The organism is Pseudomonas sp. B10(2017) (assembly GCF_002113295.1).
Lineage (GTDB): Bacteria > Pseudomonadota > Gammaproteobacteria > Pseudomonadales > Pseudomonadaceae > Aquipseudomonas > Aquipseudomonas pudica.
Genome location: NZ_NEJU01000022.1, coordinates 1 through 93,440 on the forward strand (window position 1 = coordinate 1; position 93,440 = coordinate 93,440).

A 93,440-nucleotide genomic window follows, 5' to 3' on the forward strand; every position below is an offset into this window, starting at 1 on the left:
TCATCCAACTGTTCGGGCTCTCGCCAAAGTGGAACGGTGAATGGCAGCTTGTGCTCCCACACGTGCTCAAGGCACCTCTGGCATTCAGCTTGCCATTCACCGCTCTCACTTCAGATTCTAATCCCCTCTCAAGACACAAGCTGGCTTGCCGGCGATGGGCTGCAAAGCAGCCCCTGCTTTCTCACAGTTCGGTATTGCGGGTTTCTTTCAGGCACAGCACGGCAATCAAGCTGATCACCGCCGCCACCGACACATAACCCCCCACCCAGCTCAACCCACCCATGCTCACCAGCTTCTGGGCAAAGAACGGTGCCGCCGAGGCCCCGACGATGCCGCCCAGGTTGTATGCCGCCGAAGCGCCGGTATAACGCACGTGGGTCGGGAACAGTTCAGGCAGCAATGCTCCCATCGGCGCAAAGGTCACCCCCATCAGGAACAGCTCGATGGCCAGGAACAGCGCCACGCCTGCGGTCGACCCCGAAGTCAGCAGCGGCTCCATGGTAAAGCCCGAGGCCACTGCCAGCAGGCCGCCGACGATCAACACCGGTTTGCGCCCGTAACGGTCGCTGAGCCAGGCCGACAGCGGTGTGGCCAGGGCCATGAACACCACCGCGAAGCACAGCAGGCCAAGGAACATCTCGCGGCTGTAGCCCAGCGTGGTCACGCCATAGCTCAGCGAGAACACCGTGGAGATGTAGAACAGCGCGTAACAGACCACCATTGCCGCTGCGCCCAGCAAGGTCGGCAGCCAGTATCTGGAAAAAAGGTCGACCACTGGCATTTTCACCCGCTCGTGGCGGGCGACGGCCTTGGCGAACACCGGGCTTTCTTCCAACTTCAGGCGCACATACAGTCCCACCAGTACCAGCGCGGCGCTGAGCAGGAACGGAATGCGCCAGCCCCACTCGCGGAACTGCTCGTCGCTGAGCACCAGGGCCAGGGTCAGGAACAGGCCGTTGGCGGCCAAAAAGCCGATCGATGGGCCCAACTGCGGGAACATGCCGAACCAGGCGCGCTTGCCTTCCGGCGCGTTCTCGGTGGCCAGCAAGGCCGCGCCACCCCATTCGCCACCCAGGCCCAGGCCTTGTCCAAAGCGCAGCAGGCAGAGGATGATCGGTGCCCATACACCAATGCTGTCATAGCCCGGCAGCACGCCGATGGCCGTGGTGGATACGCCCATCAGCAGCAGCGAGGCGACCAGGGTCGACTTGCGGCCGATACGGTCGCCAAAGTGGCCGAACAGTGCCGAGCCCAGCGGGCGCGCCAGGAAGGCGATACCGAAGGTGAGGAAGGCCGCCAACATCTGCGCGGCACCCGACCCGGACGGGAAGAACACCGGGCCGATCACCAGGGCGGCGGCAGTGGCGTAGACGTAGAAATCGTAGAACTCGATGGCGGTACCGATGAAGCTGGCGGTGGCTACCCGCGCGGGCGAGTTGACCGGTGCGGCAGGCGCTTCGGCATAGGTGCTGCTGGTTGTCATTGAATAGGTCCCTGACAGTCTGGTCCGGCTCCATGGGGATAAGCCCCGCGGCGTGCGATGCCAAAAGGCAGGCACGGTGGCGCGGGCGCCGGAGCGTTTTGTTGTTGTGTGCGCCCGACTGACGATAGCCCAAGGGGGATAGGGGCGGGGGCGGATACTGTTCGGGGTGTGAAGCAGGACCGCAGGGCGTGTCAGTGGAGCGGACTGGCCGTGGAGCGCCGGTTGCGGGTAGCAGGCGGGACGGCGGGGCTGGGTAAGCGTGACCCGAGTATAGCTATCGGGTCACGGTCCACACCAGTACCTTGCTGGCACAATTGTCCTCTGTTTCGAGGATTTCCAGGCGATAGCGGCCGATCTTCAGGCAAACGGCGCTTTCCGGGATGCTTTCCAGCGCTTCGGTGACCAGCCCGTTGAGGGTTTTCGGCCCTCCGTCGCAGGGCAGGTGCCAGCCCAGGCTGCGGTTGATCTCGCGCAGCGAAGCAGTGCCGTCGATGACGAAGGTGCCATCGGGCTGCGGGTGCACGTGGGGGTTGTCCAGGCTGTGTTCATCCTCGAACTCGCCAACGATCTCTTCGAGGATGTCTTCCAGGGTGACGATGCCCAGCACTTCGCCGTACTCGTCCACCACCACGCCCAGGCGGCGCTGCTGCTTGTGGAAGTTCAGCAGTTGCATCTGCAGGGGCGTGCTCTCGGGCACGAAATAGGGCTCGTAGCAGGCGCCGAGCAACATCTCCAGGGTCAGCTCGGCCTTGGGCAGCAGGTGGCTGATCAACTTGGTATTGAGGATTGCTTCAACCTGGTTGATGTCGCTGTGGTACACCGGCAGGCGGGTGTGGCGGCTGACGATCAGTTGCTCGATGATGCGCTCGATCGGCTCGTCGAGGCTGATGCCGTCCACTTCGTTGCGCGGTACCAGGATGTCGTTGACGGTCATCTTGTTCAGTGACTGCAGGCCGTCCAGCAGGCCATGGCGCGGCGCTTCGTGTTCCTCATCCTCGTCGAATTCGTCGGCTTCCTGCGGATGCAGGGCCACGGCCGTGGGTTGCACCCGGAACGGACGCAGGATCAGCTTGGCAATCCCATCCAGCAGCCAGGCCAGCGGTTGCAGCAAGGTGAGGGGTACTTTAAGCAGGCTGGCGCCGAGGCTGACGTACGCCTGCGGGTTGCGCCGGGCCAGGCGCCGCGGCAGGTATTCGGCAAACACCAGCAGGACGAGGGTGGCGACCAACCCGGCCAGCCAGAAGCCGTGCTCGCCGCTATGGCGCTGGCCAACCAGGCAGGCCAGGCCCAGCACCAGCAGCTTGCCCAGGCTGGCGCACAGCACCAGGGCCTGGGCCGGCAGCACGGGCTGTCCATCCTCGCCGGTGCGCAGCGCGCCATTGAGTTGCAGGCGGGCGGCATCCACTGCGGTGAACAGCGCCGACCACAACAGCGCCAGTGCCAAGGTGCCGAATAGCGGTGCGTACGGCAGGGTATCCATGGGCGGCCGTCAGATATGCAGGATGAATTCGCGAACCAGCTTGCTGCCGAAATAGGCCAGCATCAGCAGGCAGAAACCGGCCAGCGTCCAGCGGATGGCCTTGTGGCCACGCCAGCCCAGGCGGGTGCGGCCCCACAGCAGCACGCTGAACACCACCCACGCGACACAGGCCAGCAGGGTCTTGTGTGCCAGGTGTTGGGCGAACAGGTTGTCGAGGAACAGCCAGCCGGAGATCAGCGAAAGCGACAGCAGGCACCAGCCGGCCCAGAGGAAGCCGAACAGCAGGCTTTCCATGGTTTGCAGCGGCGGGAAGTTGCGGATCAGCCCGGACGGGTGCTTGTTCTTCAGCTGGCGGTCCTGCAGCAGCAACAGCAGTGCCTGAAACACTGCGATGGTGAACAGCCCGTAGGCCAGGATCGACAGCAGGATATGCGCGAGGATGCCCGGCTCTTCGTTGACCAGCGGCACCGTGCCGGGGGGCGCGAACTGCGCAAGCAGCGCGGTCACCGCGCCCAGCGGGAACAGCAGCACCAGCAGGTTTTCCACGGGTATGCGCAAGCAGGCCAGCAGGGTCAGGGCGATGACCGCCACGGCGATCAGGCTGGCGGCACTGAAGAAGTCCAGGCTCAGGCCCAGCGGGGTGATCAGCTGGAAGAACAGCGCACCGGCCTGGGCGAGTACCGCGAAGGCACCCAGCAGCGCAAGCAGGCGCTTGTCGGCCTTGCGGTTCTGGGCAAGGTAAGAGCCCTGGTAGATTGCCGCGGCTATATATAGGCCGGCGGCTATCAGGTTGGGGATGAGGCTGGGTGAGGAGAACATAAGTCCTGGTTGGCGAGCCTTAAAGAGACGGAGTTTGGCATAGATCGCGCTGGTCTAGGAAGACTGGCAGACCGCGGTGCGGCCGGTTTTGAATGTGGTGCAGACCCTGTGGGAGCGGGTTCACCCATGAAGTGGCCGACACAGCCACCGAATATCTATCAGGCCGCCAGCAAGGTGTGCGCCGCCGCCGCACTTCGCTATAATCGCCGCCTTGCTGTGCCCGGCGGGTATGCATTCCCCCCTGGGCGCCTGACAAACCTCGGCTTTTACTGGGCCTGAAAGGATCACCATGTTCGAAAACCTGACCGACCGCCTGTCACAGACGCTGCGCCATGTCACCGGCAAGGCCAAGCTGACCGAAGACAACATCAAGGACACGCTGCGCGAAGTGCGCATGGCCCTGCTCGAGGCCGACGTTGCCCTGCCGGTGGTCAAGGATTTCGTCAACAGCGTCAAGGACCGTGCAGTCGGCACCGAAGTATCGCGCAGCCTGACCCCGGGCCAGGCGTTCGTGAAGATCGTCCAGGCCGAGCTGGAAAGCCTGATGGGCGCGGCCAACGAAGACCTCGCGCTGAACGCCGCCCCGCCCGCCGTGGTGCTGATGGCCGGCCTGCAGGGTGCCGGTAAGACCACCACCGCCGGCAAGCTGGCGCGCTTCCTCAAGGAGCGCAAGAAAAAGAGCGTGATGGTGGTGTCCGCCGACGTCTACCGCCCGGCGGCGATCAAGCAGTTGGAAACCCTGGCCAACGACATCGGCGTCACCTTCTTCCCGTCCGACATCAGCCAGAAGCCGGTGGCCATCGCCGAAGCGGCCATCCGCGAAGCCAAGCTGAAGTTCATCGACGTGGTAATCGTCGACACCGCCGGCCGTCTGCACATCGACGCCGACATGATGGACGAGATCAAGGCGCTGCATGCCGCGGTCAAGCCGATCGAGACCCTGTTCGTGGTCGACGCCATGACCGGCCAGGACGCCGCCAACACCGCCAAGGCCTTTGGCGAGGCGCTTCCGCTGACCGGCGTGGTGCTGACCAAGGTCGACGGCGACGCTCGTGGCGGTGCCGCGTTGTCGGTGCGTGCCATCACCGGCAAGCCGATCAAGTTCATCGGTATGGGCGAGAAGACCGAAGCCCTCGAACCGTTCCACCCCGACCGCGTCGCCTCGCGCATCCTCGGCATGGGTGACGTGCTCAGCCTGATCGAGCAGGCCGAGCAGAACATCGACAAGGCCAAGGCCGACAAGCTGGCCAAGAAGCTGAAGAAGGGCAAGGGCTTCGACCTCGAAGACTTCCGCGACCAGCTGCAACAGATGAAGAACATGGGCGGCCTCGGCGGCCTGATGGACAAGCTGCCGAGCATCGGCGGGGTCAACCTGTCGCAGATGGGCAATGCCCAGGGCGCCGCCGAGAAGCAGTTCAAGCAGATGGAAGCGATCATCAACTCCATGACCCCGGCCGAGCGCCGTGATCCGGAGCTGATCAGCGGCTCGCGCAAGCGCCGTATCGCCATCGGTTCCGGCACTCAGGTGCAGGACGTCGGCCGCCTGATCAAGCAGCACAAGCAAATGCAGAAGATGATGAAGAAATTCTCCGCCAAGGGCGGCATGTCCAAGATGATGCGCGGCCTGGGCGGGATGCTGCCGGGCGGCGGCATGCCGAAGCTGTAACCCCTATTCCGGGGGCCTGCCGTTTGTCCGGCAGGTACCCAGAACCCCCGCTGTGGCGGGGCAATGGCCGCGGATTTCGCGGCTCAACCGGCAGATCTGGACGGCAGGGCAGGGCCTTGCCGAAAAAGTCATTTGCAAATGTCCGTGTATTCCCCGAGAATATGCGGCCTTTTGGGCACCCGTGTGCCTATTTGGCATTCAGATTTGCAGTACCAGCTGCTGTATCAACTGCAGCACCGACTATAGGAACGATGTTCACATGGTAACCATTCGTCTGGCCCGTGGCGGCTCGAAAAAGCGCCCATTCTACCACCTGACCGTGACCAACTCGCGTAACGCCCGTGACGGCCGTTTCGTTGAGCGCGTAGGTTTCTTCAACCCGATCGCTGCTGGCGCCGAAGTCAAGCTGTCGGTCAACCAAGAGCGCGTCAACTACTGGCTGAGCCAGGGTGCACAGCCGTCTGAGCGCGTTGCTCAGCTGCTGAAGGACGCTGCCAAGGCTGCTGCCTGAGTAGTATGAACGCGACGCCAGAAAAGGCTGACGACCTCATCGTCGTTGGCAAGATTTTTTCGGTTCACGGCGTTCGCGGCGAGGTGAAGGTGTATTCCTTTACCGATCCGATTGAAAACCTGTTGGATTATCCGCGCTGGACGCTTCGGCACGAAGGCAAGGTAAAGCAGGTCGAGCTGGTCAACGGTCGTGGCTCCCAGAAGGGCCTGGTCGTGAAACTGAAAGGCCTCGATGATCGTGATGAAGCCCGTCTTCTGAGCGGTTACGAAATCTGCATTCCGCGGAGCCTTTTGCCCAACCTGGCTGCTGACGAGTACTACTGGTACCAGTTGGTGGGCCTGAAGGTCATCAACCAGGACGAACAACTGTTCGGCAAGGTCGATCACCTGTTGGAGACCGGTGCGAACGATGTAATGGTGGTCAAGCCCTGCGCAGGCAGCCTGGATGATCGCGAGCGTCTGTTGCCCTATACGGCGCAATGCGTGCTCGACGTCGACCTGGAAGCAGGCGTGATGCGGGTTGAATGGGACGCGGACTTCTAAACGATGGGTAACCTTCGCGTAGATGTCATCACGTTGTTCCCCGAGATGTTCTCGGCCATCACGGAGTACGGCATTACCAGCCGCGCGGTGAAACAGGGGTTGCTTCAGGTGACTTGCTGGAACCCGCGGGACTACACCACAGATCGTCACCACACGGTGGATGATCGGCCGTTTGGCGGTGGTCCGGGCATGGTGATGAAAATCAAGCCTCTGGAAGACGCCCTGGTTAGCGCCAGGCAAGCGACCGGAGCAGCGGCGAAGGTGATCTACCTTTCGCCACAAGGCCGCAAGCTGACTCAGCAGGCGGTCAAAGGCCTGGCCGAACAGGAATCGTTGATCCTGATCGCCGGTCGTTATGAAGGCATCGACGAGCGCTTTATCGAGGCTCATGTCGATGAGGAGTGGTCGATTGGCGACTATGTGCTTTCCGGTGGCGAGCTGCCGGCCATGGTACTGATCGATGCGGTTACACGGCTGCTGCCCGGAGCTTTAGGGCATGTGGATTCGGCGGAAGAAGATTCCTTCACCGACGGTCTGCTCGATTGCCCGCACTACACCCGGCCTGAGGTGTATGCGGATCAGCGTGTTCCCGACGTGTTGCTAAGTGGCAACCATGCACACATCCGGCGTTGGAGAATGAAGCAGTCCCTTGGTAGGACCTTCGAACGACGCGCCGATCTTCTGGAAAGTCGCTCGCTTTCTGGAGAAGAGAAGAAGCTGCTCGAGGAATATCTCCGCGAGCGGGACGATAGTTAAACGTATCGATGGTGGATCACGTATCCATCTTAGGAGCACAGCATGACCAACAAGATCATCCAGCAGCTCGAAGCCGAGCAGATGAGCAAGGAAATCCCGACCTTCGCACCAGGCGACACCGTTGTCGTTCAGGTTAAAGTGAAGGAAGGTGAGCGTTCCCGTCTGCAGGCGTTCGAAGGCGTCGTTATCGCCAAGCGTAACCGCGGTCTGAACAGCGCCTTCACCGTGCGCAAGATCTCCAGCGGCGTTGGCGTAGAGCGTACCTTCCAGACCTACAGCCCGCAAATCGACAGCCTGGCCGTGAAACGTCGTGGTGACGTGCGTAAAGCCAAGCTGTACTACCTGCGCGACCTGTCCGGCAAAGCCGCTCGCATCAAGGAAAAACTGTCCTGAGTGCAGTTTGCCCGGTGGCCAAGGCCGCCTAGCGAGAAAAAAGCAGCCTTCGGGCTGCTTTTTTGCGTTTTGCCCCCCCCGAAGATGTGATTGCCATGACTACCCGAGACCAGGAAATCCTGCGCCGCACCGAGCTGTCGGTGACCCGCGTGACCAAGGCGGTGTTCCCCAACACCACCAACCACCACAACACCCTGTTCGGCGGAACCGCCCTGGCCTGGATGGACGAAGTGTCGTTCATCGCCGCCACGCGCTTCTGCCGCCTGCCGCTGGTGACTGTGTCCACTGACCGCATCGACTTCAAGCACCCGATCCCGGCGGGCTCGATCGTCGAGTTGGTGGGGTCGGTCATCAAGGTGGGTAATACCAGCTTGCAGGTGCAGGTGGATGTGTTCGTCGAGAACATGTACCTGGATGGGCGCGAGCGGGCCATTCATGGGGTGTTCAGCTTCGTCGCCATCGACGAGGACAAGCGCCCGGTGCCGGTTTTGCCCCAGGCCTGAGTTCTCCTGCACTGGCCCTTTCGCGGCTGAAGCCGCTCCCACAGGGATCGCGCATACCTCGAGGGCGGTGATATCCCTGTGGAGCAACTGTCTTGTATTGCCTGTAAGGGCCCTATCGCCGGCAAGCCAGCTCCCACAGGTACTGCACTGGCCTTGAGAGCAGTGCGGTCGAGGTGGGTGGGCTTTAGCCGCGAAGAGGCCAGTACAGACAACAATTATGCTGCTGTGAAACACTAAGCCATCTCCAACACCCAGCAGCCTCCGAATGCCCGCCCTGGACCACCCCCTGATCGACCAGTTCCTCGACGCCCTGTGGCTTGAAAAAGGCCTCTCCGACAACACCCGCATGTCCTACCGCAGCGACCTTGCCCTGTTCAACGGCTGGCTGCAGGAACACGGCGTCAGTTTGCCCGACGCCGGTCGCGACCTGATTCTCGACCACCTGGCCTGGCGCCTCGACCAAGGCTACAAGCCACGCTCCACGGCACGCTTCCTGTCCGGCCTGCGCGGCTTCTTCCGCTACCTGCTGCGGGAAAAACTGGTGGCCATCGACCCGACCCTGCAAGTCGACATGCCGCAACTGGGCAAGCCGCTGCCCAAGTCATTGTCCGAGGCCGACGTCGAAGCCTTGCTGCAGGCTCCGGACCTGGGCGAAGCCATCGGCCAGCGTGACCGCGCCATGCTGGAAGTGCTGTACGCCTGCGGCCTGCGGGTCACAGAGCTGGTCAGCCTGGCGCTCGACCAGGTCAACCTGCGCCAGGGCGTGCTGCGGGTGATGGGCAAGGGCAGCAAGGAGCGCCTGGTGCCCATGGGCGAAGAAGCGGTGGTGTGGTTGCAACGCTACCTGCGCGATGGCCGAGCCGAATTGCTCAATGGCCGCCCCAGCGATGTCCTGTTCCCCAGCCAGCGTGGCGAGCAGATGACCCGCCAGACCTTCTGGCATCGCATCAAGCACCATGCCCGGGTTGCCGGTATCGACAAACCGCTGTCGCCGCACACCCTGCGTCATGCCTTCGCCACCCATCTGCTCAACCATGGTGCCGATCTGCGCGTGGTACAGATGCTGCTGGGCCACAGTGACTTGTCGACCACGCAGATCTACACCCATGTCGCCAAGGCCCGTCTGCAGCAACTGCATGCCCAGCACCACCCGCGTGGATGAATGTTTTTCATGTTCCGCCGACCGGTCCTTGCAAGGCCCTTCACCGGCGGTGTGATGTGGTAGGCTTGGGCGGTTTGCACCAAGGGCCGCATGGTCACCGCGTATTTTTCCGCAGGTGGCGCCCTCCGGCCCCTGTCCGCCTTCAGGAGTTCCCATGCGCGTGACCCAGTTTTTCGCCGCCGCCGCGTTGGCGCTGGCCAGTACCTTTGCCGTTGCTGCGGCAACCGACAGCAATGCCGCTGCCGAGCAAGCCATCCGTAAGTCGTTGCAGAACCTCGAGCTGGAAGTGCCCGTCGAAAGCGTGGCCAGCAGCCCGGTCAGTGGCCTTTATGAAGTCAAGCTGCAGGGTGGCCGCGTGCTGTATGCCAGCGGCGACGGCCAGTTCGTGATGCAGGGCTACCTGTTCCAGATCCAGGACGGCAAGCCGGTCAACCTCACCGAGAAGACCGAGCGCCTGGGCATTGCCAAGCTCATCAACGGCATTCCAGCCGCCGAGATGGTGGTTTATCCTGCCAAGGGCGAGACCAAGTCGCACATCACCGTGTTTACCGATACCACCTGCCCGTACTGCCACAAGCTGCACGCCGAGGTGCCCGAACTCAACCGCCGCGGTATCGAAGTGCGCTATGTCGCCTTCCCGCGCCAGGGGCTCGGTTCGCCGGGTGACCAGCAGTTGCAGGCCGTCTGGTGTTCCAGCGACCGCCGTGCGGCGATGGACAAGATGGTCGAGGGCGAAGAAATCAAGGCCGCCAAGTGCGCCAACCCGGTCAGCAAGCAGTTCCAGCTGGGCCAGTCGATCGGCGTCAACGGTACGCCGGCGATCGTCCTTCAAAGCGGGCAGGTCATTCCGGGCTACCAGCCGGCACCGCAGGTCGCCAAGCTGGCACTGGCCAAGTAATCCAATTCAGTACGCCGTCGTCATGGGGTGACGGCATGTTTCACGGTCGGCATAGGTGTCGGCCGTTCAATGGGGAGTTCACAGTGAAACCGGTCAAAGTAGGCATCTGTGGGTTGGGGACCGTCGGTGGCGGAACCTTCAATGTACTTCAGCGCAACGCCGAGGAGATCGCCCGCCGTGCCGGGCGCGGTATTGAAGTGGCACAGATTGCCATGCGCTCGCAGAACCCGAACTGCCAGATTACCGGTACCCCCATTACCGCTGATGTGTTCGAAGTTGCGAGCAACCCGGAGATCGACATTGTCATCGAGCTGATCGGTGGCTACACCGTGGCCCGCGAACTGGTGCTCAAGGCCATCGAAAACGGCAAGCACGTGGTCACCGCCAACAAGGCGCTGATTGCCGTGCATGGCAATGAAATCTTCGCCAAGGCCCGCGAGAAGGGCGTGATCGTCGCCTTCGAAGCGGCCGTGGCTGGTGGCATCCCGGTGATCAAGGCCATCCGCGAAGGCCTGTCGGCCAACCACATCAACTGGCTGGCCGGCATCATCAACGGCACGGGCAACTTCATCCTCACCGAAATGCGTGAGAAGGGCCGTGCCTTCCCGGATGTGCTGGCCGAAGCCCAGGCGCTGGGTTACGCCGAAGCCGACCCGACCTTCGACGTTGAAGGTATCGATGCCGCGCACAAGCTGACCATCCTGGCTTCGATCGCTTTCGGCATCCCGCTGCAATTCGACAAGGCCTACACCGAAGGCATTACCCAGCTGACCACTGCTGATGTGAATTATGCCGAGGCTCTGGGCTACCGCATCAAGCACCTGGGTGTGGCCCGCCGCACCGCCGAAGGTATCGAGCTGCGCGTACACCCGACGCTGATCCCGGCCGACCGCCTGATCGCCAACGTCAACGGCGTGATGAACGCTGTCATGGTCAACGGTGATGCCGCCGGTTCCACCCTGTACTACGGCGCCGGTGCCGGCATGGAGCCTACCGCTTCGTCGGTGGTCGGCGATCTGGTCGATGTGGTCCGTGCCATGACCTCCGACCCGGAAAATCGCGTGCCGCACCTGGCCTTCCAGCCGGATTCGCTGTCGGCCCACCCGATCCTGCCGATCGAAGCCTGCGAAAGCGCCTACTACCTGCGCATCCAGGCCAAGGATCACCCGGGCGTACTGGCCCAGGTGGCCAGCATCCTCTCGGAGCGTGGCATCAACATCGAGTCGATCATGCAGAAGGAAGCCGAGGAACAGGACGGCCTGGTGCCGATGATCCTGCTGACCCATCGCGTGGTCGAGCAGCGTATCAACGACGCCATTGTCGCCCTGGAAGCCCTGCAGGACGTGGTCGGCAAGGTCGTGCGCATTCGCGTCGAACAGCTCAACTAACAATAGTGCCGGCGGGCCGCCAGTGCGGCCCCGGCCCCAGCATCGAAGGTTTGCACCCATGCGCTATATCAGTACCCGCGGCCAGGCTCCGGCCCTCAATTTCGAAGACGTCCTGCTGGCTGGCCTGGCCAGTGACGGCGGCCTGTACGTCCCGGAAAACCTGCCACGCTTCACCCAGGAAGAAATCGCCTCGTGGGCCGGCCTGCCGTACCACGAACTTGCCTTCCGGGTGATGCGCCCGTTCGTCGAAGGCAGCATTGCCGATGCCGACTTCAAGAAGATTCTCGAAGAAACCTATGGCGAGTTCGCCCACGCCGCGGTTGCGCCGCTGCGCCAGCTGAACAGCAATGAGTGGGTGCTGGAGCTGTTCCACGGCCCGACCCTGGCGTTCAAGGACTTCGCCCTGCAACTGCTCGGCCGCCTGCTGGACCACGTGCTGGCCAAGCGCAACGAGCGCGTGGTGATCATCGGCGCCACCAGCGGTGACACCGGTTCCGCCGCCATCGAAGGTTGCCGCCGTTGCGACAATGTCGACATCTTCATCCTGCACCCGCACCAGCGCGTGTCCGAAGTGCAGCGCCGGCAGATGACCACCATCTTCGGCGACAACATCCACAACATTGCCATCGAAGGCAACTTCGACGACTGCCAGGAAATGGTCAAGGCCAGCTTCGCCGACCAGTCGTTCCTCAAGGGCACTCGCCTGGTTGCGGTCAACTCGATCAACTGGGCGCGGATCATGGCCCAGATCGTCTACTACTTCCACGCTGCCCTGCAGCTGGGTGGCCCGGCGCGTTCCGTGGCGTTCTCGGTGCCGACCGGCAACTTCGGCGACATCTTCGCTGGCTACCTGGCACGTAACATGGGCCTGCCGGTCAGCCAGCTGATCGTCGCCACCAACCGCAACGACATCCTGCACCGCTTCATGAGCGGCAACCAGTACGTCAAGGAAACCCTGCACGCGACCCTGTCGCCGTCGATGGACATCATGGTCTCGTCCAACTTCGAGCGCCTGCTGTTCGACCTGCACGGCCGCAACGGTGGCGCCATTGCCGAGCTGATGGCCAACTTCAAGCAGGGTGGCGGCTTCAGCGTCGAGCAAGACCGCTGGACTGAAGCGCGCAAGCTGTTCGACTCGCTGGCTGTAAGCGACGAGCAGACCTGCGAAACCATCGCCGAAGTGTTCGCCGCCACTGGTGAAGTGCTCGACCCGCACACCGCTATCGGCGTCAAGGCCGCCCGCGAATGCCGCCGCAGCCTGGACACACCGATGGTGGTGCTGGGTACCGCGCACCCGGTCAAGTTCCCGGAAGCGGTGGAGAAGGCCGGTGTTGGCAAGGCGCTGGAGTTGCCGGCGCACCTCAGCGACCTGTTCAGCCGTGAAGAGCGTTGCACGGTGCTGGCCAATGACCTGAAGGCTGTGCAGGGCTTTGTCAGCCAGCATGGTAACCGCGGCAAACCTCTGTAACGGCGTTGCTTTCCGGGGCTGCTACGCAGCCCTTTCGCGACACAAGGCCGCTCCCACAGGAGAATCGCGCCCCCTGTAGGAGCGGCCTTGTGTCGCGATGGGCCGCAAAGCGGCCCCAAAAATCTAAGCCTTTTCCCATACCTCTATCAGAAACATCCTATTCGGCCCGCCCAGCGCAAAGCCTAAATTAGCCGGTCCTCCCACCAGGAGCGGCTCATGTACCAGCCCTATGTGTTGATCCACCAGGCTCGCCCATCCCACCAGATCCTCCTGCACCAGGCCCTCAACGCCCAGGGCATGTTCCACGTGCGCATCAGCGAAACCAGCGCAGACCTTGACGCCTGCCTGAGCGCGGATCGAAGCCCCGACCTGCTGGTCCTTGACCACGCCATGCCAACCCGGGCCGGTCTTGCCGTGCTCGATCAGCAGCAGCGAACCCGTGCTTTGCTGTTCGTCGGCCAGGCTACTCCCAAGCGCCGCAACCTCGCCCAAGAGGCCAGAAACCGGGGCCTGTGGGTGCTCGCCGAACTGCCCTGGCCGCTGTCGATGCCAAGCCTGCAGCGTGCCCTGCAAGCACTGCAGGTGCGCTCATGGCGACGTATTCAAACTGTCACCTGCGCCCCGCATGCTCACTGAAACAGTCGCGGTGTAACGAACTTTCCGCTGCGTCTGTTGGTCAGTTCCTCTATATCCCACCACGCAGCGAGTGATCCGGATGGAAAGAATCTGCAGACTGCTCAACGAAGCCCTGACCCCCTATCAAATCCACCTCGGCGTCGCCGATGCCCAGGGTAATCGTCAACTGACCATTCATGACCGCCTCGCCGGCATCACCCTGCGGCGCTCGGTCAGCGAGCGCCAATTGCAGGAACAAAGCCTGTTGATCGACCTGGTGGATGGCCTGCACCGCGACCTGCAGATCGCCGAAGGGCGTTTGCAGCCCTGTGTGATCGCGGCATTGCAGCAGCGCCAGCAACCCCATGGAACCTTTGCCTGAGTGGTTTATCAGAAACTGTAGGGGCAGCCTGGCCAGTGCTTTGCTCCGGCGCTGGCAAGGCTGTCACGGGAAGCCCCAAGGGCTTTCGCTTGGCCCCGGGCGTGTTTCCCCAGCGCCCGGGGTTTCTTTTTGGGTTGTCTGCACCGGCCCTATCGCCGGCAAGCGAACTCCCACCTCGACTGCATCAATTTCAAGCCTCGTTCCGTATCTGTGGGAGCTGGCTTGCCGGCGATAGGGCCGGTGCAGGCAATCAGTGGTCTTCGAAGAAACGCTTGCTCTCTTCCAGGTAGTCTTCTTGCAACGCCGGGTCCAGCCAGCGCGCATACAACCCCGGCAACACATCCCGACGCAAGGCAGGCAGCAGCTGGTCGATGTGCGCTATGGCTTCACGCCCCAGTTCGCTGTTCGAACAGCCCACATGCAGAAACTGGTAGCGGTTTACCCCTTTCACAGGATGAAACTGGTAGTCAGCCAGTGCCCCGCCTTGCTGCTCCACCAGGTAGCGCACTTCGGGCCAGTAGCCGAGCACCATGCGCAGGCGCCCGAGCTGTTGCATCTGCAGCAGGTTGGCGGTGGCGTCGTTGCCGTAGTGGCGGCTGAACGCGGTGTCGGGCAACTGGCGCAGGATGGCGTCGATCTGCGTGCCATAGCTGCGCTCGGCGACAACCCCCAGCTTCAGCGGGGTCTTGCTCAGCAGGCCATGCAGGTCTATCTCCTGGCCGTCGAGGTAAGGTGCCACCAGCGCCTCGCTGTCCTTGCGCAGCACCAAACCTCCACTGAGCACGCCCAGGGAGGGCACGGAAAACCGCACATATTCTGCGCGGTCGGGTGTCCACAGCAGGGTTGGATCGCAGGTGAAGCTCTTCGGGTCCTGCAGCATCTGGATACCGCGGGCGCGGTTGACCCGCACGATGCTATGGTCGTACTCGGGCATCTGCCTGATCAGCAGGGGCAGCAATTGGTCGATCACCCCTTGGCCTTTTTCCGGCCCTTCGAAAATGGTGAAAGGCGGTAGGTCGCGCACCAGCCAGAAGATGCGCTCCTTGGCGCTGGCTGGCTGCAGCATCAATGCAGGCAGCAGCCCGCAAAGCAGGACCAGGTGGCGTAAGCAACGGGCAGCGCACATGGACCAGGGCCGTGCCGGGGTCAGACCGTGCCTGCTGCGCGCAGGCTGGCGATGGCCGCGGTGTCGTAGCCCAGGCTGCCGAGCAGTGCCTCGGTGTGTTCACCCAGCGCCGGGCCAACCCACTCGGTGGAGCCGGGGGTGTCCGACAGCTTGGGCACGATGCCCGGCATGCGGAACGGCTTGCCGTCCGGCAGTTTGGCCTGCAGGAACATTTCGCGTGCCAGGTACTGCGGGTCTTTGAACATGTCCTCGGCTGAATAGATGCGGCTGGCCGGTACTTCGGCGTTGTTCAGTGCTTGCATCAGCTGCTCCAGCGGCAGGCTGTTGGCCCAGCGGTCGATTACCCCGTACAGCTCGTCACGGCGCAGGTCGCGGCCATCGTTGGTGGCCAAGGTCGGGTCGTCGGCCAGGTCGTTGCGGCCGATGGCTTGCATGAAGCGCTTGAAGATTGCATCGCCGTTGGCGCCGATCTGCACATGCTTGCCGTCTGCGCTGGTGTGGATGGAGGAGGGCGTGATGCCCGGCATGATGTTGCCGGTACGTTCGCGGATAAAACCGAACACATCGAACTCCGGGACCATGCTTTCCATCATGGCGAAGATCGCTTCGTACAGGGCCACATCCACCACCTGGCCCTGGCCGCCGTTGACTTCCCGGTGCCGCAGCGCCATCAGTGCGCCGATCACCCCCCACAGGGCAGCAATCGAGTCACCGATGGAAATGCCCGTGCGCACTGGTGGGCGGTCGTCGAAGCCGGTGATGTAGCGCAGGCCGCCCATCGACTCGCCCACGGCGCCGAAGCCTGGCTGGTCTTTCATCGGCCCGGTCTGACCGAAGCCCGACAGGCGCACCATTACCAGGCGCGGGTTGAGTGCGTGCAGCACGTCCCAGCCCAGGCCGAGTTTTTCCAGCACGCCCGGGCGGAAGTTCTCGATCAGGATGTCGGCCTCGGCCAGCAGGCGCTTGAGAATCTCGCGGCCCTCGGGGTGCTTGAGGTTGAGGGTGAGCGATTGCTTGTTGCGAGCCTGCACGAACCACCACAGCGAGGTGCCCTCGTACAGCTTGCGCCATTTGCGCAACGGGTCGCCGCCATCGGGCGATTCGACCTTGACTACCTCGGCGCCGAATTCGGCGCAGATGCGCGAGGCGAACGGGCCAGCGATGAGAGTGCCGAGTTCGACAACTTTGAGACCGGCGAGGGGTTTGCTGGGCGTAGTCATGGGGCATCCGTGGCAGCTGGGCAGATGCGTGGTTTTATCATAGGTCCGAAGCGGCAGATACTGCTGCGGGGCAACGAAGGGCAGTATCGGTTAGACTGTGTCACTTTTTCTCTGCGCAAGAAGCCCGTCGACCATGGCCCAGCCGTCTACCACCTACAAATTCGAACTGAACCTGACCGACCTCGACCGCGGCGTGTACGAAAACGTCCGTCAGACCATCGCACGCCACCCTTCGGAAACCGAAGAACGCATGGCCGTGCGCCTGCTGGCCTACGCCCTGTGGTACAACGAAAACCTGTCGTTCGGCCGTGGTTTGTCTGATGTGGACGAGGCGGCGCTGTGGGAAAAGAGCCTGGACGATCGCATCCTGCACTGGATCGAAGTGGGCCAGCCGGACGCCGACCGACTGACCTGGTGCTCACGTCGCACCGAGCGCACCAGCCTGCTGGCCTACGGCAGCCTGCGCGTATGGCAGAACAAAGTGGTAGACGCGGTCAAGGGCCTGAAGAACCTGAGCATCGCCGCCGTGCCGCAGGAGGTGCTGGAAACCCTTGCCACCGACATGCCCCGTACCATCAAGTGGGACGTGATGATCAGTGAAGGCACCTTGTTCGTCACCGACGACCGTGGCCAGCACGAAGTGCAGCTGGAGTGGCTGCTTGGTGAGCGCGGCTGAAGCACCCCATGCGTATCGAACCTCGCCCGCTGCCGCCGACCCTTCCATTCCTGGGTAATCTGCCACCCTTGCTGACCCGCCTGTACGCCGCGCGCGGCGTGCAGAGCGAGGCCGAGCTGGACAAAAGCCTCGCGCGCCTGCTGCCGTACCAGCAGCTCAAGGGCATCGAGGCCGGCGTGGACCTGCTGGTCGAGGCTATCGACCAGCGCCAGCGCATCCTCATCGTCGGCGACTTCGATGCCGACGGCGCCACTGCCAGTACTGTCGGCGTGCTGGGCCTGCGCCTGCTGGGCGCGGCCCACGTCGACTACCTTGTGCCCAACCGCTTCGAATACGGTTACGGGCTGACCCCGGAAATCGTCGAGGTGGCGCTGCAACGCCAGCCGCAACTGCTGATCACCGTGGACAACGGCATTTCCAGCGTCGACGGTGTGGCTGCCGCCAAGGCCGCCGGGCTCAAGGTGCTGGTCACCGACCACCACCTGCCGGGCGCGGAGTTGCCCGACGCCGACGCCATCATCAACCCCAATCAGCCGGGTTGCAGTTTCCCGAGCAAGGCACTGGCCGGGGTAGGGGTGATCTTCTATGTGCTGATGGCCCTGCGTGCGCGCCTGCGCAGCCTGGGGCGCTACGAAACGCAGCCGCAGCCGAACATCGGCGAATTGCTCGACCTGGTTGCCCTGGGCAGCGTCGCAGACGTGGTGCCATTGGATGCCAACAACCGCATCCTGGTGCACCAGGGTCTCGAGCGCATTCGCGCCGGCCGCGCCCGGCCGGGGCTCAAGGCCATTCTTGAAGTGGCCCGTCGCGATCACCGGCGCATCACCTCGACCGACCTCGGCTTCATCCTGGGCCCGCGGCTGAACGCTGCCGGGCGCCTGGACGACATGAGCCTGGGCATCGAATGCCTGCTGTGCGAAGACGCGGCCCTGGCCCAGGACATGGCCCAGCAGCTGGATGACCTGAACCAGGACCGCAAGTCCATCGAACAGGGCATGCAGCGCGAGGCCCTGGCCCAGCTCAAGGACCTGCCTGTCGAGTCGATGCCATATGGCCTGTGCCTGTTCGATGCCGACTGGCACCAGGGGGTTATCGGTATTCTGGCTTCGCGCCTGAAGGAGCGTTACCACCGGCCGACCATCGCTTTCGCCGACGCTGGCGAGGGCATGCTCAAAGGGTCGGCGCGTTCGGTGCCGGGGTTCCATATTCGCGATGCGCTGGATGCCGTGGCGGCGCGCCACCCGCAACTGATCAGCAAGTTCGGCGGCCACGCGATGGCGGCGGGATTGTCGTTGCCTGAGGCCAATTTCCCTGCATTTGCCGAGGCGTTCGATGAAGAAGTACGACGCCAGCTGCGCGAAGAGGACCTGACCGGTCGGCTGTTGTCCGACGGCAGCCTGGCGGTGGAGGAGTTCCACCTCGACCTGGCCAAGGCCCTGCGCCATGCCGGGCCCTGGGGGCAGCACTTCCCTGAGCCGCTGTTCCATGGCGTGTTCCAGCTGGTGGAGCAGCGCGTGGTAGGCGAGCGGCACCTGAAGGTGGTGCTCAAGAGCGAGTGCGGTTCGGTGCGGCTGGATGGCATTGCCTTTGGCATTGACCGCGAAGTGTGGCCGAACCCGACGGTGCGTTGGGTCGAGTTGGCGTACAAGCTGGATGTGAACGAGTTCCGTGGTAATGAAAGTGTGCAGTTGATGATTGCCCACATGGAGCCGCGCTGACTGCAATTCCGGGGCTGCTTTGCAGCCCATCGCCGGTGAGCCAAGCGCGATCCCTGTGGGAGCGGGCATGCCCGCGAACACCGGCAAAGCCGGTGCCATCCACTGAGTCGCCTTCTTCGCGGGCACGCCCGCTCCCACAGGGCCTTCGGCGGGCTTGAGACTTGTGCTGTACCTGTGGGAGCTGGCTTGCCGGCGATCACCGGCGAAGCCGGTGCCATCCACCGCGTCGCATTCTTTGCGGTTAAAAGCTATCAGCTGAGCTCAGATAGCTTTTTTCGCTGCCGGTTTTGCCAGTGCATCACACCTGCTGCGCCAAACGAGGCCAGGCTAAGCAGTGAGAAAAACACAGTTCCCTCCAAAAGTGCGCGATTGTATATTTCGATCACATACTCCTTGAGGGATGGCTCATACAGGACTTCGTTATCGGTCGATAGCCGCCTGACGATTGGTCCGGACAAAGCATCCTCGATCTCGACGAAGAGTGGTGTTTTCTTATTGATGTTGGCAGCATCATAACGCGTTTTTTGAGCATATATCCGACGTCTGGTAACTTGTCCGCTTGGCTCTTTGTATGCAATACGAAAAGTGTAAAGCGACTTGTCGTAATCCCAGGTTTCAGGTGCAGATGCAAGCGCTGCTCTAACGCTTACCCAAGGAGCGGTTACAGGCTCTGGTGCTTCTTTCCACACTGTAAGGTGTGCGAGTGCAAGACAGGCAAAAAAAGTGCCTACGAATAACAGGGATGTTACCCGTTGAGCCGGATCCAAAGCACACATCATTTGGAGCCACGACGACCAAGTCAGCATCGGAAAGAATCTCTCGGCTCGATTTGTTTAACGGTATTTGTCTTGCTGCGGAACGGAGCAACAGGCATATTTGTCTTGACCTCCACCTATTATAGTGGTGATCGAGGGGGTTGGCCCTGTCGGTACTTGCCCATTAATGCTTTCGATTCCTATTGTTATCGAAGCTCCCCCTCCATTTGCAGGAGGGTTAGGAGGTGCAATAGGTGGGTTGACGCCTCCCGGCTGTATTATTGGCTGATCGATAGTGAATGATTCTAAGGTTCTGGTGTCCAGTTTGATCTCCAAGGTGTCCGGGTTCCACGTGATAACTTGTATTAGTCCCCCAAAATGCTCATGTATAGATTGTGCGTCTGTTATTGTCAGATTCGGCGCCAGTATCGGATTCGCGGTCTCTTTCGTTATGTCGTGTTTAATGAGTGCGTCGATTATAGGAGTGATTGTTTTTTGGATTTTTTCTGCCAGTTCCGAATTGTAAGTTCCAATTAGGCTAGCTCCCAGTGATATGGCGGTGAAAGTGAGTGCGGCCCAAGGTGCAGCTATTAGTATTGCGAAACCCGCAACGACGCCTGCTACATTACCTACAAGGCTGACGTAGTCTCCTATATTAGGTTCGTCGTTAGGCTGGTATTCGGCAACAATTTTCAGAAAGGTTACCGTGCCCGCCAAAGTGTTGGTAACGATATTTATAAACGGAACTGCGCCTGCAGTCATTTGCGTAACTGACAGTACAGAAGCAATTGCGCTGGTTGTCTGGGCACCCTGTACTACAAGTGTGAAACCCTGCTTGTCAGTGTTGAACTGATCGTGAACTGCGGCGGCTGCGCCTGCTTGGAACCCAGGCCTCCCCACCCTATCCACCATGGCGACGAATATCTCGACCCGTTTAGTCATATTTTAAAATCCTTGTTTATTGTCTTGAAAGCAATGGTGGTGCGCAGACGGTCGCAGTCTATGGTTGGTGATTTAGCTCGGTGCGGCATTTCACCGTCGAAGATTGCGATACGCCTTGGCTTGGGTAACGCCGCGGCGATAACGTCCGTCTTGGCGTCATTGCAGAATAAAAGCTCACCTCCCCACGTCGTAGCCCAGTAGTCGTTACAGAAGAGCACTGCGGTATACCCCGGCTCGCCTGGCAGGTTATCTCGGTGAATCGGGCTGTCCTGCCCGAAGGTTTGGCCGTTTGCATACACGCCGATCAGTCTGGAGTTTTTCATATGCACAGCACATAGACGTTTCCAGATGTTGATGAGGAATCCCCAGCGCTCGTTTGCAACCAGTTCTTGCTCACAACATTCCAGTGATTCACGCTTGCTTCCTGCAATGAAAAAATGCCAGCAGGGGCGAGCGAAGGGCGTGGAGTTTACTGGCCAGTCGTATCTCCATAGGGTATGTGAGAATGCGTTGTTGAGTTTGGCTTGTTCATCAGATGTAATAGCATCGTCTAGAATGCTTACATCTCTAGATGTAAATTGTCTCGTCATTTTCTATGTCTCAAGTTTTGTACATGCCTTGAAGGCTCTTGCCCAAGTAGTGCTGGCTGACGCAGTGAGACATTAGTGACTTGGTGTTGTGGGGGGCGATAGGATGTGGGGCTTACCGATTGAGAAGATTTTCCGACCCGGATGTGGCTTTTGAGGAAATTGGCTGTGGGAAATTTCCTATTGCCCCGGCGCACCGGGGCGACAAGGTATACATGGGTGTGGCAACCCATTTATGTTTGGAGTAATTACTGGCCTCTAGAAAATAACAGTAACGTCAACGAGCCATACCTAACTCGGCATCATCCATCAGTGCCTTGGCCATCGCACTGAGATAGTGCGCAGCCCAGATCATCATGGGCTTCTCATCCATCAGCCCGACGATGGTCAACTCCCGCACATAGCCCATCAATTCCGAAGCCTGATCACGGGCGTCTCGGCACGGAATGCCCGCTTCGATGCGAAATAATGGGTGGGTCTGGTTTTCACCCTGAAAGAAAGTGGTCTTGCCGACGGTGAATTGGGTGTCGTCTGTCTTCATTGATTCCTCTCCTGATCATTCTGAGCGCTTTGTCGAAGGAGAAGAAATGAGGGGCGATCAGGGACTGTCTTTTTCATATCAATCACTCGTATGGTTGCTGATTGACCGCCTCTCCGATTCCACACGAAGGGTGGCAGTTGTACGCGGTGTGGAATCCAGGCTACGAGTAAACCCGGTAGGCTTTGCGGCCTTCCGCGCACAACTGCCATGACGACAGCTACTCGATAATTGATCGGGATTCCACCCCCGGCCGCTGAATGCCAGCGACCAGCAAAGGCTAGAGAGTCAGGATTCCAGTAACAATCAGACGCGAGTCGACAGGGCTTGTAGGGTATTTCCTCAGCTTAGGCTTCACCAGATCGGGATCGTAGGGATTATCTGAAATGCCTGTCAGAGTGCCTGCCTGTAGCGGCGGTCAGGGCTGCCAGGTGCCTGCCTTGAGAGTGATGTTGCCTAGGAGATCGAGCGCCGCCCGCGCGGCGCTCGATCTCGTAGGCGCCACCACTCTCGATCCAACCCCCCTCGCATCCCACCCGAAATCCCATGGAACCTCCCCCCCAACCATTCTGGTCTAGTCTGAAGTTATGACCGGACCTGGGCCAGGGATGTGCAATTGAGTGTCCGGGCCGGATCACCATTGGAGTCCTTGGGAGGTGCCCTCATGAGCCTGCTGCTCGAGCCTTACACCCTGCGTCAGCTGACCCTGCCCAACCGCATCGCCGTTTCGCCGATGTGCCAGTATTCCGCCTTCGATGGCCTGGCCAACGATTGGCACCTCGTCCATTTAGGCAGCCGCGCCGTGGGTGGTGCTGGCCTGGTAATCACTGAAGCCGTGGCGGTGACCGCCGATGGCCGCATCACCGCTGAAGACCTCGGCCTGTGGAACGACGCTCAGATCGCCCCGCTGCAACGCATCACCCGTTTCATCACCGCCCAGGGGAGCGTGCCCGGCATCCAGCTGGCTCACGCGGGGCGCAAGGCCAGCACCTATCGCCCATGGCTGGGCAAGCAAGGCAGCGTCAAGCTCGAGGAGGGCGGCTGGCAACCGGTGGGCCCGTCGAAAATCGCCTTCGACCCGCAACACACGACGCCGCACGAGTTGAACCACAACGAGATTCAGGCTGTGATCGACGCCTTTGTCGCCTCGACCGAGCGTGCCCTGAAGGCCGGTTTCAAAGTGGTCGAGATCCACGCCGCCCACGGCTACCTGTTGCACCAGTTCCTGTCGCCGCTGAGCAACCAGCGGCGCGACGAATATGGCAGTTGCTTCGAAAACCGTATCCGCCTGACCCTGCAGGTGGTCGAGGCCGTGCGCAAGGTCTGGCCTGCCGAGTTACCGCTGTTCGTGCGGGTATCGGCGACCGACTGGGTCGAGGACGGCTGGAACCCGGATGAAACCGTCGAACTGGCCCGCCGCCTGCGTGGCTTGGGCGTCGACCTGATCGACGTTTCCTCCGGCGGCACCTCGGTCAACGCCGAAATCCCCACCGGCCCCGGCTACCAGACGCGCTTCGCCGAGCGTGTGCGCAAGGAATCGGAAATTGCCACCGGCACCGTGGGCATGATCACCGAACCGGCCCAGGCCGAGCACATTCTGCGCACTGGCCAGGCCGACATCATCTTCCTCGCCCGCGAACTGCTGCGCGACCCGTACTGGCCGCTACACGCCGACGACGACCTGGGCGGCAACAAGGCCACCTGGCCAGCGCAATACCAGCGCGCCACCAGCCGGGCCAACCCGATTCACGAGTCGGATTTGCGCGACTAGGGTCTACCTGTACTGGCCTCTTCGCGGGTGAACCCGCTCCCACAGGTACATCACTAACCTCAAGGGCTGTGATGTACCTGTGGGAGCGGGCAAGCCCGCGAAGAAGGCGGCTCGGTGTTTGGCACCGGCTTCGCCGGTGTTCGCGGCGGTTCGACGCCTCGATGACCCCGCCCCTACAACGACCGCGTTGGCTTCTCAACTCAGCTATAGGCAGCTTTGCTGAGGATATCGCTTACCCACTGGTTGATACTCTTCTCTGCCAACTCGGCCTTGGCGGCCACGCTGGCATGAAGGGTAGGTTCGAGTCGCAGGCTAAGTTTGCCAGAGTAGGTCTTCTGCGGCTCGCGGCCCAGGCGTTCGCAAGTCTCAAGATAATCGTCCACGGCTTCTTCGAATGCCTGGCGCAACTCACTGATGGATTCGCCGTGAAAACCGATCACATCGCGGATACCCGCAACGTGGCCGATCAGCAACTGGTCTTCGTCGCTGTATTCGATACGAGCGGCATAGCCGCGGTAAGTCATGACATTCATGGTATTACTCCTGCCTGCTCAAGGAACTGGCGGGCGTCTCGTAGTTGGTAGGGCTTTGCGTGCCTGTCCGGATGAGGGCGGTGGAAGGTTGCCACTGCTCCATTGAGTTCAAAGCGAACCCGTGACCCTCGTCCTTCAATCACTCGGGCACCCAGGGATACCAACAGTGATTCCACTCGCGCCCACTCCAGCGTCCTGGGAACCGGCCTTTTCAGTACTGCTTCAAGTGTGGCTTGCTGATGATTATTCTTGGTATCAGATTATGATACCAGCAAGCATGGCTCAATGGATGAGCAGTAGGAGGGAGTAGATCAAGCTTGAAGGAAATGTCTGAGATGTTAACCGAGGGGCAAAGCCCCTCGGTTAACGGTTCGGTCAATGTTTGATCATCACATGCCGCACACAGGTATAGTCCTCCAGCCCATACATCGACATGTCCTTGCCATACCCCGAATGCTTCTGCCCGCCATGGGGCATTTCGCTGACCAGCATGAAGTGGGTGTTCACCCACGTGCAGCCATACTGCAGGCGCGCCGCCAGGCGGTGAGCGCGGCCGGTGTCGCGGGTCCATACCGATGAGGCCAGGCCGTAGTTGGAATCGTTGGCCCATTCCAGCGCCTGCGCTTCGTCGCTGAAGCGGGTCACCGACACCACCGGGCCGAACACTTCGTTGCGCACGATTTCGTCATCCTGCAGCGCATCGGCCAGCACCGTCGGCTCGAAGAAGAAACCGTCGCCATCAATCGCCTTGCCACCCGTCACCAGGCGAATGTGCGGCTGGGCAACCGCGCGTTGCACCAGGCCCGCGACCTTGTCGCGGTGCTGGGAACTGATCAGTGGCCCCAGTTCGGTGTCCTCGGCTTCCTGCGGGCCCGGCTTGAGGCTGGCCACTGCGGCCCCCAGGCGTTCGACGAAACGCTCGTAGATGCCATCCTGCACATACAACCGACAGGCCGCGGTGCAGTCCTGGCCGGCGTTGTAGAAGCCGAAGGTACGGATGCCGTCGATGGCGGCATCGATGTCGGCATCGTCGAACACCAGCACCGGGGCCTTGCCACCCAGTTCCATGTGCATGCGTTTCACGCTGTCGGCGGTGGCGCTGATGATGTGCGCGCCGGTGGGGATCGAGCCGGTCAGCGACACCATGCGCACCTTGGGGTGGTTGACCAGCGGGTTGCCGACTGTCTGACCGCGGCCGAAGAGGATGTTCAGCACCCCCGGTGGCAGCAGGTCCTGGGCCAGTTCGCCGAGGCGCAGGGCGGTCAGCGGGGTCAGTTCGGAGGGCTTGATCACCACCGTGTTGCCGGCAGCCAGGGCCGGGGCGATCTTCCACGCCAGCATCATCAACGGGTAGTTCCACGGCGCGATCGAGGCCACCACGCCCAGCGGGTCGCGGCGGATCATCGACGTATGGCCCGGCAGGTACTCGCCGGCTGCCGAGCCGCCCAGGCAGCGCGCCGCACCGGCGAAGTAGCGGAACACGTCGGCAATTGCCGGGATCTCGTCATTCAGCGCGGCGCTCAGCGGCTTGCCGCAGTTCTGCGATTCCAGCCGGGCCAGTTCATCGCCATGGGCTTCGATAGCGTCGGCCAGCGCCAGCAAGGCCTGCGAGCGTTCCTTGGGGCTGGTTTGCGACCAGCTGTCGAAAGCCTGGTCGGCGGCGCGCACGGCGCTGTCCACCTGGGCCTCGCTGGCTTCGTTGATCTGCGCCAGGGCACTGCCCAGCGCCGGGTTGAGCACGGTCCAGGCCGGGCCTTGGCCAGCGACCAGCTGGCCATTGATCAGCATCTGCGTTTGCATCGGGGAATCCTCCAGGGTCATTTGCCGCTGCCCGCGACGCTTTCGCCGCCACGGGTCAGGTAATAGGCGCCAAGGATTGGCAGCATGGTCACCAGCATCACCAGCATGGCGACCACGTTGGTCACCGGCACGTCGCGCGGGCGGCTGAGCTGGTTGAGCAGCCAGATCGGCAGGGTGCGTTCGTGGCCGGCAGTGAAGGTGGTGACGATGATTTCGTCGAACGACAGGGCAAAGGCCAGCATGCCACCGGCCAGCAGTGCCGAGCCTAGGTTGGGCAGGATGATGTAGCGGAAGGTCTGCCAGCCGTCGGCGCCGAGGTCCATCGAGGCTTCGATCAGGCTCTGCGAAGTACGCCGCAGGCGAGCGATCACGTTGTTGTAGACGATCACCACGCAGAACGTGGCGTGGCCGACCACGATGGTGAACACCCCGGGCTCGATCCCCAAGGTCTTGAACGCCGAGAGCAGGGCGATGCCGGTGATGATGCCGGGCAGGGCGATGGGCAGTATCAGCATCAGCGAAATGCTCTCCTTGCCGAAAAAGCTGCGCCGGTACAGCGCCGCCGAGGCCAGCGTGCCGAGCACCAGGGCGATCAGCGTGGCCAGGCAGGCCACCTGCAGTGACAGCTTGATCGCTTCCAGCACATCGGGCCGGGCGAAGGCCACGGCGAACCACTTAAGGGTAAAGCCCTTGGGCGGGAAGCTGAATGCCGCGTCTTCGGTGTTGAACGCGTACAGGAAGATGATCAGGATCGGGAAGTGCAGGAACAGCAACCCGCCCCAGGCGGCCAGGCGCAGCCCGGCCGAGGCTTTTTCAGAGTGCATCGAAGGCCCCCAGTCGCTTGACGATGGACAGGTACACCGCAATCAGCACGATCGGCACCAGGGTGAACGCAGCGGCCATCGGCATGTTGCCGATCGCCCCTTGCTGGGCATAGACCATACTGCCGATGAAGTAGCCGGGCGGGCCGATCAGCTGCGGTACGATGAAGTCGCCCAAGGTCAGCGAGAAGGTGAAAATCGAGCCGGCGGCAATGCCCGGAATCGACAGCGGCAGTATCACCTGCACGAAGGTTTGCCCAGGCCGGGCGCCGAGGTCTGCCGAGGCTTGTAGCAGTGACGGCGGCAAGCGTTCCAGCGAGGCCTGGATCGGCAGGATCATGAACGGCAGCCAGATATACACGAACACCATGAAGCGCCCCAGGTGCGAAGTCGACAGCGTGCTGCCGCCCACGCCCGGCACCGCCAGCACCGTTTGCAGCAGGGCATCCAGATGCAGCTGCTGGACGAACCACTGGGCCACGCCGCCCTTGGCCAGCAGCAGGGTCCAGGCGTAAGTCTTGACGATGTAGCTGGCCCACATCGGCATCATCACCGCTATATAGAAAAACGCCTTGGTCTTGCCGCTGGTGTAGCGCGCCATGTAGTAGGCGATGGGGAACGCCAGCACCGCACTGGCCAGCGACACCGCCAGCGCCATGCCCAAGGTGCGCAGGATGATGTCGAAGTTCGACGGATTGAACAGCGCGGCGAAATTGCCCAGGGTCAGGTCCGGCGTCACCGCCATGGTGAAGTCGTCGAAGGTATAGAAGCCTTGCCACAGCAGGTTCAGCAGCGAGCCCAGGTAGATCGCGCCGAACCAGGTCAGCGGTGGGATCAGCAGCAAGGCCAGGTACAGGTTGGGGCGCCGGTACAGCAGGTTGGACAGGCCGCGCAGTGTGCTCATGTCAGCGGCCCTCGGTTTCCTGCAGCACCGTCATGGCTTCGCGGGGCCAGTGCGCCCGGACCCGTTGCCCGGGTTGCCACGCCTGTGCCTGCGCCTGCCAGCGGTCGTTGGCCTGGCTCACCGCCAGCAGCTGGCCGCTGTCCAGTTGCAGCTCGTAGCGGGTGGCACTGCCCTGGTACTGGATATCGCGCAGCTGGCCGCTGACCTGGACGTGCTGGCCGGCTGTGGCCGGGTCGCCGAGGCGGATGTGTTCGGGGCGGATGGAGAAGGGCGCGGGGCTGCCATTGAGCGCCGTGGCCAATTCGCCACGCACCACATTGGAGGTGCCGACGAATTCGGCAACAAAGGTGGTGGCCGGTTGCATGTAAAGGTTGCGCGGGGTGTCGACCTGCTCGATACGGCCACGGTTGAACACTGCGACGCGATCGGACATCGACAGCGCCTCGGTCTGGTCGTGGGTGACGAAGATGAAAGTGATGCCCAGCTGGCGCTGCAGCTTTTTCAACTCGCCCTGCATCTGTTCGCGCAACTTCAGGTCCAGCGCGCCAAGCGGCTCGTCCAGCAGCAGTACCCGTGGCCGGTTGACCAGAGCGCGGGCCAGGGCCACGCGTTGGCGCTGGCCACCGGACAACTGCGCTGGCTTGCGCGCGCCGTAGCCGGCCAGGGCCACCATCGCCAGGGCTTCTTCGGCGCGGCTGTGGCGTTCGGCCTTGGCCACGCCTTTTACCTTCAGGCCGTAGGCAATGTTGTCCAGTACGTTCATGTGCGGGAACAGGGCGTAGTCCTGGAATACGGTGTTGACGTCGCGCTGGTAGGGCGGTACGCCCGCAGCCTCGACACCGTGGATGCGGATCGAACCGCTGGTGGGTTGCTCGAAGCCTGCGATCAGGCGCAGGCAGGTGGTCTTGCCCGAGCCAGAGGGGCCGAGCATGGAGAAGAATTCGCCATCGATAATGTCGATGCTGACCTGGTCGACGGCCTTGACCTCGCCGAAGGTGCGGGAAACCTGGGTGAACTGGACGGCTAGGGGCATGCATAGGCTCCGGACAACTGACTTAACCCTGCGCTGGCCTCTTCGCGGGTGAACTCGCTCCTACAGGTTCATCACCGCCTGTAAGGGTGGCGCTTTACCTGTGGGAGCGGGTTCACCCGCGAAGAGGCCGGCACAGGCATTCAGGCAACCTCAGCGCCCACCCATGATCGCAATGTAATCCTGGGTCCAGCGGCTATACGGCACGAACTTGCCGCCCTGGGCTTGCGGGGTTTTCCAGAAGGCGATCTTGTCGAAGTTGTCGAAACCGTTGGTCTTGCAGCCCTCGGCCCCCAGCAGCTCGCTGCCGGTGCAGGCCGCCGGCACCGCCGGCAACGAACCGAACCAGGCTGCCACGTCTCCCTGTACCTTCGGCTGTAGCGACCAGTCCATCCATTTGTAGGCACAGTTGGGGTGCTTGGCTTCGCTGTGCAGCATGGTGGTGTCGGCCCAGCCGGTCGCGCCTTCCTTGGGAATGGTCGAGGCCACGGGCTGCTTCTCGGCCTTCAGGCCGTTGACCATGTAGCCCCAGGAACTGGAGGCGACCACGCCTTCGTTCTTCACGTCGCTCATCTGCACCGTGGCGTCATGCCAGTAGCGGTGGATCAGCGGTTGCTGCTGGCGCAGCAGCTCCAGCACGGCCTTGTACTGCGCTTCGCTCAGCTCGTATGGGTCCTGGATGCCCAGCTCCGGCTTGGCCGTCTTCAGGTACAACGCCGCATCGGCGATATAGATCGGCCCATCATAGGCCTGCACGCGGCCCTTGTTCGGCTTGCCGTCGGGCAGGTTCTGCGGCTCGAACAGCACGCCCCAGCTGGTGGGCGCCTGCTTGAACACGTCGGTGTTGTACAGCAGCACGTTCGGCCCCCATTGGTACGGGGTGCCGTAGACCTGCTTGTCGACCACGTACCAGCCACCGTCCTGCAGCCGTGGGTCGATGTTCTTCCAGTTGGGGATCAAGGCGGTATTGATTGGCTGCACCCGCTTGCCCGCGATGAGCCGCAGCGAGGCATCGCCCGAGGCGGTGACCAGGTCGTAGCCGCCCTTGGTCATCAGGCTGACCATCTCGTCCGAGGTGGCGGCGGTCTTGACGCTGACCTTGCAGCCGGTTTCCTTCTCGAAGCCGGTCACCCAGTCGTAGGCCTTGTCGCTTTCACCGCGTTCGATGTAGCCGGGCCAGGCGACGATGTCCAGGCGGCCCTCGCCGGGGCCCAGGGCCTTGGGCGGTTCGGCAGCCTGCAGGCTGGCGCTGGCCAGCACGGCGCAGGCGGTTGCGCCGAGCAATGCGGTCTTGTGCACTGACATGGTGTTCCCTCTTATTGGAGATTTTGGTCGGGGCAGTCATCAAGCAAGCAGTGAAGCGATAGTCATGAACGTGGTGCGGTGATGCGCGGTGTTGGCGATATCGAGTCTAGTTGGCTTTTTGCCAGCCAATGCAACATCCGGAAGCAAATCCCCCCGTGGCGATCGGGCGGGCAGGGCTTAACCTGACGGCTCCCTTGGCCAATGTGGAGACCGTTTGATGAATACCCGGGGATTGCTCGACCAGTTGCTCAAGTCAGGCCAGGACTTGCTTGCCAGCCAGGCTGGCAAGGGCAGCTCTGGCAAGCCAGGTACCAGTGCCGGCGGCCTTGGCAGCCTGCTTTCAGGTGCCGGTGGCGGCGCCCTGGCGGCGGGCGCCATGGGTTTGCTGCTAGGCAACAAGAAAGCCCGCAAATATGGCGGAAAGGCCCTCACCTACGGCGGCCTGGCCGCGCTCGGTGTGCTGGCCTACAAGGCCTACGGCAACTGGCAGGCGAGCCAGCAGGTGGCCGCCGCCGAGCCACAGACCGTAGACCGACTGCCGCCTGCCCAGGCCGAGCTGCACAGCCAGGCGGTACTTCGGGCGCTGGTTGCGGCGGCCAAGTCCGATGGCCATATCGACGAACGCGAGCGTGCGCTGATCGAGGGCGAGTTCACCCGCCTGGACAACGACCGCGAGTTGCAGCACTGGCTGCATGCCGAGCTGAACAAGCCGCTGGACCCGGCCGAAGTGGCCCGTGCCGCGCAAACCCCGGAAATGGCTGCCGAGATGTACCTGGCCAGCGTGATGATGGTCGACCAGGAAAACTTCATGGAACGCGCCTACCTGGACGAACTGGCCCGCCAGCTGCGCCTGGACCCGGCCCTGCGCCAGGAACTGGAAAGCCAGGCAAGGCTTGCCGCCGGCCAGTGATGGGGGCTGCGTTGCAGCCCATCGCCGGCAAGCCGGCTCCCACAGGGATCGCACATGCCCCGAGCTCATGCGGTCGAGGTGGGAGCCTGGCGTGCCGGCGATGGGCCGCACAGCGGCCCCAATGGCGTTGGGCACAAATGACCGGTCTGTCGGCAAGGTTACCTGGTTACCCCACATTTCAGCCGCATGAGCGCTGGGCGCCTGGGCTATACTTCGTCGATTTTTCCCGCTCGTTGTGATTTCCTGAGGGCTGAATGTGAAGAACTGGACCTTGCGCCAACGGATCCTGGCAAGCTTTGCCGTGATCATCGCCATCATGCTGCTGATGATCGTGGCCGCCTACTCGCGGTTGGTGACCATCGCATCCGCCGAGCAGGCAGTGGGGACCGACAGCATTCCCGGCCTCTACTACAGTTCGATGATCCGCAGTGCCTGGGTCGACAGTTACGTCACCAGCCAGCAGCTGGTGGGGCTGTCCAACCACCGCGAATTCACCTCGGCCGACACGGAGCTGTTCAAGAGCTTCCAGGACCGCCTGAAACAGCACATGGACAGCTACCAGGGCACCATTCAGGATGATGACGACCAGGCGCGCTTCGACACCTTCATCCAGATGAAAGATGCCTACCTCAAGATTGTCGACCAGGTGCTGGAAGCCTATCGACAGCGCAACTACGCCGAAGCCCAGCGGTTGATCACCGATGTGCTGACCCCGGCCTGGATCGAAGGCCGCAAGCACCTGAACGAAGTGATCGAGCACAACCGCGCCTCCGCCGACGCCGACACCAACGAGATTGTCGGCGCCGTGAGCACGGCCAAGGGCAGCATGATGGTTTCGCTGCTGCTGGCGATCATCGCCGCCGGTATCTGCGGCCTGTTGCTGATGCGCGCCATCACCGCGCCCATGCAGCGTATTGTCCATGCCCTCGACAAACTGCGCTCAGGTGACCTGAGCATGCGCCTGAGCCTGGACCGCAAGGACGAGTTCGGCGCCATCGAAAGCGGCTTCAACGAAATGGCCGAGGCCCTGGCCAACCTGGTGGCCCAGGCCCAGCGTTCGTCGGTGCAGGTGACCACCTCGGTGACCGAAATCGCTGCAACCTCCAAGCAGCAGCAAGCCACCGCTACCGAAACGGCTGCCACCACCACCGAAATCGGCGCCACCTCACGGGAAATCGCCGCCACCTCGCGTGACCTTGTGCGCACCATGACCGAAGTCACCTCGGCCGCCGATCAGGCCTCCAGCCTGGCCGGTTCCGGACAGCAGGGCCTGGCACGCATGGAAGAAACCATGCACCAGGTGATGGGCGCCGCCGACCTGGTCAACGCCAAGCTTGGCATCCTCAACGAAAAGGCCAGCAACATCACCCAGATGGTGGTGACCATCGTCAAGGTTGCCGACCAGACCAACCTGCTGTCGCTCAACGCTGCCATCGAAGCGGAAAAGGCCGGCGAGTATGGCCGCGGCTTTGCCGTGGTGGCCACCGAAGTGCGCCGCCTGGCCGACCAGACCGCCGTGGCAACCTATGATATCGAGCAGATGGTGCGCGAGATCCAGTCGGCGGTGTCGGCCGGGGTCATGGGCATGGACAAGTTCTCCGAAGAAGTGCGCCGCGGCATGTTCGAGGTGCAGCAGGTGGGCGAGCAGCTCAGCCAGATCATCCACCAGGTGCAGGCGTTGGCGCCGCGCGTGCTGATGGTCAACGAAGGCATGCAGGCCCAGGCCACCGGTGCCGAGCAGATCAACCAGGCGCTGGCCCAGCTCAGCGATGCCAGCACCCAGACGGTCGAATCACTGCGCCAGGCCAGTTTCGCCATCGATGAGCTGAGCCAGGTGGCCGCTGGCCTGCGTGGCGGCGTTTCGCGCTTCAAAGTCTGACTGCGATGAACGACTTGCAACCGCGTGCCGCGCGGGCGGTCAACGCCAAGGGGGCGTTGTACCTGCAGTTTAGCATCCGGGAGCAACGCTTTGCCCTGAGCGTGCACGAGGTGATCGAGGTGTTGCCGCGCCAGCCGCTCAAGCCGATTGCCAAGGCGCCTGCCTGGGTCGCAGGCATACTTGCACACCGGGGCTTGCTGGTACCGGTGGTCGACCTGGCGGCGTTGAGCTTCGGCCAGCCGGCAGCGCAGCGCACCAGTACCCGCCTGGTGCTGGTGCACTACCGAGGCGGCCTGCAGCTTGGCCTGATCCTGGAACAGGCCACCGAAACCCTGCGTTGTCACCCCAACGAGTTTCAGCCCTATGGCGTGGACAGCGCCGAGGCCCCGTACCTGGGCCCGGTGCGTCAGGATGAGCAGGGCTTGCTGCAGCGCATTGAAGTCAACGACCTGCTGCCCGATGCCGTGCACGAGTTGCTGTACGCGGATGATCCGACAGGGGTGCCGACATGAACGAACAGCATTTCTTCCGCTTCTTGCGCGAACGCATCGGCCTGGACGTGGAGTCGGTGGGCGCGCCCATGGTCGAGCGTGCGCTGCGCCAGCGCTGCGTGGCCGTGAACGCTGCGGACCTGGATGATTACTGGCTGCACCTGCAACAGTCGATGGATGAGCAACAGGCACTGATCGAAGCGGTCATCGTCCCGGAAACCTGGTTCTTCCGTTACCCAGAGTCCTTCACGGCCTTGGCCAGCCTGGCGCACAAGCGCCTGACCGAGCTGGCCGGGGTGCGCCCGCTGCGTTTGCTCAGCCTGCCTTGCTCGACCGGCGAGGAGCCCTATTCGCTGGCCATGGCCTTGCTCGATGCCGGTATCGCGCCGGGGGCGTTCATGATCGACGGCATGGACATCAGCCCCAGTTCCGTGGCCAAGGCCGGGCAGGGCGTGTACGGCCGCAATGCCTTCCGTGGCAGCGACCTGGGCTTTCGCGAGCGTTACTTCGATGCTTTGGAGGAAGGCCACCTCCTGCATGAACGGGTGCGCGAGCAAGTCAGCCTGCAGGTGGGCAATGTGCTCGACCCGGCGCTGGCCAGCCGCGATGGCCTTTACGATTTCGTGTTCTGCCGCAACCTGCTGATCTATTTCGACGTGCCGACCCAACAACGGGTGTTCGAAGTGCTCAAGCGCTTGTTGCACCCTCAGGGTGTGCTGTTCATCGGTCCGGCCGAAGGCAGCTTGCTGGCGCGATTGGGCATGCGCCCGCTGGGGATTGCCCAATCGTTCGCCTACGTGCGCCAAGAGGAGGGCGGCGCCGCGCTGGCTACCCCCCCGGTCCAGCCCTTGCGGCGCACGCCGTCCGCACTGGCCAAGCCAGGCTATCCGTTACCGAGCCCAGCGTCGTCGCGCCCACTGCGGGTGCTGCCTGTGGCTGCCAAGCCAGCGCCAGCGCCAGCGCGCGAGCACAAGCGCGAGGCGGCAAGCGAGTTGCTGGCCAGCATTGCCCGGCTTGCCAATGCCGGTGCCAGCGACCAGGCCCGTGGCGAATGCCAGCGCTACCTGGACCAGTTCGCGCCTTCGGCACAGGTTTACTACTGGCTGGGGCTGCTCAGCGATACCGAAGGCGATGCCCAGCAGGCACTGACCCACTATCGCAAAGCCCTGTACCTGGAGCCGCAGCACCCCGAGGCGCTGGTACACCTGGCGGCGTTGTTGGCGGCCCAGGGTGACTTGGCCGGCGCTCGGCGCCTTCAGGAGCGCGCCGCGCGGGTTGGCCGGGAGTCTGAACGATGAAGGAATCCGCGATGCAGTTGCTCGCCGAGGATGACGCGCACATCGACGATTGCTGGAACCGCATTGGCGTACACGGCGACAAGCAGTGCCCACTGCTGGAACGTCACGTTCACTGCCGCAACTGCGAGGTATATGCCGCAGCGGCCACACGCCTGCTCGACCGCTACGCGCTGATGCAGGACCATCAGGCTGCCGTGGTGTCGCCAGTCGAGGAAAGCACCGGCCGCTCCATGCTGCTGTTCCGCCTGGGCGAAGAGTGGCTGGCGCTGGCCACCGCCTGCCTGGCCGAAATTGCCCCGCTACAGGCGGTGCATTCGCTACCGCACCAGCGCTCGCGGGTATTGCAGGGGGTGGCAAACGTGCGCGGTGCGCTGGTGCCGTGCCTGTCACTGGCCGACCTGCTGGGTGTACAGGCCCGCGCTGCCGAGCAACGTGGCGGCCGGGCGGTGCCACGCATGCTGATCCTGGCTGCGGAGGGTGGCCCGGTAGTGATGGCGGTCGAGGAAATCGATGGCATTCACCGGCTCGACCCGAAGCTTCTGGGCAGCGGTCAGGATGCCTCCCGCTTCACCGCAGCGGTGCTGCAATGGCGTGGCCGCAGCGTGCGGGTGCTGGACGATCAACACTTACTGTCTGCCGTGCAGCGGAGCCTGTCATGACCCCAGAGCAAATGCGCGACGCATCGTTGCTCGAACTGTTCAGCCTGGAGGCCGAGGCGCAGACCCAGGTGCTCAGCGCCGGCCTGATGGCGCTGGAGCGTAATCCCACGCAGGCCGACCAGCTCGAGGCTTGCATGCGTGCGGCCCACTCCCTGAAGGGCGCGGCGCGGATCGTCGGGGTGGACGCTGGCGTCAGCGTCGCCCATGTCATGGAGGACTGCCTGGTGGCCGCCCAGGAGGGTCGCCTGCGGCTGAGCGCCGAGCATATCGACGCCCTGCTGCAGGGCACCGACCTGTTGATGCGCATCGCCACGCCTGGCGATGCCGGTGCGCAGGCGACTCTGCCGGTGTTCCTTGCGCAAATGGCCAACCTGCTCGACCCGGGGGCGGCAGCCGTGCCCCCCGCGCCGCCAGCCGTGCCAGCGCAGCCGGAAGCGCCGGGGCAAACCGCACAAGACGAACCTGTGCCGCTGCCTGTCGAACCCTTGGAGCCTGAGCCCGAGCCGGCCCCACGTCGCAAGGCCGGCAAGCGCACCGGCGAAGGGACGGAGCGGGTGCTGCGAGTGACCGCCGACCGCCTCAACAGCCTGCTCGACCTTTCCAGCAAGTCGCTGGTGGAAACCCAGCGGCTCAAGCCTTACCTGGCGACCTTGCAGCGTCTCAAGCGCATGCATGGCCAGGGCATGCAGGCGCTTGACGGCCTTCGCATGCAGCTGGAGGACAGTGGCCAGAGCAGCGAGGTGCTCGAAGCCCTGGCACAGACCCAGCGCCTGCTGGCGGAAACCCAGCAGATCCTGCAGCAGCAAGCTGGCGACCTGGACGAGTTCGGCTGGCAGGCCAGCCAGCGCGCACAACTGCTGTATGACACCGCGCTGGCCTGCCGGATGCGGCCGTTTGCCGATGTGCTGACTGGCCAGAGCCGCATGGTGCGCGACCTTGGCCGTTCGCTGGGCAAGCCGGTGCGGCTGCTGGTAGAGGGGGACAAGACCCAGGTCGACCGTGACGTGCTGGAAAAGCTCGAAGCACCGCTGACCCACCTGTTGCGTAACGCGGTCGATCACGGCATCGAGCTGCCCGAACGGCGGCTGCTGGCGGGCAAGGCGGAGGAGGGGGTGATCCGCCTGCGGGCCTCGCACCAGGCCGGTATGCTCAGCCTGGAATTGATCGACGACGGTGCCGGCATCGACCTCGAGCGCCTGCGCAGCAGCATTGTCGAGCGTGCCCTTTCGCCCGCTGACACGGTGGCGCGGATGAGCGAGGAAGAGTTGCTGACGTTTCTGTTCCTGCCCGGTTTCAGCCTGCGCGACAAGGTCACCGAAGTGTCCGGTCGCGGCGTGGGCCTGGATGCGGTGCAGCACATGATCCGTGAGCTGCGCGGTTCGATCGAACTGACCCAGTTGGCCGGGCAGGGTTGCCGTTTCCACCTGCAGGTGCCATTGACCCTGTCGGTGGTGCGCAGCCTGGTGGTCGAGGTGGGCGGCGAGGCCTATGCATTCCCGCTCGCTCATATCGAACGCACGCTCGAAGTGAGCGCCGAAGAGATCGTGCAGATCGAAGGCCGCCAGCACTTCTGGCACGAAGGCCGGCACATCGGCCTGGTCGCGGCCAGCCAACTGCTCAACCGCCCGGCCGGGCAAACGCAGGAGAACAGCCTGCGGGTGGTGGTGATTCGCGAGCGCGAGCAACTGTACGGCGTGGCCGTGGAGCGCCTGGTGGGCGAGCGGGTGCTGGTGGTGATGCCGCTCGACCCACGGCTGGGCAAGGTGCAGGACATTTCTTCCGGTGCCTTGCTCGACGATGGTTCGGTGGTGCTGATCATCGATGTCGAGGACCTGCTGCGTTCGGTGGAGAAACTGCTCAGCACCGGCAGCCTGGAGCGCATCGAACGCGGCAGCAGCGGAGCCCGTGGCGTGGCGCGCCAGCGTATCCTGGTGGTCGACGATTCGCTTACCGTGCGTGAACTGCAGCGCAAGCTGCTCGGCAACCGCGGTTACGACGTGGCCGTGGCGGTGGATGGCATGGACGGCTGGAACGCCTTGCGTGGCGAGGACTTCGACCTGCTTATCACCGACATCGACATGCCGCGCATGGACGGCATCGAACTGGTCACCCTGGTGCGCCGCGACCAGCGCCTGCAGTCGCTGCCGGTGATGGTGGTGTCCTACAAGGACCGTGAGGAAGACCGACGGCGTGGCCTGGATGCCGGCGCCGACTACTATTTGGCAAAGGCCAGCTTCCATGACGACGCGTTGCTGGATGCTGTGGTTGAGCTGATCGGAGGTGCTCAGGGATGAAGATCGCCATCGTCAACGACATGCCCATGGCCGTCGAGGCGCTGCGCCGGGCAGTCGCCTTGGAGCCGGCGCACCAGGTGGTGTGGGTGGCCAGCAATGGTGCCGAGGCGGTGCAGCGCTGCACCGAGCAGCAGCCAGACCTGATTCTCATGGACCTGATCATGCCGGTCATGGATGGTGTCGAGGCCACCCGGCGGATCATGGCCGAAACCCCATGCGCCATCGTAATCGTCACGGTCGACCGCAAGCAGAACGTGCACCGAGTGTTCGAGGCCATGGGCTACGGCGCCCTCGACGTGGTAGACACCCCGGCGCTGGGCGCGGGCGACCCCCGTGAAGCGGCGGCGCCACTGCTGCGCAAGATCCTCAATATCGGTTGGCTGATCGGCCAGCAGCGGGCGCCCGCCGCTCGCCCGCTGGCCACGCCACTGCGCGAGGCTTCCCAGCGCCGTGGCCTGGTGGCGATCGGCTCTTCGGCGGGTGGCCCGGCGGCGCTGGAAGTTTTGCTTCAGGGCCTGCCGGCGGCGTTTCCGGCGGCCATCGTGCTGGTCCAGCATGTGGACCAGGTGTTTGCCGCAGGAATGGCCGAATGGCTCAGCAGCGCCGCCGGGCTGCCGGTGCGTCTGGCCCGTGAAGGCGAGCCGCCGCAGCCGGGGCAGGTGTTGCTGGCCGGCACCAATCACCACATTCGCCTGCTACAGAACGGCCAACTGGCCTACACTGCCGAACCTGTCAATGAAATTTACCGACCCTCGATCGATGTCTTCTTCGAGAGTGTGGCGCGCTATTGGGCCGGCGATGCGGTGGGCGTGTTGCTTACCGGCATGGGCCGCGATGGTGCCCAGGGCCTGAAGCTGATGCGCCAGCAAGGCTTCCTGACCATTGCCCAGGACCAGGCCAGCAGTGCGGTGTACGGGATGCCCAAGGCTGCCGCGGCTATCGATGCCGCGGTAGAAATCCGCCCGCTGGAACGCATAGCCGGGCGCTTGATGGAATTTTTCGCAAAATGACGAAGTGTATTGAATCACGCCGCCAGGCCGGTAGTGATCGGGTGAACAGGTATGAATGATTTACCGATCGAAGGTTTCACGACCCCCAACGAGAACTCGGCGATGGTGCTGCTGGTCGACGACCAGGCCATGATCGGCGAGGCGGTGCGGCGTGGCCTGGCCAACGAAGAGAACATCGACTTCCACTTCTGCGCCGACCCGCACCAGGCGGTGGCCCAGGCTGTGCGCATCAAGCCTACGGTTATCCTGCAGGACCTCATCATGCCTGGCCTGGACGGGCTGACCCTGGTGCGTGAATACCGCAACAATCCGGCGACCCAGGACATCCCGATCATCGTTCTGTCGACCAAGGAAGACCCGTTGGTCAAGAGCGCAGCCTTTGCTGCCGGGGCCAACGATTACCTGGTCAAGTTGCCGGATACCATCGAGCTGGTGGCGCGCATCCGCTATCACTCGCGCTCCTACCTCACCCTGCTGCAGCGCGACGAGGCCTACCGTGCCTTGCGCGTAAGCCAGCAGCAACTGCTCGATACCAACCTGATGCTGCAGCGGCTGATGAACTCCGATGGCCTGACCGGGTTGTCCAATCGCCGCCACTTCGACGAGTACCTGGAACTGGAATGGCGCCGGGCCATGCGTGAGCAGCAGCAGTTGTCGCTGCTGATGATCGACGTCGACTACTTCAAGGCCTACAACGACAGTTTTGGCCACCTGGCCGGTGACGAGGCCCTGCGCCAGGTGGCCGAGGCAATCCGCGGCTCTTGCTCGCGGCCGACCGACCTGCCGGCGCGCTATGGCGGCGAGGAATTCGTCCTGGTATTGCCCAACACCTCGCCGGGTGGGGCACGCCTGATGGCCGAGAAGCTGCGCCAGACCGTTCTCGGCCTCGGCATCCCGCACACCGCGCCGGTCCCCGACTCGTATCTGACAGTCAGCATTGGCCTGGCCACCCAGACTCCGTCCATCGGCAGCCATAGCCGGCAGCTGATCTCGGCTGCCGACAAAGGCCTGTACCAGGCCAAGAATGGCGGGCGCAACCAGGTTGGTATCGCCTGAGCCCTTGAAAACTGCACGGCCCCTGTGGGAGCGGGCATGCCCGCGAACAAGGCGACGCAGTGGATGGCACCGGCTTTGCCGGTGTTCGCGGGCATGCCCGCTCCCACAAGGTCCGCGTGATTTCTCAATGTCGCATGCTACCGCCCGGCGGGTCTGCCGCCCTGCAGCGGACTCGGTTATACTCGCAGGCTTTTCACCGAATTCGCACGAGAGCTGCCCGCCCATGGAAATCCAACCGATCCTGAACACCATCAAGGACCTCACCGAGCGTTCCCAGTCCATTCGGGGGTATCTTTGACTACGATCACAAGCATGACCGCCTGATCGAAGTCAACCGCGAACTGGAAGACCCTAACGTCTGGAACAAGCCCGAGTACGCCCAGGCCCTGGGCCGCGAGCGTGCCATGCTGGCACAGGTCGTCGAGACCCTGGACAAGCTGTCCGGCGGCCTGGCGGACTGCCAGGACCTGCTCGACATGGCCGTCGAGGAGAATGACGAAGGCGCCGTCGGCGACGTCGTGACCGAACTGGAAGGCCTGGAAGAAAAACTGGCCCAGCTCGAGTTCCGTCGCATGTTCAGCGGCGAGATGGACATGAACAACGCCTACCTGGACATCCAGGCCGGCTCCGGTGGTACCGAGGCGCAGGACTGGGCCAACATCCTGCTGCGCATGTACCTGCGCTGGGCCGACAAGCGTGGTTTCGATGCCACCATCATCGAGCTTTCCGAAGGTGAAGTCGCCGGCATCAAGGGCGCTACCGTGCATATCAAGGGCGAGTACGCCTTCGGTTGGCTGCGCACCGAGATCGGCGTGCACCGCCTGGTGCGCAAGAGCCCGTTCGACTCCGGTGCCCGTCGCCACACCTCGTTCTCGGCGGTGTTCGTGTCGCCCGAGATCGACGACAAGGTCGAGATCGAGATCAACCCGGCCGACCTGCGTATCGACACCTACCGTTCCTCCGGTGCCGGTGGTCAGCACGTGAACACCACCGACTCGGCGGTGCGTATTACCCACGTACCGACCAACACCGTGGTGGCCTGCCAGAACGAACGCTCCCAGCACGCCAACAAGGACACCGCCATGAAAATGCTGCGGGCCAAGTTGTACGAGCTGGAAATGCAGAAGCGCAACGCCGCCTCGCAGGCGCTGGAAGACAGCAAGTCGGACATCGGCTGGGGCCACCAGATCCGCTCCTATGTGCTGGATGACTCGCGTATCAAGGACCTGCGTACCGGTGTCGAGCGCAGCGACTGCCAGAAGGTGCTGGACGGCGACCTCGACCAGTACCTGGAAGCGAGCCTCAAGCAGGGGCTGTAAACCGCATACAACCGCCGCGGTACCTGGCCTGGGCCGGTATCGCGTGCCCTGCCCGAAAGGGGCACCGAACACCTGATGGAAAGAATGACGAAATGAGCGACCTCAAGACCGAAGCGCAAGACCTGCAACAGGAAGAAAACGCCCTGATCGCCCTGCGCAAGGAAAAGCTTGCCGCCGAGCGCGCCAAGGGCAATGCCTTCCCCAATGACTTCCGTCGCGACAGCTACTGCAACGACCTGCAGAAGCAGTATGCGGACAAGACCAAGGAAGAACTGGAAGCTGCAGCGATTCCGGTCAAGGTTGCCGGCCGCATCATGCTAAACCGCGGCTCGTTCATGGTCATTCAGGACATGACCGGCCGTATCCAGGTCTACGTCAACCGCAAGACCCTGTCGGAAGAGACCCTGGCCGCGGTCAAGACCTGGGACCTGGGCGACATCATCAGCGCCGAAGGCACTCTGGCCCGTTCCGGCAAGGGCGACCTGTACGTCGAAATGACCAATGTGCGCTTGCTGACCAAGTCGCTGCGCCCGCTGCCCGACAAGCACCACGGCCTGACCGACACCGAGCAGCGCTACCGCCAGCGTTACGTCGACCTGATGGTAAATGAAGAAACCCGCCACACCTTCCGCGTGCGTTCGCAGGTGATCTCGCACATCCGCAAGTTCCTCATCGAGCGCGACTTCCTCGAAGTCGAGACGCCGATGCTGCAAACCATCCCGGGTGGTGCCGCGGCCAAGCCGTTCGAAACCCATCACAACGCCCTGGACATGGCCATGTTCCTGCGTATTGCGCCGGAGCTGTACCTCAAGCGCCTGGTAGTTGGTGGCTTCGAGAAGGTGTTCGAGATCAACCGCAACTTCCGTAACGAAGGCGTTTCGACTCGTCACAACCCTGAATTCACCATGCTCGAGTTCTACCAGGCCTACGCCGACTACCGCGACAACATGGACCTCACCGAGGAACTGTTCCGCGAGCTGGCGCAGCTGGTACTGGGCACTACCGATGTGCCGTACGGCGACAAGGTGTTCCACTTCGGCGAGCCGTTCGCCCGCCTGTCGGTATTCGACTCGATCCTCAAGTACAACCCGGAGCTGACCGCTGCCGACCTGCAGGACGTCGACCGCGCACGCGACATCGCCAAAAAGGCCGGGGCCAAGGTGCTGGGCCACGAAGGCCTGGGCAAGCTGCAGGTGATGATTTTCGAAGAGCTGGTCGAGCACAAGCTGGAGCAGCCGCATTTCATCACCGAGTACCCGTTCGAAGTGTCGCCGCTGGCCCGTCGCAACGACGACAACCCGGCTGTTACCGACCGTTTCGAGCTGTTCATCGGTGGCCGCGAGATTGCCAACGCCTACTCCGAGCTCAACGATGCCGAAGACCAGGCCGAGCGCTTCCTTGCCCAGGTGGCCGAGAAGGATGCCGGTGACGACGAAGCCATGCACTACGACGCCGACTTCGTCCGCGCCCTGGAGTACGGCATGCCACCGACTGCTGGTGAAGGCATCGGCATCGACCGCCTGGTAATGCTGCTGACCAACTCGCCGTCGATCCGCGACGTGATCCTGTTCCCGCACATGCGTCCGCAGGCCTGAGTGAATTGAACGAGCCGCCTTTCGAGGCGGCTTTTTCTTGCCTGAAGCTTTATGTTGTCGGTACCGGCCTCTTCGCGGGCACGCCCGCTCCCACAGGGACCCCACAGGTCCTTGCAGGTGTGGTTTCCCTCGGGAGCTGTTTTGCCAGCCATCATAGGCCTGCACAGGTCCTGAATGTGGTGAGGTCCCTGTGGGAGCGGGCGCGCCCGCGAAGAGGCCGGCACTGACGAAACACTGTCCATGAGGTACCCCCCGTGACACCCGCAATGCCTCATCAGGGCGCCGCCGGCATCGCCACCGCCGTCGCCGAAAGCGTGCAATACCAAGGCCGCAAGACTGCCCGCCAAGGCAGCGAGCAGCGTCGTCAACTGATCCTCGACGCCGCCATGCGCATTGTCGTGCGCGATGGCGTGCGCGGTGTGCGCCATCGCGCCGTCGCCGCCGAGGCCGGTGTGCCACTGTCGGCCACCACCTACTACTTCAAGGATATCGAGGACCTGCTCACCGATACCTTCGCCCAGTACGTCGAACGCAGCGCCGCCTACATGGCCAAGCTGTGGGCCAATACCGAGGTGGTGTTGCGCCAGTTGCTGGCCCAGGGTGACGGCAGCCCGCAGGCGCGGGCACGCCTGGCTGACGAGGTCGCGCGCATGACTGCCGACTACGTGCAGCGGCAACTGCTGAACCGCCGCGACTTCCTGATGGCCGAACAGGCCTTCCGCCAGGAGGCGCTGCTTTGCCCGCGCCTTGCTCAACTGGTGTGCGCCCATGAACAGATTTTGCTGCATGGCACCCGCCAATTGCTGCAGGTGGTGGGTTCGCAGCAACCGGAACAGGATGCCCAAATGTTGACGGCGATTATCGAGCAGATGGAATATCAGGGCCTGCTCAAGGATGCGAATGCGCAAGCCGATGGGCAGATGCTCGCTATGCTTAGCCGATACCTGCAGCTGGTGCTGGCATCGGCCTGAGCCGAGACCGACTTTTCAAGGAGAACCTGATGAAAGCCTGGCGTGTGGTGTTGTTGACTTTGTCATTCCTGCTGCTGGGCGGTTGTCTGGTGACCTTCCACGAGCCCTTGCCGAGCAACCAGGCAGCGCCCAAGGCCCTGCTCGGCAAGTGGAGCAGCAAGGACGCCTGGGGTGAGCCGCTGAAGCTGGTGATTAGCCGTAGCGGCGGCGATGCCTACAAGGCGGTGGCCACGGCCAAGGGCAAGGCCCCCGAGGAATACGTGTTCACCGTGTCGCGCCACGGCAACCGCTGGTACCTGTCGGCTGGCGTGCCGAAACGCCTGGGTGGCAACTTCCTTATCGGCGGTTTCGATATCGTCGATGGCAAGGAACTGGTGGTCTACAACCTGGATGTGGAGCAGGTGCAGCAGGCGGTGGACAAGAAGGAACTGACCGGGCGCAGCACCGAAGTGCCGGAAGACAACGGCGACGGCGTGCTGATCGACAGCCCGTCGGCGCGGGTGCTGGCTTACCTGGACGACCCGGCCAACTCCGACCTGTTCGTTGAAGTGGCGCGGTTCCAGCGGTCCGGCAAATGACCGTGCTGGCTTCTTCGCGGCTGAAGCCGCTCCCACAGGGACCGCACCGGTTTCGAGCCTGATGCAGTACCAGTGGGAGCGGCTTTAGCCGCGAAGAGGCCGGTACAGGTTTCTTGTACTAGAAAGGAGTCCCCGGTGGACGAATACCAGCAAACCATCCGTGCCCTGTCTGACCGCATCGTTGCGGCACAGACCCCGATCCGGGTCCTGGACGCGGTGAAGTGGGACGACAACATCCGCCAGGGCTTCCTCAAGGCCAAGGGCAAGGAGCCGCCGGCCGTCGACCGTGCCTACTACCAGTCGCGCCCGCTGGCGTTCGATTCCAGCGCGGTCAAGGCCGAGTTCCAGGGCATCGAGCGCGACATCATTCGCCAGCTCGGTCAGTTCAACCCGGTCGGGCAGATCATGAAGCGCATGTGTCGCGAATACCGCATGGTGGTGCGCATGCTCGAAGCGCGCGGCACCGAGGATTTCGGCCTGATCTCCCAGGAACTGTACGGCGCTGCTTCGGATGCCTTCCACGCCGGTGACCCGACCCTGGCCGACCTCGGCCTGATGCTGTCGGACTACCTGAACAACATCGATGGCCGTGGCGACCTCAAGGACGAACCGAAGAACCTCACCGCCAAGGAGGCTGTGGAAATCCTCCAGCACCGGTTGAACAAGGTGTTCGGCGAGGCCGAGGAAACCATTCGTGTGTTCGAGTCCGACGGTATCGTCGCCGATGCTGCGGCCGGGGCTGACTACATCAAGGTGCGTGCCGACGCCATGTTCAACTCCCGTGACGTGCGCGCCCTGGAGGTGCACGAAGGGCTGGTGCATGTCGGTACCACGCTCAACGGCCTGAACCAGCCGATCTGTACTTTCCTGGCCAAGGGCCCGCCCTCGTCGACGGTAACGCAGGAAGGCCTGGCCATCCTCATGGAGGTGATCGCCTTCGCCTCCTACCCCAGCCGCCTGCGCAAGCTCACCAATCGCACCCGCGCCATCCACATGGTCGAGGAGGGTGCAGATTTCATGCAGGTCTACAACTTCTTCCGCGAGCAGGGGTTCGAGATGGCGCAGAGCTACAGCAACGCCAGCCGGGTGTTCCGTGGGTCGGTGCCCAATGGCCTGCCATTTACCAAGGACTTGTCCTACCTCAAGGGCTTCATCATGGTTTACAACTACATTCAGTTGGCCGTGAAGAAGGGCAAGCTCGAACAGATCCCGTTGCTGTTCTGTGGCAAGACCACCCTGGAAGACATGCGTACCCTGCGACAGTTGGTCGAGGAAGGCCTGGTCGAGCCTCCCAAGTACCTGCCCGAGCAGTTCCGCGACCTCAACGCGCTGTCGGCCTGGATGTGCTTCTCCAACTTCCTCAACCACCTGAGCCTGGATCGCATTGAAGCCGATTACGCGAACATTCTCTGAGTGCTGCCGCCTGCTGGCCCTGGGTTTGATCCTGCTGGGCCTGGGCGGTTGCAGCAGCCTGCTGTTCTACCCCGAACGTGGCCAGGCGTTCACGCCAGAGCGGGCCAGGCTCGAATACCGCGATGTCACCCTGACCACTGCTGATGGTATCCGCCTGCACGGCTGGTGGTTGCCGGCCAAGGCCGGGGTCCAGGTCAAGGGCACGGTGCTGCACCTGCACGGCAATGGCGGCAACCTGCCTGGGCACCTGGGCGGCAGCTACTGGCTGCCGGAGCAGGGCTACCAGGTATTGATGATCGATTACCGCGGCTACGGCCTGTCGCAGGGCGAGCCGAGCCTGCCTGAGGTGTACCAGGACATCGCGGCGGCCATGGCCTGGCTGGAACAGGCGCCCGAGGTAAAGGGCAAGCCGCTGGTATTGCTGGGGCAGAGCCTCGGCGGGGCCATGGCCATTCACTACCTGGCGGCCCACCCGGAGCAGCGCCAGCGTTTCAGTGCCCTGGTGTTCGACGGTGTGCCGGCCAGTTACCGTGCGGTCGGGCGTTTTGCCCTCAGCACCTCGTGGATGACCTGGCCGCTGCAGGTGCCGCTGTCGTGGCTGGTGCCGGACGGCGACAGCGCCATCCGCTCGATCGCGCAACTGAGCAGCCCGCCCAAGCTGTTCTTCCACAGCATCGACGACACCCTGGTGCCGATGGACAACGGCATCCGCCTGTACCAGCACGCGCCTGCGCCACGGGTGCTGCAACTGACCCGTGGCGGCCACGTGCAGACCTTCGCCGACCCGACCTGGCGCCAGGTGATGCTGCGTTTTCTTGACGACCCCAGCTATTTCAACGGCCTGCGGCGGCTGGCCGAAGTACCCAATTACCCTGACGAGAAGAACAAGCAATGAGTGAAGAACGCAACGCCATCCCGCTGATCCTGACCGGTGTCGGCAGCATCATCGTGACGGTGGGGGCCTTGTGGTACTACGGTTACCTGCATTTCGCCAAGCCCGAGGATGCCCTGTTGCTGCAGGACTTCACCATGCTCAAGACCATCCCAGGCGAGGACTACAAGGTCTCGCTCGACCCGGCGCCACAAGTGGCCCAATGCGTCGATGGCGTGCTGGTGTTGTTCGATACCCAGCAGAAAGGCCTGACCGGGGTGCTGGTGGACAACCGCAAGCGCGCGGTGCGTTGCATGGGCGAGGAAACCCCGCAGCAGGTGCAGTGAGCCATTATCTCTGCTGCCTGTGCTGCCCCTTTCGCGGCTGAAGCCGCTCCCACAGGGACTGTGCAAAGCTCAAGATATCTGCTGCCTGAACTGGCCTCTTCGCGGGCACGCCCGCTCCCACAGGGATCGCGCAAAGCTCGAAACTGGCGCCGTACCTGTGGGAGCGGGCGTGCCCGCGAAGAGGCCGGAACAGGCAAAAGAAAGCCCCGCGTCGAGCGCGGGGCTTGTCAGTTCAGCTAGCCAGCCTTACTGCTGTACCTGGCTCACAGAGCGCGGCGCCACCGGCTGGTTGTCGTTGGAGATGGTCACCTCCACCCGACGGTTCTGCGCACGCCCCGAATTGCTCGAGTTGTCCGCTACCGGGTACTCCTTGCCATAGCCCTGGGCGACGATGCGCGCCGGGTCGACGCCAGCACGTACCAGTGCCATGCGCACGCTGTTGGCGCGGCGCTCCGACAGGCCCTGGTTGTAGTTGGCAGAGCCTACGCTGTCGGTGTAACCCTCGACAATCACCTTGCGTTCCGGGTTTTCCTGAAGGAACTGCGCCAGCTTGGTGACGTTCGGGTAGGCGTTGCTCTTGAGTTCGGCCTTGTTGAAGTCGAACAGCACGTCACCGAAGGTGACCAGCGTGCCGCGATCGGTCTGCTTGGCGTTGAGGCTGTCCTGCAGCTTGGCGATCTGTGCGTCGCGGGCGTCCAGCTTGGCCTGGGCGCGCTGGGCCGAGGCGTTCTTCAGTTCGCTTTCGGCGGTGCGCAGGGCAATGGTCTGCTTGGCCACCTCGACGCGCTGGTTGGTCAGGTAGGCCAACTGGTCGACCTTCTTCTCGTCTTCACGGTCCATGTAGGCCTTGTCGGCCTTGTTCAGCCAGTCCTGGGCGTCCTTGGTCTCCAGCGCGGCAACCTTGCTCGATTGCGGGTCGCTCTGCAGCGAGGAGAAGTTGGTGCGGGCCGATTCGAGGTTGGCGTTAGGGTCGTGCGAGCAGGCAGCAAGACCGACGCTCAGGGCCAGCAGGGCGGGAATCATGACGTAGTTGCGCATAGTGTTCATCCTTTGATCGTGTGCGAAGGCCGAGGGGGGCGCGGCAGGGCTCACTGAGCGCTGCGCAGGCCTTCCTCACGTACGTCCTGAACGCCCTGGCGGGCATCCTGCACGGCCTTCTGGGCCTTGGCCGCCTGGGCCTTGCGTTCGGCGAGGCGGGCGTCCCATTCGGCCTGTTCGGCCAGGCGCCTGGCGTCGTCGTACTTCTTGTCATGCATGGCGATCTCGGCCTGCTTGAACTTGTCCTGCGCCGCTTTCATTTCCACGGCGGCGAACTCGGTGCCGCCAGCGCTGACGGCGGAGTTCACGGCGGACTGGGTGACTGCATACTGCTCGGTGGGCGGGTTGCCCGCACAGCCGGCCAGAACGAGGCTGCTGCCCAGGGCCAGCGCTGCCAGCTTCAACCCGCGCACATGAGTGGATGAGGGTTTGTAGATGCGGGTGTTCTTGGTGGTCAGTTCCATTGGATCACTCCTGTTTACGACGTTGTCCGTAGCAGTCCATCGCTCGTTCCCTGACACGTGCACGCGCTTCAGCTCAACGGTGCACAACGGCAGGTGTGCAGGGTTTTAGCGTGATGGCTATTGGCTGTGACTGACGCGTTTTTCGGATAGTTCAGAAAAAATCATCCTGAGCGGATAACTATTTCTGACTAATCGGTCAGTGCGATTCGCCCGGAACTTTCGCGGGGCGTAGCGGTATTCCGGGCCTTTGCCAGGCCCGGAGCGGGGGCGGCGGGTTACTTCTGGCTGTCGGCTGCTGGGTTGCTCAGGGCGTGCAGATGCTGTCGCGAAAGCGACAGAAAGCGCGGAGTAGGGCCGATGTCCTCGTACAGCGGGTCGCCCTCCTCGTCGGTGGCGATGACCTGGCGGCCTTGCACATAGGGGAAGCTGGCTTCCAGTTCCTCGAGGGCTGCCGCGACCAGCTCACCGAGAAGTTCCTCGGCGGTGCGCTTGGGGTACATGTCGATCAGCGCGGCCAGGCGCGCTTCGGACTCAAGGTCCAGGTGCAGGACATGGCCCGTGGGGCTGAGGGTACCGGCGGCATTCTGTTCCCAGTGCCTGGCGAGTTCACGGATTTTCATGATGACCTCTGTTGACGCCTGAAAGGGCTGCATTGCATGGGAGTGTCGTGCTTTCACTTTAGTTTGCTTTGGCCGATCACGGCTTGCCATCGGCGCCGGGCTGTGGGCACTCTTGGTGCGAATACCGCGCGCCCTTGTGGGAGCGGGTAAAGGCTGAAAAGGAATGCAATGCGCCAGAGCCGCGCCGGAGAGAGGGCCAATGACCGATATCGATGTGCGTTTGCGTGAAGATGTCCATGTGTTGGGTGAGCTGCTCGGCGATACCATTCGCCAGCAGCATGGCGAGGCGTTCCTGCAGAAGATCGAGGACATCCGCCACAGTGCCAAGGCCGACCGCCGCAGCGCTGGCGAGCAACTGAGCTCGACCCTGGCGGACTTGGCCGATGAAGACTTGCTACCCGTGGCCAGGGCCTTCAACCAGTTCCTCAACCTGGCCAACATGGCCGAGCAATACCAACTGATCCGCCGCCGAGACGCCGACCAGCCCGAGCCGTTCGAGGCACGGGTGCTGCCCGAGCTGCTGGCGCGCCTGAAGCAGGCCGGGCACAGCAATGATGCCCTGGCACGGCAATTGGCCAAGCTCGACATCCAGCTGGTGCTCACCGCTCACCCCACCGAGGTGGCCCGCCGCACCCTGATCCAGAAGTACGACGCCATCGCCGGCCAACTGGCTACCCAGGACCACCGCGATCTGACACCGACCGAACGCGAGCAGGTGCGCGAGCGCCTGCGCCGGTTGATCGCCGAGGCCTGGCACACCGAAGAAATCCGCCGCACCCGACCGACGCCGGTGGACGAAGCCAAGTGGGGCTTTGCGGTGATCGAGCATTCGCTGTGGCACGCCATCCCCAGCCACTTGCGCAAGGTCGACAAGGCCTTGCTGGAAGCTACCGGCCTGCGCCTGCCGCTGGAGGCGGCGCCGATCCGCTTCGCCTCGTGGATGGGCGGTGACCGTGATGGCAACCCCAACGTGACCGCAGCTGTCACCCGCGAAGTTCTGCTGCTGGCGCGCTGGATGGCTGCCGACCTGTTCCTGCGCGACATCGATGCGCTGGCCTCCGAATTGTCCATGCAGCAGGCCGACGATGCCCTGCGCGAGCGGGTCGGCGACAGTGCAGAACCCTACCGTTCCCTGCTCAAGCAACTGCGCGATCGCCTGCGGGCAACGCGCGCCTGGGCGCATTCGGCATTGACCAGCAGCCAGCCGGCCAGCGCCGAGGTGCTGGTGGACAACCGCGACCTGATCGCGCCGCTGGAGCTGTGCTACCAGTCACTGCACGCCTGCGGCATGGGTGTGATCGCCGAAGGCCCGTTGCTCGATTGCCTGCGCCGCGCCGTGACCTTCGGCCTGTTCCTGGGCCGCCTGGATGTGCGCCAGGACGCCGCCCGCCACCGTGATGCGTTGAGTGAGATTACCGACTACCTGGGCCTGGGGCGTTATGCCGACTGGGATGAAGAGCAGCGCATCGAGTTTCTCCAGGCCGAGCTGAAAAACCGCCGGCCACTGCTGCCCGCGCACTTCAAGCCGCAGGCCGATACCGCCGAGGTACTGGCCACCTGCCGGGAAATTGCCGCCGCGCCGGCCGCCTCGCTGGGCTCTTACGTCATCTCCATGGCCGGTGCTGCCTCGGATGTGCTGGCGGTGCAGCTGCTGCTGAAGGAGGCCGGCCTGACTCGGCCCATGCGGGTGGTGCCGCTATTCGAGACCCTGGCCGATCTCGACAATGCCGGCCCGGTGATGCAGCGCCTGCTCGGCCTGCCAGGCTACCGCGCCAACCTGCGCGGTCCGCAGGAGGTGATGATCGGTTACTCCGACTCGGCCAAGGACGCTGGTACCACGGCAGCGGCCTGGGCGCAGTACCGGGCCCAGGAAGACCTGGTGCGTATCTGCGCCGAGCACCAGGTCGAGCTGCTGCTGTTCCACGGCCGTGGCGGCACGGTAGGCCGCGGCGGCGGCCCGGCCCACGCTGCAATCCTGTCGCAGCCACCGGGTTCGGTGGCGGGGCGGTTCCGTACAACCGAGCAGGGCGAGATGATCCGTTTCAAGTTCGGCTTGCCGGGCATCGCCGAGCAGAACCTGAACCTGTACCTGGCCGCCGTGCTCGAAGCTACCCTGTTACCACCGCCACCACCGCAGCCGGCCTGGCGCGAAGTGATGGACCAGCTGGCCGCCGATGGCGTCAAGGCCTACCGCAGCGTGGTGCGGGAGAACCCCGATTTTGTCGAGTACTTCCGCCAGTCCACCCCGGAGCAGGAGCTGGGGCGCCTGCCGCTGGGCAGCCGCCCGGCCAAGCGCCGCGCCGGTGGTATCGAAAGCCTGCGGGCCATCCCGTGGATCTTCGGCTGGACCCAGACCCGCCTGATGCTGCCAGCCTGGCTTGGCTGGGAAACGGCATTGAACAATGCCCTGGCCCGTGGCCAGGGTGAACTGCTGGCGCAGATGCGCGAGCAATGGCCGTTCTTCCGCACCCGCATAGACATGCTCGAGATGGTGCTGGCCAAGGCCGATGCACAGATCGCCGAGGCCTACGACGAACGTCTAGTGCAACCGCACCTGCTGCCATTGGGTGCGCACCTGCGCGACCTATTGTCGCAGTCGTGCAAGGTGGTACTTGGCCTTACCGGGCAGCCGGTGCTACTGGCGCACAGCCCCGAGACGCTGGAATTCATCAGCCTGCGCAACACCTACCTGGACCCGTTGCACCGCCTGCAGGCCGAGTTGCTGGCCCGCTCGCGCAGCCGCGAAGCCGCTCTGGACAGCCCGTTGGAGCAGGCCTTGCTGGTGACTGTGGCGGGTATTGCAGCCGGCCTGCGCAACACCGGCTGAGTGCAGGCCCGGGGCGTCCTGGGCAGGTGCTGCGCAGGGCATGCAAGCGGGCGAAGAGGGTGGTTGCGCCGGGCGCAACCGCCTGCCAGGCCAGCCGTAGGTGGCGCATTCCTGCAACTTTGGGACGCTTGTCTGGCTGCCGAGCGCTGTGTATCTTGAGCAGCCTTCTGACCGATTTATGGTCATACCCGATTTTCCGGACTTGGCCCTGGTCGCCGAATCCATTGAATTTCATAAAAAAATTTGAGGAGCACGAGATGCGCGTAATTCTGCTGGGAGCTCCCGGGGCCGGTAAAGGTACTCAGGCAAAGTTCATCACCGAAAAGTTCGGTATTCCCCAGATTTCCACCGGTGACATGCTGCGTGCCGCCGTCAAGGCCGGTACCCCGCTGGGCCTGGAACTGAAGAAAGTCATGGATGCCGGCCAGCTGGTCTCCGACGAGTTGATCATCAGCCTGGTCAAGGAGCGCATCGCCCAGCCTGATTGCGCCAAGGGCTGCCTGTTCGACGGCTTCCCACGTACCATTCCGCAAGCCGAAGCCATGGTCGCTGCCGGTGTCGACATCGACGCCGTCGTGGAAATCGCCGTGGACGACGAGGAAATCGTCGGCCGCATGGCTGGCCGCCGCGTGCACCTGGCCTCGGGCCGCACCTACCACATTCAGTACAACCCGCCGAAAGTGGAAGGCAAGGACGACGAGACTGGTGAAGACCTGATCCAGCGCGATGACGACAAGGAAGAAACCGTTCGCCATCGCCTGTCGGTCTACCACAGCCAGACCAAGCCGCTGGTGGACTTCTACCAGAAGCTGTCGGCCTCCAATGGCGGCAAGCCGAAGTACAGCCACATCGAAGGCGTCGGCTCGGTCGAAGCCATCACCGCCAAGGTCCTGGCAGCCCTGAGCTGATCCAGAGCCCGACGCACCTCGACAACGGCCCGCTTGCGGGCCGTTGTCGTTTGTGGGGCCGCACAGCGGCCCCTTGCGGACACAACGCCGCTGCTGTTCTATACTGCCGCTCTTTTTCCCCTAGTACCTGGATACCCGTTCGATGACCACCCTGCTGGCCCTGGATACCGCTACCGAAGCCTGTTCCGTCGCACTGCTGCATGGCGGCAAGGTAACCAGCCATTACGAGGTGATCCCGCGCATGCATGCCCAGAAGCTGCTGCCGATGATCAAGCAGCTGCTGGCCGAGGCCGGTGTGGCGCTGAATGCGCTGGATGCCATCGCCTTTGGCCGTGGCCCGGGCGCGTTCACTGGCGTGCGTATTGCCATCGGTGTGGTCCAGGGCTTGGCCTTTGCCCTGGAGCGCCCGGTTTTGCCGGTGTCCAACCTGGCCGCACTGGCCCAGGGCGCGCTGCGCGAACAGGGTGTGCAGCAAGTGGCGGCCGCCATTGATGCGCGCATGGATGAAGTGTATTGGGGCTGCTACCAGGCCACCGAAGGTGAAATGCGCCTGGTCGGCCAGGAGGCTGTGCTGCCGCCCGAGCAGGTGGCGCTGCCGGCGGGCAGCGCTGGCGAGTGGTTCGGCGCCGGTACCGGTTGGGGTTATGCCGAGCGCCTGGCAGTGCAAGTGGCCGCCAGAAATGCCAGTGCCTTGCCCAACGCCCTGGACATCCTCAGCCTGGCCAGCTTTGCCTGGGCGCGCGGCGAGGCGATCGCTGCCGAACAGGCGCAACCGGTCTACTTGCGCGATAATGTAGCGACACCCAAGAAGCGCTGAGTGTTATTCGTCGGTTATCGCCGATGACACTAAAACCTTTTGCGCGATCTGTGGTCCAGTTATCACTCGAGCATTAGCGATGGAACCCTGATGCTGCTAAATTGCCATCATTGGTTCTGAGTGCTCATGCCATGCGTATCGACGGTTTCTCACCGCAGTCCTACCCGATCAAGCGCAGTTCGCGCAAAGCAGCGGTGCGTGACGAGACCATCGATGATGCCGAGGTGATCGAGGAGGTCGATACCGCCCCTCAGGAAGCCACCGCCCGCCGTCGCAGCGGTGGCCTGCCAGCCCGCCAGCAGGACATGATTTTCCCCCGCGCACGTGACCGGCGCACGGCTACCGCATTGGCCAGCTACCTGAGCACCGCCGGTTTTACCGACTGGGACATGGAAGTACTGGGGCTTGACCTGTACATTTAGTGGATGAGTCCATCACCACTGCCTTATTTTCTCGGTTGCCCGTCATGGAGCGAAAACGCCTGGCGCGACTACCTGTATCCCGCCGATGCCAACAGCAGTGAAATGCTCGGCTATTACAGCCAGGTGTTCAACGCCGTCGAGGGCAATACCACTTTCTATGCACGTCCTGCACCCGGCACCATTGTGCGCTGGGCGCAGATCATGCCCGAACACTTTCGCTTCACTGCCAAGTTCCCCCGGGACATCAGCCATGAAGGCGACCTGCGCGATCAGCTGGAACCGGCCTTTGACTTCACCCGCCTGATGGCCCCGCTTGGTCAGCGCGTAGCGCCGTACTGGCTGCAGTTGCCGGCCCAGTTCAGCCCCGCACGGCTGGGCGAACTCTGCCACTTCCTTGACGAAGTCGGAGTGCCGGTGGCCGTGGAGGTGCGCAACCAGGCCTTCTTCGCCAAGGGTGAAGAAGAACGGTTGCTCAACCGCCTGCTGCATGAGCGAGGCGTGGAACGTATCTGCCTCGACCCGCGCGCCTTGTTCAGCTGCACCTCTCGTGACCCCGCCGTGCTGCATGCGCAGGCGAAGAAGCCCAAGGTACCGCCACGCCCGGCAGCCTTCAGCCAGCACCCCCAGGTGCGCTTCATCGGCCACCCGCAGCTGGAGGCCAACGAGGCCTTTCTTGCCCCTTGGGTGGACAAGATCGCCGCCTGGATCGAGGAAGGCCGCAACCCCTACATCTTCCTGCACACCTCGGACAATCGCCTGGCCGCGGCACTGGCCCAGCGCTTTCACCAACGCCTGATGCAGCGCCTGCCGGGCCTTGCCGCGTTGCCGGAATTGCCGCGCACCCCCGAGGTCGAACAACTGGGGCTACTCTGACCTTTCCCTGACTGCCGGAGGTTGAACCATGGATGTGCAAACCCTGCGAGCCGAAGCCTTCAAGGCCTTGCACGAGCGTGACAGCGCCTTCGTCATCCCCAACCCGTGGGATGCCGGCTCGGCCAAGTTGCTGGCCAGCCTGGGCTTCGAGGCGCTGGCCACCACCAGTGCCGGCCTGGCTTTCAGCCTGGGCCGGCCGGACGCCGAAGGCGCCTTGAGCCTGGACGATACCCTCGATAATGCTGGCGAGATCGTCGACGCCACCCCGTTGCCGGTGGCCGCTGACCTGGAGAACGGCTTTGGCGACCTGCCCGAGGATTGCGGCCAGACCATTCTGCGGGCTGCCGAAGTTGGCTTGGTGGGTGGCTCTATCGAGGATGCCAGTGGTCGCAGCGATACGCCGATCTATGATTTCGGGCTGGCAGTAGAGCGTGTGCGCGCAGCAGTTCAGGCGGCACGCAGCCTGCCGTTCCCGTTCACCCTTTGCGCCCGGGCAGAGAACCTGCTGCACGGGCGCATGGACCTGGACGACACCATCCTGCGTCTGCAGGCCTATGCCGAGGCCGGTGCCGATGTGCTCTACGCGCCCGGGCTGCGTACTGTCGAGGAAATCCGCGCGGTGGTGCAGGCCGTCGCGCCACGGCCGGTGAATGTGCTGATGGGCATGGCGGGCGTGCCGCTGAGCGTCAACCAGTTGCAAGACCTGGGTGTACGTCGCATCAGCGTCGGCTCATCGCTTGCCCGTGCCGCGTTGGGGGCCTTCCACCGGGCTGCGCTGGAGATTCGCGATGAGGGCACCTTCGGCTACGGTGAGCAGGCGCTGCCGTTCGCCCAACTCAACGAGCTGTTCCACCGCCGATGAGGGCGGTGCTGGCGTTGCTGGTCTGCCTGTCGTTGTTTGCGGGGCTGGCCTGGCACCTGGGTTGGCGTCTGCCCGCCGCATGGAGCCCTTGGGCGCCGCTGGATGTGCGTCAGCCACCCAACCTGTTGACTACCTACAAACTGTCCCGCCTTCGCGATGACCCGGCACTCTGTCGCCTGGCGCTTCAAACCAGCCAGCTGCGCTACCGGGCACAAGCCGACAGCTCGGCTGCTGCCAACTGCCCATTGCGGAACGTATGGCGTATCGAAGGTGGTCAGGCGCGGCTCGGCGGCAGCTTTCTGGCCAGTTGTCCGTTGGCGGTGGCGTACGCACTGTTCGAAAGACATGGTCTGCAGCCTGCGGCGCAACGGGTGTTTGGGCAGCCGGTGGCACAGGTAGACCATCTGGGCAGTTTTGCCTGCCGCAATGTCTACCACCGCAAGCAGGGCAGGCTGAGCCAGCACGCCACGGCCGATGCCTTGGACATCAGTGGCTTTCGCCTGCGAGACGGCCAGCGCGTTGTCCTTGCGCGGGACTGGCAGGCGGGTGGGCAGAAAGCGGAATTCCTTCGTCAGGTGCAGCAGGCAGCCTGTGACAGCTTCAGCACGGTACTGGGGCCGGACTACAACGCTGCACACCACAACCACTTTCATGTGGACATGGGCCGCTGGCAGATCTGTCGCTGAGCGTGGGCACGTTCAGGCGTGGGCGCGCACGTTGTTCAGCACCACCGGGCGTGCCCAGTGGATGTCGAACTCCAGATCGGTCTGCTGCTTGGCCAGGGTGGCGTCATCGAACGGCTCGGGGGCCGGGTCCAGCAGATTGGTCTCGAACTCGGCGATCGGCAGGAACAGCGAACGCGGGATAGGGCCGGGGCCGGGTTCGGCAATGGGGTGACCTTGGCTCATCACCACCGGGCGTAGCCAGCTGTTGCTGATATCGAGCTGACGCTGCTGCTCGATCAGCTCGGCTGCGCTGAACGGCTCGGGGGCAGGCGGCAGCAGATTGGCTTCGAGCTCTGCCTTGGGCAGAAACAGTGGCTCGGGCGGTGCCACCTCGGTGTCGTGTACCGGGCAGGCACGCTGGGCGTCGATCAGGGCCAGTGCACGGGCGCCGCCGATCGGCTCGCCGCTGCTCTGGTCGTATTGCACGAACGACTGGCTGACGCTGTCTACGGGCTCTTCCTGCTGCTCGGCCATGGCCCGGGCAAAGAAATCCTGCCAAAGGTGGCTGACGCCCCCCAGTGCCTGGGTGTTGTGCTGACTGTAGTTGCCGACAGGCGACAGGTAGGTCAAGCCGATGGGAAGAGTATCTGACATGGCAGTCGCGCGCGTTGTGCTCTGGCAGAATAGCGGGATATTGCCTGTATCGGCCGAAGTAGCCGATACATTAACGGCTGGGTTCAATTTCTAGGTGTGAATGATGGAAGAGCAGGGCACAGGTATCCGGGTCGAGGCGCTGTCGGCTGAATTCGAGGCGCAAGCCGCTGCGTGGGCGCAGCGCCTGGGGTTGCCGCTGCAGGACGATGCTGCCGGGTTTGCCGTGCAGGTTGGTGTCGATGGCTTGCAGATCCAGCAATTGGGACCGCAGGCCCCGGGGCCGGTGCGGGTGGACTTTGTCGAAGGTCAGGCCGCGCACCGGCGCCTGTTCGGTGGTGGCAACGGGCAGATGATCGCCAAGGCGGTGGGCATTGCCCAAGGCGTGCGTCCGCAGGTGCTGGATGCCACTGCCGGGCTGGGCAAGGACGCGTTCGTGCTGGCCAGCCTTGGCTGCCAGATGACCCTGATCGAACGCCAGCCGCTGATTGCCGCGCTGCTGGAGGATGGCCTGGCGCGGGCGCGGTCGGATGAAGAGGTGGGGCCGATCGTCGGGCGCATGCGCCTGCTTGCCGGCAACGCCATCGAGCGCATGCGCGCCTGGGAGGGCGAGGCACCCCAGGTGATCTACCTCGATCCGATGTTCCCGCACCGGGACAAGAGTGCGCTGGTGAAGAAGGAAATGCGTGTGTTCCGGCCCTTGGTGGGGGATGACCTGGATGCCCCGGCCCTGCTCGAAGCCGCCCTGGCGCTGGCCAGCCACCGGGTGGTGGTGAAGCGGCCGCGCAAGGCGCCGATCATCGACGGGCCGAAGCCGAGCCATAGCCTGGAGGGCAAGTCGAGCCGGTATGACATTTACCCGAAGAAGGCCCTCAAGGCCTGAGCTGAGAGCTTCGGTATCCTGTAGGAGCGGCCTTGTGTCGCGAAAGGGCCGCAAAGCGGCCCCGGCAATTTATGCATCTGCGCTGAAACCCTGGGGCTGCTTTGCAGCCCTTTCGCGACACAAGGCCGCTCCTACAAAGGCCCGCATAGGCTTCAGGGGCGGAACGCCCGCAGGAACACCCCAACCACCTCGCGCACATGCACCTCGGCCTCATCCCCCTCCAGCGGCCCCGCGCATCCCAGCAGCAACCGGTAATCCGGTGCGCCCTTGACCAGGCAGAAGAAGTGCTCCGCCGCACGCAGCGGGTTGTCGATGCGCAGCAGCCCGCGCTCGTGCGCCCCGCGCAGCAAAGCTTCCATCCCCGCCAGCACGCGCTTGGGCCCGGCTTCGTAGAAGTACTCGCCAAAGCTCGGGTCCAGGCTGCCCTGGGCCATGATCAGGCGGCTGAGCTTGACCGCTTCATCGCTGCTGATCAGCGCCTGGAAGCCACGGGCAATGGTCAGCAGCACCTCTTCCACCGGCGCCCCCTCGGGGTACTCGAACAGCAGGTCGGGCAACTGGATCTGGCAGGTTGCCATGACCGCCGAGCAGAACAGCGTCTGCTTGTCGGTGAAGTGGCTGTATACGGTGAGCTTTGAAACACCTGCCGCCGCAGCGACCGCATCCATGCTGGTGTTGGCGTAGCCAAGGCTGAGGAACAGGGCCTTGGCTGCTTCGAGAATCGCCTCGCGTTTGGCCAGATCCTTGGGCCGGCCCGGGCCGATGGGGGCGTCGTTGGACATCGTGGTCTGCATCTGGTTGAAGATTCGCTCATCTTACCGGCTCAGACGCCATTCGGGTGAAACCGCTCCCACAACGCTCAATCACTGCTCTGCAAAAAACGGTACATACCCTTCCCGGCACCCACTGCCTCATTTAATATACTTGTCAGTATAAATATTCGATGTGCTCTCTGGGAAAGGATTCATCATGTTGCGCCATGCCTTGTCCATCGCTCTGTCCGCCGCTGCCGTGCTGTTGCTGGCGGCGTGCGGCCAGGAAGCCGCCCCACCTGCTGCGCCGCGCCCGGCGTTGGTAGTGCAGCCGCAGCCGGCCGAAGCCGCTGCCGACAGTTACCCCGGCGAAGTGCGGGCGCGCTTCGAGCCGGAACTGGCTTTCCGCATTGGCGGCAAGGTCAGCAAACGCCTGGTCGAGGAAGGGCAGCGGGTCAAGGCCGACCAGCCGCTGGCCGAGCTGGACCCGCAGGATGTGCGCCTGCAACTGGAAGCCAACCGTGCCCAGCTGGCCGCCGCCGAGGCCAACCTGTCGCTGGTGCGCGCCGAGCGCGATCGCTACCAGAAGCTGCTGGACCGGCAGATGGTCAGCCATTCCCAGTTCGATAACGCCGAAAACCTCTACCGCGCCGGCCTGGCCCGGCTGAAACAGGCCAAGGCCGAGTTCGACGTGGCTGGCAACCAGGCTGAATATGCTGTGCTGCGCGCACCCCAGGCCGGAGTGATCGCCAAGCGCCAGGTGGAAGTGGGCCAGGTGGTCGCCGCGGGGCAGACTGTGTTCACCCTGGCCGCCGATGGCGAACGGGAAGTGGCTATCGGCCTGCCGGAGCAGCAGTTCGCCCGCTTCGCCGTGGGCCAGCCGGTGAGCGTCGAGTTGTGGTCGCACCCGCAAGAGCGCTTCCAGGGGCGCATCCGCGAGTTGTCACCGGCCGCCGACCCGCGTTCGCGCACCTTCGCTGCCCGCATCGCCTTTACCACGGCTGCCACGCCGGCAGAGCTGGGCCAGAGCGCCCGGGTGTTCATCGCCCACGAAGGGCAGATCCCGCTGGCGGTGCCGCTGTCGGCAGTCACTGCGGAAAACGGCCAGGCCTACGTCTGGCGGGTCAACAAGGAAAGCCGCCTGGAGCGGGCCGTAGTGCGCCTGGGGCCCTACGGCGCCGACAGCGTACCCGTGCTTGAAGGCCTCGCCCCCGACGACTGGGTTGTCGCCGCAGGTGGCCATGTATTGCGCGAGGGCCAGGAGATACGCCCCGTGGACCGTACCAATCGCGTAGTGAACCTGACGGCCAAGGAGTAAGTCCCGATGGGTTTCAACCTTTCTGCCTGGGCGCTGCGCAACCGCCAGCTCGTCCTGTTCCTGATGATCCTGCTGGCGGCCATTGGCGCCATGTCCTACACCAAGCTCGGCCAGAGCGAGGACCCACCGTTCACCTTCAAGGCCATGGTCATCCGTACCCTGTGGCCCGGTGCCACCGCTGAGGAAGTGTCCCGCCAGGTCACCGAGCGCATCGAAAAGAAGCTGATGGAAACCGGCGAGTACGAGCGAATCGTCTCGTTCTCCCGCCCGGGCGAATCGCAGGTCACCTTCATGGCCCGCGACTCGCTGCATTCCAAGGACATTCCCGAGCTGTGGTACCAGATCCGCAAGAAGGTCGCCGACATCCGCCACACCTTGCCGCCGGAGATCCAGGGCCCGTTTTTCAATGACGAGTTCGGCACCACCTTCGGCAATATCTATGCGCTGACGGGGGAGGGCTTCGACTACGCGGTGCTCAAGGACTATGCCGACCGTATCCAGATCCAGTTGCAGCGGGTCAAGGATGTGGGCAAGGTCGAGCTGATCGGCCTGCAGGACGAGAAAATCTGGATCGAGCTGTCCAACCTCAAGCTGGCCACCCTCGGCGTGCCGCTGGAGGCCGTGCAGCAGGCCCTGCAGGAGCAGAATGCGGTCAGCACCGCTGGCTTCTTCGAAATGCCCAGCGAGCGCCTGCAACTGCGGGTGAGCGGGCGCTTCGACAGCGTCGAGCAGATTCGCCAGTTCCCCATCCGCGTGGGTGACCGCACCTTCCGTATCGGCGATGTGGCCGAGGTGCACCGCGGCTTCAACGACCCGCCCGCACCGCGCATGCGCTTCATGGGCGAGGATGCCATTGGCCTGGCGGTTTCGATGAAGGATGGCGGCGACATCCTGGTGCTGGGCAAGGCATTGGAAAGCGAGTTCGAGCGCCTGGCGCGCAGCCTGCCAGCCGGCATGGAGCTGCGCAAGGTCTCGGACCAGCCGGCAGCGGTCAAGGCTGGTGTGGGCGAGTTTGTCCAGGTGCTGGTCGAGGCGCTGGTCATCGTGCTGCTGGTGAGCTTCTTCTCGCTGGGCCTGCGCACGGGGCTGGTGGTGGCGCTGGCCATCCCGCTGGTGCTGGCCATGACCTTCGCCGCCATGCACTACTTCGGCATCGGCCTGCACAAGATCTCCCTTGGCGCGCTGGTGCTGGCCCTGGGCTTGTTGGTCGATGACGCGATCATTGCCGTGGAAATGATGGCGATCAAGATGGAGCAGGGCTACGACCGCCTCAAGGCGGCCAGCTACGCCTGGAGCAGCACCGCCTTCCCGATGCTCACCGGCACCCTGATCACGGCGGCGGGGTTCCTGCCCATTGCCACAGCAGCCTCCAGTACGGGCGAATACACCCGTTCGATCTTCCAGGTAGTGACCATTGCCTTGCTGACCTCCTGGGTGGCTGCCGTGGTATTCGTGCCTTACCTGGGTGAGCGCCTGCTGCCGGACCTGGCCAAGCTGCATGGCGCGCGCCATGGCAAGGATGGCCACGCGCCAGACCCTTACGCCACACCGTTCTACCAGCGTGTACGGCGGGTGGTCGAATGGTGCGTGCGGCGGCGCAAGACGGTGATCCTGCTGACCGTTGCCGCCTTTGTCGGCAGTATCCTGTTGTTCCGCTTCGTGCCCCAGCAATTTTTCCCGGCCTCCGGGCGCCCGGAACTGATGGTCGACCTGAAACTGGCCGAGGGTGCCTCGCTGGCCAACACCGCCGAGCGGGTCAAGCAACTTGAGGTGTTGCTCAAGCAGCAGGAGGGTATCGACAACTACGTGGCCTACGTGGGCACCGGTTCCCCGCGTTTCTACCTGCCGCTGGACCAGCAGCTGCCGGCGGCCAGCTTCGCCCAGTTCGTGGTACTGGCCAAGTCGATGGAAGACCGCGAGCGCCTGCGCAGCTGGCTGATCAGCACCGTGGACCAGCAGTTCCCCGACCTGCGTGCCCGGGTCACCCGCCTGGAAAACGGCCCGCCCGTGGGTTATCCGGTGCAGTTCCGGGTGACTGGCGAGCACATCGAGAAGGCGCGTGCGCTGGCCCGCGAAGTGGCCGACAAGGTGCGCCAGAACCCGCATGTGGTGAACGTGCACCTGGACTGGGAAGAGCCGAGCAAGGCGGTGTTCCTCGAGATCGATCAGGACCGCGCCCGCGCCTTGGGCGTGAGCACCGCTCACCTGTCGAACTTCCTGCAAAGCTCGCTGACCGGCACCACGGTCAGCCAGTACCGCGAGGACAACGAGCTGATCGAGATCCTGCTGCGCGGCACCCGGCAGGAACGCAGCGAGCTGGGCAACCTCGGCAGCCTGGCGCTGCCGACCGACAATGGCCAGAGCGTGGCGCTGTCGCAGGTTGCGACCCTGGAGTACGGCTTCGAAGAAGGCATCATCTGGCACCGTAACCGTTTGCCGACGGTGACCGTGCGCGCCGATATCTACGACAAGGAGCAGCCGGCGACGCTGGTGAAACAGATAGAACCGACCCTGCGTGACATTCGTGCCAAGCTGCCGGATGGTTATTTGCTGGAAGTGGGCGGCACGGTCGAGGACTCCGAGCGTGGGCAGAAGTCGGTGAATGCCGGCATGCCGCTGTTCGTGGTGGTGGTGCTGAGCTTGCTGATGATCCAGCTGCGCAGCTTCTCGCGCACGGTGATGGTGTTCCTCACTGCGCCGCTGGGGCTGATTGGCGTGACCTTGTTCTTGCTGGTATTCCGCCAGCCGTTCGGCTTTGTCGCCATGCTTGGCACCATTGCCCTGGCGGGGATGATCATGCGCAACTCGGTGATTCTGGTGGACCAGATCGAGCAGGACATCGCGGCGGGGCTGGATCGCTGGCAAGCGATCATCGAAGCCACGGTGCGGCGCTTCCGCCCGATCGTGCTGACCGCACTGGCAGCGGTGCTGGCGATGATTCCGTTGTCGCGCAGTGTGTTCTACGGGCCGATGGCGGTGGCGATCATGGGCGGGTTGATCGTGGCCACGGTGCTGACCCTGCTGTTCCTGCCGGCGTTGTATGCGGCGTGGTTCAGGGTGAAGAAGGGCTGAAGACCGCAGGGGAGGGCTTTGCCCTCCTATCGCGACACAAGGCCGCTCCTACAAAGGTCCTGCATTCGCCGATCAATGTAGGAGCGGCCTTGTGTCGCGATGGGCTGCAAAGCAGCCCCCAGGGCCCTCAGAGGGCGCCGAAGACCTTCTTGGCCAGGCTGGTAGCCGCTTCGGCCGGGTTCTGGCGAATGCTCTGCTCCTGCTTGGCAATCATCTCGAACAGGCCATCCAGTGCCTTTTCAGTCACGTAGTTCTCGATGCTGGCGCTCTTGGCATCGACCACACCCAACGCCACGGCCTGCCCGGCAAAGTTGTTGTACTGCTGAGCCAGGCCAACCTTGTCGGTAGCCTGCTTGACGATTGGCAGGAACTTGGCGCGGATCTGCTCGCGGCTGCTCTTGTTCAGGTACTGGGTAGCCGAGTCGTCACCGCCGGCGAGGATGCCTTTGGCATCGGTCACACTCATGTTCTTCACGGCATCCACCAGAATCGCCTGGGCCTGCGGCACGGCAGCCTCGGCGGCCTTGTTCATGCTGGTTTCCAGGGCTTCGACCTGTTCACCCTTGCCGAACATCTTCATCGCCTTGGCGGCCTTGCCCAGGTTGCCTGGCAGTTCGATGCGCACGTCAGGGTTGTTGCTGAACCCACCCGGGGTGCTCAGCTGCTTGACGGCCAGTTGTGCGCCTTGGGTCAGGGCATCCTTCAGGCCGCCGGTGGCGTCCTTTTGGGTCAGGTCGCCCAGCGACAGGGCCAGGGCACTGGCCGATAGCAGCAGGCCGGCACACAGGGTGGTGAAACGCAGGGAAGTGCGGATCATGAAGCTTTCCTTGTAAACAGATGAATACGGGTATCAGCGGACTGGATCGACCTTGATCCGCACGGGCTGTGGGTCACTGCCGTCAAGCATGACGCCGTGGTGTTCGGTGTTGATGAACAGCAGCTTGCCGTCCAGCTCGATGCGCGCGCTTACCGCATAGCGGTGGCCGGGCTTGATCTGGGCTGGGTCGTAGGTGAGGTGGAATGGCAGCGGTACGTTGCCTTTGACCGGGCCGGCCTGGCGGGCCAGGGTAACCGCCGGGGCGTCCATCAGCGAGACGTCCTGCAGCTCCACGCTGAGGGTGGCGGCAGGTGGCAGGGCGCTGCGCTGCAGGTAGAAGACTTCGCCATCCAGGCTGGCCTGGTTGGACGGGGTGTGGCTGGAACAGGCTGCGAGCAAGGATGCGCAACACAGCATAAAGAGCTTTTTCATGGTATCTCCGAAGTCCTTGGCGTTGGCTTGTGGCCAACTCCAGGGACTTTAGCGGATTTCTTCTGGCGGGTCCTTGATGAAGATACGACAAAGAGAGGGGTGAGCAACGCGAAGCGCAATATTCAGCTACGGCGCGGTGGTCGCAGGCCGACTGCATCCAGTTTGCTTGAAACGGTCAGGCCGCCCTGTGCAGTCCACAGGGTGGCACCGACAGGTGAGTGTTTCAGGTGGCAACCGGGTCGACAGTTACCCGTTGTGTACCCGATACAGTGGCTGGTTCTATCGAGTGACGGCTGGTGTTGATGTAGCGCAGTTTGCCGTCTACCTCGATGCGCACGGCGAGGGCATAGCTGCGGTTTGGGTCGATAATGCTGGTATCGAAAGTCAGCGGCAGATTGATCGGCATCAGGCCGCCACAACGCAGGCGCAGCTCGGCAAGGCTGATGGAGCGTGCATCTGCTTTGGTGATATCGATCAGCCTCAATTCAACCAGTCCGGATGGCGCAAGCGTGTTATCGCCTGAGGAAACGATTTCAACGTCCAGCGTCTTCATTTGAGTCATGTTGGTGCTCCTTGAGAGGGATGGGCTTGAAGTAGCGCCGTGATCCTGATCCCTCCCAAGGGCCGAGAGCAGCCTGAAAAACTACCTTTGCATGACCTCTGCAGGCTCATCTCGGTGCAATGCCACCTGGCGGATCGACAGGCGCAGTTCCGCCGACAGCACGCGCTTGGCCACGCCTTCGGCCAGCTCGCCGAGCTTGTCGTGATAACCCAGCTTGCCCTGGGCATCTGCATGCAGCACGCCTTGCTCGAGCAGGGTCTGGATGAAGTGGCGGAACAGGGTCTTGTCGAAGAACTCCGGGGCGTTCAGGCCGTGCAGGATCGACAGGCGCTGGGCCATCATCACGCACAGGTCTTCCAGTTCTTCGGCGCTGAGGCTGTTCTGCCCGCTGTTCAGCAGCAGCGAGGTGGCCATGTAGAAACGCTGCAGGGTCTGGGTGATGGTGCGGGCGAGCAGGGCCAGCAACACGAACTGCCGCGAACTGGGTGCCGGGCGAATGTAGGTGTCGTTGTCCTGGCGCAGCAGCCCTTGCTCGACCAGCGCGGCCAGCCACTGGTCAATCACCTCATCCAGTTGCTCCGGCGACCAGCGCAGGAACAGTTCGGCCTGCAGGTAAGGGTACAGCGCGTGCACATACTGGCCCAGCAGTTCGCGGCTCATGCGCGAGCTGCTGAGGAAGAAGCTCGCCAGCAGCGCCGGCAGGGCGAAGATGTGCAGCACGTTGTTACGGTAATAGGTCATCAGTACCGCGTTGCCTTCATCCAGGTACAGGATGCGACCCAAGGCGTCCTTCTGCTCGGCCACCAGGTTCATCCCGCGCACGTGTTCGATCAGCGCCTGGCCGTCGCCATCCGGCAGGGTGGTGTGCGGCGAGTAGGGCACCTGGCGCAGCAAGGTCAGGTACAGGTCGAGCACGCGGGTCAAGGCGCGCTCGTCCAGGGCCAGGCGGCTGGTGGACAGCAGAGCCAGGGCCACCAGGTTGACCGGGTTGATCGCGGCCGCCTCGTTGAGGTGACGAGCCACGGTTTCGCCCAGGCGGGCGGTGGTTGCATTGAGCCAGGCCGGGCGGTACTGCGGGCCGTGATCCTGTTCACGCCAGCCGGGCTGTTGCTGGTCGAGGAAGCCGGCCAGGCGGATCGGCTCGCCGAAGTTCACGTATACCTGGCCAAAGCGCTGTTTTAGCGCGCCAAATACCTTGAAGATATCGAAGATCGACTCTTTCTTCTTGCTGGCACCGCGCAGTTCGCCCAGGTAGGTGCGGCCTTCGAGCACGCGCTCGTAGCCGATGTACACCGGCACGAACACGATCGGCGTGCGCGACGAACGCAGGAAGCTGCGCAGGGTAATGGCCAGCATCCCGGTGCGCGGCTGCAGCATGCGCCCGGTGCGCGAGCGGCCGCCTTCGACGAAGTACTCCACCGGGAAGCCCTTGGTGTACAGGGTATGCAGGTACTCGTTGAACACCGCGGTGTACAGCGGGTTGCCCTTGAACGTGCGGCGCATGAAGAAGGCACCGCCACGACGCAACAGGTTACCCACCAGTGGCATGTTGAGGTTGATGCCCGCGGCCACGTGCGGTGGTGTCAGGCCGTTGCGGAACAGCAGGTACGACAGCAGCAGGTAGTCGATATGGCTGCGGTGGCACGGCACATAGATTACTTCGTGGCCGGGTGCGATGCCTTGCACCTGCTCGATATGGTTGACCTTGATGCCGTCGTAGATCTTGTTCCAGAACCAGCTCAGCACCACTTCGAGGAAGCGGATCGCGGTGTAGGTGTAGTCCGAGGCAATCTCGTTGCCATAGCGCAGGGCCTGGGCTTCGGCCTTGGCCAGCGGCAGGTTTTCGCGCTGCGCCTCATCGACGATGGCCTGGCGCACCTGGGGCGCGTGGATCAGGCCTTTGACCAGGTTGCGACGGTGCGAGATGTCCGGGCCGATGACGGCGGTTTTCAGGTTGCGAAAGTGCACGCGCATCAGGCGCTGGGCCATACGTACGGTGCGTTCGTGGCCCTTGTTGTGCTGTACCAGTTCGCGCAGGTGGATGGGCGCGGAGAACTGCACCCGCGTCTTGCGCCCGAGGATCAGCACGGTCAGCAGCCGGCGCAGGCGCCCGGTAACCGCCCAGCTGTCGGCGAACAGCAACTTCCACGGGCTGGATTCACTTGCCGGGGTCTGGCCCCAGAACACACTGACCGGAATGATCTGCGCATCCTCTTCGGCATGCTGGCTGACGGCGGCGACCAGGCGCTCCAGGGTAGGCGGGGCACCGCGCTTGTCGTGGCGGCCGAGCCAGTCCGGGTCCGGGGTCAGGTAGAAGAATGCCGCCGGCTCCTGCAGCGGGCCGACCGCCACCGGTAGCACCGGGCGCGGCAGACCTGCCTTGGTGCATTCGTGGTCGAGCACGGCCAGGTCGGTGAGCGCGGGCGAGGGCAGGGCATAGAACACCGGGCGGCTGCGGTCGAGCTTGAGGGTGAGGGAGGACTGGTTGATGGTCTCGGAGCGCACCCACAGGTACAACAGGCGACGCAGGGCGCCGAAGATCAGGCGGCGCAGGGGGGAACGGGTCATGGGGTGTGTGCCCTGGGAGTGATTTTCAGGTGGGTATCCAGCCAATTAGTCTGCCGTATCCGCGCAAGTTCAGCAAAAATCGCCGAACGGCGCGACGGTCATCAAATTTTTTTGTTCTGTGTCATATACTCGGCCTGCCACTTGCAAGATATTTGCGCAAGCGGCGTCGACACAGGGAGGGACTCTGTGTCTGCAAGGCGATCTTCACAATAAAAATCCGGAGTAGTTCAGATGTCGTCTCGTGAGACTGGGAATGTAAAGTGGTTCAACGATGCCAAGGGTTATGGCTTCATTCAGCGCGAAGGTGGTGCGGATGTATTCGTCCACTATCGGGCGATCCGCGGTGAGGGGCATCGTACCCTGGTCGAAGGTCAGCGGGTGGAATACGCCTGCGTGCAGGGCCAGAAAGGCCTGCAAGCCGAGGACGTAGTGGGCCTCTGAGCCTCATGCTGTAAGGCTTGTTGTGGGAGCTGGCTTGCCGGCGATCACCGGCGAAGCCGATGCCAGGCACCGTGTTGCCTGCATCGCCGGCAAGCCGGGCTCCCGCAACGAATGCAGTGCATTCATGTACGCCAGGTGATTTCCTCTTCACCGTCGGCGCTGATGCGGACCCAACGGTCGGCATCTTCTTCCCCATCTTCCTCCACCCAGCCACCTGGCGCGCAGCGCACTTCCACGCCCAGTGCGGCAAATGCGGCGCGGGCGCAGGCGACGTCATCGGCCCACGGCGTCTGGTCGCTTTCCAGGTACAGGCTGTTCCATTTCCCTACAGCCTTGGGTAGCCAGGTGACCGGAATGTTACCGGCCTGGCATTTGAAGGTATGGCCTTTCTGCTTCCATTCGCTGCATGGGCCGATTGCCTGGGCGAGCCACTCGGCAATCTGTTTGTGGTCGACGTCGGCGTCCTTCAGGTAGATCTCGATATCAGGTTGGCGCATAAGGGCTCCGGGTGTGCTCAGTCTTGGCGCACGAAATAGTCATAACGCATGGAAACCGTGACCTCGAACGGATCGGGCTGGTCGATTACCCGGGCACGTTTTTCGGCACTGGCACGCCAGCCGTGCGGGGTCATGGCCAGCAGGTCGGCGCGGGCCTTGGGCGCGGCCAGGCTCAGGCGGAACTCCAGGGTTTCGCTGTGGGCATGGGCCATGCCTTCGGGCACCAGGGCCAAGTGTTTGTCGTCGGCGTAAGGGCGTACTTCATCGTAGAGCACTTCGCGCAGTTCCATCAGGTGGCCGCTGGTGGGGCCGACCCGCATCAGGCCGCCGCCGGGGCTGAGCAGGCGCTTGGCCTCGGCCCAGTCCAGCGGGCTGAACACGCTGGCGATGAACTGGCAGCTGGCGTCGGCAAGCGGCACGCGGGCCATGCTGGCGACCATCCAGGTAACTTCGGGTGCGCGGCGGCAGGCACGCTTGACTGCCTCACGGGAGATGTCCAGGGCATAGCCGTCGGCAGCCGGCAGGGCTTGGGCGATTTGCGCAGTGTAGTAACCCTCGCCGCAGCCGATGTCCAGCCAGGCTCCGGGCTGGCGCTCGGCGGCCAGTTCGGCCAGGCGGCGCGCCACCGGCGCATAGTGGCCGGCGTCGAGGAAATCGCGGCGGGCTTCGACCATGGCCTGGTTGTCACCCGGGTCGCGGCTGTTCTTGTGCTGCACCGGCAGCAGGTTCAGGTAACCCTGGCGGGCCCGGTCGAAGCGGTGGCCGGCCGGGCACACCACACCGTTGTCGAGCCGGCTCAGTGGTGCCTGGCAAAGAGGGCAGGCGAGCATCAGGCGAGCAACCGGACCAGGGTCTGGTAATAGATTTCGGTCAGCAGATCAAGGTCGCTTGCCAGGATCCGTTCATCCACCTGGTGGATGGTGGCGTTGACCGGGCCGAGCTCGACCACCTGGGTGCCCATGGTGGCGATGAAGCGGCCATCGGAGGTACCGCCGCTGGTCGACGGCTGGGTGTCACGGCCGGTGACGCCCTTGATGCTGGCCGAGACGGCGTCCAGCAATTCGCCCGGCTCGGTGAGGAACGGCAGGCCCGACAGCGCCCAGTCGATCGACCAGTCCAGTTCATGCTTGTCGAGGATCGCCGACACCCGCGCCTGCAGGCCTTCGACGGTGGACTCGGTGGAGAAGCGGAAGTTGAACAGTGCGGTCAGCTCGCCTGGGACCACGTTGGTGGCGCCGGTGCCGGAGTTGAGGTTGGAGATCTGGAAGCTGGTCGGCGGGAAGAACGCATTGCCTTCATCCCAGTGCTCGGCCGCCAGTTCCGCCAGGGCCGGTGCGGCCAGGTGGATCGGATTGCGCGCCAGGTGCGGGTAGGCCACATGGCCCTGCTTGCCGCGTACGGTCAGCTTGGCGCCCAGCGAGCCACGGCGGCCGTTCTTGACCACGTCACCCAGCAGGGTGGTGCTGGAGGGTTCGCCGACGATGCACCAGTCCAGGCGCTCGTTGCGTGCTTTCAGGCGCTCGACCACGGCCTTGGTGCCATGGTGGGCCGGGCCTTCCTCGTCGCTGGTGATCAGGAACGCGACCTTGCCGCGGTGCCCCGGGTAGTCCTGCACGAAGCGCTCGCTGGCAATAACCATGGAGGCCAGGCTGCCTTTCATGTCGGCGGCGCCACGGCCGCAGAGCATGCCGTCGGCGTCGATCAGCGCTTCGAACGGCTCATGTTGCCATTGCTGCACCGGGCCGGTGGGGACCACGTCGGTGTGGCCGGCAAAGCACAGCACCGGGCCATCCTGGCTGCCGTGGGTGGCCCAGAAGTTGTCGACGTCCTCGAAGCGCATCGGCTCGAGCTGGAAGCCCACGGCGCCCAGGCGGTTCATCATCTGCGCCTGGCAGTCGGCGTCGACGGGGGTGACCGAGGGGCGGCGGATCAGGTCGCAGGCCAGTTGAAGGGTAGGCGAGAGCTCGGTAGGGGCCGTCATGGGGGACTCCGGGGCAAGGCAAGGCGGGGAAATCTGAGGGGCGTTATCTTATATCAAATGGATGTAAAAGGTACGACCGGATTGGCCTAGGTGATGGCGCAACGTTTTCAGTGGCATGTGCAACGTTTGTTATTGGCTAAACACCCTTCACCCAGTTGCATATGAATGGCGCCATGTGCGGGTATCAGAAAGGCTTGTTTTTACCTGTGACAGCGGCAGTTATCCTGCTGATAACTGCCGCTGTTTCTTTAGAGTTGGTTAATGCCGAGGCTGGTAATTGTAATGTTCCTGCCGCCACTGTCGGCATTTTCTGCCCACATATTTACATAGGTTGTTTCATCATTGATTTTTTCGCGAGCCATTAGCATGAGAGGTACCAGCACTTCACTGATTTCAGTTTCGTAGGTTGTTTCGTTCGTATTTATCGTGCACCGAAGGCTGTCTTTTCGTTGGTTCAAGTAGCTAAAGCTGATGCGGGTTGGTTCAATTTTGAAAGAGTTTTCTGTTGGACGCTGCTGGCACATCATTGTTCACTCCTGGTAATTAACTTAGAGCGTTCAGCTTAGGAGTTCCCCTGTTTGTCAACAACTATAAGAGTTGCCAGGATACGTGGGCGCGTGAATGCCTCTGGTGGACGTGGTCTGCCCGGTTTTTAATTAGGAACCGCACCGAATGCCATGCCTGGGACGCTGGGGTCATTGAAGTTCCAGCTAAACGGAACTTCAATATTTTGCATGGCGCGCGTCAGCACGTGGTGGCCTCGGCGGGTACTTGAGAGAAGAGGCCCAGAACGCTGGTCGGCGTCGAACAGCGTCTGGAATGGCTCAAGCGGCCATTGTCCCGCCTGGCCGTGGGGCCGGTTCGCGGTCACTTCTGAATATCAGGCCGTTCCAGCACCCCTCAAGCCTGTTGCGGTTCGGCAGCCTTTTCCCCGGGCTTGGGCAGCGAAGACAGGAACGCCATCACCAGGGCCGCCACATAAGGCAACGACTGCACCAGCAACATTGCCACCCAGAAGCGCATGTCCGAGCTCGGCAGCCCCTGTACCAGGTAGATGCCCAGCGCTGCGCCCCACAGCAGCAACATGATGAACAGCTCTTCCCGCGCCTCGGAAATCGCCACCAGCAGCCCGTGGCTGTCGGCGTTCTTAGGTGTGCGGAAGAACGGCATGCTGCTGGTGAAGAACCCGTACAGCACCGCCTTGGCGATGGTATGCGACAGCGCCAGCCCCGCCAGCGCCGCAGCAAAGGCATCCTTCAGGTTCACCCCTACCGCGCGGCGGTAGAGGAAGATGATCTTGCCGACCTTGAAGAAGAACAGTGCCAGCGGCGGAATGGCAAAGATCATCAGCGGCGGGTCGACCCGGTGCGGCACGATGATCATCGCCGCCGACCACAGCAGCGCGCCGATGGTGAAGAAGATGTTCATGCCATCGGCGATCCACGGCAGCCAGCCGGCCAGGAAGTGGTAGCGCTGGCCGCGGGTCAGCTCGCTGCCCTTGCCGCGCAGCAGGGCGCTGGCGTGGTGCTTGATGATCTGAATGGCGCCGTAGGCCCAGCGGAAGCGTTGCTTCTTGAAGTCGATGAAGGTATCGGGCATCAGGCCCTTGCCGTAGCTGTTGTGGGCATAGGCGGCCGACAGGCCCTTCTCGAATACCCGCAAGCCCAGTTCGGCGTCCTCGCAGATGCACCACTCGGCCCAGCCCAGCTCTTCCAGCACACTGCGCCGGGTCATGGTCATGGTGCCGTGCTGGATGATCGCGTCACGGTCGTTGCGGGTGACCATGCCGATGTGGAAGAAGCCCTTGTATTCGCTGTAGCACAGCTTCTTGAAAGCGCTTTCGTGCTGGTCGCGGTAGTCCTGCGGCGACTGCACCACAGCAATCTTTGGGTCGGCGAAGTGCGGCACCATGTGCTTGAGCCAGTTGCGGTCGACGCAGTAGTCCGAGTCGATCACCGCGATCACCTCGGCGTCCTTGGCGGTGTGCGGGATCAGGTAGTTCAGCGCGCCGCCCTTGAAACCGGCCAGGGGCGCGACATGGAAGAATTTGAAGCGCTCGCCGAGTTTCTCGCAATGGGCCTTGAGCGGCTCCCACACGGCCGGGTCCTTGGTGTTGTTGTCGATCACCAGCACTTCGTAGTCGGGGTAATCCAGCGCTGCCAGTGCGTCAAGGGTCTGTTTTACCATCTCCGGCGGCTCGTTGTAGCACGGTACGTGCACCGACACCTTGGGCCGGTAGGCGCTGTCGGCCTGCACCGGCAGGAATTCGCGCCGGCGCTTGTGTATCCATACCGCCTCGGCCAGTTCGTGGGCCTCGGTCAGCAGCACGATGAACACGCCCAGCGCGCCGAGGGCCAGCAGCACGCCCACGGTCAGGCTGAACCAGGTGCTGTATTGCTGGCTGTAGTCGTAGGCGATCCATACCAGCACCGAACCGCACAGGAAGGTGATGAAGGTGAGGAAGGTACGGCCACGCTGGCGCAGGGCCGAACCGTCGATGAACAGCACCATCAGGGCGATCATTGCCAGCACCACCGAGGCCACCGCCAGGGCGCGCCATTGGGGGATCGCCACCACCGGGCCGTCGAAGTTGAATTTTTGCTGGCGCTCGGCGTTGTACACGCCCCAGTAGGCGCCCACCGAGCCTTCGTCACTGGCCTTCCACGGCTGGTCGTAGGCCTCGATCACGAAGTAATTGTAACCGCGGCGGTTGAGGGTGTTGACCAAGGTACGCAGGTAGATGGCCTGGTCGGCCTGGGTAGCATCGGCGCCGCCGCGCATGCGGCCGTTGCTCGGCCAGCCGACTTCCGACAGCAGCAGGGGTTTACGCGGGAACTGGTGCTTCAGCTCGCGGGCGCGGTCGAGCACGAACTCCACCGAATCCTTCATCGGCACGAACTCCCAGTACGGCAGGATGTGCGCGGCAATCAGGTCGACGTGCTTGGCCAACTGCGGGTTTTCCTTCCAGATGTGCCACTGCTCACTGGTGGTCACCGGCACCTTGACCGCTGCGCGTACCCGGTCCAGGTACTTGATCAGGTTTTCCGGGGTGACTTCTTCGCGGAACAGTGCCTCGTTGCCGACCACAACCCGCACCACGCTGCGCGAGGTGTTGGCCAGCTGGATGGCTGTGGCGATTTCGCGTTCGTTGCGCTCCAGGTCCGGGCTGATCCAGATGCCCAGAGTCACCCGCAGGCCGAATTCCTCGGCCAGGCGCGGGATATCCGCCTGGGTGCCCTCCACGGTGTAGATCCGGATGCTGTCGGTCAGTTTGCTCAACTGCTCCAGGTCCTGGCGCATCTCGTCGTCACTGGGGTACTGGCCCTTCTGCGGGCTTTCGCCCAGGCGGAACGGTGAATACGAGAAGCCGGATATCTGTTCTGGCCAGGCGGGGGCGGAGACCGGGCGGTTGATCAGCGCCCAGAACCCGGTGAACAACGCGGCGATGGCCAGGACCACGACCAGGTTCAGGCCGAATTTACGTGAAGACATTGTCGTCCATATGTGTCGAAGTGATAGGACATTAAAGCAGGGTTGGTAGTCTCTTTCCTAACGATGCAGGCCATGGGCCCCCTGGCATATAATGCGCGCCGGTTTTTTGGGGTATGAACATGAGCACAGAAGATCCACGCTTCGCCGGTGTCGCCCGGCTTTATGGCGACCAGGGGTTGCACCGTCTGGGCCAGGCCCATGTGGCCGTGGTCGGTATTGGCGGGGTAGGCTCGTGGGCGGCGGAAGCGCTGGCCCGCAGTGGCGTGGGCGAGATCACCCTGTTCGACCTCGACGATGTATGCGTCAGCAACACCAACCGCCAGGCCCATGCGCTGGAAGGGCAGGTGGGGCGGCTCAAGGTCGAGGTCATGGCCGAGCGCCTGCGGGCGATCAACCCGGCGTGCACGGTGCATGCTGTGGCCGACTTCGTCACCCGCGACACCATGGTCGAGTACATTACCGAGAACCTCGACTGTGTGATCGACTGCATCGACAGTGTAATGGCCAAGGCGGCGCTGATCGCCTGGTGCCGGCGGCGCAAGATCGCCATCGTCACCACCGGTGGCGCCGGTGGGCAGATCGACCCGACACAGATCCAGATCGCCGACCTGAACAAGACCTTCAATGACCCGCTGGCCTCGCGGGTGCGCTCCACCCTGCGTCGCGATTACAACTTCTCGCGCAATGTCAGCCGCAATTATGGCGTGCCGTGCGTGTTCTCCAGCGAACAGCTGCGCTACCCCAAGGGCGATGGCAGCGTTTGCCTGCAGAAAAGCTTTGTGGGCGAGGGCGTGCGGTTGGACTGCTCGGGTGGCTTTGGCGCGGTGATGATGGTGACCGCGACCTTTGGCATGGTTGCGGCGAGCAAGGCGGTGGAAAAACTGGTAGCGGGGGCGCGGCGGCCTTCGGAGCGGGTCAAGCCTGAATAACTGCTTCTGGCCCACTCGGTCCTTGTAGGAGCGGCCTCGTGTCGCGAAAGGGGCGCGTAGCGGCCCCAGGTTCCCAGTTCCACCACAGAGATTGACGGGGCCGCTTTGCGGCCCTTTCGCGACACAAGGCCGCTCCTACAGGTAAAGCGCCAGCCAAAACGCCACGCGATACCTGTGGGAGCGGGCGAGCCCGCGAAGAGGCCAGCACCGATTCAACGGTTGGACGCCAGCTCCGCCATCCGCTGCAACACCGCATGCAGCCCATTGCTGCGCGATGGCGAAAGTTGGCGCTCCAGGCCCAGCTGAGTGAACCACTCACGCAGATCGAGCCCGGCGAGCTCTTCACTGGCCAACCCCTGCACCCGCACCAGCAACAACGCCAGCAGCCCACGCAACAGGCGTGCATCGCTGCTGGCCTTGAACCGCCACAAGCCCTCGACCTGCTCGGCCACCAGCCATACCAGGCTTTCGCAGCCATGCACCCGGTTGGCCTCGGTCTTTTCAGTTTCATCCAGCGGTTCCAGCCGGTCGCCCCACTGCATCAGCAGCCGCGCGCGCTGTTCCCAGCCCTTGCCCTGCTCGAAAGCTTCCAGCGCCTGGCGCGCCTGGTCCGGCAAGCTCATCGCAACAGCTCCAGGCCTTGATCGAGCGCCTCGAAGAAACGCTGCAAGTCATCGCTGTCGTTATACAGCCCCAAAGAGACGCGGATCGCGCCCTCCAGGCCTAAGTCCCTCAGCAGCGGCATGGCACAGTGGTGCCCGGCACGCACGGCAATGCCTTGCTCGGTCAGCAGATGGGCGATATCGGCGTTATGCACGCCTTCGATGACGAAACTGGCAAGGGCCGCCTGTGGCTTGCCGAGGATGCGCACGCCATCGCGGTCCCTCAGGCCGCGCAGCAGGTGCTGGTGCAGGCTGGTTTCATGAGCTTCGAGTGCCTGGGCATCGAGGCTTGCCAGGTAGTCCAGGGTCGCACCCAGGCCGATCACCCCGGCGATCGGCGGCGTGCCTGCCTCGAACCCCAGTGGTGCCGGACGGAAGCTGGCGCTCTGGTATTCGGCCAGTTGCACCATCTCACCGCCGAACTGCCAGTGGTGCAGCCGTTCCAGCGCCTGGCTGCGGCCGTACAGCACACCGACGCCTTCCGGGCCGTACAGCTTGTGGCTGGAGAACACATAGAAGTCGCAGCCAAGCTGCTGCACATCATGGCGGCCATGCACCACGCCCTGGGCACCGTCGACCACGGTCAGCGCGCCTTGCGCACTGGCATGGGCCAGCAGTGCCGGCAGCGGCTGCCAGGTGCCCAGCACGTTGGACAGCTGGCTCACCGCCAGCACCCGAGTGCGCGGGCCGATCAGTTGCAGCGCCTGGTCCAGGTCGATGCGGCCATCGGCATCCAGCGGCAGCACTACCAGGCGCAGGTTGCGCCGGCGCGCCAGCTGTTGCCAAGGTAGCAGGTTGGCATGGTGCTCTAGAGCGCTGACGGCAATTTCGTCACCCGCCTCGAAGCGGTGTTCCAGGCCGTAGGCCAACAGGTTCAGCGCCGAAGTGGCCCCGTGGGTGAAGATGATCTGCCGCGAGTCTGCCGCATTGAGCCAGGCGGCAACCTTGTCGCGGCTGATTTCGAAGGCCTGGGTCGCCAGTGCGCCGGGCAAGTGCTGGGCACGGTGCACGTTGGCCGCGCCATGGCCGTAGTAATGGCTCAGGGCATCGAGCAGGGCTTGCGGCTTCTGGGTAGTGGCGGCGCTGTCCAGGTAGGTCTGGTGCTGCCGTTGCAGGGCGGCGATGGCGGGAAAATCGGCACGCCAGGGGGAGGGCTGAAACATGGTCGCGGGGCCTGGAATGAAAATCGGGTCTGGCGTGGTGCCAGACCCGATCTTAACATTTCAAACGCTGAGAATCCGCTGTTCGCGAGCAAGCTCGCTCCGGCAGCGGTTGAAGGGTTCTCAGTTGTGCGCGTGCAGCGCCTCGTTCAGCTCGATGGCCGACTTGTGGGTCTTGCACTCCACCGCGCCGTTCAGCGAGTTGCGGCGGAACAGCAGGTCGGTCTGGCCGGCCAGGTCGCGGGCCTTGACCACTTTGACCAGCTGGTTGTTCTCGTCCAGCAGGTTCACCTTGGTACCGGCGGTGATGTACAGGCCGGCTTCGACGGTGTTGCGGTCGCCCAGCGGAATGCCGATACCGGCGTTGGCGCCGATCAGGCAGCCTTCGCCAACCTTGATGACGATGTTGCCGCCACCGGACAGGGTGCCCATGGTCGAGCAGCCGCCGCCCAGGTCCGAGCCCTTGCCGACGAATACGCCAGCGGAAACGCGGCCTTCGATCATGCCCGGGCCTTCGGTGCCAGCGTTAAAGTTGACGAAGCCTTCGTGCATGATGGTGGTGCCTTCGCCGATGTAGGCACCCAGGCGCACGCGGGCGGTGTCGGCGATACGTACGCCGGCCGGGACCACGTAGTCGGTCATTTTCGGGAACTTGTCCACCGAGAATACTTCCAGCAGCTCGCCCTTCAGGCGCGCTTCCAGTTGCAGTTCGGCGAGTTCGGCCAGGTCGACCGCGCCCTGGTTGGTCCAGGCCACGTTCGGCAGCAGCGGGAAGATGCCGGCCAGGCTCACGCCGTGCGGCTTGACCAGGCGGTGGGACAGCAGGTGCAGCTTGAGGTAGGCCTCTGGGGTCGAGGTCAGCGCGGCATCTTCGGCCAGCAGCGTGGCGACCAGCGGCTTGTGGCTTTCGGCCAGGCGGGTCAGCAGGGCGGCCTGGGCGGCATCCACGCCTTTCACGGCTTCGGCCAGTTGCGCGGCCTGGGCGTTGCTGAAGGCGATGGCCTGGTTGCCACCTTGGTAACCGAGAACAGGGGCTACTGCAGCGACCAGTTCGGCGCTCGGGTTGAGCAGCGGTTGCGCATAGAACACTTCCAGCCAGGCGCCCTGGCGGTTCTGGGAGCCGACACCGAAGGCCAGGCTGAACAGGGTATTGGACATGTGATTACCTCGTGCGAAATAGGGTAGGGGCTCAGGCCAGGGCAGCGGCGTACAGGTCGGGCTTGAAGCCGACCAGGGTACGCGCGCCAAGGTCGAGCACCGGGCGCTTGATCATCGACGGCTGGGCCAGCATCAGCTCGACGGCCTTGGCCTGGTCGAGGTCGGCCTTGCTGGCGTCGTCCAGCTTGCGGAAGGTGGTGCCGGCACGGTTGAGGATGACTTCCCAGCCGTGTTCGTCGCACCAGCGGTTCAGGCTGTCACGGTCGATGCCTTGGGTCTTGTAGTCGTGGAATTCGTAGGCGATGGCCTGGTCTTCGAGCCAGGTACGTGCCTTTTTCATGGTGTCACAGGCTTTTATGCCGTAGAGCGTGTAGGTCATTGTGTGCATTGGGGATCACAGGCGGCCCCAACCTCTCCGTTTTCCGATTTCAGTCGCGGGATTATGCGGGAACGATCCTCGCGGCGCCACGCCCGTGGTGCCCATGTTTACTGATCAAGGTATGTCTCAAGCGACCAGGCGCTGTACCGAACCGATGATCTCATCACCGTGTTGCTGTTCGGCGGTGCGCAGATCGAAGGCGGTCTGCAGGTTGAGCCAGAACTCGGGGGTGGTGTCCAGGCAGATGGACAGGCGCAGCGCCATGTCGGCGGAAACACCGCCCCGTTCACGCAGGATGTTGTTGACGGTTGGCGTGGCAACGCCTAGCGCCCGGGCCAGTGCCGCGGCGCTGAAACCCATTTCTTTCTGGAAGTCCTCACGCAGGACTTCTCCGGGATGAATCGGACGCATACCGTTCTTGAGCATGATGCACCTCAGTGGTAATCGACAATTTCAACGTTAATCGGCCCGTTATCGGTCCAGATAAAGCACAGGCGCCATTGGTCATTGACACGGATACTGTGCTGGCCTGCACGGTTGCCGCTCAATGCCTCGAGACGGTTGCCAGGTGGCGACCGAAGGTCTCGCAGCTCTGTTGCGGCATCGAGCATGGCCAGTTTGCGTTCCGCAACTGACTTGATATCTGACCAACGCCGTGTCTTTCCATGAGTAAAAAGTGCTTCCGTGTCGGCACAGCTAAAGCTTCGAATCATGGGGCTGAATGCTTAACGTTATTCGTTAAGGTTGATTATACGACGGGATCCCAGCAGTTCAAGCCTGACTAGCGCACATGCTCGCCAACGTCAGTCACGATTGCTGGGTATCATCATGTTACATATTCATCCGCCACCTGCGACTATCGTGCAGCGGCCCTGAATCGCCCATCGCCGCTAACATATTGTTTCAATGGCGATGTTTCGCCCTGTTGTCGTTTCTGGTTCACAAAGGAAGCTTTCCCGGATGCAGTCCGCCTACACCGTCCTCATCCTGCTGACGCTGGTCAGCGTGTCGAAGCTGGTCGGCCGCATGATTCCGCTGCCCTTGCCGTTGGTACAGATCGCCGCCGGCGCCTTGCTTGCGTGGCCGACACTGGGCCTGCATGTGGCACTCGACCCCGAGCTGTTCCTGTTCCTGTTCCTGCCGCCGTTGCTGTTCGCCGACGGCTGGCGTATTCCCAAGCGCGAGTTGTGGCGCATTCGTGGGCCGGTGGTGGCGCTGGCCGTGGGTCTCGTGCTGTTTACCGTGGTCGGGGCGGGTTACTTCATTCACTGGCTGCTGCCGAGCATCCCGCTGCCCGTGGCCTTCGCCCTGGCCGCAGTATTGTCGCCAACCGACGCCGTGGCGGTTTCGGCCATTACCCAGGACCGCCTGCCCACCCCGCTGATGCACATGCTCCAGGGCGAGGCCCTGATGAACGATGCCTCGGGCCTGGTGACCTTCAAGTTTGCCCTGGCGGCGGCGATCACCGGGGTGTTCTCGTTGACCGACGCAAGCTTCAGCTTCGTACTGGTCGCCCTGGGCGGCCTGGCGGTGGGCGTGGCCCTGAGCTGGCTGATCGGCCGCCTGCGTGCCTGGATGATTGCCCGCGGCTGGGACGACCCGGCCACCCACGTGGTGTTCATGTTGCTGCTGCCGTTCGCCGCCTACGTGCTGGCCGAGCGCCTGGGCGTGTCGGGCATCCTTTCGGCGGTGGCGGCCGGCATGATGCAGAGCTGGCTCGACCTGCTGCCACGGCAGACCAGCACCCGTCTGCTCAACCGCAGCGTGTGGTCGCTGCTGGAGTTCGCCTTCAACGGCCTGATCTTCCTGCTACTGGGCCTGCAACTGCCGGATATCATCAAGGCCGTGGTCAGCCATGAACCCACCGTCTGGCCGACCCTGGCCTGGCGCTGCCTGGACGTGGTGGCGATCTTTGTGGCGCTGATCTTGCTGCGGTTCATCTGGGTCCAGAGCATCTGGCGCTCGATCGGCGTGGTACGCCGCTGGCGCGGTAAGCCGGCGCTGGTGCTGATGCCCACGGCGCGCTCTTGCTGGTTGCTGACCCTGGGTGGGGTGCGCGGTGCGGTCACTCTGGCCGGCGTGATGTCGATCCCGTTGTTGATGGGTGCAGGCAAGGCCTTCCCGGAGCGTGACCTGCTGATCTTCATTGCGGCCGGGGTGATCCTGCTGTCGTTGATCAGTGCCTGTATCGCGCTGCCACTGTTGCTGCGCGGGGTGACCAAGAGCCCGGACGAGCGCTTGCACCAGGAAGTGCAGGAGGCCTGGCGACGTACGGCCGAGGCGGCGATCCATGCGCTGGAGGCAGAGGAAGTGATCGACAGCAATGCGCCGCAGGATGCCGCGCAGGCGACCCTGGCGACCGAGTTGAAGGCGCGCTTGATGGCGGAATACCGCGATGAGCTGGACAGCTACAACGACAGCGCCGAAGCCAAGGCGCTGGCCGAGCAGATGGACCTGCTGGAGCGGCGTTTGCGCTTGCGGGCGCTGCGGGCGCAGCGGCTGGAGCTGTATGAGTTGCATCGCCAGCACCTGGTGGGGGATGAAGTGGTGCGGCAGGTGCTGGGTGAGCTGGATATGAGTGAAGCGAACCTGGGGGCAGTCAAGTAGATTGCAGGGGGCCGCTATGCGGCCCTTCGCGGGCTTGCCCGCTCCCACAGGTACTGCACCGCTTTCTCGGCTCGTGCTGTATGTGTGGGAGCGGGCATGCCCGCGAATGGGCGGTCAGCGGTTCTGCAGGAATGCGCGAATCCGCTCTGCCGCCTCGATGCACTCGGCCAGCGGCGCAACCAGTGCCATGCGCACACGCCCGGCGCCCGGGTTCACGCCATCCACTTCGCGCGACAGGTACGACCCCGGCACCACCGTTACATGCTGGGCTTCGAACAGGTCGCGGGTGAACTCGGCATCGTCGCCTGGCACCTTGGCCCACAGGTAGAAGCTGCCATCCGGCCGCTGCACATCCAGCACCGGTTGCAGGATATCCAGCACGGCATCGTACTTGGCGCGGTACTGGTCGCGGTTCTCGCGCACATGCGTCTCGTCCTGCCAGGCAGCGATGCTGGCCAGCTGGGTTTGTACCGGCATGGCGCAGCCGTGGTAGGTACGGTACAGCAGGAACGGCTTGATGATCTCGGCGTCACCGGCGACGAAGCCCGAGCGCAGGCCCGGCAGGTTGGAGCGCTTGGACAGGCTGTGGAATACCACGCAGCGCTTGAAGTCGCTGCGGCCCAGTTCCACACAGGCAGTCAGCAGGCCTGGTGGCGGGGCATCCTCGTCGAAGTACAGCTCGCTGTAGCATTCGTCGGCGGCAATCACGAAGTCGTGTTCGTCGGCCAGGGCAATCAGCTTCTTCAGGGTGCCCATCGGCACCAGTGCGCCGGTGGGGTTGCCCGGCGAACACAGGAACAGGATCTGGCAACGCTTCCACACTTCAGCCGGCACGGCGTCGAAGTCGGGGTTGAACCCGTTGCTCTCCAGGCACGGCAGGTAGTGCGGGGTAGCACCGGCCAGCAGCGCTGCGCCTTCGTAGATCTGGTAGAACGGGTTGGGGCTGACCACCAGGCCGTCATCGGCGCGGTTGACCACGGCCTGGGTGAAGGCGAACAGTGCTTCACGGGTGCCGTTGACCGGCAGGATGTGGCGGTCGGCATCCAGCCAGCCGGCCGGTACGCCGAAGCGCCGCTCGCACCACTGGCCGATGGCCTGGCGCAGGGCCGGCAGGCCGATGGTGCTTGGGTACACTGCCAGCTTGTCGAGGTTGTCGGCCATGGCCTGGGCGACGAACGCCGGCGATTCGTGCTTCGGCTCACCGATCGACAGGGCGATGGCGCGCTTGTCCGCCGCAGGCGCAACGCTGCCCAGCAGGGCGCGGAGTTTTTCGAACGGGTAGGGCTGAAGCTGGGTCAAGGCATGGTTCATCGGCGCAAGGTCTCGTCAATCGTCTAATCGTTAAAAGGTCACGCGGGTAGGGCTGGCATCGCTGGCCTGGCCGGCCTGCAACTGCTGGACGATGGCCTCCTGCAGTCGGCTGCACTGCTGTGGGTCGGACAGCGGCTGGTTGTCGGCATCGGTGATGAAGAAAACGTCTTCCACCCGCTCGCCAAGGGTGGCGATCTTGGCGTTCTGCAGCGACAGGTCGAACTCCAGGAAGATGCGCCCCAGCCGGGCCAGCAGGCCTGGGCGGTCGGGCGCGGTGATTTCGAGGATGGTCACCGGACGCTGGGCATCGTTGAGGATGGTCACCTGTGGCGGGAAGTCGAAGTGCTTGAGCTGGCGCGGTACCCGGCGCTGGATGATGGTCGGGTAGTCCTCGGGGTTGCGCAGCGCTTCGGTCAGGCCGTCGCGGATCTGCTTGACCCGCTGCGGGTTGTCGCCGATCGAGCCGCCGTCGTTGTCCAGCACGATGTAGGTGTCGAGGGTGAACTGGCTGCTCGAGGTGATGATCCGCGCGTCATGAATGTTCAGGTTCAGCTGCGACATGGCCGCCACCGTCACGGCGAAGAAGTCGTGCTGGTCGGGGGCATAGATGAAGATCTGCGTGCCACCCTCGAACTCGCGCTGGGTGGTTTCCTTGATCAGCACCAGCGGCCCGCCATCGGCCGGCTGCTGGAGGATCGCGTCACTGTGCCAGGCCACATCGGCGGCGGTGTGCTTGAGGAAGTAGTCATCGCCCAGCTGCGACCACAGCTGCTCGACGTCGTCCGGATCGGTGCCTTCGCGCACCAGGATATCCAGCGCCGCCGTTTGGGTCTGGCGAATCTGCTCCTCGCGGTCCAGCGGGTTTTCCAGGCCACGGCGCAGGGCGCGCTTGGTCTCGGTGTACAACTGGCGCAGCAGGCTGGCCCGCCACGAGTTCCACAGGCTGGGGTTGGTTGCGTTGATATCGGCCACGGTCAGCACGTACAGGTAGTCCAGGCGCGTCTCGTCACCCACGTGCAGGGCAAAATCGTTGATCACCTGAGGGTCGGACAGGTCTTTGCGCTGGGCGGTGGTCGACATCACCAGGTGGTTCTGCACCAGCCAGACGATCAGTCGGCTGTCCCAGGCGGGCAACTGGTGGCGTTCGCAGAACTTCTTCGCATCCACCGCACCCAGCTCGGAATGGTCGCCCTGGCGGCCCTTGCCGATGTCGTGGTACAGGCCGGCCAGGTAGATCAGCTCGGGCTTGGGCAGGCGGCCCATGAGCTTGCTGGCCAGCGGGAATTTCTCGGACACCGGCGTGTATTGCAGCTTGCGCAGGTGCTTGATGAGGTTGAGGGTGTGCGCATCGACCGTATAGATGTGGAACAGGTCGTGCTGCATCTGCCCGACGATCAGGCCGAACTCCGGCAGGTAGCGTCCAAGGATGCCGTAGCGGTTCATCCGCCGCAGGTTGCGGTGGATGCCGATTTCGCACTTGAACAGCTCGATGAACAGGCTGGTGTTGCGGATATCGGTGCGGAAGGTATCGTCGATCAGGTGCCTGTGTTCGCGCAGCAGCCGCACGGTATCGGCGCGTACGCCCTTGATCTCGGGGTGCTGGGCCATCAGCACGAAGATTTCCAGCATGGCGAACGGCGTGCGTTTGAACACGTTCGGCCTGGCCGCTTCTATATAACCGTCATGCAGGCGGAAGCGCGCATTCAGCGGCTGGGTGGTGCCGCTGTCGTCATCGGCGAGGATGACCTCCTCGAAGTGCTGGATGATCAGGTCGCACAGCTGGCTGATGCTCATCACCACCCGGTAGTACTGCTGCATGAACTGCTCGATCGCCCGCTTGGGGTTGTCGTCGCTGTAGCCCAGCAGTGCGGCGATGCTGCGCTGGTGGTCGAACAGCAGGCGGTCCTCGGCGCGCCCGGCCAGCATGTGCAAGGCGTAGCGCACCTTCCACAGGAAGTCCTGGGACGAGGCCAGCAGCTCGTTCTCGCTTTCCAGCAGGAAACCTTCGCCGGCCAGCGCGTGCAGGTTGAGGGTGCCGTACTGGCGCCGGGCCACCCACAGCACCGTCTGGATGTCCCGCAGGCCACCTGGCGAGCCTTTCACATTGGGTTCGAGGTTGTACTCAGTGTCGTTGTACTTGTGGTGACGGGCCTTGAGTTCGGCCCGCTTGGCCAGGAAGAAGTCCTTGCTCGGCCACATGTGCGCAGTGCTGGTCACCTCCAGCATGCGCTGGCGCAGGGCTTCGGGGCCTGCAACGGTGCGGCTTTCCATCAGGTTGGTGATGACCGTCAGGTCGGCGCGGGCCTGCTCGGCGCACTCGTCGACGGTACGCACGCTCTGGCCAACTTCCAGGCCGATGTCCCACAGCAGGGTGAGAAAACGCTCGATGGCGTCGCGGTACTGCTCGTGTTCGGCAGCACCCAGCAGGATCAGCAGGTCGATGTCCGAATGCGGGTGCAGCTCACCGCGGCCGTAGCCACCCACCGCGACCAGGGCGATACCGCTCTGGTCGCCCCAGTCGAACTGGTTCCAGGCCTGTTGCAGGATGTTGTCGACGAGCCAGGCGCGGGCCTCGATCAGTGGGCGGATGTCGCTGCCACTGCGGAAACGCTTGTCGAGCACCTCGCCGGCCTGGCGGATGGCTTTCTTGAAGGCGGCGATGGGGCTCGCCTTGAGGGCCAGTTCCGCCTGGAACTGGCCGCGGTCGAACAGCTCGGGATCCACCTGGGGCATCGCGTCACGTTCCTGTCGTGGGGGTGGCCTGTCGGAGTGCGGTCAGGCCGAGGTGCGCGGGATGGTGTCGTCCTTGCGCAGGGTGAAGATCTCGTAGCCGGTCGCAGTCACTACCAGGGTGTGCTCCCACTGTGCCGAGAGCTTGCGGTCCTTGGTGATGGCGGTCCAGCCGTCGCCCAGCACCTTGGTGTCGGCCTTGCCCTGGTTGATCATCGGCTCGATGGTGAAGGTCATGCCTTCCTTCAGCTCCATGCCAGTGCCGGCGCGGCCGTAGTGCAGGATCTGCGGCTCCTCGTGGAACACCTTGCCGATGCCGTGGCCGCAGAACTCGCGCACTACCGAGAAGCCGTTCTTTTCAGCGTGCTTCTGGATCACTTCGCCGATGTCGCCCAGGCGGCAGCCCGGCTTGACCAGTTCGATGGCCTTGTACATGCACTCCTGGGTGACCTTGGACAGGCGCTCCGCCCATACCGGCACGGTGCCGACGTGGAACATGCGGCTGGTGTCGCCGTGGTAGCCGTCCTTGATCACGGTGACGTCGATGTTCAGCGTGTCACCGTCCTTGAGTGGCTTGTCGTTGGGGATGCCGTGGCAGACCACATGGTTGATCGAGGTGCAGATCGACTTCGGGTAGCCCTTGTAGTTGAGCGGCGCCGGGATGGCCTGCTGGACGTTGACGATGTAGTCGTGGCAGAGGCGGTCCAGCTCTTCGGTGGTGACACCGGGCTTGACGTGTTCCTCGATCATTTCCAGCACCTCGGCGGCCAGGCGGCCGGCGATGCGCATCTTCTCGATGTCTTCTGCGGTCTTGATGGTGACGGTCATTACAGGCTCTCTACAGCGCCGTGCACGGCGCGAACAAACGGGAAAGGCCGGATTCTAGCAGAGCAGGGCGCCGATCGGTCGGCATACGGATGGAGAATTGGGACTGCTGCGCAGTCCATCGCCGGCAAGCCAGCTCCCACAGGAATCGTATTACGCTTGTGGGAGCTGGCTTGCCGGCGATGGGGCGCGCAGCGGCCCCAACTGCCCTGAAAGCTGCCATCCATGAACTGGCATTCTGGCGCGAAAGCCGGGGTGCTGCAAAAGCCGCTGACGGACGCAACAGCATTCGGGTTCCGTTCGGCCGCGGTCTGTGGTATAAAATGCGCCGCTTTCGGGGACGACCCCGTCAGCACTTAACCCACACACGTGTCGACACGATGACCTGGGTGCCCCGAGTTGCAGAATTCGCGGGTTGGTCATTGGGATACGTGGAGGCCCAACCCGACTTATCAAGGAACTATCATGTCCCAAGTCAACATGCGCGATATGCTGAAGGCCGGTGTGCACTTCGGCCACCAGACCCGTTACTGGAACCCGAAAATGGGCAAGTACATTTTCGGCGCGCGTAACAAGATCCACATCGTCAACCTGGAAAAAACCCTGCCGATGTTCAACGACGCTCTGGCGTTCGTAGAGCGCCTGGCTCAGGGCAAGAACAAGATCCTGTTCGTCGGCACCAAGCGTTCCGCCGGCAAGATCGTCGCCGAGCAAGCTGCTCGTTGCGGTTCGCCGTACGTTGACCACCGTTGGTTGGGCGGCATGCTGACCAACTACAAGACCATCCGCGCTTCGATCAAGCGTCTGCGCGACCTGGAAACCCAGGCCGAAGACGGCACTTTCGCCAAGCTGACCAAGAAAGAAGCCCTGATGCGCTCCCGCGACCTGGAAAAACTGGATCGCAGCCTGGGCGGCATCAAGGACATGGGCGGTCTGCCAGACGCACTGTTCGTTATCGACGTTGATCACGAGCGCATCGCGATCACCGAAGCCAACAAGCTGGGCATCCCGGTTATCGGCGTTGTCGATACCAACAGCAGCCCGGAAGGTGTTGACTACATCATCCCAGGTAACGATGACGCCATCCGCGCTATCGAGCTGTACATGACTTCGATGGCTGACGCAGTCATCCGCGGCCGTAACAACGTTGCCGGCGGCACCGAAGTTTACGCTGAAGAAGCGGCTGCACCTGCTGCCGAGTAATTAGACGCTAGCGTCGACTTGGCACGCAAAAAGGGGGCTCTGCCCCCTTTTTGCCACCTTGAAATCCTGCTGTCAGCATCGGCCCCGCATCATGGGCTCGCTGAGATAAATACAGCGGATTTGCAGAATTGAACGCCCGTGACGAGCGGGTGGAATGGTTGAAAAACTTTCCAAGAGGATTTTGAAATGGCAGCAATTACTGCAGCGCTGGTCAAAGAACTGCGCGAGCGTACCGGCGAAGGCATGATGGATTGCAAGAAGGCCCTGGAAAAGGCCGGCGGCGACATCGAAAAAGCCATTGACGACATGCGTGCCTCGGGCGCCATCAAGGCCGCCAAAAAGGCTGGCAACGTCGCTGCTGAAGGCGCTATCGCCGTCAAGACCGACGGTAAATCCGCCGTCCTGCTGGAAGTGAACTCGCAGACCGACTTCCTGGCCCTGCAAGACGACTTCAAGAACTTCGTTGCCGACAGCATCGAAGAAGCCTTCGCCCAGAAGCTGACCGACGCTGCCCCGCTGATCGCATCGCGTGAAGCTGCTCGTGAAGCCCTGGTTGCCAAGTGCGGCGAGAACGTCAACATCCGTCGCCTGGTGCGCGTCGAAGGTGACGTTGTCGGTGCCTACCTGCACGGCAACAAGATCGGCGCTGCCGTTGTCCTGAAAGGCGGCGACATCGAGCTGGCGAAGAACATCGCCATGCACGTTGCGGCTTCGAACCCTGAGTTCCTGGATTCGTCGGAAATCTCTGCTGAAGCCATCGAGCGCGAGAAGAACGTCTTCCTGCAGCTGAACGCCGACAAGATCGCTGGCAAGCCGGAAAACATCGTTGAGAACATGATCAACGGTCGTATCACCAAGTTCAAGGCCGAAGCCTCGCTGAAAGAGCAAGCCTTCGTCATGAACCCGGAAGTCAAGGTTGGCGAGCTGGCCAAGAAAGCCGGTGCTGAAATCGTTTCCTTCACCTACTTCAAGGTCGGTGAAGGCATCGAGAAGCCAGTCGACGACTTCGCTGCTGAAGTTGCCGCTCAGGTAGCTGCTGCCAAGCAGTAAGACAGCCCCGTCTGTCGCCCCGAAGAGGCTGCCCGCTCACGCGCGCAGCCTCTTTGTCAAAACGGCGAAGGGTTTATAAAACCTGCCGCCGCTGGCACCAAGACGGTGCCACGCTACAGTTAGCAGGCTGCAAACAGCCCGCACGAATTTTCTAAAAGTACGCCGCAGGAGAGACTCGCAATGGCTCAGCAGGTGAGTGGTCGCCAACCTCGCTATAAACGCATTTTGCTCAAACTTAGCGGCGAGGCCCTGATGGGCTCGGAAGACTTCGGGATCGACCCGAAAGTGCTGGATCGCATGGCCCTGGAAGTTGGCCAGCTGGTAGGGATCGGTGTCCAGGTCGGCCTGGTGATCGGTGGTGGCAACCTGTTCCGCGGCGCCGCGCTCAGCGCAGCCGGCATGGACCGCGTCACCGGTGACCACATGGGCATGCTGGCCACCGTGATGAACGGCCTGGCCATGCGCGACGCGCTGGAGCGTTCGAACATCCCGGCCCTGGTCATGTCGGCCATTTCCATGGTCGGTGTCACCGATCATTACGATCGTCGCAAAGCTATTCGCCACCTCAACTCCGGGGATGTGGTAATTTTCTCCGCCGGTACCGGCAACCCATTCTTCACCACCGACTCCGCGGCCTGTCTGCGCGCTATCGAAATCGATGCCGATGTGGTGCTGAAGGCGACCAAGGTCGATGGTGTGTACACTGCCGATCCATTCAAGGACCCGCATGCCGAGAAGTTCGATCACCTGACCTACGACGAGGTCCTGGATCGCAAGCTGGGTGTGATGGACCTGACCGCAATCTGCCTGTGCCGTGACCACAAGATGCCATTGCGGGTATTCAACATGAACAAGCCTGGCGCCCTGCTGAACATCGTGGTGGGTGGCGCTGAAGGTACTCTGATCGAGGAAGGCCAAGCATGATCAACGACATCAAGAAAGACGCGCAGGAGCGCATGACCAAGTCCCTCGAGGCCCTGGCCCGCAACCTGGCGGCAATCCGCACCGGTCGCGCCCACCCGAGCATTCTGGACAGCGTCAAGGTCCCGGCCTGGGGTAGCGAGATGCCGCTGAACCAGGTGGCCGCGATCACCGTCGAAGATGCCCGCACCCTGAAGATCGTCGCCCACGACAAGAACCTCAGCGCTGCCATCGAGAAGGCCATCCTCACCTCCGACCTGGGCCTGAACCCGTCCAGCGCCGGTACCACCATCCGTGTGCCGATGCCGGCCCTGACCGAGGAAACCCGCAAGGGCTACACCAAGCAGGCCAGCGGCGTTGCCGAGGATGCCAAGGTAGCCGTGCGCAACGTGCGCCGTGACGCCCTGGCCGACCTTAAGAAACTGACCAAGGACAAGGAAATCAGCGAAGACGAAGAGCGTCGTGCCGCTGACGAGATCCAGAAGCTGACCGACAAGTACGTTGCCGAAGTCGATGCTGCCTTCAAAGCCAAGGAAAAGGACCTGATGGCCGTCTAAGGCCGGGGTTTTTTAATGGAAAAGACCAAGCCAGCGGCGCCGTCCTCGGTGCCGCGTCATGTCGCGATCATCATGGATGGCAACAACCGCTGGGCGAAAAAGCGCCTGTTGCCCGGCGTTGCCGGGCACAAGGCGGGTGTCGACGCCGTTCGCGCGGTCATCGAAGTCTGTGCCGAGTCCGGGGTCGAGGTACTGACCCTGTTCGCCTTCTCCAGCGAGAACTGGCAGCGCCCCGCCGAAGAGGTCGGTGCGTTGATGGAGCTGTTCTTCTCGGCCCTGCGCCGCGAGGCCAAGCGCCTGAACGAGAACAACATCAGCCTGCGTATCATCGGTGACCGTTCGCGTTTCCATCCCGAGCTGCAGGCCGCCATGCGCGAGGCCGAGGCGCTGACCGCCGGCAACAACCGCTTCATCCTGCAGATCGCGGCCAACTACGGTGGCCAGTGGGACATCGCCCAGGCCGCCCAGCGGTTGGCGCGGGAGGTGCAAGCCGGGCACCTGCGCCCGGAAGACATCACCCCGGGTCTGCTGCAGACCTGCCTGGCAACCGGCGAGCTGCCGCTGCCGGACCTGTGCATCCGCACGGGTGGCGAGCACCGCATCAGCAACTTCCTGTTGTGGCAGCTGGCCTACGCCGAGCTGTACTTCTCCGACCTCTACTGGCCGGACTTCAAACACGAGGCCATGCGCAACGCCCTGGCCGATTTCGCTTCGCGCCAGCGCCGCTTCGGTAAGACCAGCGAGCAGGTCGAGGCTGGAGCTCGTGCTTAATGCTTAAACAACGCATCATTACCGCGCTGATCCTGCTGCCGATCGCGCTGGGTGGCTTCTTCCTGCTCAACGGTGGGGATTTCGCCCTGTTCATCGGCTTCGTGGTGACCCTCGGTGCCTGGGAGTGGGCGCGCCTGGCCGGGCTCATGGCCCAACCGCTGCGCATCGCCTATGCCGTGGTCGTCGCCGGAGCGCTGATGCTGCTGTACATCCTTCCGGAGCTGGCGCCCTGGGTGCTGGGCGCCGCGGTGATCTGGTGGGGGTTGGCCACCTGGCTGGTGCTGACCTATCCGCGCAGCAGTGAACTTTGGGCCAGTGCCGCCTGTCGGTTGCTGATCGGCCTGCTGGTATTGCTGCCGGCCTGGCAGGGGCTGGTGCTGCTCAAGCACTGGCCGCTGGGTAACTGGCTGATCCTGTCGGTCATGGTGTTGGTGTGGGCTGCCGATATTGGCGCGTACTTCTCCGGCCGTGCCTTCGGCAAGCGCAAGCTGGCGCCTCAGGTCAGCCCCGGCAAGAGCTGGGAAGGCGTGTATGGCGGCCTGGCGGTCAGTCTGGTGATCACCCTGGTGGTCGGTATCAGCCGCGACTGGGGCTTCGGGCAGATTCTGCTGGGCCTGCTGAGTGCCGCGCTGGTGGTCATGTCTTCGGTGGTCGGTGACCTGACCGAAAGCATGTTCAAGCGCCGTTCGGGCATCAAGGACAGCAGCAACCTGCTGCCTGGCCATGGTGGGGTGCTCGACCGCATCGACAGCCTGACCGCGGCGATCCCGGTTTTCGCCGTGCTGCTGTGGGCCGCCGAATGGGGTGTGATGTGAGCCGTCCGCAGCGTATTACCGTGCTCGGGGCCACCGGCTCCATCGGCCTGAGCACGCTGGATGTCATCGCGCGCCATCCCGACCGTTACCAGGTGTTCGCCCTGAGTGGCTATTCGCGTATCGACGAATTGCAGGCCCTGTGCGTGCGCCACCGCCCGGCATTCGCCGTGGTGCCGAGCGCCGAGGCGGCCGCGCGACTGCGCGACAGCCTGGCTGCGGCGGGGTGCGTCACCGAGGTGCTGGAAGGCGAGGCCGGGTTGTGTCAGGTGGCGGCTGCGTCGGAAGTGGACGCGGTGATGGCGGCCATCGTCGGCGCCGCTGGCCTGCGCCCCACCCTGGCGGCGGTCGAGGCGGGCAAGAAGGTGTTGCTGGCCAACAAGGAGGCGCTGGTCATGTCCGGCGCGCTGTTCATGGAGGCGGTGCGGCGCAGTGGCGCCGTGCTGCTGCCGATCGACAGCGAGCACAATGCGATCTTCCAGTGCATGCCCGGCGACTACGCGCGCGGCCTGAGTGCAGTCGGCGTGCGCCGGATCCTGCTCACCGCATCTGGCGGCCCGTTCCGCGAGACGCCTGTAGAGGCGCTGCTGGACGTCACCCCGGAACAGGCCTGTGCGCACCCCAACTGGTCCATGGGGCGCAAGATTTCAGTGGATTCGGCCAGCATGATGAACAAGGGCCTGGAACTGATCGAGGCCTGCTGGTTGTTCGATGCCGCACCGGCCAGGGTCGAGGTGGTGGTGCACCCGCAGAGCGTGATCCACTCCCTGGTGGATTATGTCGACGGTTCGGTGCTGGCGCAGCTGGGTAACCCGGACATGCGCACACCCATCGCCAACGCCCTGGCCTGGCCCGAGCGGATCGATTCCGGGGTGGCACCGCTGGACCTGTTCGCCATCGCCCGTCTGGATTTCCAGGCGCCCGACGAGCAGCGCTTCCCTTGCCTGCGCCTTGCGCGGCAGGCTGCCGAGGCTGGCAACAGCGCACCGGCCGTGCTCAATGCGGCCAACGAGGTTGCGGTCGATGCATTTCTCCAGCGGCGTATCCGCTTTCCGGAGATCGCGGGTATGATCGAACAGGTGCTCGATCAGGAGCCCGTCGTACCGCTGCCGTCGCTGGACGCGGTGTTCGCCGCCGATCAGCGTGCCCGGGAGCTTTCCCGTGAGTGGCTGAGGCGTCACGGTCGCTGATGCAGGCCCACCATGGTTCACGAGGGGGCTGGGCATGATGCCAGCCCGCTGAACATCATTCGGAGATGGATATGACAGCGCTCTACATGATTATCGGCACCCTCGTAGCCTTGGGTGTACTGGTCACTTTCCATGAATTCGGCCACTTCTGGGTGGCGCGCCGCTGCGGTGTCAAGGTGCTGCGCTTCTCGGTGGGCTTCGGCACGCCATTGCTGCGCTGGCATGACCGCCATGGCACCGAGTTCGTGATCGCTGCGATCCCGCTGGGTGGTTACGTCAAGATGCTCGACGAGCGCGAGGGTGACGTGCCGCCGGCGCTGATCGAGCAGTCGTTCAATCGCAAGTCCGTGCGCCAGCGCATCGCGATCGTCGCGGCGGGCCCGGTTGCCAACTTCCTGCTGGCCATCCTGTTCTTCTGGGTGCTGGCGATGCTGGGTACCCAGCAAATCCGCCCGGTGATCGGTGCGGTCGATGCTGGCAGCCTGGCAGCATCGGCAGGCCTGACCGCAGGTCAGGAAATCGTCTCCATCGACGGCAAACCGACCAATGGTTGGTCTGCGGTCAACCTGCAGCTGGTTCGTCGTCTGGGCGAGAGTGGCACCCTGCAGGTTGGCGTGCGTGAAGAGGGCGCCAGCGCCGAGCGCCAGCTACAGGTGAAGCTGGACAGCTGGCTCAAGGGCGCCGACGAGCCGGACCCGATCCAATCCCTTGGGCTGCACCCTTGGCGCCCGGCCATTGTGCCGGTGTTGGCAGAGATCGATCCCAAGGGGCCAGCTGCCGCTGCGGGCCTGAAAACCGGTGACAAGCTGCTGGCCCTCGATGGTGTAGCAGTGGGCGAATGGCAGCAGGTGGTCGATGCTGTGCGGGCTCGACCGCAAGCCAAGGTAGTGGTGCGGGTCGAGCGCGACGGTACTGCGCTGGACGTCCCGGTCACCCTGGCGCGCAAGGGCGAGGGCAAGGCGGCTGGCGGCTATCTTGGCGCAGGGGTAAAGGGTGGCGAATGGCCTGCCAACATGCTCCGCGAAGTCAGCTACGGCCCGCTGGATGCAGTGGGGGAGGGCTTGTCACGTACCTGGAACATGAGCGTCCTGACCCTTGAATCGCTGAAGAAAATGCTGTTCGGGGAGCTCTCGGTAAAAAACTTGAGCGGACCGATAACCATTGCTAAAGTGGCGGGCGCTTCAGCCCAGTCCGGCGTGGGGGATTTCCTGAATTTCCTGGCCTACCTGAGCATAAGCCTGGGGGTTCTTAACCTGCTGCCCATCCCGGTTCTGGATGGGGGGCATTTGCTGTTTTACCTGGTCGAGTGGGCGCGCGGTCGTCCTCTGTCGGATCGGGTGCAAGGTTGGGGGGTCCAGATCGGTATCAGTTTGGTCATAGGGGTGATGTTGCTCGCTCTGATCAACGATCTGGGTCGACTATAAAGCTTCGCTCAATTGCGAAACCTGCCGTCTTGTCGCGGCGGGCTGTTTATTGCCAGTTGGAATAAAAGGACTTCATGAAACGTCTGCTGCTAACTGCGGTCATGTCCGCACTGATGATCGCTGAAGTTCACGCCGAGTCCTTCACCATCTCCGATATCCGCGTCAACGGCCTGCAGCGGGTTTCCGCCGGCAGTGTCTTCGGTGCCTTGCCGCTGAACGTCGGCGACCAGGCCGATGACCGCCGACTGGTGGAGTCGACCCGTTCCCTGTTCAAGACCGGCTTCTTCCAGGACATTCAGCTGAACC

90 protein-coding genes and 1 pseudogene are annotated in these 93,440 nt (G+C 63.3%); 52 read left to right on the top strand and 39 right to left on the bottom strand.

What is annotated here, in order from left to right; all coding sequences use genetic code 11:
- Nucleotides 1-181: 181 nt before the first annotated feature.
- The 3 genes from CAF92_RS21955 to CAF92_RS21965 form a co-directional block, all read right to left on the bottom strand.
- Nucleotides 182-1,483, bottom strand: a complete 1,302-nt coding sequence (locus CAF92_RS21955) for an MFS transporter (RefSeq protein WP_085601925.1) — start codon at nt 1,481-1,483, stop codon at nt 182-184.
- Nucleotides 1,484-1,757: 274 nt separating this feature from the next.
- Entirely contained in the window at nt 1,758-2,963 is a 1,206-nt protein-coding gene (locus CAF92_RS21960) for a transporter associated domain-containing protein (RefSeq protein WP_085601926.1), read from the bottom strand.
- A 9-nt stretch (nt 2,964-2,972) separates the two neighbouring features.
- Entirely contained in the window at nt 2,973-3,782 is an 810-nt protein-coding gene (locus tag CAF92_RS21965) for an inner membrane protein YpjD (RefSeq protein WP_025337912.1), read from the bottom strand.
- Between the two features lie 289 nt (nt 3,783-4,071).
- Between CAF92_RS21965 and ffh the strand changes: the two genes are divergently transcribed.
- The 12 genes from ffh to CAF92_RS22025 all read left to right on the top strand — a co-directional run bounded on the left by ffh (nt 4,072) and on the right by CAF92_RS22025 (nt 14,066).
- A complete protein-coding gene (gene ffh / locus CAF92_RS21970; RefSeq protein ID WP_085601927.1) occupies nt 4,072-5,448 on the top strand; it encodes a signal recognition particle protein in 1,377 nt (458 codons plus the stop codon).
- Between the two features lie 259 nt (nt 5,449-5,707).
- Nucleotides 5,708-5,959, top strand: a complete 252-nt coding sequence (rpsP, locus tag CAF92_RS21975) for a 30S ribosomal protein S16 (protein WP_003259424.1) — start codon at nt 5,708-5,710, stop codon at nt 5,957-5,959.
- 5 nt (nt 5,960-5,964) lie between these two features.
- Complete coding sequence (gene rimM, locus CAF92_RS21980; protein ID WP_013971190.1) at nt 5,965-6,501, top strand: ribosome maturation factor RimM; 537 nt, start codon at nt 5,965-5,967, stop codon at nt 6,499-6,501.
- 3 nt (nt 6,502-6,504) lie between these two features.
- Entirely contained in the window at nt 6,505-7,257 is a 753-nt protein-coding gene (gene trmD / locus CAF92_RS21985) for a tRNA (guanosine(37)-N1)-methyltransferase TrmD (protein WP_003252146.1), read from the top strand.
- Nucleotides 7,258-7,299: 42 nt separating this feature from the next.
- Nucleotides 7,300-7,650 (top strand): 50S ribosomal protein L19, encoded by a 351-nt coding sequence (rplS, locus tag CAF92_RS21990; protein WP_003252148.1) that lies wholly within the window; start codon nt 7,300-7,302, stop codon nt 7,648-7,650.
- 95 nt (nt 7,651-7,745) lie between these two features.
- Complete coding sequence (locus tag CAF92_RS21995) at nt 7,746-8,153, top strand: acyl-CoA thioesterase (RefSeq protein ID WP_025337914.1); 408 nt, start codon at nt 7,746-7,748, stop codon at nt 8,151-8,153.
- Nucleotides 8,154-8,418: 265 nt separating this feature from the next.
- Complete coding sequence (xerD, locus tag CAF92_RS22000) at nt 8,419-9,315, top strand: site-specific tyrosine recombinase XerD (RefSeq protein WP_046616083.1); 897 nt, start codon at nt 8,419-8,421, stop codon at nt 9,313-9,315.
- Nucleotides 9,316-9,469: 154 nt separating this feature from the next.
- Entirely contained in the window at nt 9,470-10,213 is a 744-nt protein-coding gene (locus CAF92_RS22005; RefSeq protein WP_085601928.1) for a thioredoxin fold domain-containing protein, read from the top strand.
- A gap of 83 nt (nt 10,214-10,296) precedes the next feature.
- Complete coding sequence (locus CAF92_RS22010) at nt 10,297-11,601, top strand: homoserine dehydrogenase (protein WP_046616085.1); 1,305 nt, start codon at nt 10,297-10,299, stop codon at nt 11,599-11,601.
- Nucleotides 11,602-11,659: 58 nt separating this feature from the next.
- Complete coding sequence (gene thrC / locus CAF92_RS22015) at nt 11,660-13,069, top strand: threonine synthase (RefSeq protein ID WP_010952565.1); 1,410 nt, start codon at nt 11,660-11,662, stop codon at nt 13,067-13,069.
- A 216-nt stretch (nt 13,070-13,285) separates the two neighbouring features.
- A complete protein-coding gene (locus CAF92_RS22020) occupies nt 13,286-13,705 on the top strand; it encodes a histidine kinase (RefSeq protein ID WP_085601929.1) in 420 nt (139 codons plus the stop codon).
- 79 nt (nt 13,706-13,784) lie between these two features.
- Nucleotides 13,785-14,066: a DUF3509 domain-containing protein gene (locus tag CAF92_RS22025; protein WP_046616087.1), complete on the top strand. Its 282-nt coding sequence runs from the start codon at nt 13,785-13,787 to the stop codon at nt 14,064-14,066.
- A 250-nt stretch (nt 14,067-14,316) separates the two neighbouring features.
- On the opposite strand, the gene CAF92_RS22030 is transcribed toward CAF92_RS22025, so the two are convergent.
- Nucleotides 14,317-15,192, bottom strand: a complete 876-nt coding sequence (locus tag CAF92_RS22030) for a TIGR02285 family protein (protein WP_085601930.1) — start codon at nt 15,190-15,192, stop codon at nt 14,317-14,319.
- A gap of 20 nt (nt 15,193-15,212) precedes the next feature.
- Nucleotides 15,213-16,412 carry a CaiB/BaiF CoA-transferase family protein gene (locus tag CAF92_RS22035; RefSeq protein WP_085601931.1) on the bottom strand — a complete coding sequence of 400 codons (1,200 nt, stop codon included), beginning with the start codon at nt 16,410-16,412 and terminating at the stop codon, nt 15,213-15,215.
- Between the two features lie 133 nt (nt 16,413-16,545).
- Between CAF92_RS22035 and CAF92_RS22040 the strand changes: the two genes are divergently transcribed.
- Together CAF92_RS22040 and recJ are read left to right on the top strand one after the other, a co-directional pair.
- Nucleotides 16,546-17,088 carry a YaeQ family protein gene (locus tag CAF92_RS22040; protein WP_013971198.1) on the top strand — a complete coding sequence of 181 codons (543 nt, stop codon included), beginning with the start codon at nt 16,546-16,548 and terminating at the stop codon, nt 17,086-17,088.
- Between the two features lie 8 nt (nt 17,089-17,096).
- Nucleotides 17,097-18,806, top strand: coding sequence for a single-stranded-DNA-specific exonuclease RecJ (gene recJ, locus CAF92_RS22045; RefSeq protein WP_085601932.1), 1,710 nt, complete (start codon nt 17,097-17,099; stop codon nt 18,804-18,806).
- A gap of 251 nt (nt 18,807-19,057) precedes the next feature.
- On the opposite strand, the gene CAF92_RS22050 is transcribed toward recJ, so the two are convergent.
- The 4 genes from CAF92_RS22050 to CAF92_RS22065 all read right to left on the bottom strand — a co-directional run bounded on the left by CAF92_RS22050 (nt 19,058) and on the right by CAF92_RS22065 (nt 21,631).
- Nucleotides 19,058-19,612, bottom strand: a complete 555-nt coding sequence (locus CAF92_RS22050) for a hypothetical protein (protein ID WP_085601933.1) — start codon at nt 19,610-19,612, stop codon at nt 19,058-19,060.
- A 27-nt stretch (nt 19,613-19,639) separates the two neighbouring features.
- Entirely contained in the window at nt 19,640-20,503 is an 864-nt protein-coding gene (locus tag CAF92_RS22055) for a hypothetical protein (protein ID WP_085601934.1), read from the bottom strand.
- Nucleotides 20,500-21,093: a 2OG-Fe(II) oxygenase gene (locus CAF92_RS22060; RefSeq protein ID WP_085601935.1), complete on the bottom strand. Its 594-nt coding sequence runs from the start codon at nt 21,091-21,093 to the stop codon at nt 20,500-20,502. The genes CAF92_RS22055 and CAF92_RS22060 overlap by 4 nt, the downstream gene beginning before the upstream one ends.
- Nucleotides 21,094-21,367: 274 nt before the next feature.
- Nucleotides 21,368-21,631, bottom strand: a complete 264-nt coding sequence (locus CAF92_RS22065) for a DUF3077 domain-containing protein (protein ID WP_075043948.1) — start codon at nt 21,629-21,631, stop codon at nt 21,368-21,370.
- A gap of 661 nt (nt 21,632-22,292) precedes the next feature.
- Between CAF92_RS22065 and CAF92_RS22070 the strand changes: the two genes are divergently transcribed.
- Nucleotides 22,293-23,399 carry an NADH:flavin oxidoreductase/NADH oxidase gene (locus tag CAF92_RS22070; RefSeq protein WP_085601936.1) on the top strand — a complete coding sequence of 369 codons (1,107 nt, stop codon included), beginning with the start codon at nt 22,293-22,295 and terminating at the stop codon, nt 23,397-23,399.
- Between the two features lie 200 nt (nt 23,400-23,599).
- On the opposite strand, the gene CAF92_RS22075 is transcribed toward CAF92_RS22070, so the two are convergent.
- From CAF92_RS22075 to ydcS, 7 genes are all read right to left on the bottom strand, one after another.
- Nucleotides 23,600-23,932: a type II toxin-antitoxin system HicB family antitoxin gene (locus CAF92_RS22075; protein WP_003252175.1), complete on the bottom strand. Its 333-nt coding sequence runs from the start codon at nt 23,930-23,932 to the stop codon at nt 23,600-23,602.
- Nucleotides 23,929-24,147: a type II toxin-antitoxin system HicA family toxin gene (locus CAF92_RS22080; RefSeq protein WP_085601937.1), complete on the bottom strand. Its 219-nt coding sequence runs from the start codon at nt 24,145-24,147 to the stop codon at nt 23,929-23,931. The genes CAF92_RS22075 and CAF92_RS22080 overlap by 4 nt, the downstream gene beginning before the upstream one ends.
- Before the next feature lie 160 nt (nt 24,148-24,307).
- Nucleotides 24,308-25,732: a gamma-aminobutyraldehyde dehydrogenase gene (locus CAF92_RS22085; protein ID WP_085601938.1), complete on the bottom strand. Its 1,425-nt coding sequence runs from the start codon at nt 25,730-25,732 to the stop codon at nt 24,308-24,310.
- A 17-nt stretch (nt 25,733-25,749) separates the two neighbouring features.
- Nucleotides 25,750-26,556 carry an ABC transporter permease gene (locus CAF92_RS22090; protein WP_046616095.1) on the bottom strand — a complete coding sequence of 269 codons (807 nt, stop codon included), beginning with the start codon at nt 26,554-26,556 and terminating at the stop codon, nt 25,750-25,752.
- On the bottom strand, nt 26,546-27,457 hold the full coding sequence (locus tag CAF92_RS22095; RefSeq protein WP_046616096.1) for an ABC transporter permease: 912 nt from the start codon (nt 27,455-27,457) through the stop codon (nt 26,546-26,548). The genes CAF92_RS22090 and CAF92_RS22095 overlap by 11 nt, the downstream gene beginning before the upstream one ends.
- 1 nt (nt 27,458) lies before the next feature.
- On the bottom strand, nt 27,459-28,490 hold the full coding sequence (locus tag CAF92_RS22100; protein ID WP_085601939.1) for an ABC transporter ATP-binding protein: 1,032 nt from the start codon (nt 28,488-28,490) through the stop codon (nt 27,459-27,461).
- A gap of 150 nt (nt 28,491-28,640) precedes the next feature.
- On the bottom strand, nt 28,641-29,792 hold the full coding sequence (gene ydcS / locus CAF92_RS22105) for a putative ABC transporter substrate-binding protein YdcS (protein WP_046616098.1): 1,152 nt from the start codon (nt 29,790-29,792) through the stop codon (nt 28,641-28,643).
- Nucleotides 29,793-30,009: 217 nt separating this feature from the next.
- Between ydcS and CAF92_RS22110 the strand changes: the two genes are divergently transcribed.
- The 15 genes from CAF92_RS22110 (at nt 30,010) to CAF92_RS22175 (ending at nt 46,483) form a co-directional block, all read left to right on the top strand.
- Nucleotides 30,010-30,702 (top strand): tellurite resistance TerB family protein, encoded by a 693-nt coding sequence (locus tag CAF92_RS22110; protein WP_085601940.1) that lies wholly within the window; start codon nt 30,010-30,012, stop codon nt 30,700-30,702.
- A 256-nt stretch (nt 30,703-30,958) separates the two neighbouring features.
- Complete coding sequence (locus tag CAF92_RS22115; RefSeq protein WP_046616100.1) at nt 30,959-32,581, top strand: methyl-accepting chemotaxis protein; 1,623 nt, start codon at nt 30,959-30,961, stop codon at nt 32,579-32,581.
- 5 nt (nt 32,582-32,586) lie between these two features.
- Nucleotides 32,587-33,093, top strand: coding sequence for a chemotaxis protein CheW (locus tag CAF92_RS22120; protein WP_085601941.1), 507 nt, complete (start codon nt 32,587-32,589; stop codon nt 33,091-33,093).
- Nucleotides 33,090-34,370 carry a protein-glutamate O-methyltransferase CheR gene (locus CAF92_RS22125; protein ID WP_085601942.1) on the top strand — a complete coding sequence of 427 codons (1,281 nt, stop codon included), beginning with the start codon at nt 33,090-33,092 and terminating at the stop codon, nt 34,368-34,370. The genes CAF92_RS22120 and CAF92_RS22125 overlap by 4 nt, the downstream gene beginning before the upstream one ends.
- On the top strand, nt 34,367-35,029 hold the full coding sequence (locus tag CAF92_RS22130; RefSeq protein WP_085601943.1) for a chemotaxis protein CheW: 663 nt from the start codon (nt 34,367-34,369) through the stop codon (nt 35,027-35,029). The genes CAF92_RS22125 and CAF92_RS22130 overlap by 4 nt, the downstream gene beginning before the upstream one ends.
- On the top strand, nt 35,026-37,323 hold the full coding sequence (locus CAF92_RS22135) for a hybrid sensor histidine kinase/response regulator (protein WP_085601944.1): 2,298 nt from the start codon (nt 35,026-35,028) through the stop codon (nt 37,321-37,323). The genes CAF92_RS22130 and CAF92_RS22135 overlap by 4 nt, the downstream gene beginning before the upstream one ends.
- The gene (gene wspF / locus CAF92_RS22140) at nt 37,320-38,333 is read left to right on the top strand and encodes a Wsp signal transduction system protein-glutamate methylesterase WspF (RefSeq protein WP_085601945.1); all 1,014 of its coding nucleotides are present in this window, start codon (nt 37,320-37,322) and stop codon (nt 38,331-38,333) included. Before CAF92_RS22135 ends, wspF begins: the two co-directional genes overlap by 4 nt.
- Nucleotides 38,334-38,384: 51 nt before the next feature.
- The gene (gene wspR / locus CAF92_RS22145; protein ID WP_046616106.1) at nt 38,385-39,389 is read left to right on the top strand and encodes a Wsp signal transduction system regulator diguanylate cyclase WspR; all 1,005 of its coding nucleotides are present in this window, start codon (nt 38,385-38,387) and stop codon (nt 39,387-39,389) included.
- 223 nt (nt 39,390-39,612) lie between these two features.
- Nucleotides 39,613-40,708 (top strand): peptide chain release factor 2 gene (gene prfB / locus CAF92_RS27165; RefSeq protein ID WP_108480361.1). Its coding sequence is split into 2 segments (ribosomal slippage): nt 39,613-39,684 and nt 39,686-40,708, totalling 1,095 coding nucleotides; the frame shifts between segments, so codons are not numbered across the junction.
- A 92-nt stretch (nt 40,709-40,800) separates the two neighbouring features.
- Nucleotides 40,801-42,303, top strand: coding sequence for a lysine--tRNA ligase (lysS, locus tag CAF92_RS22150; protein WP_046616107.1), 1,503 nt, complete (start codon nt 40,801-40,803; stop codon nt 42,301-42,303).
- A 266-nt stretch (nt 42,304-42,569) separates the two neighbouring features.
- Nucleotides 42,570-43,274: a TetR/AcrR family transcriptional regulator gene (locus CAF92_RS22155; RefSeq protein ID WP_015269162.1), complete on the top strand. Its 705-nt coding sequence runs from the start codon at nt 42,570-42,572 to the stop codon at nt 43,272-43,274.
- 29 nt (nt 43,275-43,303) lie between these two features.
- On the top strand, nt 43,304-43,852 hold the full coding sequence (locus tag CAF92_RS22160) for a hypothetical protein (RefSeq protein WP_003258915.1): 549 nt from the start codon (nt 43,304-43,306) through the stop codon (nt 43,850-43,852).
- 135 nt (nt 43,853-43,987) lie between these two features.
- Nucleotides 43,988-45,265: a flavohemoglobin expression-modulating QEGLA motif protein gene (locus tag CAF92_RS22165; RefSeq protein ID WP_085601946.1), complete on the top strand. Its 1,278-nt coding sequence runs from the start codon at nt 43,988-43,990 to the stop codon at nt 45,263-45,265.
- Nucleotides 45,237-46,160, top strand: coding sequence for an alpha/beta hydrolase (locus CAF92_RS22170; protein WP_085601947.1), 924 nt, complete (start codon nt 45,237-45,239; stop codon nt 46,158-46,160). The genes CAF92_RS22165 and CAF92_RS22170 overlap by 29 nt, the downstream gene beginning before the upstream one ends.
- Entirely contained in the window at nt 46,157-46,483 is a 327-nt protein-coding gene (locus CAF92_RS22175; protein WP_003252219.1) for a hypothetical protein, read from the top strand. Before CAF92_RS22170 ends, CAF92_RS22175 begins: the two co-directional genes overlap by 4 nt.
- Nucleotides 46,484-46,729: 246 nt before the next feature.
- On the opposite strand, the gene CAF92_RS22180 is transcribed toward CAF92_RS22175, so the two are convergent.
- The 3 genes from CAF92_RS22180 to CAF92_RS22190 form a co-directional block, all read right to left on the bottom strand.
- Nucleotides 46,730-47,521: an OmpA family protein gene (locus CAF92_RS22180; protein WP_015269164.1), complete on the bottom strand. Its 792-nt coding sequence runs from the start codon at nt 47,519-47,521 to the stop codon at nt 46,730-46,732.
- Between the two features lie 50 nt (nt 47,522-47,571).
- The gene (locus CAF92_RS22185; RefSeq protein ID WP_085601948.1) at nt 47,572-47,985 is read right to left on the bottom strand and encodes a DUF4398 domain-containing protein; all 414 of its coding nucleotides are present in this window, start codon (nt 47,983-47,985) and stop codon (nt 47,572-47,574) included.
- 275 nt (nt 47,986-48,260) lie between these two features.
- Nucleotides 48,261-48,605 carry a pilin assembly protein gene (locus CAF92_RS22190; RefSeq protein ID WP_046616113.1) on the bottom strand — a complete coding sequence of 115 codons (345 nt, stop codon included), beginning with the start codon at nt 48,603-48,605 and terminating at the stop codon, nt 48,261-48,263.
- 199 nt (nt 48,606-48,804) lie between these two features.
- On the opposite strand from CAF92_RS22190, the gene ppc reads away from it, so the two are divergent.
- The 7 genes from ppc (at nt 48,805) to CAF92_RS22225 (ending at nt 56,000) form a co-directional block, all read left to right on the top strand.
- Nucleotides 48,805-51,432, top strand: coding sequence for a phosphoenolpyruvate carboxylase (ppc, locus tag CAF92_RS22195; RefSeq protein WP_085601949.1), 2,628 nt, complete (start codon nt 48,805-48,807; stop codon nt 51,430-51,432).
- A 257-nt stretch (nt 51,433-51,689) separates the two neighbouring features.
- A complete protein-coding gene (gene adk, locus CAF92_RS22200) occupies nt 51,690-52,340 on the top strand; it encodes an adenylate kinase (protein ID WP_085601950.1) in 651 nt (216 codons plus the stop codon).
- A 142-nt stretch (nt 52,341-52,482) separates the two neighbouring features.
- Nucleotides 52,483-53,157 (top strand): tRNA (adenosine(37)-N6)-threonylcarbamoyltransferase complex dimerization subunit type 1 TsaB, encoded by a 675-nt coding sequence (tsaB, locus tag CAF92_RS22205; RefSeq protein ID WP_085601951.1) that lies wholly within the window; start codon nt 52,483-52,485, stop codon nt 53,155-53,157.
- A gap of 131 nt (nt 53,158-53,288) precedes the next feature.
- Nucleotides 53,289-53,579 carry a hypothetical protein gene (locus CAF92_RS22210; RefSeq protein ID WP_085601952.1) on the top strand — a complete coding sequence of 97 codons (291 nt, stop codon included), beginning with the start codon at nt 53,289-53,291 and terminating at the stop codon, nt 53,577-53,579.
- 3 nt (nt 53,580-53,582) lie between these two features.
- Nucleotides 53,583-54,452 (top strand): DUF72 domain-containing protein, encoded by an 870-nt coding sequence (locus tag CAF92_RS22215; protein WP_085601953.1) that lies wholly within the window; start codon nt 53,583-53,585, stop codon nt 54,450-54,452.
- 28 nt (nt 54,453-54,480) lie between these two features.
- Nucleotides 54,481-55,314 carry an oxaloacetate decarboxylase gene (locus CAF92_RS22220; protein ID WP_046616119.1) on the top strand — a complete coding sequence of 278 codons (834 nt, stop codon included), beginning with the start codon at nt 54,481-54,483 and terminating at the stop codon, nt 55,312-55,314.
- Entirely contained in the window at nt 55,311-56,000 is a 690-nt protein-coding gene (locus tag CAF92_RS22225) for an extensin family protein (protein WP_085601954.1), read from the top strand. The genes CAF92_RS22220 and CAF92_RS22225 overlap by 4 nt, the downstream gene beginning before the upstream one ends.
- Before the next feature lie 12 nt (nt 56,001-56,012).
- On the opposite strand, the gene CAF92_RS22230 is transcribed toward CAF92_RS22225, so the two are convergent.
- On the bottom strand, nt 56,013-56,633 hold the full coding sequence (locus CAF92_RS22230; protein WP_085601955.1) for an energy transducer TonB: 621 nt from the start codon (nt 56,631-56,633) through the stop codon (nt 56,013-56,015).
- Between the two features lie 103 nt (nt 56,634-56,736).
- Between CAF92_RS22230 and CAF92_RS22235 the strand changes: the two genes are divergently transcribed.
- Nucleotides 56,737-57,513 (top strand): class I SAM-dependent methyltransferase, encoded by a 777-nt coding sequence (locus CAF92_RS22235; protein ID WP_046616122.1) that lies wholly within the window; start codon nt 56,737-56,739, stop codon nt 57,511-57,513.
- A gap of 152 nt (nt 57,514-57,665) precedes the next feature.
- On the opposite strand, the gene CAF92_RS22245 is transcribed toward CAF92_RS22235, so the two are convergent.
- Nucleotides 57,666-58,307, bottom strand: coding sequence for a TetR/AcrR family transcriptional regulator (locus CAF92_RS22245; RefSeq protein WP_085601957.1), 642 nt, complete (start codon nt 58,305-58,307; stop codon nt 57,666-57,668).
- 175 nt (nt 58,308-58,482) lie between these two features.
- Between CAF92_RS22245 and CAF92_RS22250 the strand changes: the two genes are divergently transcribed.
- Together CAF92_RS22250 and CAF92_RS22255 are read left to right on the top strand one after the other, a co-directional pair.
- Nucleotides 58,483-59,583, top strand: coding sequence for an efflux RND transporter periplasmic adaptor subunit (locus CAF92_RS22250; RefSeq protein ID WP_085601958.1), 1,101 nt, complete (start codon nt 58,483-58,485; stop codon nt 59,581-59,583).
- A 6-nt stretch (nt 59,584-59,589) separates the two neighbouring features.
- On the top strand, nt 59,590-62,655 hold the full coding sequence (locus CAF92_RS22255) for an efflux RND transporter permease subunit (RefSeq protein ID WP_085601959.1): 3,066 nt from the start codon (nt 59,590-59,592) through the stop codon (nt 62,653-62,655).
- Nucleotides 62,656-62,782: 127 nt separating this feature from the next.
- Here the strand turns inward: CAF92_RS22255 and CAF92_RS22260 are convergent, their stop codons facing one another.
- From CAF92_RS22260 to plsB, 4 genes are all read right to left on the bottom strand, one after another.
- Nucleotides 62,783-63,472 carry a DUF4197 domain-containing protein gene (locus tag CAF92_RS22260; protein WP_046616127.1) on the bottom strand — a complete coding sequence of 230 codons (690 nt, stop codon included), beginning with the start codon at nt 63,470-63,472 and terminating at the stop codon, nt 62,783-62,785.
- Between the two features lie 33 nt (nt 63,473-63,505).
- Nucleotides 63,506-63,904 (bottom strand): YbaY family lipoprotein, encoded by a 399-nt coding sequence (locus CAF92_RS22265; protein ID WP_085601960.1) that lies wholly within the window; start codon nt 63,902-63,904, stop codon nt 63,506-63,508.
- 223 nt (nt 63,905-64,127) lie between these two features.
- Entirely contained in the window at nt 64,128-64,466 is a 339-nt protein-coding gene (locus tag CAF92_RS22270) for a YbaY family lipoprotein (protein ID WP_085601961.1), read from the bottom strand.
- Nucleotides 64,467-64,547: 81 nt separating this feature from the next.
- A complete protein-coding gene (gene plsB / locus CAF92_RS22275; RefSeq protein ID WP_085601962.1) occupies nt 64,548-67,034 on the bottom strand; it encodes a glycerol-3-phosphate 1-O-acyltransferase PlsB in 2,487 nt (828 codons plus the stop codon).
- 231 nt (nt 67,035-67,265) lie between these two features.
- Here plsB and CAF92_RS22280 point away from each other — a divergent pair, with 231 nt between their 5' ends.
- Complete coding sequence (locus tag CAF92_RS22280; protein ID WP_003252255.1) at nt 67,266-67,475, top strand: cold-shock protein; 210 nt, start codon at nt 67,266-67,268, stop codon at nt 67,473-67,475.
- Between the two features lie 122 nt (nt 67,476-67,597).
- On the opposite strand, the gene CAF92_RS22285 is transcribed toward CAF92_RS22280, so the two are convergent.
- The 5 genes from CAF92_RS22285 to CAF92_RS22305 all read right to left on the bottom strand — a co-directional run bounded on the left by CAF92_RS22285 (nt 67,598) and on the right by CAF92_RS22305 (nt 73,445).
- Nucleotides 67,598-67,972 carry a hypothetical protein gene (locus CAF92_RS22285; RefSeq protein ID WP_003257701.1) on the bottom strand — a complete coding sequence of 125 codons (375 nt, stop codon included), beginning with the start codon at nt 67,970-67,972 and terminating at the stop codon, nt 67,598-67,600.
- Between the two features lie 17 nt (nt 67,973-67,989).
- Nucleotides 67,990-68,802: a putative RNA methyltransferase gene (locus CAF92_RS22290; protein ID WP_085601963.1), complete on the bottom strand. Its 813-nt coding sequence runs from the start codon at nt 68,800-68,802 to the stop codon at nt 67,990-67,992.
- A complete protein-coding gene (gene dapE, locus CAF92_RS22295; protein WP_085601964.1) occupies nt 68,802-69,953 on the bottom strand; it encodes a succinyl-diaminopimelate desuccinylase in 1,152 nt (383 codons plus the stop codon). The genes CAF92_RS22290 and dapE overlap by 1 nt, the downstream gene beginning before the upstream one ends.
- A gap of 248 nt (nt 69,954-70,201) precedes the next feature.
- Nucleotides 70,202-70,480 (bottom strand): hypothetical protein, encoded by a 279-nt coding sequence (locus CAF92_RS22300; RefSeq protein WP_046616131.1) that lies wholly within the window; start codon nt 70,478-70,480, stop codon nt 70,202-70,204.
- A 373-nt stretch (nt 70,481-70,853) separates the two neighbouring features.
- Nucleotides 70,854-73,445, bottom strand: a complete 2,592-nt coding sequence (locus CAF92_RS22305; RefSeq protein ID WP_085601965.1) for a glycosyltransferase — start codon at nt 73,443-73,445, stop codon at nt 70,854-70,856.
- A gap of 119 nt (nt 73,446-73,564) precedes the next feature.
- Between CAF92_RS22305 and tcdA the strand changes: the two genes are divergently transcribed.
- A complete protein-coding gene (tcdA, locus tag CAF92_RS22310) occupies nt 73,565-74,374 on the top strand; it encodes a tRNA cyclic N6-threonylcarbamoyladenosine(37) synthase TcdA (RefSeq protein ID WP_178081819.1) in 810 nt (269 codons plus the stop codon).
- Between the two features lie 212 nt (nt 74,375-74,586).
- Here tcdA and CAF92_RS22315 read toward each other — a convergent pair whose 3' ends face one another.
- The 6 genes from CAF92_RS22315 to CAF92_RS22340 all read right to left on the bottom strand — a co-directional run bounded on the left by CAF92_RS22315 (nt 74,587) and on the right by CAF92_RS22340 (nt 78,446).
- Nucleotides 74,587-74,997, bottom strand: coding sequence for a SufE family protein (locus CAF92_RS22315; protein WP_085601967.1), 411 nt, complete (start codon nt 74,995-74,997; stop codon nt 74,587-74,589).
- Nucleotides 74,994-76,199, bottom strand: coding sequence for a cysteine desulfurase (locus tag CAF92_RS22320; RefSeq protein WP_085601968.1), 1,206 nt, complete (start codon nt 76,197-76,199; stop codon nt 74,994-74,996). Before CAF92_RS22320 ends, CAF92_RS22315 begins: the two co-directional genes overlap by 4 nt.
- Before the next feature lie 120 nt (nt 76,200-76,319).
- Nucleotides 76,320-77,354 (bottom strand): 2,3,4,5-tetrahydropyridine-2,6-dicarboxylate N-succinyltransferase, encoded by a 1,035-nt coding sequence (gene dapD, locus CAF92_RS22325; RefSeq protein WP_025337969.1) that lies wholly within the window; start codon nt 77,352-77,354, stop codon nt 76,320-76,322.
- A 31-nt stretch (nt 77,355-77,385) separates the two neighbouring features.
- Nucleotides 77,386-77,733: an ArsC family reductase gene (locus CAF92_RS22330; protein ID WP_075043977.1), complete on the bottom strand. Its 348-nt coding sequence runs from the start codon at nt 77,731-77,733 to the stop codon at nt 77,386-77,388.
- Nucleotides 77,734-77,859: 126 nt separating this feature from the next.
- Nucleotides 77,860-78,159 carry a type II toxin-antitoxin system antitoxin GraA gene (graA, locus tag CAF92_RS22335; protein WP_004375387.1) on the bottom strand — a complete coding sequence of 100 codons (300 nt, stop codon included), beginning with the start codon at nt 78,157-78,159 and terminating at the stop codon, nt 77,860-77,862.
- A gap of 8 nt (nt 78,160-78,167) precedes the next feature.
- Nucleotides 78,168-78,446, bottom strand: coding sequence for a type II toxin-antitoxin system RelE/ParE family toxin (locus tag CAF92_RS22340; RefSeq protein ID WP_082810539.1), 279 nt, complete (start codon nt 78,444-78,446; stop codon nt 78,168-78,170).
- A gap of 247 nt (nt 78,447-78,693) precedes the next feature.
- Here CAF92_RS22340 and CAF92_RS22345 point away from each other — a divergent pair, with 247 nt between their 5' ends.
- On the top strand, nt 78,694-80,340 hold the full coding sequence (locus CAF92_RS22345; protein WP_084785061.1) for a Na+/H+ antiporter: 1,647 nt from the start codon (nt 78,694-78,696) through the stop codon (nt 80,338-80,340).
- 114 nt (nt 80,341-80,454) lie between these two features.
- On the opposite strand, the gene dapC is transcribed toward CAF92_RS22345, so the two are convergent.
- From dapC to map, 3 genes are read right to left on the bottom strand one after another with little or no spacing between them, the layout of a single operon-like run.
- Nucleotides 80,455-81,651, bottom strand: coding sequence for a succinyldiaminopimelate transaminase (dapC, locus tag CAF92_RS22350; RefSeq protein ID WP_085601969.1), 1,197 nt, complete (start codon nt 81,649-81,651; stop codon nt 80,455-80,457).
- 30 nt (nt 81,652-81,681) lie between these two features.
- Nucleotides 81,682-84,384 (bottom strand): [protein-PII] uridylyltransferase, encoded by a 2,703-nt coding sequence (locus CAF92_RS22355; protein ID WP_085601970.1) that lies wholly within the window; start codon nt 84,382-84,384, stop codon nt 81,682-81,684.
- A 42-nt stretch (nt 84,385-84,426) separates the two neighbouring features.
- Nucleotides 84,427-85,209, bottom strand: coding sequence for a type I methionyl aminopeptidase (gene map, locus CAF92_RS22360; protein ID WP_004375406.1), 783 nt, complete (start codon nt 85,207-85,209; stop codon nt 84,427-84,429).
- Between the two features lie 462 nt (nt 85,210-85,671).
- On the opposite strand from map, the gene rpsB reads away from it, so the two are divergent.
- From rpsB to CAF92_RS22405, 9 genes and pseudogenes are all read left to right on the top strand, one after another.
- On the top strand, nt 85,672-86,409 hold the full coding sequence (rpsB, locus tag CAF92_RS22365) for a 30S ribosomal protein S2 (RefSeq protein WP_046616139.1): 738 nt from the start codon (nt 85,672-85,674) through the stop codon (nt 86,407-86,409).
- A gap of 186 nt (nt 86,410-86,595) precedes the next feature.
- A complete protein-coding gene (gene tsf / locus CAF92_RS22370; RefSeq protein WP_046616140.1) occupies nt 86,596-87,459 on the top strand; it encodes a translation elongation factor Ts in 864 nt (287 codons plus the stop codon).
- Between the two features lie 180 nt (nt 87,460-87,639).
- Nucleotides 87,640-88,383 carry a UMP kinase gene (gene pyrH / locus CAF92_RS22375; protein WP_003252294.1) on the top strand — a complete coding sequence of 248 codons (744 nt, stop codon included), beginning with the start codon at nt 87,640-87,642 and terminating at the stop codon, nt 88,381-88,383.
- Entirely contained in the window at nt 88,380-88,937 is a 558-nt protein-coding gene (gene frr, locus CAF92_RS22380; RefSeq protein WP_025337974.1) for a ribosome recycling factor, read from the top strand. Before pyrH ends, frr begins: the two co-directional genes overlap by 4 nt.
- 15 nt (nt 88,938-88,952) lie before the next feature.
- Nucleotides 88,953-89,708, top strand: a complete 756-nt coding sequence (gene uppS, locus CAF92_RS22385) for a polyprenyl diphosphate synthase (RefSeq protein ID WP_015269194.1) — start codon at nt 88,953-88,955, stop codon at nt 89,706-89,708.
- A complete protein-coding gene (locus CAF92_RS22390) occupies nt 89,708-90,523 on the top strand; it encodes a phosphatidate cytidylyltransferase (RefSeq protein ID WP_046616141.1) in 816 nt (271 codons plus the stop codon). The genes uppS and CAF92_RS22390 overlap by 1 nt, the downstream gene beginning before the upstream one ends.
- The gene (gene ispC, locus CAF92_RS22395) at nt 90,520-91,710 is read left to right on the top strand and encodes a 1-deoxy-D-xylulose-5-phosphate reductoisomerase (RefSeq protein ID WP_085601971.1); all 1,191 of its coding nucleotides are present in this window, start codon (nt 90,520-90,522) and stop codon (nt 91,708-91,710) included. The genes CAF92_RS22390 and ispC overlap by 4 nt, the downstream gene beginning before the upstream one ends.
- Before the next feature lie 71 nt (nt 91,711-91,781).
- On the top strand, nt 91,782-93,134 hold the full coding sequence (gene rseP, locus CAF92_RS22400) for an RIP metalloprotease RseP (protein WP_046616146.1): 1,353 nt from the start codon (nt 91,782-91,784) through the stop codon (nt 93,132-93,134).
- A 74-nt stretch (nt 93,135-93,208) separates the two neighbouring features.
- Nucleotides 93,209-93,440, top strand: a pseudogene (locus tag CAF92_RS22405) (outer membrane assembly protein); the annotation flags it as partial.

Coding starts and splice junctions, on each gene's coding strand:
- CAF92_RS21955 (WP_085601925.1), bottom strand. CDS start 1,483: ATGACAACCAGCAGCACCTATGCCGAAGCGCCTGCCGCACCGGTCAAC.
- CAF92_RS21960 (WP_085601926.1), bottom strand. CDS start 2,963: ATGGATACCCTGCCGTACGCACCGCTATTCGGCACCTTGGCACTGGCG.
- CAF92_RS21965 (WP_025337912.1), bottom strand. CDS start 3,782: ATGTTCTCCTCACCCAGCCTCATCCCCAACCTGATAGCCGCCGGCCTA.
- ffh (WP_085601927.1), top strand. CDS start 4,072: ATGTTCGAAAACCTGACCGACCGCCTGTCACAGACGCTGCGCCATGTC.
- rpsP (WP_003259424.1), top strand. CDS start 5,708: ATGGTAACCATTCGTCTGGCCCGTGGCGGCTCGAAAAAGCGCCCATTC.
- rimM (WP_013971190.1), top strand. CDS start 5,965: ATGAACGCGACGCCAGAAAAGGCTGACGACCTCATCGTCGTTGGCAAG.
- trmD (WP_003252146.1), top strand. CDS start 6,505: ATGGGTAACCTTCGCGTAGATGTCATCACGTTGTTCCCCGAGATGTTC.
- rplS (WP_003252148.1), top strand. CDS start 7,300: ATGACCAACAAGATCATCCAGCAGCTCGAAGCCGAGCAGATGAGCAAG.
- CAF92_RS21995 (WP_025337914.1), top strand. CDS start 7,746: ATGACTACCCGAGACCAGGAAATCCTGCGCCGCACCGAGCTGTCGGTG.
- xerD (WP_046616083.1), top strand. CDS start 8,419: ATGCCCGCCCTGGACCACCCCCTGATCGACCAGTTCCTCGACGCCCTG.
- CAF92_RS22005 (WP_085601928.1), top strand. CDS start 9,470: ATGCGCGTGACCCAGTTTTTCGCCGCCGCCGCGTTGGCGCTGGCCAGT.
- thrC (WP_010952565.1), top strand. CDS start 11,660: ATGCGCTATATCAGTACCCGCGGCCAGGCTCCGGCCCTCAATTTCGAA.
- CAF92_RS22020 (WP_085601929.1), top strand. CDS start 13,286: ATGTACCAGCCCTATGTGTTGATCCACCAGGCTCGCCCATCCCACCAG.
- CAF92_RS22025 (WP_046616087.1), top strand. CDS start 13,785: ATGGAAAGAATCTGCAGACTGCTCAACGAAGCCCTGACCCCCTATCAA.
- CAF92_RS22030 (WP_085601930.1), bottom strand. CDS start 15,192: ATGTGCGCTGCCCGTTGCTTACGCCACCTGGTCCTGCTTTGCGGGCTG.
- CAF92_RS22035 (WP_085601931.1), bottom strand. CDS start 16,412: ATGACTACGCCCAGCAAACCCCTCGCCGGTCTCAAAGTTGTCGAACTC.
- CAF92_RS22040 (WP_013971198.1), top strand. CDS start 16,546: ATGGCCCAGCCGTCTACCACCTACAAATTCGAACTGAACCTGACCGAC.
- recJ (WP_085601932.1), top strand. CDS start 17,097: ATGCGTATCGAACCTCGCCCGCTGCCGCCGACCCTTCCATTCCTGGGT.
- CAF92_RS22050 (WP_085601933.1), bottom strand. CDS start 19,612: ATGCTGACTTGGTCGTCGTGGCTCCAAATGATGTGTGCTTTGGATCCG.
- CAF92_RS22055 (WP_085601934.1), bottom strand. CDS start 20,503: ATGACTAAACGGGTCGAGATATTCGTCGCCATGGTGGATAGGGTGGGG.
- CAF92_RS22060 (WP_085601935.1), bottom strand. CDS start 21,093: ATGACGAGACAATTTACATCTAGAGATGTAAGCATTCTAGACGATGCT.
- CAF92_RS22065 (WP_075043948.1), bottom strand. CDS start 21,631: ATGAAGACAGACGACACCCAATTCACCGTCGGCAAGACCACTTTCTTT.
- CAF92_RS22070 (WP_085601936.1), top strand. CDS start 22,293: ATGAGCCTGCTGCTCGAGCCTTACACCCTGCGTCAGCTGACCCTGCCC.
- CAF92_RS22075 (WP_003252175.1), bottom strand. CDS start 23,932: ATGAATGTCATGACTTACCGCGGCTATGCCGCTCGTATCGAATACAGC.
- CAF92_RS22085 (WP_085601938.1), bottom strand. CDS start 25,732: ATGCAAACGCAGATGCTGATCAATGGCCAGCTGGTCGCTGGCCAAGGC.
- CAF92_RS22090 (WP_046616095.1), bottom strand. CDS start 26,556: ATGCACTCTGAAAAAGCCTCGGCCGGGCTGCGCCTGGCCGCCTGGGGC.
- CAF92_RS22095 (WP_046616096.1), bottom strand. CDS start 27,457: ATGAGCACACTGCGCGGCCTGTCCAACCTGCTGTACCGGCGCCCCAAC.
- CAF92_RS22100 (WP_085601939.1), bottom strand. CDS start 28,490: ATGCCCCTAGCCGTCCAGTTCACCCAGGTTTCCCGCACCTTCGGCGAG.
- ydcS (WP_046616098.1), bottom strand. CDS start 29,792: ATGTCAGTGCACAAGACCGCATTGCTCGGCGCAACCGCCTGCGCCGTG.
- CAF92_RS22110 (WP_085601940.1), top strand. CDS start 30,010: ATGAATACCCGGGGATTGCTCGACCAGTTGCTCAAGTCAGGCCAGGAC.
- CAF92_RS22120 (WP_085601941.1), top strand. CDS start 32,587: ATGAACGACTTGCAACCGCGTGCCGCGCGGGCGGTCAACGCCAAGGGG.
- CAF92_RS22125 (WP_085601942.1), top strand. CDS start 33,090: ATGAACGAACAGCATTTCTTCCGCTTCTTGCGCGAACGCATCGGCCTG.
- CAF92_RS22130 (WP_085601943.1), top strand. CDS start 34,367: ATGAAGGAATCCGCGATGCAGTTGCTCGCCGAGGATGACGCGCACATC.
- CAF92_RS22135 (WP_085601944.1), top strand. CDS start 35,026: ATGACCCCAGAGCAAATGCGCGACGCATCGTTGCTCGAACTGTTCAGC.
- wspF (WP_085601945.1), top strand. CDS start 37,320: ATGAAGATCGCCATCGTCAACGACATGCCCATGGCCGTCGAGGCGCTG.
- wspR (WP_046616106.1), top strand. CDS start 38,385: ATGAATGATTTACCGATCGAAGGTTTCACGACCCCCAACGAGAACTCG.
- lysS (WP_046616107.1), top strand. CDS start 40,801: ATGAGCGACCTCAAGACCGAAGCGCAAGACCTGCAACAGGAAGAAAAC.
- CAF92_RS22155 (WP_015269162.1), top strand. CDS start 42,570: ATGCCTCATCAGGGCGCCGCCGGCATCGCCACCGCCGTCGCCGAAAGC.
- CAF92_RS22160 (WP_003258915.1), top strand. CDS start 43,304: ATGAAAGCCTGGCGTGTGGTGTTGTTGACTTTGTCATTCCTGCTGCTG.
- CAF92_RS22175 (WP_003252219.1), top strand. CDS start 46,157: ATGAGTGAAGAACGCAACGCCATCCCGCTGATCCTGACCGGTGTCGGC.
- CAF92_RS22180 (WP_015269164.1), bottom strand. CDS start 47,521: ATGCGCAACTACGTCATGATTCCCGCCCTGCTGGCCCTGAGCGTCGGT.
- CAF92_RS22185 (WP_085601948.1), bottom strand. CDS start 47,985: ATGGAACTGACCACCAAGAACACCCGCATCTACAAACCCTCATCCACT.
- CAF92_RS22190 (WP_046616113.1), bottom strand. CDS start 48,605: ATGAAAATCCGTGAACTCGCCAGGCACTGGGAACAGAATGCCGCCGGT.
- ppc (WP_085601949.1), top strand. CDS start 48,805: ATGACCGATATCGATGTGCGTTTGCGTGAAGATGTCCATGTGTTGGGT.
- adk (WP_085601950.1), top strand. CDS start 51,690: ATGCGCGTAATTCTGCTGGGAGCTCCCGGGGCCGGTAAAGGTACTCAG.
- tsaB (WP_085601951.1), top strand. CDS start 52,483: ATGACCACCCTGCTGGCCCTGGATACCGCTACCGAAGCCTGTTCCGTC.
- CAF92_RS22210 (WP_085601952.1), top strand. CDS start 53,289: ATGCGTATCGACGGTTTCTCACCGCAGTCCTACCCGATCAAGCGCAGT.
- CAF92_RS22215 (WP_085601953.1), top strand. CDS start 53,583: ATGAGTCCATCACCACTGCCTTATTTTCTCGGTTGCCCGTCATGGAGC.
- CAF92_RS22220 (WP_046616119.1), top strand. CDS start 54,481: ATGGATGTGCAAACCCTGCGAGCCGAAGCCTTCAAGGCCTTGCACGAG.
- CAF92_RS22225 (WP_085601954.1), top strand. CDS start 55,311: ATGAGGGCGGTGCTGGCGTTGCTGGTCTGCCTGTCGTTGTTTGCGGGG.
- CAF92_RS22230 (WP_085601955.1), bottom strand. CDS start 56,633: ATGTCAGATACTCTTCCCATCGGCTTGACCTACCTGTCGCCTGTCGGC.
- CAF92_RS22235 (WP_046616122.1), top strand. CDS start 56,737: ATGGAAGAGCAGGGCACAGGTATCCGGGTCGAGGCGCTGTCGGCTGAA.
- CAF92_RS22245 (WP_085601957.1), bottom strand. CDS start 58,307: ATGCAGACCACGATGTCCAACGACGCCCCCATCGGCCCGGGCCGGCCC.
- CAF92_RS22250 (WP_085601958.1), top strand. CDS start 58,483: ATGTTGCGCCATGCCTTGTCCATCGCTCTGTCCGCCGCTGCCGTGCTG.
- CAF92_RS22255 (WP_085601959.1), top strand. CDS start 59,590: ATGGGTTTCAACCTTTCTGCCTGGGCGCTGCGCAACCGCCAGCTCGTC.
- CAF92_RS22260 (WP_046616127.1), bottom strand. CDS start 63,472: ATGATCCGCACTTCCCTGCGTTTCACCACCCTGTGTGCCGGCCTGCTG.
- CAF92_RS22265 (WP_085601960.1), bottom strand. CDS start 63,904: ATGAAAAAGCTCTTTATGCTGTGTTGCGCATCCTTGCTCGCAGCCTGT.
- CAF92_RS22270 (WP_085601961.1), bottom strand. CDS start 64,466: ATGACTCAAATGAAGACGCTGGACGTTGAAATCGTTTCCTCAGGCGAT.
- plsB (WP_085601962.1), bottom strand. CDS start 67,034: ATGACCCGTTCCCCCCTGCGCCGCCTGATCTTCGGCGCCCTGCGTCGC.
- CAF92_RS22280 (WP_003252255.1), top strand. CDS start 67,266: ATGTCGTCTCGTGAGACTGGGAATGTAAAGTGGTTCAACGATGCCAAG.
- CAF92_RS22285 (WP_003257701.1), bottom strand. CDS start 67,972: ATGCGCCAACCTGATATCGAGATCTACCTGAAGGACGCCGACGTCGAC.
- CAF92_RS22290 (WP_085601963.1), bottom strand. CDS start 68,802: ATGCTCGCCTGCCCTCTTTGCCAGGCACCACTGAGCCGGCTCGACAAC.
- dapE (WP_085601964.1), bottom strand. CDS start 69,953: ATGACGGCCCCTACCGAGCTCTCGCCTACCCTTCAACTGGCCTGCGAC.
- CAF92_RS22300 (WP_046616131.1), bottom strand. CDS start 70,480: ATGATGTGCCAGCAGCGTCCAACAGAAAACTCTTTCAAAATTGAACCA.
- CAF92_RS22305 (WP_085601965.1), bottom strand. CDS start 73,445: ATGTCTTCACGTAAATTCGGCCTGAACCTGGTCGTGGTCCTGGCCATC.
- tcdA (WP_178081819.1), top strand. CDS start 73,565: ATGAGCACAGAAGATCCACGCTTCGCCGGTGTCGCCCGGCTTTATGGC.
- CAF92_RS22315 (WP_085601967.1), bottom strand. CDS start 74,997: ATGAGCTTGCCGGACCAGGCGCGCCAGGCGCTGGAAGCTTTCGAGCAG.
- CAF92_RS22320 (WP_085601968.1), bottom strand. CDS start 76,199: ATGTTTCAGCCCTCCCCCTGGCGTGCCGATTTTCCCGCCATCGCCGCC.
- dapD (WP_025337969.1), bottom strand. CDS start 77,354: ATGTCCAATACCCTGTTCAGCCTGGCCTTCGGTGTCGGCTCCCAGAAC.
- CAF92_RS22330 (WP_075043977.1), bottom strand. CDS start 77,733: ATGACCTACACGCTCTACGGCATAAAAGCCTGTGACACCATGAAAAAG.
- graA (WP_004375387.1), bottom strand. CDS start 78,159: ATGCTCAAGAACGGTATGCGTCCGATTCATCCCGGAGAAGTCCTGCGT.
- CAF92_RS22340 (WP_082810539.1), bottom strand. CDS start 78,446: ATGATTCGAAGCTTTAGCTGTGCCGACACGGAAGCACTTTTTACTCAT.
- CAF92_RS22345 (WP_084785061.1), top strand. CDS start 78,694: ATGCAGTCCGCCTACACCGTCCTCATCCTGCTGACGCTGGTCAGCGTG.
- dapC (WP_085601969.1), bottom strand. CDS start 81,651: ATGAACCATGCCTTGACCCAGCTTCAGCCCTACCCGTTCGAAAAACTC.
- CAF92_RS22355 (WP_085601970.1), bottom strand. CDS start 84,384: ATGCCCCAGGTGGATCCCGAGCTGTTCGACCGCGGCCAGTTCCAGGCG.
- map (WP_004375406.1), bottom strand. CDS start 85,209: ATGACCGTCACCATCAAGACCGCAGAAGACATCGAGAAGATGCGCATC.
- rpsB (WP_046616139.1), top strand. CDS start 85,672: ATGTCCCAAGTCAACATGCGCGATATGCTGAAGGCCGGTGTGCACTTC.
- tsf (WP_046616140.1), top strand. CDS start 86,596: ATGGCAGCAATTACTGCAGCGCTGGTCAAAGAACTGCGCGAGCGTACC.
- pyrH (WP_003252294.1), top strand. CDS start 87,640: ATGGCTCAGCAGGTGAGTGGTCGCCAACCTCGCTATAAACGCATTTTG.
- frr (WP_025337974.1), top strand. CDS start 88,380: ATGATCAACGACATCAAGAAAGACGCGCAGGAGCGCATGACCAAGTCC.
- uppS (WP_015269194.1), top strand. CDS start 88,953: ATGGAAAAGACCAAGCCAGCGGCGCCGTCCTCGGTGCCGCGTCATGTC.
- CAF92_RS22390 (WP_046616141.1), top strand. CDS start 89,708: ATGCTTAAACAACGCATCATTACCGCGCTGATCCTGCTGCCGATCGCG.
- rseP (WP_046616146.1), top strand. CDS start 91,782: ATGACAGCGCTCTACATGATTATCGGCACCCTCGTAGCCTTGGGTGTA.